Here is a 113,604-nt window from a genome sequence, read left to right on the forward strand (position 1 = left end):
GCCCGCATACGCCTGCTGGCAGCATAAGGTAAAAAACGTAAAGGCAGGCAAGATCGCTGTTCTGATGTTCATAAATCAACCTTGATAGACACCACTTTTGATTAAGTGGTCGATGGCGCCCCCCCGGGCATCAATCAGTACCTCAACCCCAACTAACCATAGCCTAGAAAAGGTAACTCAAGGAGGTGCTGAACAATTTATCAGTTCACACCGCGCGTCCATTTCAATCCGGCACTTTCAACCTGTCGGCCATGCTTTGCGTTCCGGGCTCGATTTCTGCCCTTGCCTGGTTGATTCGGGGGAGGACCGCCAACTTTTTTATTTATATACTTTCGCTGCAGCAATTCATTAATCTGCAGGATTATATTCATTATTGTTGCATAACCACGTACCCGATCCTGGCCCTTCCATGAATTTCCAGACTCCAAAGTAGCTCTAGATTATTACCATGTTAACTCAGTTGGTTGCGCACATTTGTTGCTTCAGTCATGCAGGAGACCTATAAAATACTTTTAGAAAGATAAAGGCGCACACTTCGTCAACTTACAGGTGGAGCTGGAGCTTAACACTGGCTGTGCTCGTCCATATACAGCCATTATCAAATACATTGCCGACATTTCCTCACTCACCATTAAACAAGCCGATATTTCCAACTAATAGCTTCATGCTCCCCCGGTTCGAACCCGTCGCACACATGACCACTCAATGCCTGCGATGACACTCCGTCGTTCTGACCGTCGATGCCGCTGGCGCATCAAGGATTGAGCCGGGGAAATCGGTGTCCTCAATCTCACATTTTGTTACCGCATACCCCAGTCGTGTGTAAAAACCGGCTTTGGTAACAGCTTCGCAGGCTACCTCCCCCCCTGCGCGCACCTGCCTGTAAAGCCCACCCTAGAGCCCTGCACGCGCTTTCTCAAACACCCAATCCGTGAATTGGCCGGGTGATTGCATATGCTTGTCTGTACAAGTATCTGCGTGTGCATAAGACATTGTGCCAGCAGTACATGCGCTCTTGCGTCACAAGCGCTTTCGATGGCCCCAGGGAATAAAATAATGAAAAAAGCGTTGCTCACCCTTTCTGCATTGGCTTTGTGTGTGGCTGCCGGTTCTGCGCTGGCCAAGGAGTACAAGGAGTTGCGCTTTGGCGTCGACCCCTCTTATGCACCGTTCGAATCCAAGGCCGCCGATGGCAGCCTGGTGGGTTTCGATATCGATCTGGGTAACGCGATCTGCGCGCAGCTGAAGGTCAAGTGCAAGTGGGTCGAAAGCGACTTCGACGGCATGATTCCCGGCCTCAAGGCCAACAAGTTCGACGGCGTGATCTCTTCCATGACCGTCACGCCAGCACGTGAGAAAGTCATCGACTTCTCAAACGAGCTGTTCTCTGGCCCGACCGCGCTGGTATTCAAGAAAGGCGTGACCATCGGCACCGACCCGGCCTCCCTCAAGGGCAAGAAAGTCGGCTACGAGCAAGGCTCCATCCAGGAAGCCTACGCCAAGGCCGTGCTGGACAAGGCCGGGGTAGAGACCCAGGCCTACGCCAACCAGGACCAGGTGTACGCAGACCTGATCTCCGGACGTCTCGATGCAGGGATCCAGGACATGCTGCAAGCCGAACTGGGCTTCCTGAAGTCGCCACCAGGCGCAGACTTCCAAGTCAGCGAGCCGGTCGAAAGCCCCCTGCTGCCAGCCAAAACCGCCGTGGGCCTGACCAAAGGCAACGCCGAGCTCCAGGCCTTGCTGAACAAAGGTATCCAGGCACTGCACGACAATGGCACCTATGCGGCCGTCCAGCAGAAGCACTTTGGCGACCTGAATCTCTACAGCGGCAAATAATGACCCTGCGCCCATTTCCGGATGGGCACTTTTTTGATCGATGTAGGGCTGCCCAATGCTAGAAAACCTCTTAACGATTCTGGGGCTGTCAGGCTTCAGCCTTAAAGGCTTCGGCCCGCTGTTGCTGCAAGGCTCCTGGATGACTGTCAAATTATCCTTTCTGTGCTTGCTGGTGAGCGTTGGCCTGGGCCTGATCGGCGCCAGCGCCAAGCTTTCGAAATCGGCACTGCTGCGCGTCCCTGCGCAGGCCTACACCACACTGATCCGCGGGGTGCCGGACCTGGTGCTGATGCTGCTGATCTTCTACAGCCTGCAAACCTGGCTGACCTCGTTTACCGATTTCATGGAATGGGAATACATCGAAATCAATCCCTTTAGCGCCGGGGTCATCACCCTGGGCTTCATCTACGGGGCTTATTTCACCGAAACCTTCCGTGGCGCCATCCTTGCCGTGCCGCGTGGGCAGATGGAAGCGGCTACCGCCTACGGCCTGACCCGCGCTCAGCGCTTTCGCCTGGTGGTGTTCCCGCAAATGATGCGTTTTGCCCTGCCGGGCATCGGTAATAACTGGATGGTGATCCTCAAGGCCACCGCGCTGGTGTCGATCATTGGCCTGGCCGATCTGGTCAAGGTGGCCCAGGACGCGGGCAAGAGCTCCTATCAGCTGTTCTTCTTCCTGATTCTGGCCGCCTTGATCTATCTGGTGATCACCACCGTTTCGAACTACGTCTTGCGCCGGATGGAAATCTTCTACGCCGCAGGCACCCGGGAGGCCGTGCGATGATCGAGCTACTGCAGGAATACTGGAAACCTTTCCTGTTCCAGGACGGCACTCACATCACCGGGCTGGCCATGACCCTCTGGCTGCTCAGTGCCTCGATCTTCTTCGGCTTCGTGATGTCGATCCCGCTGTCGATTGCCCGGGTCTCGAGCAATGTCTGGGTACGCTGGCCGGTGCAGTTCTACACCTATCTGTTCCGCGGTACGCCGCTGTATATCCAGTTGCTGATCTGTTACACCGGCATTTACAGCCTGGCCGCGGTGCGTGCTCAGCCCGTGCTGGATGCGTTCTTTCGCGATGCGATGAACTGCACCATCCTGGCCTTCGCCCTGAACACCTGCGCCTACACCACGGAGATTTTCGCCGGGGCAATCCGCAGCATGGCCCACGGTGAAGTCGAAGCGGCCAAGGCTTACGGACTGACCGGCTGGAAGCTGTATGCCTACGTGATCATGCCGTCGGCCTTGCGTCGCTCGTTGCCGTACTACAGCAACGAAGTGATCCTGATGCTGCACTCGACCACCGTGGCGTTCACCGCGACCATCCCGGACATCCTGAAAGTCGCGCGGGACGCCAACTCGGCGACCTTCCTGACCTTCCAGTCGTTCGGCATCGCCGCGTTGATCTATCTGGCAGTCACATTCTCTCTGGTCGGCCTGTTCCGCCTGGCTGAACGCCGTTGGTTGTCTTTCCTCGGCCCGGCTCACTAATTCAGGATGCTTGTTCATGTACAAACTGACCGTTGAAAACCTGCACAAAAGTTATGGCAACCATGAAGTCCTCAAGGGCGTTTCGCTAAACGCCAAGACCGGCGATGTGATCAGCCTGATTGGCGCCAGTGGTTCGGGCAAGAGCACCTTTCTGCGTTGCATCAACTTCCTGGAAACGCCCAATGACGGCGCCATGAGCCTGGACAACCAGCCGATTCAAATGGTCCATGACCGCCACGGCATGCGCGTGGCCGACGCCAATGAACTGCAACGCATCCGCACTCGCCTGGCGATGGTGTTCCAGCACTTCAACCTGTGGAGCCACATGACCGTGCTCGAGAACATCACCATGGCCCCACGCCGGGTGCTGGGCGTCAGCAAGAAGGACGCAGAGGATCGCGCCCGGCGCTACCTGGACAAGGTCGGTCTGCCGGCACGGGTGGCCGACCAATACCCGGCGTTTCTCTCGGGTGGTCAGCAGCAACGGGTCGCCATTGCCCGTGCCCTGAGCATGGAACCGGAGATCATGCTGTTCGACGAGCCGACCTCGGCCCTGGACCCGGAACTGGTGGGCGAAGTGCTCAAAGTGATCCAGGGCCTGGCCGAAGAAGGCCGCACCATGATCATGGTGACCCACGAAATGAGCTTTGCGCGCAAAGTGTCGAACCAGGTGCTGTTCCTGCACCAGGGGCGGGTCGAAGAACAGGGTGCACCCGAGGACGTATTGGGCAACCCTAAAAGTGAGCGTCTGCAGCAGTTCCTCAGCGGCAACCTGAAGTAACCAGAGCGCCTTCGAGCAACCGCAGGGTCGCTCGAAGGCGCTGGCTCACCCCTCAAAACGGGGGCCTGATGGTCCTCGCGCTCAAACGTCTGACGCGTGGTTCATCCAGCATGAATGGCCCCCATTGAACGCTTGAAGGCCCACTTCATCACTCGGTTTCTACGCTCGCCCCCTGCTCCTTAAAGCCCCAACTCCAAGGCCAGCAAGTCCGACAATGGCTGTGGGCGTCTAATCAATCTGGCTTGCCCTTGCTCGATCAACACTTCCGGCAACAGGGGGCGGCTGTTGTAATTGGATGACATAGAGGCGCCGTACGCGCCCGTATCGTGCATGATCAGCAAGTCGCCAACCTGCGCCTCGGGCAACAAACGGGGCGTCACACCGTCTTCATCCTGCGTAAAGATATCGCCGGATTCACACAGCGGGCCGCCCACCACGTAGTCGTATTCAACGCGATTGACGGGGGTACCCTCGGCGTCCAGCAAGGTCATGTGGTGATAGGCGCCATAGAGGGCCGGGCGCATCAGGTCATTGAAGCCGGCGTTCACCAGGATGAAGTTCCGGCGACCCACTTTTTTGACCGTGCGAACTTCCGTCACCAGACAACCTGACTCGGCAACCAAAAACCGGCCGGGTTCGATTTCCATCCGCACCGGATGACCGAGAAACGCCTCGATGTCCAGCCTGGCCTGATGCCATGCGTTGGCGTAACGCTGGATGTCCACCGGCTCATCGCCCTCGCGGTAGGGGGTGGAAAGCCCGCCACCAATAGAAAACGCTTCGATATCATGGTCGAGCATTTTCACGGCCGAGACCATTGCACAGCCCACTTGCTCCAGATGTGCGTAATCCACGCCCGAGCCGATATGCATATGCAATCCCACCAGCTTCAGCCCGCACTGCCGAATGACGTCGAGCGCTTCGTGAACCTGGTCATGCCAGATGCCATGCTTGCTGTTTTCCCCACCGGTATTGGTCTTGCGGCTGTGACCGTGCCCGAACCCGGGGTTGATCCGCAGCCAGACGCGATGGCCCGAGGAGCGTTCTCCCAATTGGCGGAGCATGTCGATCGAACCGGTATTGACCTCGATATTCAGCTCGACCACGCGGCGCAATGTAGCCTCGTCGAACAGATCACACGTAAAAACGATGCCCGCTGGTGTGCCGGCCGGGCTGAAACCTGCCAGCAGTGCCCGCTCGATTTCACCCAGCGAGACGGCATCGACCCGAACACCTTGCTCTCGTATCAAGCGCAGGATGTGCAGGTTGGAGCTGGCTTTTTGTGCGAATCGTACGGTCTCGAAGCACGCCAGTTGATCGACACGTGCCTTGATGGTCTGTGCGTCATAACACCAGAACGGGGTGCCATGTTCAGTGGCAATAGCGGCTAACTGCTGGAAGACGGGCTGACTGGGCATAAAGATAGTCGATCTGATCTAGAGAGTGGCGACCATCATGCCGATTGCAGGGCATTCAATAAAATATCTTCTTTTTAGTTATCAATTCAGTTTTGATATGGGCTTCAAGCGATCATGAAGGTTGGGGTATGAAAGTCTCGTTGCGGCATATCGAAGTTTTCCGAGCGATCATGCAAGCAGGCAGCGTCACGGGAGCGGCGCGCTTATTGTTGACCTCCCAACCGACGCTCAGCCGGGAACTGGCCCGGCTTGAAAGCCTTTCGGGTTTACGTCTGTTTGATCGGGAGGGCGGCAGGTTGGTACCGACGGCTCAGGCAATAATGTTGCTCGAAGAGGTCGAACGCTCATATATCGGGTTGGAACGAATCAATAGCGTTGCGCAATCGATCCGTCGTTTCGAACATGGGCAACTCAGCATCACCTGCCTGCCGCTGTTTTCTCAGACGCTATTGCCCAACGTTTGCAAGCAGTTTCATCAGCAGCATTCGGGCATAGGCTTGAGTATCACCGCGCAGGAATCGCCCTTGCTCGAGGAGTCTCTCAGCGCACAGCGTCACGACCTTGGCTTGACCGAAAGTGAACATGTGCCAAGAGGCACCCGAGGGGAAATGCTCTTTTGTGCCGACATGGTCTGCATACTGCCAGAGGGGCATCCTTTGCTGTCCAGGTCGCTGCTGGCAATGGAGGACTTTCGCGGTGTCAATTTCATCAACCTGTCGGGCCTGGACATTTACCGTCAAAAGCTCGATCAGCACTTTCGTCACGCAGGTGTCGATCGGCATACCGTGATCGAAACCACCAATGCTGCGTCGGTCTGTGCCATGGTCAGGCAACAATTGGGCGTGGCAATCATCAACCCATTGAGCGCCGAGCAAGAGTCAGGCAGAGGATTGGTCATTCGACCAATCAACGTGTCCATTCCCTACCGAGTCATGCTGATAAGGCCTGATTTTCGACCCTCCTCAGTTTTCGTTGACGCCTTTTGCAAGGCATTGAGTGTTGAGGCGTTGAGTCTTGCCAGTGCCCTGGACAAGAGAATGGCGGGGGCCGGTCAGGTCGACGCCCCTATGCTCAGTCCCAGGTTTTGAGCATCAGGTAGCCTGCAACCACCAGGCATACGGCGGAAAAACCCAGTTGTATCGATTTGGCGGGAATCCTGGGTGAGAGGAGTCTTCCCAATAGCATTCCGCTCATACTCGCAGCGATAAAAACGCCGCCCGTGACCGTTATGTGGGCTCCTGCGTGAATTGCGCCTGTCACCGCGATAGCCGAGATCAGGGCGATAGTCATAAGTGAAGTCGCGACGATGCCATGCATGCGGATGTCTGAAAGCTGTTGAAAAGCAGGCACGATCAAGAACCCCCCTCCTACACCAAGCATCCCGGTAAGCAGTCCAGAAAGTGAGCCAACGACGGCAAGGCTGGCTGAGCATTTCGGTGTCCAGCGCAGTCGGCCGGTTTGAGGGTTGATCATGCAATTCTTTTCTTGCCAGCACTGCTGATTGTCGGCGGCCTTGGCCGAGATGCCGCTCGCCTGCCGAATCATGCGTATCGCCACAATGACCATAACCATGCTGAACATCGACGTCAGTACGGTGTCGGGCAGCAGATGGGCAAAATGCACGCCCAGGCGCGAAAACGCGGCTCCCAACAATGCCATCAGCAGGGCAGCCCGATAACGTACCAGACCTTTCCTCAGACCATCCACAGCCCCTACAGCTGCCGCTGCGCTGACGGCGAACAGCGCAGCGGGAGCAGACTCAGTCATTGACCACCCCAGGCCGATCACGAGTGCCGGCACGGCCAAAATTCCACCCCCCGCACCGGTAAGGCCGAGAATGATGCCGATGGCAATCCCGAATATTCCACTCAATAGCATGCTCGCGCCTCACTCAACCTTGGAGAGGCTGGTCAACCACTCACGGCCTTTGAGCATGCCGTTCCAATAGAACCAAGGCAGGAGCCGAGCCTTGAGGAACCATGCACTTTTTCGGGCGACCGTTGCGTCCAGGGGGAATGTGGGCAGCAGTTTCCCGCCGTAGCCGAACTCTGCCAGCACGACTTTGCCTTTTTCGACAGTCAACGGGCATGACCCATAGCCGTCGTAGCACAAGGGCATGGGCCGGTTGCCACGTGCTGCCATGAGGTTCTCGGCGACGACAACGATTTGTTTGCGCGCAGCGGCAGCGGTCTTGGCGTTACTGGTGGAGCAGACATCACCGAGCGCAAACACGTCCGGATAGCGGCTGTGTTGCAGCGTCCCCGGATCCACTTCACACCAACCGGCGTCGTCCGCCAGAGGGCTGGTGCGGATGAAGTCAGGGGCGACCTGCGCGGGGACGACATGGAGCATGTCGAAGGTCTTGGCCTGGCGAATGACTGCGCCGTGTTCGTCCTTGCTTTCAAACCAGGCTGTCCGGCTCGGGCCGTCAACTTTCACCAGGTTCGAGCCGAATACCAAGTGTGCTTGATACTTCTCGATGTATTTCATCAGGGGAGGAACGAAGGCCGGTACACCGAACAGCACTGCGCCAGCGAGATTGAACTCGACCTGCATGTTCTGCAGAACACCTGACTTTTGCCAATGATCGCAGGAAAGGTACAGGGCCTTCTGCGGGGCGCCAGCACATTTGATCGGCATCCCAGGCTGGGAAAAGAGGGCCTTGCCTTTGCGTAGTCCCTGCACCAGTTGCCAGGTGTAGGCACACAGATCATAGCGGTAGTTGGAAGTCACCCCGTTCTTGCCCAGGGTTTCTTCCAGCCCTTCGATTTTCTCCCAGGCCAGCCGCAGTCCCGGGCAGACGATGAGATTTCGATAAGCGACGCTTTTGCCGTTATTCAGCTCTAGACGTTTTCCTTCGGGCAGGGCCTTGACCACTGCCGCCTTGATCCAGGTTACGCCACGGGGGATGACCTGCGACATGGGTCTGACAGTCTTGCGCGCGTCATAAGCGCCCCCACCGACCAGCGTCCAGGCCGGCTGGTAGTAGTGCTGATCATTGGGTTCGATGAGCGTGATCTGCAGATCGGGTGCACGCTTGAGCAGGCTTGCCACGACACCGATGCCTGCCGACCCGCCACCAATGACCACGACGTCGGCAGTGATATCGGGGCATTTTGTGGCAACTTCACTTCGCGCGGCACACGCCGACGCTTTTTGGTAAAGCTTGGTAGAGCGATTACCGGTACGACAAAAAGCCAATACCGGTGCAGGCAGGATGTCCAGCAAGTCGGCAAAATGCCGTACATCGTTTTCACTGATGGTATCGGGCTGAACCGGGAAATAAGCAAACTCAAGGTCTAGCCGTTTGGCTTCGGCGTGTATGGCCGCGCTGGCAGGTTGATCCGCGCCACCTTCACAATCCGGTCGGTTACAGATGATTGAGCGAAAACCCAGATTGGCGGCTTCGTTCAAATCTTCTGGGGTTAATTGACCGGTTGTTGCAAAGTTTTTGCTGTGAGTGGTGATTTGCATGCCATTTAGACTCGTAAAGAGGTTATCCATTTCGCTCTGCCTGAACTCAATCAAGGTGTTCAGAACATATTGAGCGGTATCTTCAAATAACTGATGCCATTGGCCCTGGCCGCAGGTGTCTCACCGGCTCGCATGTTGATCTGCACTGACGGCAGCAGCAGCCTGGGCTGATTCAGGGTCTTGTCGCGCGTCGAGCGCAGAGCAACGAAATCAGCCTCGGCGATGCCCTTGCCGATATGGATGTTGTGCGCGCGCTCCTCGTCCACCGTGCTCTGGTAACAGTAGGCGTCGCGGCCGGGCGCTTTGTAGTCGTGGCACATGAACAGCCGCGTGCTGCCCGGTAGCTGGAACAGCCGGCCAATCGAGTGGTACAACTGGTGTGCGTCACCGCCAGGAAAATCGCAGCGGGCGGTGCCGCAATCGGGCATGAACAACGTGTCACCGACGAAAGCGGCATCTTCGATAAGGTACGTCACGCAGGCCGGGGTATGGCCAGGCGTGTGCAGCACACTGACGGCCAAGGCGCCGACATGGAATGTTTCGTTGTCGACGAACAATCGATCGAACTGGCTGCCGTCCGGGCACCAGTCATCGTCGGCGTCGAACAGCCTGGCAAAGGCCTTCTGCACCTGAGGAATACGGTCGCCAATGCCGATCTGTCCACCCAGTTGACGCTTGAGGTAACGGGCAGCCGAGAGGTGGTCGGCATGCACATGGGTTTCCAGAATCCACTCCAGCGTTAGCGCGTTGGCGCGCACATGCTCGATAAGGCGCTCGACACTTGAATACGAGATACGCGCGGCGGCGGCATCGTAGTCGAGCACCGGATCGATGATCGCGCAGTGCCGGGTCACCGGGTCGATGACCAGGTAACTGTAGGTACAGCTCTCGGCGTCGAAGAACGACTCGACATCAAATTGCATGGTCATTGCCTCCATTCTCAAGGGGGTGGCCATCGAGACTGCCCCCTGTACTCCATTCAGCAGGCTTGCGGCATACCACTCTCGGCCCAGGGCGAGCGGATATCGGACAGGAATCGCTGGGCGCGAGGGTGTTCAGGGCGCTGGAAGAAAGACTCGGGCGTCGCTCGTTCGAGCACCTTGCCTTGATCCATGAAGATCACTCGATCGGCCACTTCACGCGCGAAACCCATCTCATGGGTGACGCACACCATGGTCATGCCTTCCTTGGCCAGGCTTTTCATCGCTTGAAGCACTTCGCCGACCATCTCCGGGTCCAACGCGGAAGTGGGTTCATCGAACAGCATCACCGGTGGGTTCATTGCCAATGCCCTGGCGATGGCTACGCGCTGTTGCTGACCACCCGATAACTCGGATGGGTAAGCGCATGCCTTGTGGGCCAGCCCTACGCGGTCCAGCAAGCTCATGGCCAGATCGTCCGCTTCCTTGGCGCCCAGCTTGCGCAGGCGACGCGGTGCCAGCGTGCAGTTCTCAAGAACGGTGAGGTGGGGAAACAGATTGAACTGCTGGAACACGAAGCCAATACCGCTGCGCAAGGCGTTCACGCTGACGGAGCGATCATGGATATCCACGCCATCGATAAAGATATTCCCGCTCTGGATGGCTTCCAGCCGATTGAGTGTGCGAATCATCGTCGACTTGCCGGAGCCTGACGGACCGCAGACCACGACCACTTCACCCTTGGCGACGGTTTCGTTGATGTCATCCAGGGCATGGTAACTGCCGTACCACTTGTTAACGTTTTTCAGTTTGATCATGGGGTTAAACCTCTGCAGTTCGAACAGCGAGACGTCTTTCCAGCCAGAAGGCGAAGCGAGACAAGCTGAAGCACATGACGAAGTAAGTGAGACCGAGCACGGCATAGACCTGGACCGGCTTGGTGAGCAACTGAGCACTGATCTGCGAGGCGACGAAGGACACTTCCGAGAGGCTGATGATATAACCCAGCGAGGTCTCCTTGATGGTGGAGACAAACTGATTCACCAGTGAGGGCAGCATGTTGCGAAAGGCCTGGGGCATGATGACCAGGCGCATTGTGGCCAGGTACGAAAAGCCGAGTGAACGGGAGCTTTCCATTTGCCCGCGAGGCAATCCAAGAATGCCTGCGCGAATGATTTCTGCGAGGTAGACCCCATCAAAAATCACCAGGGCAGCCAACATGGTGCCAAATTGATCGGTGCGTTGACCGGTCAGGGTTGGCAGAAGGAAATAGGCCCAGAAAATCACCATCAGCAATGGCGTTCCGCGCAGTACGTACACAAGCCCCGTGACCGGCAGACGCAACGGTCGGTAAGGACTGATGCGACAGAGTGCGAGCAGCACCCCAACAGGGAAAGCCAATACCAAGGCCAACGCTGCCAGGATCAGCGTCATCGCCAAGCCGCCCAAGGGGCCGTTCGGGTACTGGCCAATCAGGTAGAAAAGCCCGTAGTTTTGGATGATATCGAGCATCGTCAGGCACTCCGGACGGGATAGCGTTGCTGGTACCAACTGGACAGCAGCGTGATGATGATCGAGACGCCGACATAACCTGCCGTGGTAACGGCGTACGATTCGAAACCCCGGAATGTGGAGCTTTCCACCTGCTGGGCCTGATACATCATTTCAGCGACGCCGATCACCATGGCGATGCTGGTGTTCTTCCACAGGTTAAGTGTCTGGCTAATCAGCGGTGGCACTGTCACCCGTAGTGACTGCGGGAGGATGACCAGACGCATGGTGCTGAGGAAGCCAAAGCCCAGGGTTCTGCCGGCCTCCATTTGCTCCTTGGGAATGGAACGCAAGCCGCTGCGGATGTCCTCGGACATGTAGGCTGCCGTGTAGAGCACCAGAGCGATAACCGCGCTGACCGCTTCGATATTGTGTTCGTAGATCCATGTCTTGATGGGGGTTGGCAGCAGCTCCGGTGCCCCGAAATACCAGAACAGCATGTGTGCCAGCAGCGGGACGTTGCGTATGGCTTCCACATAAGTGATCGCGATTGCCCGGAGTGCAGCGTAAGGGGCCATTCGCAATACAGCGATGACGATTGCCAGCGGTAGGGCAATGGCCAACGAGATCAATGCGAGTTGGATGGACAGCAGGAAGCCACTGATGAGCCAGTCGTGATACTGCCCGGAGAGCACAACCGATAAATCAAACGTATTCATAACCAGTCCCGTGGCCCGACCCAAAGGTCGGGCCCTCAATGAAGTTAGTTGATTTGGTCGGTTTCGATCTTGAATGAGCGGCTGGCAAATTTCATGTTGGTCTCAGGACCAAACCATTTGGTGAAGAGCGTCTCAGCCTTGCCAGACGACTCCAGATCGCGCAGCGTCTTGTTCACCTGCTCCTGGAAGGCGCGTTCTTCTTTTCTCAGGCCCAGCGCAATATGCTCGGTGGACAGGGGCGTTGGGAGAATCCGAAAATCTTTTGCCGCATCACCCAGCTTGGCGAAGTTGCCGGCCAATGAGGTCTCATCGTTGGCGTAACCCAGTCCTTTGCCCTGTTGCAACGCAAGCAGGGCTTGAGGGTTGCTGTCGAACGATACGATCTGGGCGTCAGCGATCTTCGCGCGGATGCTCTGCTCCATGGTGGAGCCTTTGATCGTCAAGATTTTCTTGCCGTCCAGTTGGTCGAGTTGATTGACGCCACTGTCAGTCTTGACCATGACTTTCTGACCCGTGATGAAGGTCGAAAGGGAGAAGTTGATCAATGCTTCCCGTTCTTTGTTATGCGTCAGGGAGGCAGCCAGAAGATCGACACGGCCTTGTTGTAATTCAGGAATACGTGCGGCGACGGTCAATTGCTTGAGTACCGGTTTGACCCCGATGGTCGCGGCAATGGCGTTGCACATGTCGACGTCGTAACCGACGATCGCGCGAGACGCTGGGTCCTTGATGTAGCTGAACGGCTCGTCGGTGCCGAGTACACCACAGACTAACTCCCCCTTGGCCTTGATATCGCTGAGTTGATCAGCTGCGGCAGAGAAGCTGGTTGCCAGCGTCAGTGCCAGTACTGCGGTTTTCCAGTGTTTCTTGAGCATGCGGTTCGTTTGCATTTTATAGACCTTATTGTTTGATAAACGGAACGCCAGTTTTCATGAAACGTCAGTGCAATGGACCTCGATACCCTCTTGTGGGTGGAGTGGGAATTTCTGTTATTCGACGTTGGTCGTGGGTAGCCGCACAAAGCCCGCATTCAAATCGGCGATCAGATCGTCGACATGTTCCAGGCCGATGGAGAGTCGGATCAGGTTCTCGCTGATGCCCAGGCTGATTTTCTGTTCATGGCTCAACGAGTTGTGCGACATGCTGTAGGAGTGGTTGATCATGCTCTCGACTCCGCCCAGGGAATCGGCCAATACAAAGATCGACAGCTTTTCGATGAAGGGTGCTATCGCCTTGCGATTGGCCTTCAACTTCAACGAGACCACTGCGCCGCCAGAACGCATCTGGCGTTTGCACAGTTCGTGCTGCGGATGGCTTTCCAGTCCGGGGTAGTACACCGCCTCTACCTGCGGGTGCTGGTTGAGATAGCGAGCGATCTGTAGCGCATTGCTGCACTGGCGCTCCATGCGCACGTCGAGGGTCTTGAGCCCACGCAGTGCGAGGTAGCAGTCGAACGGTCCCTGGACTGCTCCAATGGCCATGCTGATGCCGCGCAGGCGGGTGAACAGTTGCTCATCGGCTGCCACCACGACTCCACCGATCAGGTCGGAGTGCCCACCAATGTATTTACTCGCTGAGTGCATCACCAGGTCGACGCCGTGCTCGATCGGACGCTGGTTCCAGGGTGAGCAGAAGGTGTTGTCGACGCAAGTCAGGATGCCGCGGGCACGGGCAAACTCTGTCACGCACGGGATGTCCACCAGCTGCAGCAGAGGGTTGGTCGGTGTCTCGATCCAGATCAGCCGGGTGTTGTCGCGGCGACTGGCGGCCAGTGCCTCAAGGTCATTGAGGTCGACGTAAGTGGTGGTGAGCCCGGACGTCTTGCTGCGGTAGTCTTCCATCAGGCGGAAGGTGCCCCCGTAGACGCCCGCCATCACGATTACATGGGAGTCCTTGGGCAAAAGCTCAAGCACGGTGGCAGTCGCAGCCAGACCCGAAGCGCAGGCCACGGCTCCAAAGCCATGCTCCAACTGCGCAATGCAGCTCTCATAGGCATGTCGGGTTGGGTTACCCACTCGTCCGTAGGCGTAGTCCGGGTTGTCGTCAAGGCTGCGCTTGATGAACGAACTGGAGGTGACGATCGCCGGGAAGATGGTGTTGTCGGCATAGGTCGACTGTTCGCCAGCGTGGATCACTTGGGTCGAAAAGTTGCTCTTGTTCAGGCTCATAATCAGTCGTGACTCACGTGTATTAAAGGTAGCAATCGAGTTGTTTCGCATAGGGTGTGATGTCGCCGATGTGGCGAGCGACCCAGTCGCGGTCGTAATAGGTGTCCAGATAGCGTTCACCGCTATCGCACATCAGGGTCACGATAGAACCCTGCAGACCTTGCTCTTGCATCCTCGATGCGACTTTCAGTGCGCCCCACATGTTGGTACCGGTGGACCCCCCTGGCTTCCTCCCGAGTACTTTCTCCAGCCAATAAAGGGTGGCGATGCTGGCCGCGTCGGGGATCTTGAGCATGTCGTCGATCACATCTGGCAGGAACGACGGCTCGACCTGGGGACGACCGATGCCTTCTATGCGACTGCCTTTGCTGCCGGTAAGACTTGAGTCGCCTGTTCGATAGCTGTCATAGAAAACCGAGTGCTCGGGGTCCACCACGATCAGTTGAGTGTCATGACCCTTGTAGCGGATGTAGCGGCCGATGGTGGCGGTAGTGCCGCCAGTCCCTGCACTCATGACCACCGCGTGGGGAATGGGGTGCGCCTCGCCGGTCAATTGCTGGAAGATACTGTCGGCAATATTGTTGTTGCCACGCCAATCCGTTGCCCGCTCGGCATAGGTAAACTGATCCATGTAGTGCCCTTCGCTTTCGCGTGCCAGGCGCTGCGCCTGGGCATAGACCTCTGATGAATGATCAACGAAGTAACAGTGCCCGCCGAGCAGCTCGAGCTGCTCTTTCTTTTTGCTCGCGGTGTTGCGCGGCATGACGGCGGTGAAGCGCAGGCCAAGCATTTTGGCAAAGTAGGCTTCGGACACAGCAGTGCTGCCCGAGGATGCCTCGACCACGTGGGTACCCTCTCGGATCTTGCCACTGCAAATGGCATGTAGAAAAAGCGAGCGTGCCAGCCGATGTTTGAGACTGCCAGTTGGATGTGTGCTCTCGTCCTTGAGGTAAATGTCGATGCCCTTCAACCCTGGAATTTCCAGCTTGTGGATGTGGGTGTCGGCGGAGCGCAGCAGATCGCAGGAGATACGGCTGACTGCTGTACGGATCCAATCGTTCACAGAGTTTCCCTCGCCCCGGCAGGCGTCAACGGCATAAGGAACATCGCCTGAGGCGTGGCGAGTGTGGCGATGATCTTCTTCATTTTTGAGTGGCTCCAGGCACGGTTTTCATGGTGTAAATCCTACTGCCGGCCACTCGAAATTTAATTTCCATTTCTTCAGTTCTTAGGCTATTTTTTAGAAAAAAATTCTACGAACTCACAAATAAGAAGAAAAAATGGACAGCTTTGATCGCCACATCCTCTCCCTCCTGCAACGCGATGCCGACATGCCTATCAAAGATCTGGCTGAAGCCGTCAACCTTTCAACGACCCCCTGCTGGAAGCGGATCAAGAAACTCGAGAAAGAGGGCTATATCAGGGCCAAAGTAGCCCTGCTGGACCCAGTGCTGCTGGGTCTTGGGTTAACGGTGCTGGTGCAGGTCAAGACGCAGCGTCATGACAAGGTCTGGCTGGATACATTCGCCAAGACCGTGTCGCAGTTCGAGGAAGTGATGGCGTTCTATCGGATGTCGGGGGACTGGGACTATATGTTGCGCGTTGTGGTGAGCGACATTGCCGCCTATGACACTTTCTACAAGAAGCTGATCACGAGCGTCGACGGACTTTCCAACATCACATCAAGCTTTGCCATGGAGCAGATCAAGTACACGACGGCGCTGCCTTTACCTCGATAATCGCTGTTTGTGGCAGATGCATCTGCCACAAAGCAATCTCTGACAGGACAGCGGTGTACCTGTTACAGGCCCGCGCCCTGCCCACCCATTCGGCTGCTACCGCTCTGGGAGTGGGACGATTACCGAAAGCGATACACGTTCCGACAACTTTCTATTGTTGGACGTCCATTGCCCCGAGGAATCCTGAGTACCTTCAGAGCGCCATTCCATCCAGATACGCTTTCTCATTATCAGGTTTTAACGAAATCGACCGTTTTGGAGAATGATTTTTCTCATTCCACGAAAAACCTGACAAAAATTGAAAAATTCATACTCCCCCTTCTGAATACACTCTTTCCATCACAAACAGGCTCAAAAACGATGCCTACGAGGGCGGTGCGTTTATGAGCGATGAGTCTTGATCGCAAACTCAGAAAGGTGCGGCTTATGTCTTATTCCAGCTATCACAAAAAAACTATCGGAAGCCATGCGTTGCACCCTGAGACATTGATGATGTCTTATGGTTACGACCCGTTCCTCTCGGAAGGCGCAGTCAAACCACCGGTTTTCCTGACCTCCACCTTTGCGTTTCGCACGGCTGAGGAAGGTGCAGAATTCTTCGATGTCGTGTCGGGTCGTAAACCGATTCCGCAGGATTCATCAGCTGGCCTGGTCTACAGCCGCTTCAATCATCCCAACCTGGAAATCGTCGAGGACCGCCTCGCGCTGCTGGATGGCTCAGAAGCCGCCGCAATTACATCCAGTGGAATGTCCGCCATCAGTGCTGTTTTGTTTGCGTTTCTGCGCCCAGGCGATCAACTGGTGCAATCGGCACCGCTGTACGGTGGTACTGAGACCCTGATTAGCAAGATTCTCTCGGATTGGGGCATCGGCTCGCATGGTTTTGACGACGGCCTGTCCATGCAATCCATTGCAGATGCACTGGAAACTGCTGCCTGCAAGGGGCCAGTTAGAATTTGCTATATCGAGACTCCGGCTAACCCGACCAACGCACTGATCGACCTGGAAGGGTTGCGCAAGGAAATAGACGCTTTCGAAACGCGCCATAGCTACCGGCCATTAATTGTCTGCGATAACACCCTGCTCGGGCCTATCTTCCAGAAGCCGGTGAAACACGGTGTTGACCTGTGCGTGTATTCGCTAACCAAGTATGTGGGTGGACACAGTGACCTTGTTGCCGGAGGCATTACGGGCACCAAAGAGCTGATCAGCAAAATACGCAGCGTTCGCAGCTCGTTCGGCTCGCAACTCGATCCACATTCCTCATGGATGATCTCCCGCTCGATGGAAACGCTCGTCCTGCGCATGAAAGAGGCCGCAAGAACCGGCACCGTGATCGCTCGCTGGCTGGCCAGCAACCCCCACCAGAAAGTCGTCGTTTTGCATCCAGAGCTTATTGAGGATGGCAGCTATCAGGAGGTCTACCGCCGGCAATGCACGGGCCCTGGCTCAACTTTCTCATTCGTACTGGACGGCGGTCGCGAACGGGCCTTTCGCTTTATCAACGCCCTGCATCTTTTCAAGTCGGCTGTCAGTCTCGGAGGCACTGAGTCCCTGGTTTGTCATCCAGCTTCGACCACACAATCGGGTGTGCCGCAGGCTCTGCGCAGTAAAGCAGGGGTGTCCGAGGGGTTGATCCGGATCTCGATTGGCCTCGAGCACGAGGAAGACCTGATCGCTGATCTGGATAATGCTCTGCGTCAATGCTGAGCACCGGAGGAAAACAATGAGAAGCTGAAAAAACAGGTTCTTCACGGATTACCGGGAAGAACCTTTTGTTTAGCCCGTATACGCAGGCTCTTCGATGCGTGTGTTCAGGTAGATGAGCTTAGGCGGCACTGGAAGGATTGTGCTGCTATGACACTCCCCGGCTAGTTGGCCTTTTTGCCGACGGTACCCATCTCGATTGGGGTTTTGATGTAGAACACGGAAAACTCCTCAACCTCCAATCGTTTGAACAACCTTTCTGATTCTTCCTCGGTGATAGCCATGCGAATCTCCGTTGGTTGATCCGCCAGCTCAAAAAAGTGCGCGGAATGCAGCCTACCGGTGTGTCCAAAACCCTCAATGCCCGTAGACAGGGTCGCACCACGCAGGCCCATTTCTTTGGCCAAATCAACAATCCACTCGCCGAGCATCTTCCCTTGATAACGACGATTCTGTTGAGTAAAGAAAATCACTAGAAAACCTTTCATGTTCATCTCCTCAGCGCATGCCAATAGTTTGATAGGACAAATGCCCGGCAGCGGTCATTACCAACGAGCCTACGACGTGTAATGAAATTGAGCAGAACTCCCGGAGCAGTCTGCCCTCCTGAATCAAGGCAACTGTTTCGTCTGAAAACGTGGAGAAAGTAGTAAGTCCCCCACAGAAACCCGTGATGATGCTTAGGGGATGACTCTTTTTGATCGCAGCCACTGCCTGGCAACACGGAGAGTAAAACGGGTAAAACAGTTAAGACACTTGTGAACCGGTTCATGACTTGCCTCCAACACTTGCCTGCCTTACCTCAAATGCCTGGCTGCTGATAGCGATTGGCTGCAAGCCACCTTCAGAGCGGCTTCACATCGCCTCGGCATGCCTCGGTAACCCGATAGAAATCAGCGCTGCGAGCAGCACAAAGGCGCTCGATATCCACAAGCACGCCCCCAGCCCATACACCTGATACACCCAACCGGAAAGCACCGTGCCGATCAGGCGCCCCATGGCGTTGGACATGTAATAAAACCCCACATCCAGTGACACACCATCTTCCTTGGCGTAGGACACGATCAGATAGCTGTGGAGCGACGAATTCACCGCGAACAACGCACCAAAAACCATCAATCCACCCAACAGCACCCCCTGTTGCGACAGCCCGGTGTTCAGCCCGAGCGCAATGGCCGCGGGCAGACCGGCCAGTGCCAGCGCCCACAGAAATGCCGCACGACCATCCGGTACGTGCCCTCGCTTCTTGCCAGTGATGTGGGGCGCGAAGGACTGCACGATGCCGTAGCCAATCACCCAGGCCGCCAGGAAGCCGCCAACCTTCCAGAAGTCCCAGCCGAACACACTGCTCAGGTACACCGGCAAGGCAACGACAAACCAGACATCGCGGGCGCCGAACAGAAACATCCGCGCCGCTGACAGAATGTTGATCGCCCGGCTCTTGGACAGGATGTCGCGAAACCTGGGCTTGGCTTTCGCTTTGCCCAGATCCTTCTTCAACAGGATCAAGCTGCTGACCCAGATCAGCGCCAGGACACCTGCCATGGCCAGCAAGGCGCCCTTGAAGCCGATCAATGCCAGCAAGGCTCCGCCAAGAAAGAAGCCGACACCCTTGAGTGCGTTCTTCGAGCCGGTGAGAATCGCCACCCACTGGTAGAGCTTGCCCTGCTGCCCATCCGGAACCAGAAGCTTGATCGAGCTTTTCGCGCTCATCTTGTTCAGGTCTTTGGCAATCCCTGACAGTGCCTGCGCCCCCATCACCCATGGGATGGTCAGCCAGGCCACCGGAACCGTCAGCATCAGCAGTGCCGCGACCTGGAGGCCCAGCCCGATGTTCATGGTTCGGTTCAGCCCCAGCCGGGCGCCGAGGTAGCCACCCACCAGGTTGGTGATAACACCAAAGAGTTCGTAGAACAGAAACAACGTCGCGATTTGCAGTGGGCTGTAGCCCAACGTGTGAAAGTGCAGCACCACCAACATGCGCAAGGCGCCATCAGTGAGAGTGAAGGCCCAGTAGTTGCCCGTCACGAGCAGGTACTGCCGAACTTGCGGCGCGAGGGCTGACAACGCTTTCATGTCCGCTCCTCAGACCGCCAGCCCGACCATTTTCGCCAGTTCGACAGTGCGGTTGGCATAGCCCCACTCGTTGTCGTACCAGGCATAGAGTTTGACCTGGGTGCCATTGATGACCATGGTCGACAGCGCATCGATGATCGATGAGCGCGGGTCGGTACGGTAGTCGATGGACACTAGCGGACGCACCTCGAAACCGAGGATGCCTTGCAGCTCGTTCTCGGAAGCATCCTTGAGCAACTGGTTCACTTCTTCCACAGTGGTGGCACGCTCGACTTCAAAGACACAATCGGTCAGCGAAGCATTGGCCAGTGGTACCCGTACCGCGTGACCATTCAGGCGTCCGCGCAACTCCGGGAAGATTTCGGCAATGGCGGTGGCCGAGCCGGTGCTGGTTGGAATCAAACTCATCCCGGACGCACGCGCACGACGCAGATCCTTGTGCGGCTGATCGAGGATGCTCTGAGTGTTGGTCAGGTCGTGGATGGTGGTGATCGAACCGTGGCGAATGCCCAGCTTTTCGTGGATAACCTTGACGACAGGGGCCAGGCAATTGGTGGTGCAGGAGGCGGCGGTCACAATGCGGTGCTGCGCAGGGTCGAACAGGTGCTGGTTAACGCCCATCACCACGTTCAAGGCGCCCTGCTCCTTGACCGGTGCACAGACCACCACACGTTTCACACCTTGGTCCAGGTAAGCCTGAAGCACCGCGACGGTTTTCATCTTGCCGCTGGCTTCAATCACCAAATCGCAGCCCGACCAATCGGTGTCGGCAATCGCCTTGTTGGCCGTGACCTTGACGCGCTTGCCACCCATCACGACATGATCGCCTTCGGCGCTGGCTTCGTTGTGCCAACGGCCGTGCACCGAGTCGAAGTTGATCAAGTGCGCATGGGTCGCCGCGTCCCCTGCCGGATCGTTGATCTGCACGAATTCAAACTCTGGCCAGCTCCAGGCGGCTCGCAGAGCGAGGCGACCGATCCGTCCAAAACCATTGATGCCAACTTTGATAGTCATGTTGTTGTGCTCTGTATTTGTTGTCAGTGGGCGTTCGATTGGGTATCGAACTGGCCGATGTAGTCGATATGGGAAATCAGTACCGGCACTTCCACCAACGGGCCAATCACCGTGGCGAAAGCGATGCTGCGACAGCTATTGGCAGTGCAGAGGAACAAGATTTTCATCGAGCGATCTCGTATTCGAAGGCGCAATCAGACGATCTGGCTTTAACAACAGGCGATTGCCCTTTCAGGACGGTCGCCCATCTCGTCAAGGCGCTTGGCATCGGGACTTAACCAGTGCTTGTTGCTTTCGAGCACCGTGGTCAGCACTTGATGAACCCAATCCGGCAGATTGGGGTGCAGTCGGTAATAGACCCATTGGCCTTGCCGACGGTCCGACAACAGGCCACAGGTTCTCAGTTGTGCGAGGTGCCTGGAGATTTTTGGCTGACTCTCGCTCAACGCACAGGTCAGCTCGCAAACACAAAGCTCTCCTTCACGGGTGATGAGCATCATCGTGCGGACCCGAGTGTCGTCAGCCAGGCATTTGAAAACAGTGGTCGGTGTCAGATGGTCAGCCATATCGGTTCTCAGTGTTTGTTTTTGACCAAGACGAACATCTTGATGCGCTCATGAATTTCGTGAAGGAGGACACGGGCTTTGCCGGTCATTGTGAAGCCTCGGCTCATATACGGTTTATCGAATATATGGATTACCGTATGCAACGTAAAGAGACAACTGCAAACCAATACATCAGAGCGATTGGACTGCGTACCACTGCATTCGCCTCGACATCGACGCCCTGATGAACTGCGACACCGTGGCCACGCTCCCTGGCCGGGAGCATTCGAAAGGTGCGCGACTGGAAGTGCTGATCGCCGACCGCCTCGGCATGACGATTGTGAATGCCCAGGATCTGGTATCGATGGGGTGACTGTCGGCCTCACCTTTTGTCGTAAGTCGATTGACTGGCAGAGACCTTTGGAGCCCAGTAATCAGCTGGCTAAAGCTGATCAGAAGAGAAACACCATGTCGAAGATAACGCTGATATCCGGTGACTTTCTGACAGGTGATGCTGAATTCCGATCTGGACTGTTCATTTTAAGATCCGCAGTAAAACCTTCTCTTGAAATAAAGATACCCACTTCAAAACTGGAAACTTTAGAGGCAGCAACCGAGGAAATAGTTAATAAGAAAGGGAGTGCTATTCGATGGAGCCTGGCTGGAGCCTTGCTTTTGGGTCCGGTTGGACTGGTTACAGGCTGGTGGCTATGTGACAAAGAAAAGGAAATAACTTTCTACGCAAAATTCAAGGATGGCCGCTGCCTTCTTGCCACAACTGATGTCGACACTTACTCCAAAATCTCTGCGTCTCCCCTCAAGTAACAGCATTCCCCCTCCCCTTCAAAGTCAGCCAAAGGCGACTCACCCGGCACTGGCGGCCAGACAAAACCTTAAGCTAATAACCAAAAAGTATTTATTTTATACTTTTTAGATCATTTACATTCATCTCATGGATGCCGCAGTGTTGCCCGGTAAACAGCAGCGCCATTGTTGCTCAGGCAACAGTCGCTCAACAGTTAGCTGCCCGGGCAACAGCAGCCGAGACAAAAAGTCAATCCATCTTATTGTTTTTAATAATTATTTTATCCTTGGAACAACTCTTGCTCCGATGGCTGCACATCCCGCAACCCGAACAGGAACAGACCCCATGAGCAGCCCACTTAAAGTCGTCGCCGTTTCCGGTGGAACCTATCGTCCGTCGCGCACCCTGGTGCTGGTCGAGGCCATCGTTGCCGAGCTGAGCCAGTACCTGCCAATCGAAAGCCGCATCATCGAACTGGGCGACATTGTCCGTCCGCTGGGCAGCGCCATGTCCCGTCAGGAGCTGCCGGAAACCGTTGAGTACGAGTTGAGTGCGATTGAGTCGGCGGACCTGCTGGTGGTGGCCGCCCCCGTCTACCGTGGCGCCTACCCGGGCCAGTTCAAGCACCTGTTCGACCTGATTGGCCAGGACGCATTGATCGACACCCCGGTGTTGCTGGCCGCCACCGGTGGCAGCGACCGGCATGCGCTGGTCATCGATCATCAGTTGCGCCCGCTGTTCAGCTTCTTCCAGTCGGTGACCCTGCCCCTTGGCGTGTATGCCTCGGAGGCCGATTTCACGAATTACCGGATCAGCAGCGAAGCGCTGAAAACACGCATCCGCCTGGCAGTCCAACGGGCCGCTCCGCTGTTCACCGCCAATGCCGCCGACTTGCGGAAAACAGCCTGAGGAACAGCCTGTGACCGCTATCCATACATCCAGACTTGAAACCCCGCTGCAGATCGCCCGGACGCTCGCCGCCGAGTTTTCCCGAACCGCCGCCGAACGCGACCATCTGGGCGGCACGCCGAAAGCCGAGCGCGACGCGTTGCGCCGCAGCGGTCTGCTGGCGATGAAAATTGACCAGCAATACGGTGGCCTTGGCGCCAGCTGGAGCGACACCCTGGAAGTCGTGCGCGAGTTCGCCAGAGTCGACAGCTCGATCGCCCATGTGTTCGGCTTCCAGCACTTGATGCTGGCCACGGTACGGCTGTTTTCCCGGCCCGAACAGTGGCAGCCCTGGTTCGAACAGACCGCGCGCAACAACTGGTTCTGGGGTAATGCCCTTAACCCGCTGGACACCCGCACCCTGTCGAAAAAATTTGCCGGCTATCGCGAGTTTTCCGGGCGCAAGAGTTTCTGCTCTGGCTCCGCCGATTCGGAAATGCTGATTGCCTCGGCGCTGGATGAATCCACCAGCGGCAAGTTGTTGATCGCCGCGATTCCCAGCCATCGCACCGGCATTACCTTGCACGGCGACTGGGACAACATCGGCCAACGGCAGACCGACAGCGGCAGCGCCACCTTCGAACGGGTGCGCGTGGAGGAGAATGAACTGCTGCTGGATCCCGGCCCGCTGAGCACGCCCTTTGCCTGCCTGCGCCCGCTGATCGCCCAACTGACCTTCGTCAATATCTTCCTCGGCATTGCTGAGGGCGCGTTCGAAGAGGCCCGCAATTACACCCTCAAGGAAACGCGCCCCTGGTTCAAGGCCAACGTCAGCCAGGCCAATCAGGACCCCTATATCCTGCGCCATTACGGCGAATTCTGGGTCGGCCTGGAAAGCGTGCGCCTGCTCACTGAACGCGCCAACGCCCTGCTCGACCAAGCCTGGAGCAAGGAGTACCGGCTCGGCGCCGAGGAGCGTGGCCAACTGGCCCTGGCCATTGCCACCGCCAAGGTCGCCGCCACCCGCACCGGCCTGGACCTGACCAGCAGCCTGTTTGAAGTGACCGGCGCCCGCGCCACCCATGCCGCGCTGCGCCTTGATCGCCACTGGCGCAACCTGCGCACCCAGACCCTGCACGACCCCGTGGACTACAAGCTCCATGAACTGGGTGACTGGGCGCTCAACACGACGCTGCCCACTCCGTCCTTTTACTCATAGGCCCGACCATGCAACTACTCACGCTGCCGCCCTCACCAGCCCTGGCCACCTCGATACGCGCCACTGCGCAAGTCTTCGAAGACCCGAAATCACAGGCGCTGCTGGCGCACCTGCAACAGGTCGCGCCCAGTGACGCCAGCGTGTTGATCATCGGCGAAACCGGGACCGGCAAGGAACTGGTGGCCCGTCATCTGCACAACCTCAGCGCCCGTCGCAACAAGCCGTTTATCGCGGTCAACTGCGGCGCGTTTTCCGAAAGCCTGGTGGAGGCCGAACTGTTCGGCCACGAAAAAGGCGCCTTCACCGGCGCCCTGAGCGCCAAGGCCGGCTGGTTCGAGGAAGCCAACGGCGGCACGCTGTTCCTCGACGAGATCGGCGACTTGCCGATGCCGATCCAGGTCAAGTTGCTGCGGGTGCTGCAGGAGCGTGAAGTGGTTCGCCTGGGTTCACGCAAAAGCATCCCCATCGATGTACGGGTGCTGGCTGCGACCAACGTGCAGCTGGAAAAAGCCATCAACGCCGGGCACTTTCGCGAAGACCTCTATTACCGGCTGAACGTGGTCAGCCTGGAACTCAGCCCGCTGCGCGAGCGACCGGGCGACATCCTGCCGCTGATCCGCCACTTCATCGCCGAGTACAGTCGTCGGCTGGGTTATGGCGAAGTGGTGCTGGATACCGAAGCCGAACAGAAGCTGGTGAAGTACTCATGGCCAGGCAATATTCGCGAGCTGGAAAACGTCATTCACCACACCTTGTTGATCTGCCGTAACAATCTGATCCGTGTCCAGGACCTGCACCTGTCCAACCTGCGTATCGAACGCCAGGACGCCAGCAATACCGTCCAGGACGACAGTGCCGACGCCCTGTTGCAGCAAGCCTTCCAGAAGCTGTTCGAGGAAGAAAGCGGCGCCCTCCACGAGCGGGTCGAGGAAGCGCTGCTGCGCGCGGCCTATCGCTTCTGCCACTACAACCAGGTGCACACCGCCAGCCTGCTGGGGCTGAGTCGCAACATCACCCGCGCGATGCTGATCAAGGTCGGTGAACTGGTGGTGAACAAACGCCGCCCGGCACCAGACGCCCGGACGGTCAACGTGGTCAACCTGTCGATCTGACGGGTGCTTGCGGTCAAGCAGCAGCTCCTTTACTCGCTGTCCCGCCCCCCAGATAGAAGTCCTGAATATCGCCGCGCGCGGCCAACTGCCCGGTGGTGCCTTCGCTGGCGACCCGGCCGCTTTCCAGCACGTAGCCGTACTGGGCATAACGCAGAGCCAGATTGATGTTCTGCTCAGCAATCAGGAAGCTCACGCCGTCGCGCCGATTGAGTTGATGGATGATCTCGAAGATCTCCTCGACGATCTGCGGTGCCAGGCCCATCGAAGGTTCGTCCAGCAACACCAGCTGTGGCCGGGCCATCAGCGCCCGCCCGAGCGCAATCATTTGCTGTTCACCGCCGGAGGTGTAGCCGGCCAGGCTTTTGCGCCGCAGCTTGAGGCGCGGAAACTGGCTGTAGATACGCTCCAGATCGGCCTTCAGTTGCCCGCGGGACACTTGACGCGCAAAGGCACCCGTCAGCAGGTTTTCCTCCACTGTCAGTTGGGCAAAGCAATGCCGGCCTTCCAGTACCTGCACCAGGCCGCTGGCCACCAGGCTATGGGGCGTGCTGCGGGTGACATCCTGGCCTTGATAAAGAATCCGCCCCTGCACCACCTCGCCCCGCTCGGCTCTCACCAGATTGGAAGCGGCCTTCAAGGTGGTGCTTTTGCCAGCACCGTTGGCCCCCAGCAACACCACGATCTGCCCTTGCGGCACCGCCAGGGATACCCCGCGCACGGCGAGGATGGCCTGTTCGTACAGGACTTCAATCCCGTCGATCTGCAAGATCGGTACTTCATTCATGCTGTTCTCCCTCCCAAAAAAAGTTCTTCACGGAATCCCGGGGAACACCGATACCTGTAGGAGCTGGCTTGCCAGCGATGGCAACTGACGGCCGAGCATTTTTTTCCTGGTGTACATATCCATTTCTGCGGTAACGGCCGCTAGCGGTTTCGCTTTTACAGCGAGTCACTTGGAACAGCCCCAAGTAACCAAGGGCTCTTGCCCCTGACGTTCGGTGCCTCGCTGTGGCTCGGCATGCCCTCGCTCCGGTCCTGCTCCGTGGGCCCGCCGCCATCGGCCATCCATGGCCGGCGGCGGCTAACCCGGCATCCATGCCGGGTTGCCCACTGCGCAGAACCTGCGCTCGGCCTCACGAGGGGGCGTGCACCGCAACAGCACCGCGAGGCGAGCTAACGCTCGACCTCGTTGTTTGGTGGTGCACGCGTTCCCCCTGTAGGAGCTGGCTTGCCAGCGATGGACTCAAGGGCACCGCGTTTTTCCAGGAAAACCGCGTTTGCGTTAACCGCCTTCGCTGCGGTGCGGCGATCCGACAAGCCAGCTCCTACAGCCATCAGGTTTCCTTGGCGCAATCGCGCGGTGTGATGCCCTTTTCCTTGGCGTACTGGTGCGACGAGGCTTCGATGATCGGCCTGAGCAAGGCACGGTCGGCCTGCACCCAGTCGCTGATCAGCTTCCACTGGCTGCCATCCCACTGCTGGAAGCGCACTGCCCCGCCGCCTTCATGGTCGGCGCACGACGGTTGCAAGGGTTGCACCAGGCCCAGTGCACCCAGCTCCTTGAGGCGGTCATCGTCCAGCTTGAGGTGCTCGAAGCCCCAACGCACCTGCTCGCCGGTGAGCGGCTGCTTGCCGAATTTTTCCTGGGCGATGCGCACGGCTTCAACGTTGAGAATGCCGTTCACCACCCCGAGGTTGTAATAGACGGTGCCAAAGCGTTTCGGATCGGCCAGATCACCATTGCCCTTGGCCACCACCTGCTGCTGGATGCCTTGCAAGACCGGGAAACCGGTGCCCGAGGGGTGCGTGGTGATCGCAATAAAGCCTTTGGCGGCGGCACCGGCCGGGGCTGCATCGTCCTCGGAGTTGCTCCAGATGTTGCCGATGATGTGATCCGCCGGGAAGCCGACTTTCTGCGCGGTTTTCAACGCCACCGGGTTCATCACGCCCCAGCCGCGCAGAATCACCCAGTCGGGTTTTTCCCGGCGAATGTTGAGCCATTGCGACTGCTGCTCGTTACCCGGATGGGGCACTTCCAGCAGGGTCAGCTTGAACCCGTACTTGTCGGCCAGGGTCTGCAACACCTCATTGGTTTCCTTGCCGTAGGGCGAGCCGTGATACAGGGTGACGATCTTCTTGCCCTTGAGCTGGTCCAGCCCCCCGGCCTGCTGGCCGATGTAGTTGATGATCGCCGAGACTTCGGAGTACGGGTTCAACTGCAAGGGGAAGGCGTAGGGGAAAACGCTGCCGTCAGTGGAGTCGGTGCGGCCGTGGTTGATGGTGATCAGCGGCAGTTTGTCCGTGGTCGAGCGCTCAAGGGTGGCATAGGCGATGCCCACCGACAGCGGGTTAGTGGCGGCAGCCGGCGCACCATTGAGGCCTTTTTTCAGACGCTCGTAGCACTCCACGCCCTTCTCGACCACGTACTCGGTTTCGCACTCGCTCCAGGTCAGCTTGACACCGTTGACCCCGCCATTGGCATTGACGTACTTGAGGTAGTCGATAAAACCACCAAAAAAACCGGTACCACCGGCGGCATAAGGACCGACCCGATAGCTCTGCAGCGGGAAGTACTGTTCGTTATCCGCCTGCGCGGTCAATGTGGCAGTGCTCAGGCTGACGGCCAGGGCGAGGCTACTGAGTAGAGATGTTTTCAACATCAATGTTTTCCTTATCAAGTCATCAAGTGAAGGGTCAACCAAAGGGAATCGGAGCAACCGGCGCTTACGCCGAGTCGCTCAGTAGCGCAGCGGCCACAACCGAGCGCGCTCGCGGAACCTCTGCCAGAGGCGCGCCAGGCCCTCCGGCTCCTTGATCAGGAACACAATGATCAGGGCGCCAAATGCCATCTTCTGCAGGTTTTCGATCTGCCCGGCATCGATCAGCCCGGCCGGCAACAAGGCCACCAGGTTCGACAGCAGCACCGGAAACAACACGATGAACGCCGCGCCCAGGAAGTTGCCGAGAATGCTGCCCAGGCCGCCGATAATGATGATGAAGAGGATCTGGAAAGATCGATTCAGGTCAAAACCGTGGGGCTCCACGGTCCCCAGGTAGGTGAAGGCCCAAAGTGCCCCGGCCACCCCGAGAAAGAACCCGCTGATGGCAAACGCCAGCAGCTTGGTCTTGAACAGCGCAATGCCCATCACCGCAGCGGCGGTGTCCATGTCACGCACCGCCATCCAGTTACGCCCCAGCTCGCTGCGCACCAGGTTCTTGCCCAGCCAGAACAACGCCACCACCACGCCCAGGGTCAGCAGGTAACGCCCCACCGGCGAGTTCAGATCCACACCAAGAATCTCCAGGCGCGGTGCGCTGATCACCCCCGAAGCGCTGTCATTGGAGAACCAGCTGAAGCGGGTCAGTGCCCAGGTCACAAAAAACTGCGCGGCGAGGGTCGACACCAGCAAATAGAAACCCTTGATCCGCAGGCTGGGCAGACCGAACAGCACCGCCACCAGCGCGGCCACTCCCCCGCCCAGGGCCATGCTGAGCAACAACGGCGAGCCTGGCACCCGCAGCTCAACGTTGTAAGTGGCAAAGGCGCCCACCGCCATGAAGGCCGCCGAGCCCAGCGACAATTGCCCGGCATAGCCGGTCAGCAGGTTCAGCCCCAGCCCGGCCAGTGACAGCACCAGAAACGGAATCAGAATGGCGCTGAACCAATAGTCGTTACCCAGATACGGCACACCGACAAAGGCCAACAGCAGCAAGGCAACCAGGCCGTAACGGTCCTGACGCAGGCGAAACACCCGACGATCCTGGGCATAGCGAGTACTGAACTGACCGGTTTCCTGATAAAACATCACGCCTCTCCTTAAACCCGCTCGATTGCGCGTTCACCAAATAACCCGGCCGGCCGCACCAGCAGGAACAGCAACGCCAGCACATAGGGAAACCAGTTCTCGATACCACCACCGATGACGGGCCCCAGGTATACCTCGGCCAGCTTCTCCGAAGCGCCGATGATCAAGCCGCCGACAATCGCTCCACTGATCGAGGTAAAGCCGCCGATGATCAGCACCGGCAAGGCCTTGAGCACCACCAGCGACAGCGAAAACTGCACCCCCAGCCGCGCGCCCCAGAGCAGGCCGGCCACCAGACCGACGAACCCGGCCACCGCCCACACCAGCACCCAGACCCGTTGCAGGCGGATGCCCACGGCCAACGCCGCCAGCGGGTCATCGGCCACGGCGCGCAACGACAAACCGATACGGGTCTTGTTGAACAGCAGCGACAGCGCCAGTACCAGCAGCGCGGCGGTCACGGCGGCAAAAATGTCGAACTTCGACAGCAGCATGCCGCCCAGCTCAAGCGGCTCATCGCTAATGCCCAGTTCCAGCCCATGCACCTGGGCGCCCCACAGCGCCTGGGCGAATCCCTCGATCACGTAGGACAGACCGAGGGTGGCCATGAACAAGGTAATCGGTGAGCGGTTGACCAGCGGGCGCAACACCACCCGCTCCACCGCCACCGCCAGCAGCACCATCGCTGCCAGACTGATGACGAACGCCAACCAGAACGCCACGCCGCGCTCCAGCAGGCTGACGAAAGTCAGTGCCGAAAACAGCACCATCGCGCCCTGGGCAAAGTTGAAGACGCCGGACGCCTTGTAGATCAGAACAAAACCGATGGCCACCAGGGCGTACATCACCCCGGCCAACAGCCCGCCGATCAGCACCTCGAAGAAAAATTCCATGAGTCTTCCTGTTTTGCGGGCAAAGAGTCCCCCTGCCACCCGATAGCTGGCGGCGCTGTCGACTCGGGGGTTAGTGGCGCGTGCCGAGATAGGCGGCAATCACCTCGGGATTTTGCCGCACCTCATCGGGCGGGCCGTCGCCGATCTTGAGGCCGTAGTCGAGCACCACAACGTGATCGCTAATGCCCATCACCACGCCAATGTCGTGCTCGATCAATATCACTGTGGTAGCCAGCTCACGGTTGATGTCGACGATGAACCGGCTCATCTGCTGCTTCTCTTCGGCGTTCATCCCGGCCATCGGTTCGTCCAGCAACAGCAAGCGCGGTTCGCAGGCCAGGGCACGGGCCAGTTCCACCCGTTTCTGCAAACCATAGGGCAGCTTGCCGACAAGGGTGTCGCGCCACTGTTGGATGTGCAGAAAGTCGATGACCCGTTCGGCCGCCTCCCGCTGGCGGTCGTCTTCGCCCGCAGCGCGGCCGATGCGCAGGGCCTGTTCGATCCAGCTGCTGCGACGCTTGAGGGTGCGTCCGGTGAGCACGTTGTCGAGCACACTCATGCCTTTGAACAAGGCGATGTTCTGAAAGGTGCGGGCAATACCGCGCACCGCCACATCATGCGGGCGCATGCGCCGGTGCTCTTCTCCGGCAAAGCGGATGCGTCCCTGCTGGGCCTGGTACACGCCGTTGATCACATTCAGCAGTGAGCTTTTTCCCGCACCGTTGGGGCCGATCAAGGCACAGATCTCCCCGGCTGCCACGGCAAAGCTGATGTCGGTCACCGCCTTGACGCCCTTGAACGACAACCCAATGTTTTCCAGTACCAGCAGATGTTCAACCTTTGTCGCCTGTGTCTGTGCCATGAATCATGTCCTTGTCAGGCCGGTTGCGTGCTGTCTTCGATCCAGCCGTTGACCAGCGGAGCTGGCCACGGCGCGGGGCGGTGCCACTGCGCCGGATCCGGCCAGGTGCGTACCTCAATAGCCAACGCCTGGAAAAACGCCAGGGTTGGCGGTGCAAGTGCCTCGCCCACCAGCAACGGCGCACGGGTACGAGAAAAACCGAGGACATCGCGCAACGGCCGGCGGATCAGCCAATACCCCAGGTGCCGTTGCAGCGCACCGGGGGGCGCCACCAGCGCCCAATCCACCATTCGCCGGCGCCAGCTGCCTGACTCCGGCAAGCGGGCCAGGATCTGGGTATGCAGGCGCTGGTAGGTTTCCCGGGTGCCGGCCACCAGCGTCGGGCCCAACTCACGACGGTCCTGATCGCGAGTCGACAGGTTCTCCGGAAAGTTCAGGCGAAAGCCGGCAATCAACCAAGGCGCCAGCAAATAACGCGCTTGACCACCCGCGGCAAACGCTCGCGCCGCCAGGGCTTCGTCCTGCCGCCCCAGCTGCTCGCTGTGCACCAGGCGCCGGCCTTCCCGTAGCAACTCGGCGTGGCTGATGCGCTGCTGCTCGATGCCCTGCCCCACGTCCAAACGATAGAAAGCAAAGGCTGTGCCCTCGGCGCAGGCCTGCGGCTCCAGCCGGTGATCGCTGCCTTGCTGCGGCAGTTGTGCGAACGCCAGGGTGTCACAGGCCTGACTCACCTCAGCCAGGCCGCGGCCGTCGGCGTAAATCAACAGCCTGGGCGCCAGTCCGGCGGCGCGCAGGCGCTGAATCTCCTCATGACCTTCGGCGAACACCCATTCACTGTGCAGCTCACGCAACAACGGCACCTGCGCGGCCGCAGCATCCAGCGGATCCAACAGCGCGGCCACGCCGCCCAACCACTGCGCCGCCAGGGCAGCGATCAATGCCTCCGGCCGCGGGCGGCTGACAATCACCAACGTCGCACCCGGCACAAAACCACGCGCCTGCAAGGCCGTCGACAGGCGTTGAACCTCAACGGCCAGTTGGCGCCAGGTAAGCACCTGCCACACACCCAGGCGCTTATGGCGCAGGGCGATGCCCGTCCCTTGCTGACGTGCCTGCTGTTGCAGCCACTGCGGCAAGGTACCCGCGGCGGGTTGCGGGTTATCGGTGAATGTCGGCATGACCTTTCCCGTCCCTTACGCCAGTGCCGCAGCTTTGGTCGCCACCGCCTCGCGCTCCAGCTCACGCACCAGCGGCAACACCTTGCGGCCGAAGTACTCCACCTCCTCCTGAAAGTGCAGGAAGCCACTGAGCACCAGGTCCACGCCCACCGCCTTGAGTGCGACGATGCGTTCGGCAATCTGCGCAGGCGTACCGATCAGGTTGGTCTTGAAACCATCGTTGTACTGCACCAGGTCTTCGAAAGTGGACTTGGCCCAGTTGCCTTCGCCTTCGGGGCTTGAGGCACCGGCGTTCTTCGCCTCGCTGCCGAAACCGTTGACGGCCTCGGGGTCGGCCTTGGCGATAATTTCCTGCAACACCGCGCGGGCCTCGGCCTCGGTTTCACGGGCGATGACAAAGGCGTTCACCCCTACTCTCACCGAGTGGCCATTGATCGCGGCCTTGGCCCGAATGTCGTCGACCTGGGCCTTGATGCCTTCGACAGTGTTGCCGTTGGTGAAGTACCAATCGGAGACCCGCGAAGCCATGTCCCGCGCCGCGCGCGAGCTGCCACCCTGGAAGATTTCCGGGTGCGGTTGCTGCAATGGCTTGGGTTTGAGGGTGTAGTCGTGGAAGCGGTAGAAATCGCCATGAAAACTGAAGTTGTCCTGGGTCCAGATGCCCTTCAGCGCCTGGATGAATTCTTCCGAGCGACGATAGCGCTCATCGTGGTCCAGCCATGGCTCGCCAATGGCGCGGAACTCGCCCTTGAACCAGCCCGACACGATATTCACCGCGACGCGACCGTTGGTGAACTGGTCGATGGTGGCCAGCTGCTTGGCCGCCAGCACCGGATTCCATGGGCCAGGCAGGATGGCCGCGATCACCTTGAGCTTCTCGGTGGCGGCCAACAGTGCGTGGCTGATGGTCACCGATTCGTGTTGGTTTTCGGCGCCATAACCGGCGGTGAAGCGGATCTGTGACAAGGCGTATTCGAAGCCGGCCTTTTCGGCGATTTGCGCCAGCTTGCGGTTGTAATCGATGTCCCAGCCAGTGCGCTGTTCGATCTTGCTGACCACAAGGCCGCCGCTGACGTTGGGAACCCAGTAGGCAAACTTGATGTTGTCCTGGCTCATTGCATGTACTCCATTGACTCATTGAAGTGAGGGTTGACCGGTGACGTCAGGCTGCGCTGGCGTCCGGTTGAACAGTCGGATTGAGGCTCAGTACCGCCGACTCGACAGCGCGCTCGATGCGTTCGAGCAACTGCGGGCTGGTGATCTGGTAATCGGTGAAATCGGCTTCGGCGGCGTACACACCGATGGGCAAGCTCAGGGCCTGGAAAAAGCCGAACAGCGGGCGCAACTGGTGATCGATGATCAGGGCGTGGCGGTCCGAGCCACCGGTGGCGGCCAGCAACACCGGTACGTTGTTCAACGCCTGGTGATGGACGAAATCGAACAGATGCTTGAACAGTCCAGTGTATGAGGCGCGGTATACGGGGCTGGCAGCAATCAGCAGGTTGGCCGTTTCAATGGCCTGCAGATCGGCCTCGACCGCAGCGGGCAAGTCTTCACGGCGCAGCACCCCGGCAAACTGCGGGCCGATCTCGGATAACTCGATCAGGTGCAGCTCGATCGGCAGTTGTTGCGCAAGACCGGCGATCAGCGCCTTGAGCAGCACCAGGGTGCGCGTAGGCCGCTGCACGCTCCCGGATACCGCGACCACTTTCAGTGTGTTGCCCATTGCCCGTCCTCGTGGTGGCAGAGGCCACCGCGGCACCTGCACCAGGACTAGAGCAGCAACCGTGCCACTTCAACAATTCAATATAAATCAGCTAGTTATATGATTTTCGTAAAACACCGCAGTGTCGTCCAACGGACAGGCTGTTGATCAACTGTTGCGTTCACAACAGTTGTCTCGTGGCGTTTGCCACGAAGCCCCGCCCGGGCCGCTGTTGTCGGGCAGTCAGCGCTTCAACAAGTTGCCCGGCAGGCGACAGGCGTGAGCGCCGTTGACACCCCGCACGCCCTGTAAAACGGCTTTTACAGCGCCAGGCACGACCTGTGCACTGACAGCAGTACGCAACAGATCGACCGCTCTGTTACTTCTCTTGCCGTCCATAAGGAGCTGCACCATGACCGTCCAGCAACAACACCTGCCACACCCCCTCTCCACCGGTACCGACTACCCGGCCCTGGCCGAGCGCTTCCGGCCGATCTTTGCACGCATCGCCGCCGGCGCACTGGAGCGCGAGCAAAGCCGCAGCCTGCCCTTTGAACAAGTGAAATGGCTGAAGGAAGCCGGCTTTGGCGCTGTGCGTGTGCCGATCCAGTACGGCGGCGCCGGCGCTTCCCTGTCCCAGCTGTTTGAGTTGTTGATCGAATTGGCCGAAGCGGACTCCAATCTGCCACAGGCGTTGCGCGGTCACTTTGCCTTTGTCGAAGACCGCCTCAATGCCCAGGCCGACGCACCGCAGGACACCTGGTTCAAGCGTTTTGTCGAGGGTGATCTGGTGGGCAATGCCTGGACCGAAATCGGCAGCGTCAAGATCGGCCAGGTCGGCACCCGCGTCTCGCGCCTGGGCGAACACTGGGTGGTCAACGGCACCAAGTACTACAGCACTGGTAGCCTCTTCGCCGATTGGATCGACCTCTATGCCCAGCGCGATGACAACGGTGCCGACGTGATTGCCGCGGTCCGCGTGCAACAACCGGGCATCACGCAGAGCGACGATTGGGATGGCTTTGGCCAGCGCACCACCGGTAGCGGCACCTCGGTATTCGAAAACGCCGTGGTGGAGCCCGAAAACCTGCTCGACTTCGCCACCCGCTTCAAGTACCAGACAGCCTTCTATCAACTGGTGCTGTTGGCGGTTCAAACCGGTGCCGGCCGTGCCGCGGTGCACGACATCACGCAAGAAGTGCGCAAGCGCACGCGCATCTTCAGCACCGGCAATGCCAGCCACGTCAGCCAGGACGTCCAGGTGCAGCAAGTGGTGGGCAAGGCATCGGCGCAGGTCTACGCCGCACACGCCACCACCCTGCGCGCGGCGGCCGCCTTGCAGGTAGCGTACGAAAGCCGCTTCGCCCATGACGAAGTCGCCGAACGCGAGGCCAACATCGCCGCCGAACTGGAATCGGCCCAGGCCCAAGTGGTGATCGCCGACCTGGTGCTGCGCGCCACCAGTGACCTGTTCAACGCCCTCAGCGCCTCGGCCACCAGCACCGGCAAAGCCCTCGATCGTCACTGGCGCAACGCCCGCACCGCGGCCTCGCACAACCCGCTCATCTACAAGGAACGCATCATCGGCGACTGGGAAATCAACGGCACCGAACCGCCCTACGTCTGGCAGATCGGCGCTGGATCGAAGTAAGCCGACATCAGGCGGGTGCCAGATACCCCGGCACCTGCACCTGATCGGCCAGCGACGAAGCACGGGCCAGCAACGCGTCTGGCCCCTGGCTCGTCGCTACGCCCAGGAACCAACGTCCCTGGGCGCGGCTCTGGGCAGGATCACCTTGCGCAGGGTTTCCCAGCGCGTTGCGCTGAGGTTGCGGCTCAGTTGCAGCCAGCACGGGTCGAGCTGGCGCACGCTGGCCACGGTGTTGAGCAGGATCGGCCAAATTGCGGCGGAGGCCAGCAGCAGTCCTGTCAGAATGCGCTTGAGACTGACCAGCACATGTTCATAGAACTCGGGACGGCCCCCACAAAAGTCGCCTGCTCAACCAGTGTTTCCTGTTGAAGATCGCTCATGTTCCAGCGCCCCCACTGTCCGCCAACAAGTGCAGGTGCAACTGCGCGATGTGCTCTGGGCCGATTCCACAGCATCCTCCAACAATACTGGCGCCAGCCGCTACCCAGGATCTGGACCAACGCAAGTATGACTCGGGATCCAGATCGCTACGAATCTCCAGCAATGTACTGTTGGCTTTGGCCTCTGTGCTGACGGGAGGAAATGCATTGGCGTATACCCCTAGCTCAATGCTCTGGTCGAGGCTATCAAGAACATCTCGGGCTTCGGCCAGTGCCGCTGCCATGACTTCCGGCTGACTGCAATTGAACAGCACGACTCTCGCACCCAACTCGGCCGCCACGCGTACCGCCTCGCCGACTGGCTCAGTGGAACGCAGTTGCGGTGACTCATTGACCTCATCCAGAAGCGTAAACGACACCCACAGCGGTTTGAGCTCTGTGCCCAGCGCCTGCGCTACCGCCCTGACTTCAGCCGTAGAACTCTGAGTTTCCGCTAACCAGACGTCGACATGCGCCCGCAACCCGGCAATAAGCTCTCGATGGATCGTGACAGAACGTTGATGATCGAACAGGTCCGGCCGATAGGATCCGAGAGCCGGCGGTAACGAGCCGGCCACGGTCACCGGCTCGGCACTCTCGGACGCCGCCTGGCGAGCGAGCCGCCCAGCCTGTTCAGCCAGCACTCGCCCCTGCGCGGCAAAGCGCTCTTCACCTATATGAAAAGGCACAACCGCGTAGCTGTTGGTGGTGATTATCCGGGCACCGGCATCCACGAACGCCCTATGAGCCCGAAGCACAAACCCGGGTGCCTCGATCAGTGCGAGCGCTGACCATTCAGGCTGACGAAACGGCGCCCCGATACGTTTCAGCTCGCGCCCCATACCGCCATCGAGTAAACGCAAAGAAGATTGACTCATTGGTTTGCACTCACCTTAGGCGCCGACGCGGACAGCCATTGATCAACCTTGGCGGTGTTCGCCTGAACCCACTCTTTGGCCGCGACGTCAGCCGGCAGTTTTTCCTTTTCGATCTTCAGGATCAGCTCATTGAGCTGCGCCGGGTCGATCGCGACATTCTTCAAGAACTCAGCAATTTTCGGGGCGCGTGTCTGCAAGGCTGCGGACGCCAGGACATGAACCCTGGCATCCGGGAAGGCACAGGTAATCCGGCTTTTGTTCAGCCAGTCGGGATCGACCGTCGGGCTGATGAATTTCCAGCAGCCATCGACCTTGTAAAGCGGGTCACCTTTTTTGTTGTCCTGGGCGTAGCCGTCGAATGCGGGCTCTTCCAGGCGACGCAGGTCATAGGCCGAGAAGATCCAGTCCGGGGTGTAGGCATAAAACACCACGCCACGTTGCGCCTTGTAGGCCGAGGCCAGCTTGGCATAGGTCACAGAAGCTTCCGTGGACACCGACTCGAATTTATCGGCAAACCCGTAATCCTTGGCCTTGATCTGGCCAATGTAAGTCGACTCCCAGCCGGCCGGCCCCACCAGCAACTCAGCCTTGCCGCCGCCCAGTGGTTCAAACAGCTTGGCCACTTCAGGCTTTTTCAGGTCGTAGATGGATTTAACGCCGTATTTGTCCTGCAAATACCCGGGGATATAGAACCCTTGTTCGCCCGCATAAGGCTTGACGTTTGGCACCAGTGAACGGGAGCCACCCGTGACGTACTTGTTCCAGGCTGCCGACTGGTTGGGCAGCCAGATGTCGGTCAACACATCAACCGAGCCGTCGCCTTTCGCGGCGGCACTGAACAGCACCGCGACATCCCCGGCCAGGTACGATACATCGCCGTCCAGTCGGGTTTTGATCACCTCTGCGAGGATGCTCTGAATGGCGATTGCACCTGTCCAGTTCTGCTCGCCAATGACGATCTTGTCCTTGGCCAACACGGTTGCCGGGAGAATCAGGGAGGCCAGCAGCGCGGCTGCGCCCACAGTGCGCGATAGGTGTGTCTTCATGATAAGTCTCACGTCAGTTGTGCAGGTGATCTTGCTTGCGCAAGCTCGATTGAATGATTCGGTCAGGGATCAGCGCGCACAGGACAATCGCCACGCCGGCGAGCACACCCTCGCCCCCCTTGATATTGCGCAGTGCTGTCATCACGTCATAACCCAGTCCGCCAGCGCCGATCAGCGCGGCCACAACCACCATCGACAGGCTCATGACGATCGTCTGGTTAATTCCCAGCAACAGCGAACGGCGAGCGAGCGGCAGCTGCACCTTGATCAGGGTTTGCCAAGGAGTGGCGCCGTGCGCGACGGCAGCCTCGACAGCGTCCTTCGGTACTTCCTGAATACCCAACGAGGTCAAACGGATCATCGGCGCCAGCGCGAAAATCACCGTCGCGATCACGGCCGGGGTCTTGCCCACCGAGAAGAACGCCACGGCAGGAATCAGGTAGACAAAGGTTGGCAGCGTCTGCATGACATCCAGCAAAGGTGTGAGCAGCCGTCGTACCAGCGGCCGCTTCGCCAGCACAATGCCGGTGGGCACACCGATGACCAGAGCAATCAGTACCGACGAACCGACCAGCGCCAGGGTAGCGATGGTTCGCTCCCAGAAGCCGAACAGGCCGATGTACAACAACGCCGCGCTGCTGGTCAGCGCCAACGCGACGCCAGCCGAACGCCAGGCCAGTAACACCAGCGCCAGCGCCGACACCGTCCAGGGCAGCCAGCCCAGCAGGTTTTCAATCCCTTCGATGACGGTGCGAACGACAACGATCACGCCGATAAACGCTCCCTCGAACGTGACCTGGGACCAGCCGATAAATTCGTCGATGCTCTGCGCTGCCAGCAGTAGCGCCTGGCGATTGGCCGGGAACTGCAGCACTGCATTCGTCGTGTCAGGCGTAATGACTCGCCAGATCACCAAGGCCTGACTGACCAGCAGTACCACCAACGGCAGAACCCAACCGGATGCGTTTCGTCGCACGGGCGCGCGGCTCAGCGAGAACGCAGTGAAGCGGCTGGCAGCGAACACGGCGACTGCCGCCAGCACCGCAATCAACGATGAACTGGCAATGCCTTGACCCAGGACGGCCAATGCCCCGAGTTCGCTGGCAAACGTAAGCCAGAACAATCCACCCTTACCCCGCGCCGCCAGGGCCGCCGGCCCCAGCAAAAGAGCTTGCCACCCACGCAAGCCAGGGGTAGCGGACTGCTCGCGCAGTTCACTTTCCGGAGCCTTGAAGCTAACGTTGTCCACGCTGTACTGAGGGGATGGTGTGGATGTGCAATCCCGAAAAAAATCCGCGACTTCGGCGTCAGCGGGATGTTCAAGCAACTGTTCTGGAGTGCCCAACTGCACCAGGCGGCCATGGCGCAGCACAGCTATTCGGTCTGCCAGGCGTATGGCTTCGGCCGGATCATGGGTGACTATCAAGGTGCTGATGCCGCGCTCGCGGGCCAGCGCAAGGAAATGGCGTTGCAGATCTCGGCGGATGGTGGGGTCCAGAGCACTGAAAGGCTCGTCCATCAGCAGGATTTCAGGCTCCGTCACCAAGGCCCGTGCCAGGCCGACACGTTGCTGCATGCCGCCGGAGAGCTCATGCGGATAATGCTCACCCCAGCCTTCCAGTCCTACCGCCTGCAACTGCAGGGAGGCTGCCGCGTGACGAATCGACTCACGTTCGCCGCGCAACTCCAGCGCAAGCGCGACGTTATCCAGCACGGTGCGGTGAGGTAACAAACCGAAATGCTGAAACACCATACCGATGCGTCGCGACCTCAAATCACGTAAAGCCTTGTGGGCCAACCCGCTGATCGCTTGACCCTCGATCAAGACTTCACCACTCGTGGGTTCGATCAAGCGGTTGATGTGACGCAACAACGTCGACTTGCCGCTTCCAGACGTCCCCATCAAGCACAAGACTTCGCCCCGACGCACCTTCAAGCTGACATTGCTCACTGCCGGTGGCGCAGAAGAACCTTTTTTTCGCAGATAAGCTTTGGTGACGTTTCGCAGCTCAAGGACCACATCATCCTCATTGGCTTGATCGTCGGAGGGTTTCGCAAGTCGTTGAGCAGACTCTGGCCGGGCAGTCGTAAAAGAGGATTGAATGATAGTCACAGGAGCTCCCGGCACACTTTCTGAGTTCTATAAAGCTAATAGATCTTAAAAAGCACAAACAAATATCTTTTTGGAATTAGCTTAAGCTGCTCCGTTCCTTCCCCTGGGTCAGACCTCATTCCAATTGCCCGAGCTTAAAATAACCAAAAAGAATTAATAAATACAAAAACATTATTTATAGTTATATGGCTATCCGGGTACTCTCCGTTCATCCCGTCATTTACCACCACAGTGAAGTGCCCCATGAATCCGACAGCCAACGTCATCGACTTCGCCAGCTACCGCAAACGCAAACAGGCTCAGCAACGGGCGCGGGCCATGTGGGAAATGTACGCACGCAATGCAGGTTTGCAGGCCGCTCAGTGGGTGCAAGCCGCTAAAGCCAGCGAGACGCGTCACGCGTGAATGCGCAAGAACCCTCGCGCTTTCTGGCGAGCGCCGACGAACCCGTGCTGGATTTGAACAACCTGGAACCATTGGCAGAAGACCCGATCTGCGAACGGGTCGCACAGAACTTGCAACGCCTGCGGAGCAAACGTCATCTTTCCCTTGACGCCCTGGCCCGGCAGTGTGGTGTGAGCCGGGCGATGCTGGCGCAGATCGAGTCCGGGCGCAGCGTGCCGTCGATCAAGGTGCTGTGCAAAATCGCCAAGGGCTTGAAAGTGTCGGTGGCCGCCTTTCTGGAGCATCGGGCCTTCGAAGGGGTGGCGATGCTGTCGGCCAGCCAGAGCAAACGCCTGGTCAGTGCCAGCGGCGCCTTTGTCAGCCGCGCGCTGTTTCCGTTCGACGTGGCGCGCCAATCGGAGTTTTACGAACTGCGCCTGAGCCCGTTGGGAGAGGATCAGTCCGAAGGGCATGGCCCCGGAGTGCAGGAAAACCTGGTGGTGGCTCAGGGCGTGCTGGAGATCAGCGTCAACGACAAGCGCTACCTGCTCTCCACCGGCGACTCGATCCTGTTCTATGCGGACCAGCCCCACCGCTACCGCAACCCGGCCGACAGTGAGGCGGTGGCGTATCTTGTGGTGACTTACCCGGAACGCCTGGACTGAACAGCAGACATTAAAAAGGTTCTTCACGGAATCCCGGGGAACACATATAACGAAATATCGGTAGGGGCTGCCGAAGGTTCGGGCCGCGTTCGGACGATCTTTTTGATCTTGATCTTCAGCAATCTCCAGACCGCAAAAGCAAGATCAAAAGATCGCAGCCTTCGGCAGCTCCTACAGGGGGACGCGTGCCCCACCAAACAACGAGGCCGAGCGCAGGTTCTGCGCAGTGGGCAACCCGGCATGGATGCCGGGTTAGCCGCCCCCGGCCATGGATGGCCGATGGCGGCGGGCCCACGGAGCAGGACCGGAGCGAGGGCATGCCGAGCCACGGCGAGGCACCGAACGTCAGGGGCAAGAGCCCTTGGTTACTTGGGGCTCTTCCAAGTGACCCGCCGTCAGGGCGGAACCCTAAGTGGCCGTTACCGCAGCAATGAATATGTACACCAGGAAGAAAATGCTCGGCCGTCAGTTGCCATCGCTGGCAAGTCGGATCGCCGCACCGCAGCTCCACAGGTATCGATGTTCCCCGGGATTGCGTGAAGAACCATTAAAAAGCCCGGCAGGGTTAACCCTGCCGGGCTTTTTGATGTCTGCTGCCAAGGATCAGCAGGTGCAGCACATCAGCGGCATGCCATTGCAGCTCATCATCATCGGCATGCTGCAGTCGTTCATCATTTTCATCATCAGGGCGCAGCAGCTTTTCATCATGTCCATGTTCATGCCTGCCATCGGCATGATTTTGCACATCATGCAGTCATCCATCATGGTGCATTCCATCACGCACTTCATCGATGGCATCGGCATGCCCATCATCGGCATTGGCATCATCATGTTCATCATCGGCATGGCCATGCTCGCCGGGGACATGCACATCATGCTCATGTTGCCGCAATGCATCATCATCGGCATGCCGCAGTCCATCATCATCTGCATCATTTCGGCGCTGTTCTTGAACATCGCCATGTCCATGCCAGCGGCCGGCATCATCGTGCACATCATGCCATCGTCCATCATGTCGCAAGTCATGGTCGCCATCATCATCGGCATGCCCATCATCGGCATGTTGGTGCTCATTGGCATTGGCATCTGCATGGCGTTCATCATGGTGTTGTTCCCCGGAGGATTTGAGAGTTGGACAAAGTTGATGGCGTGGATTCTAAGGATTGGCGGATGGCCGGCAAGAGGGTGATCCAGCAGCAAAAATGGACGTCGGAGCCAGATTAATGAAGTACCAGGGGGAGTTACGACTGTTATGGCAGCCGTTTAATTGCTATTGCAGATTTGTTTAAAGCCATCACGCCGCTTCATCGGCTTTGGATATGCAACTTAAATCTTTTTACATAACTGAAAGAAATAAACGATCTAACCCGTATCGACTTGTTTCTCTTCTCCGCCGGGAGACGGACCCTACGCCCCCTATTATGTAAAAACTCGAGAGACTTCAACGTCTCTTGCTTCGCCGTAATCACCGACAGTTTGGTAATCCCCGCCCCCACACTCATATTCCCGCAGAATCCGGACGGCCGAGAACACCAACACAAGGAGCAGGGCTAGCAGCGCGCCAAAACCCCATTCGACGAACATGGATCAACCTCCTCGCGGTGGCGTTTCATCCGATGCAATGACCTTCAGCATCAACCCCGTGCGCGCCACCACCCGGACCTGTTGGCCCAGGTGCAGGGGCGAGCGGCTCTGAACTTGCCATTTTTCGCCCTGCAGTTGCACCCAGCCGCTCATCGGCATTACACCGAAACTCGGTAGAAACGCCTCGGCGGTACTCAGCTTCAACGTCTGACCGGCGACACTCAGGCTCTTACCGTCCAGTTGCTTGAGCAGATCTATGTGATAGACCGGTGCCAGTACCACTTACTGGCAGGTTCCCGGGTCCGCCGTCACTACTTGCACCATGATGATGCCGCAGAGAAAAAAGAAGCTTGGAACCTGCTGGGCAACAAGCTCATCGCGAAGAGATGCGACATAGAAGTCATCGGTGTAAGCCTCTCGGATAGGCCGTACAGCCTAGCCCTTCGTCAGTCGTATTAGACAGCGTTTCGGTTACGTGCCGAAGGTGGTTTAGACGCTCATTTGCCCTCACGGGCTCAGACAGATTGGAGCTCCGAGCTTGGCGGTGCCCAAAAATTCAGAGCGTGTAAGAAATACCGACCTGCACCGTTCTTGGTGCCCCTGGAAAGGCGTAGACGTTGCCGAATGCGCCCTCCTCAAAATCTTCGTCCGTCAGGTTCTTCACATCCAGGTTGAGCCTGATCCTGTCGTTCACCTTGTAGTAGCTCAGCAGGTCGACAACGGTGTAGCTACCCATCGAAAACGCCGTGTTGGCGGTCTGCCCGGCACGCTCATCGACGTACTTGAGCCCGGTGCCAAGCCCCAGGCCCTTGAGCGCGCCATCCTGGAACTCGTAGACGTTGAGCAGGCTGAAGCTGTTCTGCGGAATGTTCATCAGCCGGGTGCCGGACTTGATGACGTTGTCCTTGGTCACTTCGGCATCGACATAGGCGTAGCCGCCAATCACCCGCCATTGCGGGGTCAGGTTGCCGGCGATGTTCAGGTCCAAACCACGACTGCGCACCTCGCCGGCCGCCACGCTGAAGGTCGAATCCACGGGATCGGTGGTGAGTACGTTGCGCTTTTCAATCTGGTAGATCGCCGCGTCCACACTCAATTGACTGTCCAGCGCTTCCCACTTGATGCCCAGCTCATAGGACTTGCCCTTTTCCGGTTCGAAACCACCGCCCTGGCGGCTGGCACCGGTATTGGGCTTGAACGAGCGCGCCGTATCGGCATAGATCGCCACGGTGTCGGTGAGGTCATAGGTCACGCCAACGCGCGGGGTCAGCGCATTGTCGCTGGCCTGCCAGCTTCTGCCGCCCGGCACAAAGGTTTGGTAATCATGCTCGAAGCGCTCGAAACGGGCCCCGGCCAATACCTTCAAGCGTTCGGTCAAGGCCACCTGATCCTGGACGAATGCCGCGTAGGTCTTGAGGTTTTCCTTGTCGTTGGTCGGGGTACGGGTCAAGGCTGGACGCGGTTGACCATACACCGGGTTGAAGATATCGATCGGGTAGGCACTCACGGCCCCGCTGGAGCGCTGGATGATCGCCTGGTAGTCGTAATCCTCGTACTCGACGCCGGTCAGCAGAGTGTGATCGAAACCGCCTGCGGTGAAATGTCCGGTGAGGTTGAGTTGGGTGTCCTTGTCCGTCCACTCCAGCTTGCGGTAGTTGAAGTTACGGCCCAGGGTGCGTCCGTCCGCGGCCACACCGTTGGCTTCGACCGCATTCCCCTTGAGGGTGCCGTCGAGCCATTGGAAACCACCGCCCAATGTCCAGTTATCGCTCAGCAGATGCTCGAACCGCAGTTGCGCCATGTTGTTGTCGTTGTGCAATTTGCCAACGTCTTTTTCGCCGAAGAAGGTGTCGCGCGAGGCCGTGCCGATCTGGTTTGGAAAGCGCGTCAGGCCGCGGTCGAGCGGGTGATTGTTGCGCATGAAGTCGCCTTCGAAAATCACCTTGGTGTCATCGGTGGCCTGCCAGGACAGCACCGGCGTCACGCCGTAGCGTTCAGTTTCGACATGATCGCGGAAGGTATCACCGCCCTCGCCCACCACGTTCAGGCGATAGGCCAGGCGCCCCTCTTCGTCCAGCGGGCCGGAGGCGTCCAGCGTGCCTCGCTGCATTCCCTGGTCATCGAGTTGGCTACCCAGGGTCACCGTGGGCACGGCCAGGGGTTGTTTGGAGATGACGTTGAAGGTGCCACCCGGATCGCCTCGGCCATAGAGCATGGTCGCCGGCCCTCGCAGTACTTCCAGGCGCTCGATCGTGTTGGCATCGGGCATGTTCGGATAACCACGATTGATCGGGAACCCGTTGCGATAGAACTCCCCGATGGTAAAGCCGCGCACGGTAAAGGTGGTCAGGCCCTGGCCGCCGAAATTATTGGCCCGCCCCACACCACCGGCGTAATCGAGAGCGTCCTGCAGCCTTGTGGCACTGATGTCCTCGACGACATCCTTGGGTATCACAGTGATGGACTGTGGCGTTTCGTGGATCGAAGTGTCGGTGCGCGTGGCGCTGGCCGAACGCGTCGCGCGATAACCGTCAACGGGTCCCAGGGCGGTTTCAAAGTCTGCTGTGCCAACGATGTCAGTCGCTTGCAACTCCAGACTGGCTTTTTCAGTTGTGGCTTCCTCCGCCCAGGAGGAAACGGAAAATGCCTGAAGCACACAGATGGACACCAAAGTACGACGCATCTAGGAAACCTTGAGAAAATAGCCAAACAGGACGGCATACGTGCCAATTAATCGCGGCGCATGGTACAACACACCACTAGTATTTGATACGTATTCGCATTTGTATTTTCAAAAAGCTATCTGCGGTTGCACAAATCGCTAATCAAGTAATCCCGGAACACATCGCCTGAGAGACGATGCGGCGCGTAATAAAGCCCCCATCATGGAACTGACGCTCCAGGTCGAGCAGCGCCGGTCAACGGAGGTCGCCGGCAACGTTCGTTGTGCATTGGACACAATCAGCAAGAACGAAGCGTTCACCAACATGCCGTTAGCGATGCTCAGGACGCCAGAGTGAGCAGGTCTCGGTCAGGTTGGCTAGCCGCGCCTCGTTGGCCCGAATGGGCGACCAGCCGCCCTTATCTTATGCTGCCTGTCGACGCATGGTCAGGATGGCTGCTGCGAAGCAGATGAAGGTCGACCCTACCACCCGACTGACCCACCGGGACAAGTCAGGCCGCGTCAGCACGCCCTTGGCTCGGGAGGCGAGCGCGGCATACAGGCTCAGCGACGCAACCGACAACGCCATGAAGATCGAGGTGAGGATCAGGAACTGCGGCAGTAACGTCGCGCTCTGGTCGATGAATTGCGGGAACAGCGCAGTGAAGAACATCGTCGCCTTAGGGTTGGTCAGCGCCGTCAGGAAAGCCGACTTGTACAACTTCAAGCGCGTGGGCCTGCTCTGCTTCGAGCCATCCTGCATACCGTCCGCGAGCATCGGGCTCTTTTTGAACAACTGCCTGACACCCAGGTAGAACAGATAGCCGGCACCGATTACCTTCACCGCATTGAACAGCCATTCGGAACTGGCAAGCAATGCCCCCAGCCCCAGCATGGCAGCGGCAGACAGGCAGAACAGGCCACTGGCATTACCAAGGGACGACCACACTGCGCTGCGCTGTCCGTGGGCCAGGCTGTTGTTGATCGCCATCAGGGTCGCAGGCCCTGGACTCGCAATGGCAATCGCAGCGACCAGGGTAAAAGCAAGAATCGAGTGAAATTCCATTTTCAAAGCTCGTAGTGGGATAGGCGTTGCATATTACAGCAGGTGATGGGTCTATACGTCACATGTCACTCAGCTACCTGGCTAAACCAGACATGGAGCCGTTGGCAGCGAAGCTATCATCAATCCCCCCTCAACGTTGCTGGCCCTGCCCTCGCAACACCGCGATATCTCTCTTGGGGGGAACGCCAAACAGACGGCTGTATTCACGGCTGAACTGCGACGGGCTTTCATAGCCGACCTTGAAAGCGGCGCTGGATACGTCCTGGTGTTCATTGAGCATCAACCGTCTGGCTTCATTCAGTCGCAGCCATTTCTGGTACTGCAAGGGGCTCATTGCGGTGAGTTGGCGGAAGTGGTGGTGAAAGGTCGGCGCGCTCATCTGTACTCGGGCCGCAAGCTCATCGACTCGAAGCGCCGAGGTGTAATTCAACTTCAGCCAATCGATGACTTTCGCGATCCGATAACCCTGGCCATCGACAGACGTTATTTGTCGAAGCCGGCTCGCCTGATCACTCTGCAAGAGACGGTAATGAATCTCGCGCTGAATCAAGGGGGCCAGAACAGGGATGGACTCCGGCTCATCGAGCAGTGCCAATAAACGCTCGAACGACGCCAGCATCGCGGGGGTCACTGAACCAATTCCTACCCCCTTCGCAATCGGTCGATCACGGGTTGGCGGCAAGTCACTTTGCGCTATCAGCTCCGCCAGCATGCGCAGATCGAGTTTCAACGTCAGCCCCACGCATGGCTGTTCCGGGCTTGCCGCCAGCACTTCTGAATTGGCAGGCAAGTCCAATGAGGTGACCAGAAATCGCGACCTGTCATAGGGGTAACCTTCGCCACCTACCCAGAGCTGTTTCTCACCTCGGGCGACGAGAATGATGCTTGGCTCGACCATGCAGACAATGGGCGGTGCCGGATGTTCGCGCCTGAAGAAGCCCAGACCGGTAATGGCCGTTGCGCAATCACCTGGTTTCTGGATCTGCATGCCGATGATCTGCGCGAGCCTTTCTTGCGGCGATGTCTGTTGAGGAGCGGTGTCGGGTTTGTTCGTCATATTCGTCTTGTACCTCTTCACTGAACTCTAACTCGCCAGTTCTCGACCGTCCTGCAAAAAAACCGAGACTCATAGAATCAGGCAAGTAATCCAGTGGAATGCTCTACAGAGAGCCTTGGCTGACCGGGAAAATGTCCATCCGACAAATCCTTTGAGGTCTCTCCCATGCTTGTACAAGCCTATGGCGCTCGCGCTGGCGACAACCCCCTTGAGCCGATGCAGATCAATCGCCGCACGCCTGCAGCCCATGATGTTCAGATCGATATCGCCTTCTGTGGCATCTGCCATTCGGATTTGCACCAAGTGCGCGCCGAGTGGGCAGGCACGCAGTTCCCCTGCGAACCGGGTCACGAAATTGTCGGCCGTGTGTCGGCGGTGGGCGCGCATGTTGCGGGTTTCAAAGTCGGCGGTCTGGTCGGTGCACCCGCCTCGCCACACCCATCGCCGAACGTATTCAACCTGATCATGAAGCGCCGAACGATTGCCGGTTCGATGATCGCAGGCATCCCGCAAACACAGGAGATGCTGGATTTCTGTGCCGAGCACAGCATCGTCGCCGACATCGAACTGGTCCGAGCTGATCAGATAAACGAGTCCTATGAGCGAATGCTCAAGGGTGACGTCAAGTATCGCTTCGTGATCGACAACGCCACGTTGGTTGATTGAGCGCCGCAGATTCGGGGCTGCGACGCTTCGCGCAATACAGGATTCAAACAATGACTGATCACCTTCTACCAGTGCCCCATAAATCATGGGGCGCCGTACTCGCCATGTCGCTCGTCGCCTTCGTGCTGGTGGCATCGGAGTTCATGCCCGTCAGCCTGCTGACACCCATTGCCGCCGATCTGCAGATCACCGAAGGACAAGCCGGTCAGGGCATTTCCGTTTCGGGGCTGTTTGCCTTATTCACCAGCCTTCTGATCCCCCTGGCGGCGGCGCGGGTTGACCGTAAACCGCTGCTTCTTTCCCTGACGCTGTTGATGATCCTTTCCGGAACAGTGGTCGCGTTTGCACCGAACTACGGAGTATTCATGATCGGGCGCGCGCTGATCGGTGTTGCGATTGGTGGTTTCTGGTCACTGTCGGCGGCAACCGCCATGCGCCTGGTGCCTGATGACCAGGTCACACGCGCCATGGCAATCGTCAACGGTGGCAACGCTTTGGCGACTGTGATTGCAGCACCATTGGGCAGTTTTCTCGGCGCCTTGATTGGCTGGCGCGGTGCATTCCTGTGCGTCATCCCAGTCGCGATAGTCGCTTGTGTATGGCTGTCTGTAAGCCTTCCACCGATGAAATCGCAAAGAGGTTCAGGCACTAGAAACGTCTTCAGGTTGATGAAAAGCGTTCCAGTCGCGTTAGGCATGTTGGCGGTCAGTGTATTTTTCATGGGCCAGTTCATGCTGTTTACCTATTTGCGCCCATTCCTTGAAACGGTCACGCACGTCAGTGTCTGCATGCTGTCTTTTATGTTGCTCGTTCTGGGCCTGGCGGGGCTTGCCGGAACCTTCCTGATTGAAGCGTTCTTGAAAAATGGCCTGCATCGAACCCTCATGGTCATCCCGATCTTGATGGCGATGATTGCACTGGCGCTCGTTTCATTCGGTAGCTCGGCGACCACCACGACCGTCTTGCTTGGCGTATGGGGACTGGTTGCCACTGCAGCGCCCGTGGGATGGTGGACATGGCTGGCGAGAACGTTGCCAGACGCTGCTGAAGCGGGAGGCGGTTTGATGGTGGCGATCATCCAACTCGCTATTGCATCTGGCGCAACCGTTGGCGGGCTGGTCTTCGACTCGAATGGCTATCAAGCGACCTTCGAATTGAGCGCCATATTGCTGGGCGTGGCGGCCGTTCTTGCCTTCCTGGCTGCACGCGCAGCTTCGCGGGAGCCTGTTGCATCGGTCAGCATTGCGACACCGTTGCCACGTTCCCTGGCCGGGAGCATTCGAAAGGTGCGCGACTGGAAGTGCTGATCGCCGACCGCCTCGGCATGACGGTTGTGAATGCCCATGATCTGGAATCGATGGGGTGACTGTCGGTCTCACCTTTTTGTCGTAAGTCGATTGACTGGCAGAGACCTTTGGAGCCCAGTAATCAGCTGACTAAAGCTGATCAGAAGAGAAACACCATGTCGAAGATAACGCTGATATCCGGTGACTTTCTGACAGGTGATGCTGAATTCCGATCTGGACTGTTCATTTTGAAATCCGCAGTAAAACCTTCTCTTGAAATAAAGATACCCACTTCAAAACTGGAAACTTTAGAGGCAGCAACCGAGGAAATAGTTAATAAGAAAGGGAGTGCTATTCGATGGAGCCTGGCTGGAGCCTTGCTTTTGGGTCCGGTTGGTCTGGTTGGTCTGGTTGCGGGCTGGTGGCTATGTGATAAAGAAAAGGAAATAACTTTCTACGCAAAATTCAAGGATGGCCGCTGCCTTCTTGCCACAACCGATGTCGACACTTACGCCAAAATCTCTGTCTCTCCCCTCAATCTGATTCACCGGCCGGAACAGCCTCGGCAGCAAAAGGTGTACGGCGTGCGCCGCACCCGAACCGGGAGGAAGCGGCGACAAGGTTACTGATCGAGAACAAGGACCAGCCCCCTGGCACCCCATCTCCTTTTTCATACTTTTTGTTACCTGCACACCATTGGCCCACTGCTGATTCAAGTGGTGCGCTTGCATTATCACGCCTGGTTGCAAACCAGCGAGTCAGTCCCCACGCAGAATCAGCGCATCCGCGCCATCCCACTCGGCGAAGATTTTTTGCCCGCAATGCACGCCAAGCAAGTTGTAATCGGCATGCCGTTTCTGCACCTGCAACTCAAGCCCGCCGCTGGCTTCGAGATAGATATTGACCATCGAGCCGATGAACTCTTCACCAACGACGGTGCAGTTCAGCCGGTTGCGTCGCATAGGCTGCGCGGCCAGGTCGATATGCTCGGCGCTTACGCAGACCGTAACGCGCTCAGCGGGAACAACCGTTTTACCCTCAGGCAGCCGCGCCAGGAATCCACCGTGCTGCGAATCGAGGCAAACCAACCCGCTATCGTCGAAGCCAACGACAGTGCCTTCAAGGATGTTTTTACCGCCAACGAACTCGGCAACGAAGCGGTTGTGAGGTTCAAGGAAAACCTCCTGCGGCGAGCCGATCTGTTCGACCCGGCCTCGACTCATGATCACTACACGATCGGCCATTGCAAAGGCTTCGGATTGACTGTGAGTGACGTAGACAAAGGTGATACCCAGGTCCTTCTGCAGTCCAGTCAGCACGCCTTGCATGCGCACACTCAGATGAGCGTCGAGGGCGCTCAGGGGTTCGTCGAGCAGCAGGATCGGCGGCTCGGTGACCAACGAGCGCGCCAACGCCACGCGTTGCCGCTGACCACCGGAGAGCAGGCTTATATCGCGAGTGGCGAACTCCTCCAATCCAAGCCGCTCAAGCCACAGTAGCGCCTTCTTGCGTCGCTCAGCCTTGGCCATCCCTCTCATTCGCAGACCGAACTCGACGTTCTCCAGCACGTCAAGAAACGGGAACAACGCCAGGTTTTGCCAGACCAGCGGCGTCTCCCGTTCCCAGGAGTAGAGATCATTGATGCGCTCACCGTTAAGACGAATTTCGCCTTCACTGGGTTTATCCAGCCCCGCGAGCATGCGCAGCGTTGTGGTCTTGCCGCAGCCGCTCGGCCCCATGATCGCGACGAACTCACCTTTGTAAATCTCCAGGTTCATACGCTCGACAGCCTGATAACTACCGAAATGTTTAACCACGTTGTCGAATACCACCAACGGTTGAGTCATGGCTGAATCCTTCGTGTGCGGATGATTGTCAGGGTGGTATCAGGCACTGGCGGGCTTACGCCGTCGCATCAACAGCAGTTGCGCGAGGATCACCAGGGTCATGGTCGTGATAAAGACGATGGTGCCGATCGCGTTGATGGTCGGGCTCACCTGCCCTTGCAGCGTATTGAGGATGCGCACGGGCACCGTTTCGTTAAGCCCCGACACGAACCAGGCGACAGCGAACTCATCGAAGGAAACGGCCATGGTCACGAACAGCGCGGCGAAAATGCTCGGCGCCGTGAATGGCAGGATCACATGACGCATGGCCTTCCACTGATTGGCTCCCAGGTTCCAGGCCGCCGCCTCAATGTTCGGATCCATCTGCGCCAGGCGCATCCTGATGACCGCCATTGCGAACGGAGCGCACATCACGATATGGCTGATCATCACCGCGTAGATCTCGCCGGAAAGCCCGACCCGCGACAGGAAAGCCAGCATCGCCAGCCCCATGATCACCACCGGAATGGTGGGCGGCAGTAGCGCAAGCGCCATGTAGATCGACTTGCCGAAAAACTGGTAACGGAAGTCGGTGTAAGCCGCCGTAAACCCAAGCAGGGTTGATACCAGCGACACGACCACACCCACCGTCAGGCTGTTCCTGAATGCCTGCCAGACCGCCGGATCGCTGGCGATCGTCTCGTACCAGTGCAGGCTGAAACCGCCCAGCGGCAAGGAAGGGAATCGGTCAATGTTGAACGAGAACACGAAGCTGCCGGCAATCGGCAAAAAGATGAAGAGGAACACCATGACGACAAAGCTGCGAAGCAAGAAGTTGATCAACCGATGCTCGTTCATGCGCGCCTCCGGTAAGCGAAGCGAACCGCAGCAAAAGCCGCGATGAGCAACGTCACAATCATCATCGTTGCGATTACCGCCGCGCGTGGCCATTGCTGGCCGGACTTGGTGGTGTCCGTAATCAGCGTACTCAAGGTCGGCGGCTGACCACCGCCCAGGTAGAGCGGGCTGACAAAGTCGCCGAAGGTCAGGATGAAGCAGAACAGCGCCGCAACCACGATGCCGATCCGCGCCGACGGCACCACCACCACCAGCACCGTTCGCAAGCGTCCGCAGCCCAGGTTGTGCGCCGCCTCGATCAACGAACGATCGATGTACATCAAGCTGAACAGTTGCAGCAAAACCACCAATGGCAGGCACAGCGTGAAATAACCGACATAAGTACCGAACGCCGTATTCAACATGGCAAACGGCTCTATCCCAAGCAAACCGAGCGCGGCATTGAAGATGCCGTTATCGCTGAGGAACACCTGCCATGAATAAGTGCGCACCAGGTAGCTGGTGAAGAACGGAGTGACCAGCAGCAACACCAGCAGCTGCTTTGCCGACTCGCGAAACTTGAAGGCGATCGTATAGGCGCAGGGAAAGGCCACCAGGCTGACCAGCACAGTGGCACCCGCCGCCATGGCGAGTGTATGGACGTAGGCGTCCCAAAAAAAGGCGCGACTGAGCATGTAGCTCCAGTTGAGCCATTCGAACGTCGGCACCATCCGGAAGTTGCGTACAAGCCAAAAGCTGATGGCCACCAGAAATGCCAGCGGAAATACGAAAAAAATCAATTGCCAGGTCAGGATTGGCATCGAGAAACACAGGCCAAACCAAGGCAAGCGCCACACCCTCCTTGAACGGCGCTCCGCTCGGGCACCGACATTACCGGAGAGTACCGACGGTGAAGCCTTCAACTTGTCTGAAATCATAGCGACCACCTCCACGCGTCTCGTCAAGCACCCTTGTATTGCGACCAGAAGTCATTCCACTCATCCAGACTCTGCCGGACCGGGAGTTCGCGGTACTTGATACGACCATCGCGGATGTCATCCATGACATTGCGCTGACCGAGCAGCATGCCTTGGCGCTTCGCCTCGGCGGGATCGATCTGGTTCAGCAGTTCCCATCCCTTTTTGCTCGGGATCAGCGCTGGATAAGCGGCCATCTTCGCCGACTTGACCTGGCCTTCGGGTGAGGTGATGTATTGGATGAACTTCTTCGCCAGCTCCGGGCTGTGTGCTTTTTTAGCGATGCAGTAAGACTCCGTCCATTGCAACCCGCCCTCTTTCGGCAAGACGGTTTTCACCGGTGCGCCGGCACGTTGCAAGACACCGGTGATCCAGTCGCCGATGCCGCACATGGCATGGATCTGACCATTTTTCAGTGAAGAAAAGGTTCCGCCGTAATCGAAGAAACCGCCGATTTGCGCACGCAAGCTCATCATCTTCTGCTGCACCGTTTGCCAGTGCGCGGTATCGATGTCGTACGGGCGCACGTTGCCATTCATCAAGCTGATCTGTCCGAGATTCGGCAGGTGCCAGTCGAAGTGTCCAACCTTGCCCTTGAGGCTTTCGTCCCAGAACACGTCATAGCTGTGCACCTTGGCTTCGGGAACGAGTCGGGTGTTGTAGGCGATGCCGAGGAAGCCAAAGCGAATCAGCACCGAGTAGAGCTTGTCCCCCTGCCAGTGCCCGGGAAAATGCTGGAACTCCGGGTAGAAGTCATCGAAGGGGTAGTCAGCGGGGTCAAGTTGCTCGATGTACTCGGCGGCATTGAGTTGCTGGACGTATTCGGCGTCGGACAGGATCAGGTCGAAAGTGCCGGGCGGGGACTGTGAGATCAACCCCAGCATGTTGTCGCCGCCGGTGTAGTACTTGGCCCGGACCTTGACCCCATATTGGCGCTCGAAATCAGCGACGATGTCCGGCTCTGCGTGTCCGGCCCATGCGAGTATGACCAGTTCTTTTTCCGCTGCGGCGAAGCTTCTCAAAGGCAGCAAACCAGAAAGCGCTGCGGTGCCTGCCAGGATGCTGGAGGTCTTGAGGAATGTACGGCGTGAAAGGTCGATGCGATTTTTCATTATTGTCTCGCCTGGTGATGGAAAGTGGCTCTGATGAAAAGTGCTCCTGTCCGTCTCATCCTTTTGCTCTTGCCTGCTGCCTGCTATCGCTGCCAACCACAGCATCATTCGCTGGCTGGATGCATTGCAGCAGGTCGCCATCACCCGTTTTTGTGCGCGCTCGACCTGGACTTTGTCAGATCCGACTCATGCCCCTTCTCATGCAAAAGCGACGAGCCTTAATCCGATAACCGGACAGAAATGACAAATCAGAGGGTGTTTTGTCATTTACGGGTCGGATTCAGACAAATCTGCACCCTCCCCCTCTGATCGAATTGATTCACGCGCCACCTTCGATTCCTGCAATCGGCAAGGTCGGTCAGGCGATAGGCAAACGCCCCCAACCACCGGTTGAAAATTACCAACGGTCAAACACTTTCAGAGGGTGTGCAGATGAACAACAGTGTCGTTATTGGAGAACTCACCTGGCCTGCGTATGCAGAGAAGGTCGCTGCCGGCAGCCCGATCTTTCTGCCCGTGGGTGCACTGGAACAGCATGGACATCACATGTGCATGGAAGTCGATGTGCTGCTGCCTTGCGCGATATGCAAGGCGGTAGCGCAGAATGTCAGCGGCCTGGTCTTGCCTGCCCTCGCCTATGGCTACAAGTCTCAGCAGAAATCAGGCGGCGGCAACCACTTCCCGGGAACAACCAGCCTCGATGGAGCCACGCTGACCCATACCGTGCAGGACATCATCAGAGAACTTGCACGCCATGGCGCACGCAAACTGGTGATGATGAACGGGCACTTTGAAAACTCGATGTTCATTGTCGAGGGCATAGACCTTGCCCTTCGGGAGCTTCGCTACGGTGGCATCAGCGACTTCAAGGTCGTTGTGCTGTCCTATTGGGACTTCGTCAACGACCCTGCGGTCATCGAAAAGCTATATCCCGAGGGATTTCTCGGCTGGGATATCGAGCATGGCGGTATTTTCGAAACCTCTTTGATGCTGGCCCTGCACCCCGACAAGGTCGATCTGAGTCGTGCGGTTGATCATCCTCCCGCGACCTTCCCGCCTTACGACGTCTTTCCCATCATTGCCGAGCGCACACCGGCCTGCGGAACACTGTCATCCCCTAAAGGTTCCAGTCGCGAGAAAGGCGAGCTGATTCTGGAGGTCTGTGTCTCTGGCATCAGCGCCGCTGTGCGCGAGGCTTTCGATTTGGACACCTGAAGAACACACGGAGGTGCCGAAAAGAGTACTCACGGTTATTGCTTCACCCTCCCCAAGTAAAATAAAAAGGGTAAGTCTCATGTCCAGCAGCTCAACCTTGGCCCCAGGCCTCAAGCAGCGTCACGTCACCATGCTGTCCATTGCCGGTGCCATTGGCGCCGGCCTGTTCATCGGTTCAGGACACGCCATCGCCTCGGCGGGGCCGGCCGCCATCCTGGCGTACATTTTTTCCGGCACCCTGGTCGTGCTGGTGATGCGCATGCTGGGAGAGATGGCCGTAGCGTCGCCCGATACAGGATCTTTTTCGACCTACGCCGAGCGAGCGATGGGACGCAGCGCCGGCTTCACCATCGGCTGGCTGTACTGGTGGTTCTGGGTACTGGTCATTCCGATAGAAGCCATCGCCGCTGCCGCCATCCTGCACGCCTGGTTTCCCGCCATTCAGACCTGGGAGTTCGCCATAGCGGTCACCGGCCTGCTGACATTGACCAACCTGTTCAGTGTCGCCCGGTACGGGGAGTTCGAGTTCTGGTTCGCCATGCTCAAAGTCATCGCGGTTCTGGGGTTTATCGCGCTTGGCGCGCTTGCCCTGGTGGGCGGATTACCGGATACGACGGTGAGTGGGGTCGTTCAACTAAGTCATGAGTTCGGTGGTTTCATGCCCAATGGCATGACCGCCGTCATCGGCGCGATGCTCACCACCGTGTTCAGCTTCATGGGCACGGAAATCGTCACCATTGCCGCTGCCGAATCGCAAAACCCCGCCAAACAGATCACCCGCGCGACCAACTCCGTTGTCTGGCGAATGGGGATTTTCTATATCGTCTCGGTATTCCTCATCATCTCCATCGTCCCCTGGAACGACCCCATGCTCATGGAAGTCGGCTCTTATCAGAGAACGCTCGAGTTGATGAACATTCCACACGCGAAAATGATCGTCGATATCGTCGTGCTGATTGCTGTCGCCAGCTGCCTCAACTCAGCCATCTATACCGCGTCACGCATGGTCTACTCCCTGAGCAAACGCGGTGATGGTCCTCGAGTACTGCAGAAGACGTCATCTTCAGGGGTGCCTTATATCGCGGTGCTGGCCAGCACCGCGGTCGGTTTTCTGACCACGGCGCTCAATTACTTTGCACCCAACGAAGTCTTCTCCTTCCTCCTGGCCAGCTCCGGTGCCGTTGCGCTGCTGGTCTATCTGGTCATCGCTGTTTCGCAACTGGTACTGCGCAAGAAGATGAATGCTTCGCGGCAACCGATCGCGTTCAAGATGTGGTTTTTCCCCTGGCTCAGCTACCTGGTCATCGCCTGCATCTTGAGCATCCTGGTGGTCATGCTGATCTTGCCGCAGCATCGCATGGAAGTTGTAGCGACAGGTGCGCTGACACTGTCCATCGTCTGTATGGGCGCAATCTTCAACTCCAGGAAGAAGACAGTGCAAGCCGTCGACATCGCACGAACCGAAAACGCTTGAAGCGCTATCCACGATAGCAACACTCATCCTCGTTCACCTCTTTCCGGCCGCTCTCCACCACGGAGCTGGCCGGTTTTTTTGTTGATCACTCATGCCTTGCTCCCCACGTTTTCTACGCCCCCCTTCGGCCAATCGAGACTCATGACATCTTGCGTGCGTATTCCTTTCGTCACGGTCCATTGTCCGGACACACACAGTAAAATCCTGAAGCCTGTAAACAGGGCTTACAATCACAAAAACGAGATGACGTTGCCCGTATCGGCAGCTTGCCGCGGCGCATGTCACTGATGCAGTTGAGGAGCGGTAATAATGACGAAACTCCAGGTGGTGAAACCTGCCGCAGGACGTTCGGCGAATGAACAACGACCGGTGAAAACCGTGGGTTTCCTGGTCATCCCCAACTTCACCACCATCGGCTTCGCCTCCGCCGTGGAAACACTGCGCATGGCCAACCTGGCCGCGCGCAAACCGATGTTCCGTACGGTCATCATCGCCGCCAGCCTGGAACCGGTGACGGCCAGCAACGGCATGCGCATTCTGCCTGACCATACGATCACCGATGCACCCAGACTCGACATGCTGTTCGTTGTCGGATCAAACCCGATCGTCTCCAATCACGGCAGCCGACCACTGCTCAATTGGCTACGCAAGCTGGCGCATGATCAAGTGCCGCTGGGCGGGATCTGCACCGGCAGCCACTTGTTGGCGCGAGCCGATCTGCTCAAGGGCTATCGCTGCACGATTCACTGGGAAGACATCGAAGCACTGAAAGAGCGTTTTCCGGGGATCATCATTTCCAACCAGTTGTTCGAGCTGGACCGTGATCGCTACACCTGCTCCGGTGGCGTGGCCTCCATGGACATGACCCTGCAACTGATCGCCCGCGAACCTGGTGGTCGCGATATCGCAGCCCATGCAGCCGAATTGTTGTTGTGTGATCGGGTACGCAATGCACAGGAACAACAGCGTGTGCCATTGCGACAAAAGCTGGGCACCTCGCAGCCCAAGCTCAGCCAGATGGTGGCGATCATGGAAGCCAATCTCGAGGAGCCGGTGGGCCTTGAGGAACTTGCGCGGTTGAACGAGGTGTCGGTGCGCCAGCTCGAACGCCTGTTTCACAAGCATCTGCAGCGCACGCCGAGTCAGTATTACCTTGAATTGCGTCTTGCACGGGCACGTCAATTATTGCTGCGCAGCGAATCGCAGGTACGTGATATCGCCCTCGCCTGCGGCTTCGTTTCGCCTGCGCATTTTTCCAAATGCTACAGCCGTTTCTTTGGCGTATCGCCGATGGGTGAGCGCAAGCAGGTAGCGGCGGTGCATTGATGGACTGGCCTCTTCGCGAGCAAGCTCGCTCCCACATTTGATCTTTGTGAACATCGATTGCATGTCCACTGAAGATCCCCTGTGGGAGCGAGCTTGCTCGCGATGGCGGCAGTGAGATCGCCGAGTGCGGGTCAATCCTGTAAGGCTTTATGCGCAGTTTCCCGGCTTGCCAACATGGCAATCAATGCCACCGCCGCTGCAGCCAGCAGATACCAGGCCGGGGCCATTTTGTTGCCGGTCAGTTGAATCAGCCAGGTTGCGATAAACGGCGCGGTGCCGCCGAACACCGCATTGGAGATGTTGAAGCTGAAGGCAAAACCACTGAAGCGGACGCGGGTGGGGAAAATCTCGGCAAGGAAGCACGGCAAGGTGCCGTCGTTCATCGCCAGGATCGCGCCGAAAGCAATCTGGATCATCAGAATCACCATCAGCGGTTGATTCTCCAACATCCCGAACAGCGGAAATGTCAGCGCCAGGAACAATATTGAAGCGCTCAGCAGCATGGTTTTGCGTCCGAACCGATCCGACAGTGTGCCCATCAGAAAGATCAGCCCGATGTAAGTCGCCAGCGATACCGTGGATGCCAGGAACGAATCACTTTCGCTCATGCCCATTTCGGTGGACAGGTAGGTCGGCATGTAGCTGAGCAACAAGTAGAACGCCACCGCATTCAGGCAGGTCGCGCCGATCCCGATCATCACACTGCGTCGGTGCACGGTCAGCAATTCGCGAACCGGAGCGTGGGTTGCGCATTCCTTTGCTTCAAGGCGTTTTTCCATCTCCAGGAACTTGGGCGTGTCTTGCAGGCTCATGCGGATGTAACGCCCCACGAGCCCAAATGGCGCTGCCAGCAGAAAGGGTAAACGCCAGCCCCAGCTGTGCAGATCCTCGACACTCATCCACGCATGCAGGCCGGCGACAAAGACCGCGCCGAAGAGCAAACCAGCCGCCGTACTCGCCGGGACAATGCTGGTGTACAAACCGCGTTTACCCTCGGGCGCATACTCGGCGAGAAAGGCCGATGCCCCGGCGTATTCACCTGAAGCGGAAAAACCCTGGAACAAGCGAATCAGCAACAACAAGGCCGGTGCCCACAGGCCGATATGGTTGTAGGTCGGCAGGATGCCGATGCAAAAGGTCGAGATCGACATGATCAGAATCGACCAGGACAGCGCACTACGCCGCCCGTATTTGTCACCGAAGTGGCCCCAGACCAGCCCCCCCAGCGGGCGGACGATAAACGACAGTGCAAACACGGCGAACGTCGCCAGTAGCGCGGTCGTCTTGTCGGTTTGCGGAAAAAACGTGAGCGCGATGACGGTTGCCAGGTAGCCGTAGGCCGCATAGTCGAACCACTCGACGAAATTGCCCATGAAGCTGGCACTGGCCGCGCGCCGCAGGGCCTTGCGCTCGGCGGTCTGTTCAAGTTTCTGCGCCAGGGTCGGCGTCAGGCTTGCGCTCTGGGTGCTCATTGGGCACCTCCGGTGTCAGAGGTGTGGTGATCGAGGTGAAGCGTCGGGACGTAGAACATGACAAAACCCTCTATTGTTTTACTTGGCAGGGTCAAGGCTCGGTAAATGCTGCGCGCTTTCAAGCGTGCATGCATTGTTTTGTTCCGGTTTATCTCAGCCACCGGGAAGATTTTTCGCCGCTCGTCAAAGCAAAACGCCGCACAGGTTCACTGTGCGGCGCAGGATCTTACTTCTTGATGATGTTGTGTTCCGGGCCATACGGGAACTTGGTGATGTTTTCCCCACCCTGTTCGTTGACAATCAGGATGTCGTGTTCACGATACCCGCCGGCACCCGGAAGACCCTCGGGCAGCATGATCATCGGTTCAATGGACACCACCATTCCTGGCTCCAGCACCGTGTCGATGTCTTCGCGCAACTCCAGCCCGGCTTCGCGCCCGTAGTAATGGCTCAGCGTACCGAAGGAGTGGCCGTAGCCGAAGGTGCGGTATTGCAGCAGATCGTGTTCCAGGAAGATCTCGTTCAATTGCAGCGCGATATCGCAGCAGCGCATGCCTGGCTTGATCAGCTTCAGACCAGCCTCGTGCACTTTGACGTTAACCTCCCACAAACGCAGATGCTCGTCGGAGCAGTGATCCAGGAACAAGGTACGTTCCAGTGCGGTGTAGTAACCGGCAATCATCGGGAAGCAGTTAAGGCTGAGGATGTCACCCTTGTTGACCTTGCGCGAGGTCACCGGGTTATGTGCACCATCGGTGTTGATACCGGACTGGAACCAGGTCCAGGTGTCCATCAGTTCGGAATCAGGGAAAGTGCGGGCAATTTCGCGCACCATCGCCTGAGTGGCATGCAGGGCTACTTCGTATTCTGGCACCTGATCACGCAAGGCTTCGACGATGGCCGCACCGCCGATGTCCGCGATGCGCGCGCCATGACGGATGATCGCGTGTTCTTCGGCGGACTTGATCATGCGCATACGCATGCACGGTACGGCGATATCCACCAGCTCAGCCTGCGGATAGCGGCTGGCGAGTTTGTCGCGATTGAGCAAGTTCAGATGATCGAACTCGATGCCGATGCGCCCGGCCTTGGGCAAGGCCTGCTGGATCGCGACGAAGTAGTTGTCGCGCTGCCAGTCGGTGTAGACGATGTTTTCAGTGCCGACGGTACGGCGCCATGGCTGACCGCCATCGATGTTGGCGCTGATGGTCACGGCGCTGTCCTGGGTCACGACCAGCGCGTACTGACGCCCGAAGGAGCAGTACAGGAAATCGCTGTAGTAGTTGATGTTGTGATAGGACGTGAAGACTGCCGCGTCGATATTGTTCTGCGCCAGATAAGCCCGCAATTTGGCCTGGCGGTTGGCATATTCCTGAGCCGAGAACGTCGGATTCACTTTTTCGCCGTTCTTGATCTGGATGGTTTTCGGCATTTGCATGTCATTTATCCTTGTCATTGTTTGAGCAACAGAAGGCGCCAATCTGGCGGGCCGCTGAAGATCATTCGAACAGATGCAAGGTGAGGTTTTTTGCGCGAATCCGACCTGTAATTGGTTATATCCGCTGTTTGCGAATCGGGTCCCCGAGCCCCCGGCAGAAACAAAAATGCCCCCGGCAAGCGCGGTAAAAGACGCTTGGCGGAGGCATTGGCAACGCAGTCAGTGCGGGAGCGCGCTTGTTCGCGATGTGGCCGGTGCGTTCAACATTGCTACTCGCTGATCCTGCGCCTTCGTGAGCAAGCTCGCGCCCATATGATCGCGAGGGTGTGCTCCGAAGTATTGGCGATAGCATCGCAAGAAATGTTGCACCGAGACGAAACCGCACTCCCCGGCGACATCCGACAAAGAATGTTCACCGGCCCGCAACAACTGGCGCGCCTGTTGCAGCCGCAGGTCCAGGTAGTGTCGCGACGGCGAACAACCCAGACTGCGCTTGAACAGCCGTTCCAGATGTCGCCGGGAAATGCCCATGGTGTCGGCCAGTTCGTCGATACCCAGCGTTCGGCGCAAGTGCTCGGTCATCAATGCCAGTGTTGCTTGAAGTTTTTCCGGGGCGTCATGCAAGGGAAGTAGCGGCCGGGCCTGGCGTGCTGCATGTTTTTCCATCCGCAGTATCAGACCACGACCGTGGGTCCGGGCGAGAAGCTCGTGCATCAACCCTTGAACGGCCTGCGGGCCGACGCAGGTCAGACGTTGGCGATCGACACAGAACGGTGCCGCTACCGGCGTCAACTCGCGCAAAGCAGCAAAGGTCAGTGTTGGGGTGGGCTGCGGCAAGCTGCAACGGAAACCATCCAGCGCGCCAATCTGCGCCAGCAACCAACCGGCCTTACCCAACGCCCCCAGGCTGATCGGTTGCCTCGCCCAGTGGTTCAGCTGCTGGAGCAAGTCTGGATATTCAGTTTGAAGATGCAGGTTATCCCCACCGCAGAGGATTAATACATCGAACATTTGTGCTTGATCCAGCCGTGCAGTGGCGGTTGCGATGCCGTTGCTGGCGTTCAGTTGCTGTCCGTCCAGGCTAAGCATTTGCCATTGGCAAACATTGCACCCCGCCAACTGATTGGCCTGGCGCAATGGCTCCAGCGCATTGGCAAGGGCATACAAATCGAAGGCTTCCATCAACCAGAAACCAATACGCAACACCGGCGGTTGTGGCCGGCCAGGCTCGGTCAGTTGCAGCATGTTCCACTCCCCCGCAGGTCAAAATGCTCGACAAACAAAGCACCGGCACGCATCGGGCCGACGGTATGGGAGCTGGAGGGGCCGACACCACTCTTGAGCAAGTCAAAAACACTGATAGCCATCGTCGATCTCCGCGCCGCTTCAAAGGTGTCAGGAATTCACCCGATTGTCGGCCTCAGGAATCATCAAGGCGTGTCAGATTTCGACTCCCAAGTGCTCGTTGCTACCAATGGCAAGCTGGATGTGTTGCTCGAACTGGCCCTGCAGACAAACTTGCCTGAACTGACCCTCAACTTTTTCCACCACGCTGCGCATCGCCGGCAGGTAGCGTCGAACAGCCTCCTCAACAGGCAGTGCGCCAGGCATGAGATCTCGCTCATGCATATCAACTACGCTGGCCGAAATCTTATCGTCTGTCTTTGTTGCGAGCAGTGCCTTGAACGACATCATCTTCTCCTCAAGGATCCTGCAGGTCGAAATCAACTGAAGGTGCCAATGCCTCGGGCAACGGAACAACTAGTGCGGGTCAGGTAACGTTTTGTCAGGTTGTTCGGGATCGAGAAAAGCCAGCGCCTGCGCCACGAAATTGGCGTGATTCTGGAAAATCGCACCATGTCCGGCATCTTCATAGATGATCAATTGCGAGTTCGGGATGCGGCGGGCCATATCAGTTGAGTTCACTGTCGGCACCATGATGTCGTTGTCACCATTGGCGATCAGTACCGGGATCCGGATACTGCCGAGGTCCTGGGGTGCCTGCTGCCCCCACGCCTTGATCGCCTTCAACTGTCGCGAGAAGGCACTTGGCGTGGGTCCCTTGTCCCGATCCGTTTTGCGCTCCTTCAGTCGCTTCAAGAAGGCCTTCGCGGCTTGGCGACCATTGGTCGAGGCGGTGAAGAACAGGTAGAACTTCGGATCCCGCAGGGTCAGTAACCCCTTGATCATCAATGGCCAGGATGCCGCCCCTACCTTGTCAATGTCTTTGCCGCCCGCCGGCCCCGTACCCGCCAAAATGAGCTTGCGTACCAGGTCAGGGGCTTTGAGCACGATGTCCTGTGCCACGAATCCGCCAAGGGAAAAACCGACTAGATCAACCTTCTCCAGGCCCAGCCCGTGGATCAGGGCTATCGCATCCCGCGCCATTTCATCAATGGTCACGGGCGCTGCTCCTCCCGATGCGCCGATGCCCCGGTAGTCAGTGGCGATGACGCGATGCTGACTGGCAAGACCATCGATGATCCGCGGGTCGAAGTTGTCCAATACCGCGCCCCAATGGTTGAGAAGAATCAGCGGCACCCCGCTGCGAGGCCCCAGGTCACGGTAGGCAAACACAGTCCCTGCGACACTGATCGAGCGGTTCACGGCGCTTGCGTAGGACGTGCCCGATCCAAGGTCATTGTCGGAATGGGTCATTGTTTACTCCGTGCGATACCGCTCTGCGACATGCGCTTGTCGAATGTCCGAAATCAGCGCTTGTCGCGCGGCATCCAGGGCGGTCCAGCGACTGGCGTCATGCAGTGGCGGGATGGTCACCAGCTCACGCCGATCGAAGCCCACCAACGCGGCATCCACCAGCTCACCCACCTCCATCAGTTCCGGCAGCGCATTGACGTCGATGCCCGCCCGCCCCCAAATCTCCGTGCGGGTTCCGGCAGGAAGCACGGCCTGGACATAGACGCCTTTGGGCGCGAGTTCCAGACTCAGTCCCTGGGAAAGGAACAACACGAAGGCCTTGGTCGCGCCATAGACCGACATGCCGAATTCCGGCGCCAAGCCAACCACTGAGCCGATATTGACGATCGCACCTTCACCGGCCTGCGCAAGCCGAGGGGCGATTGCGCTGGCGAGTCGCACCAGCGAGGTGGTGTTGAGCGCGACGAGTCGCGCGACATCGTCGGTCGCCTGCTCGATGAAGCTGCCAGACTGGGCAGCCCCGGCATTGTTAATGAGGATGCCAATGCGCGAATCATCGCGCAGGCGCGTCTCGACGACGGCCAGGTCGCCGGGCTGGGTAAGATCGGCCTGGAGGATATCGACAGCGATGCTGTGTTCCTCGCGCAGGCGAGCCGCCAGTGTTTCCAGCCTGACTTTGTCGCGGGCAACCAGCACCAGATCGTGGCCGCGACGTGCGAAGCGCTCGGCATAGGTGGCGCCGATACCGGAGGAAGCGCCGGTAATCAGGACTGCGGGATGGGTAGTCATATGGGTAGTCATATAGTTGCTCTCTTGATCAGGTGAACCCATGTCGGGCATGCAACGTATAAATCGACACCGCGCCAGTGTTACAGGGCGCTGGCGTCAGCGAGGGCCGGATAGTCGATGTATCCCGCAGCACCACCGCCGAAAAGCGTGGCCGGATCGAACGACGCCAACGGCGCCGCGGTTTTCAGACGTTCCACCAGATCGGGGTTGGCAATGAATGGGCGCCCGAACGCGAAGAGGTCTGCCTTGCCTTCGGTGAGCCGGGAGGTAGCGAGATCCAGGTCATAACCATTGTTGGCGATGTAGGTGTTCCTGAATCGCCGGCGCAGGGAATCAAAGTCGAACGGTGCGACCTCGCGCGGCCCGCCGGTCGCGCCCTCGACGACATGGAGATAGACGATGCCCAAGGCGTCGAGCTGATCGACGATGTAGTCGAACTGCCCCTGTGGATCGCTGCTCGAGACACCATTGGTGGGCGAAACCGGCGAGATACGAATGCCGGTGCGCTCGGCGCCGATCTCTGCCACCACTGCTGCCGTAACCTCCAGCAGCAGCCGCGCGCGATTTTCGATCGACCCGCCGTAGGCATCGGTGCGTACGTTGGCACCGTCCTTGACGAACTGGTCCAGCAGATAGCCATTGGCGCCATGGATCTCGACGCCATCGAAGCCTGCGGCAATAGCGTTCGCCGCGGCCTGGCGGAAATCGTTGACGATCCCGGGCAGTTCGTCGAGCGCCAGCGCCCGAGGCTCGGAAACGTCGACAAAGCTGTTGTTGACGAACGTCTTGGTTGCGGCCCGAATGGCCGAGGGCGCCACCGGAGCGGCACCGTTCTCCTGCAGATCAACATGCGAAACTCGTCCGACGTGCCACAACTGCAGGAAAATTTTCCCGTTCTTCCCATGGACGGCATCGGTGACCTCACGCCACGCGTCGATCTGCGCTTGCGAGTAGATGCCGGGCGTATCTTGGTAGCCCTGCCCCTGCTGCGAAATCTGTGTGGCCTCGGAAATCTGCAGGCCGGCCGACGCCCGCTGGCTGTAATACGTTGCAGCGAACTCGCTTGGAACGAAGCCCGCGCCGGCGCGGTTGCGCGTCAGCGGCGCCAGGACCACCCGGTTGGAGAGCGTCAGGGAGCCGAGGGTGTAGGGCTCAAATAAAGTTTGTTCGGTCATGCCTTGTTTCTCCCACGTTGACTGATGGTCGTTGTTGCGAGTGTGCATCGCCATGCGATCGGCGCTTTCAGGTGGGCGGCGCTCATGGCCTGAGCCCTTCCAAAGTTGGCGAGCCGTTATGATGATGATCATAATCTTAATCGTCAATAACTTTGATGATGATTGACATCAATGTATATTGGCTACCTGACAGTCAGCAGATTCAAAGAGGCATGTGGGTATGAGAGTCACCAAAGCGCAGGCACAGGCGAACCGGGCGCACATCGTCGAGACGGCCTCTGCCCTGTTTCGTGAACGCGGCTATGACGGTGTGGGGGTCGCGGAACTGATGGCCGCTGCCGGGTTCACCCATGGCGGGTTCTACAAGCACTTTCGCTCCAAAGCCGATTTGATGGCTGAAGCAGCGGCGAACGGGCTTTCGCAGAGCCTGGTCAATAGCGCAGGCCTCGACGTCACCGAGTTCGTCAATATCTACCTGTCACGGGCTCACCGTGATGGCCGCAACGCTGGCTGCACGATGGCAGCCCTCTGCGGGGACGCTGCGCGTCAATCAGGGGAGATCAAGGCAACGTTTGCCGACGGGGTCGAAAGCATGCTGACTGCCCTTGAGCCTGGGGACTCGCTGGGCGACGTGGATCCGCACACAGTGCGAGCACAGATGATCGACATGCTTGCCCATGTGATCGGCGCAGTCGTGTTGTCGCGGGCTTGTCCGGATGATTCCCCGCTGGCGGATGAGATTCTGGAGGTCTGCCGCGAAAAAATTCTCGCGACACTGTCACCGTCGCAGTCCACGTAGGTCGTAATCTCAGCGGCAATCCCGAGCGGGGAAGTTTTCAGCAAGACTGCAAGGGATGGCTTGCCAAAAATGCGGCGATTCTCTCAATGACCTCGTCTGGCCGGGCATCAGCAAAAAAATGCCCGCCCACTATCGCAGAGGCCTCCATCACTGTGCAGCGACTCACCCAGGTGGCGGGTAAATCATAGTGCCTGGCCATCGCACCCGAGGCGCCATAGAGAATCAGCGCGGGCGCGGTGATGCGGCGTCTGGAGTCGGACAAATCGTCCTCCAGATCCACAGTGAGCGTGGCACGATAGTCGTTGCAAAACCCGGCGATCGTCGCCGGATCACGCCAGGCTTTGCGATACGCCGCCAGTTGGTCAGCATCGAAATCTTTCAGCCCTGCGGCGCCCCAGCCGAATAGGCAGCTCTCGAAAAAGAAATCGGGATTCGCCTCAATCATGCGCTCCGGGAAGGGTGCAGGCTGAGACAGGAAAAACCAGTGCCAGTAACTGCGGGCTACGTCCTTGCGCAGATCTGTCAGCATCACAGCCGTAGGGACGATGTCCATTAGCGTGACGCTCGCCACCTTGTCTGGATCATCCAGCGTCATCCGGTATGCAGTGCGCGCACCACGGTCGTGTCCGACAAGATGGAACCGTTCATGTCCGAGCACACGCATCAGTTCGACCTGATCCGCAGCCATGGCGCGAAATCCGTAGTTCGACAGATCCGGTTGAGCCGGCGGCTTGGCCGATGCGCCATACCCACGCAAATCAGCACAGACAACCCGATAGCCACGCGCGACCAACCCAGGCGCGATACGCGCCCAGAGCGCCATGGTCTGCGGAAAACCATGCAGCATCAGTATGGGTTCGCCTATACCCGCTGCAACACAGGCAATGTCTACATCACCTACGGCAATTCGGTGCGTTTCGAAGTTTTCGAACATGGACGTCATCTCGTTACTTTACCTTGACGATGACCTTGCCTTTTGCCCGGCCGGTTTCAACATAAGCCAAGGCCTCCGGGGTCGATTCGAAAGGAAAAACCCGGTCCACCACCGGGCGTATGACTCGGGAATCGATGAGCGCGGTAATCTTGCGCAATTGCTCACCACTGGCTCTCATATAAAGAAATGAGTAACTGACGCCACGACGCTTGGCTTTTTTCCTGATCCCATAACTCAACAGACGCATGACCAGTTTCAGGAACCCGGACAATCCGGCGCTTTTCGCAAAGTCCACATCCGGTGGTCCAGAGATTGAGATGAGCTTTCCACCCGGCTTGAGGATGCGTAACGATTTTTCGAGAGTCTCTGTGCCGAGGCTGTTCAAGACCACATCGTAGTCGTGCAGGATCTTTTCGAAATCGTCTTTGCGGTAATCGATCACGATATCCGCACCGAGACGCTTCACCCATTCGACATTCGCCGTGCTTGTGGTCGTCGCGACGGTCGCCCCCAGGTGTTTGGCCAGCTGAATGGCCAGTGTTCCCACGCCACCGGAGCCCGCATGGATAAGTACCTTTTGGCCTTTCTTCAGGTTCGCTTTTTCAACCAGCGCCTGCCACGCGGTCAAACCAACCAGAGGGATCGAAGCCGCTTCTTCCATGGTGAGACCTTTCGGCTTGATCGCCAGCGAACGTTGATCGATCGCAATGAATTCGGCGAATGCACCGATTCGATTGTCATCGGGCCGTGCGTAGACCTCATCACCCGCCTTGAATTGCTGCACGCCTGAACCGACCCGTACGACGACCCCAGCCAAATCATTACCCAGAACAAGCGGCATGCGATAAGGCAAAATCATTTTGAACTCACCGTCCCGGATTTTTAAATCCAGAGGGTTTACACCCGCCGCATGGATCTGGACTAAAACATCATCCTTGCCCAATTCAGGTTCTGGTATTTCGGTCGCCCGTAACGCAGCCTTTTTTCCGTAGCGATCGATAATGAATGCTTTCATCGTGCTTCCTTATTCCTGGCGTACCCAGGTTTGTGAGCGCCCTAATACCGGCACGCCAATGTAGCCGCGCACGCTGAGCTTTTTGCCGTTGTCGGTCAGGTAGACTTTACTGCTATAGACCTTGCCGTTATCCGGATCGAGGATTTGGCCACCGGTGTACTCTTCGCCATCCTTTCGCAAACCGGTCAGAATGGTCAGGCCCACAATCGGCGCGTTCTTGTTCACGCCTTCACATTTCTTGCACCTCGGATTCGGATCTTCTTTGAGGGTGGGAAACGCTTTTTCGATAATGCCCTTCAGAGTGCCATTGGATTCAGTGATGCGAATCAATGCCCTCGGCTTGCCGCTGACATCGTCGATGTTCTGCCACAGACCAACCGGCGAATTGTCGTCTGCCCACAGCGCCGGTGACATGACTGCTGCTGCCAGGGTGAGTCCGAAGACACCTGCTTTATTCAAAGTGCGCATTGCCTGAATCCTCATGATCGAGCGGTTACAGATCTATAACGCTGTTATTTGATAAACATAACGCCGTTATGGCAGTATTGCAACATGACCACTGATAACTCACTCCCTAGTGCCCCCACCCGCCTCGTCGAGGCAACCATCCGTGTGCTCGCCACCAGCGGCCCGTCCGAAGTCAAGGCCCGTTCGGTCGCGAGCGAAGCCGGCCTGTCGACGATGGGGGTTTACACACACTTCGGCGGAGTGCCGGAACTTCTACAAGCGGTCGCTGACGAGGGATTCAAGCGGTTGGCTGCAGTCTTCAAGCGTGTGCCCATCACGGAGGATCCCATAGCCGACTTGTGTGCGATGCTCCTGGCTTGCCGAGACCTTGCACGAAGCAATCCCCATCTGTACGACTTGATGTTCGGTCTTTCGATTGACGGCAGATATAGCCCCTCGCGAGGTACCATGACATCGATTGCAAATGGGCAATCGGAAGCCTTCAAAGCGACATACGCGATTCTGATCGACGCTTGCGCTCGCCTGGTCGATGCCAAATGCGTTCGTAAAATCGATCCTGCTCTCATCGCGCCACAGCTGTGGAGTGCCGCGCATGGATTCATCATGCTCGAACTCGCTGGCCACTTCTCAGGCGTGGAAAATCCTGCTGCGCAGATCCTGGTAGCGACGTGTAACAACATTGTTGTCGGCTTGGGAGCGAAGCGCGAAAAAGTCGAATCTTCCACTGCTGGCGTCATTGCCGGGCAGGCAACTGCGCCAGAGCCTTGAAAAAACCGCGCAACCATGCGGTCACGCGGTGCGAACAGTATTTCAGTTCAAGTACACAGGAGCCTGTGGAATCTGCGCCATGGCGTACTCGGCAAGCGCCGTGATGGTCAGCGCAGGATTAACCCCGGGATTTGCAGGCATCGCAGCACCGTCACACACCAACATGTTCTGGTAACCAAAAACGTGCAGGTTCTGATCAATCACGCCGCGTTGGGCATCGGCGCCGATCACGGCGCCTCCCAGCACATGGGCGGTTGTCGGAATGTTGCCCAGCGCTTCCAGTACGTTGCTCTGGGCGATACCGCCGGTGTGCCTGGCCAGCCACTGAGCGGCCTGATTCCCCATCTCGATGTACGTCGGATTGGGCTTTTTGCGGTTCTGCTCGGTGACGAGGCGATAGCCGCGGCCCAGCCAACGCTTCCTGGGACGCAGTGCAATCGCATTGTCCAATGTCTGCATCACCAGCAGCATCACCATGTGTCGGCTCCAGCCCCTTGGCCACATTGACTTGAGCCATTGCACCGGGTGCAACACGATATTCCCCAGCCACTTCAACGGCCGCGTCACGCGGTTACCCTTCCCGACCAACAGCGTGCAAAGCAAGCTCAGGAAGTCCGCGTTGCGACCATAGGTGAGAAACTCGATGTGGGTATCCTGATCGACGTGCACACTGCTGCTGGCGGTGACATCGTTCCAGGTCTTGCGGTCCTCGGGCAGGCGCACGTTCAGAACCGATTCGCTGTTGGTGCGCACCAGTTCACCAAGGCGATCGCTGACCCGGGGCAACGAACCGCCGTGCTTGCAGTTGGCCAATAATTCGTTGGTACCGAGGGCCCCGCCGGCGAAGATAATTCCGCGAGCGGTATACGTCTGACGATCACGGAAGAACCAGGCGCCGGGACGCTGGGTGGTCACACGGTACCCGTCACTGCCGTTGGCGGCCCCGAGCGGGCTCACATCAACGACCTCACGCTCTGCCAATATCTGCACGCCGCGTTTCTCTGCGAACCACAGGTAGTTTTTCACCAGCGAGTTCACGGCACCGACACGGCATCCCACCATACAGGCGCCGCAACGTATACACCCGGTACGGTCAGGCCCTTCCCCACCGAAATAGGGGTCCTTGACGGTTTTGCCCGGTTCGCCAAAGAACACTCCGGTGGGTGCGCGAGTGAATGTGTCTTCGGTTGCGAAGTGTTGCGCCATCTCCCGGGCCAGTTGCTGGTTCGTCGAGTCGAATGGCACCGTCTTTACCCCAAGCATGCGCTCGGCCGTATCGTAGTGAGGCTGCAATAGCCTGTCCCAGTGACCGAGCTCGCGCCACTGCACGTTTTCGAAGAACGCTGGCTTGGCGCGGTACAACACACCGCCATACACGGTGCTGCCACCACCGACACCCGACTGGCTGGGAAAAAAGACATGACGAAACAGCGACATGCGCATGATGCCCTTCAAACCCAATGCGGGTGCCCACAGATACTTGTTGAACTGCCAGGCCGACTTGGGAAGGTCTTCGTCGCGATAGCGACGGCCGCGCTCGAGTACCCCGACGCGATAGCCTTTCTCCACGAGGCGCAGCGCCGAGACGCTGCCGCCAAATCCCGATCCGATCACCAGCCAGTCGAAGTCTGCGTTTTTCATGATGTGTCCCCTTCTACGTGCCGGTTGCTTTTCGCCTAAAGTCCATCAGGTAACTACCTGTCAATCGACACATTCGGTCCACATCTTGCGCAGCCTCAGCTTGTCGACCTTGCCCACGGCATTCTTTGGCAGGCTGTCGATGATGTTGATCGTGGAAGGTCTTTTATAACGCGTCAGCCGGTCGGTGCAGTGATCATTCAAGCCCTCCCGGGTACCGGCGACTCCCGTACGAAGCGCGACGTAGGCAACCACAATTTCGCCGAAGGTCTCGTGAGGGACACCAATCACTGCGGCTTCAAGCACCCCCGGAAATTCGCACAACACATCCTCGATCTCCTTCGGATAGATGTTCTCGCCGCCGCGAATGATCATTTCTTTAAGGCGCCCGACGATGGTCAGATAACCGTCTTCGTCGATCCGGCCAATGTCGCCGGTGTGCAGCCAGCCATCGACGATGGTCTTCGCCGTTTCCTCGGGCTTGCCAAGGTAACCGCGCATGACGTTAGGACCTTGAACCAGCACCTCGCCAATGGCGCCCTGCGGCAAATGCACACCGCTCGGGTCGGCGATTGCAATGCGTTGCCCGATGAAGGGCAGCCCGACCGTACCGACCTTGCGCAGGCCTTCGAGGGGGTTGATGGTCGAAGCGCATGTGCCTTCGGACAGGCCATATCCCTCAAGCAGCGGAAAACCGAAGCGAGTTTCAAATTTTTCCAGTAGTTGCACCGATGCAGGCGCCGCGCCGCAGATGCCATACCGAAGACTGGAGGTATAAGGTTTTACCTCGCGAGGTAACGCGCTGAGCATTGCGTAGATGGTTGGTACCGCAGAGAAGTACGTGGGTCGAAGCCACTCGACATCCTCAAAAAACGTGTCGACATTGAAACGCTTGCGAATCGAAACCCGACCACCGCTTGATAGCGGGACGAGCGTGCTCACCACAATGCCGTTTACGTGAAAGAGTGGAAGTATCGATAAACAGTGGTCGGCTGCCGTGACCCTGAGTGAGTTTCGTCCCATTTGCGACATGGCTTCGATATTGGCGTGATCGAGCATCACGCCCTTCGGCAGGCCGGTAGTGCCACTGGTGTAGATCAACAGTGCCAGTGCGCCAGGCTCTTCAAAGGGTGCGCCAGTGTAGGACGCCCCCGTTTCCAGAGTGGCGACAGGCACAGACTGCAGTTTCGGGACTATGACTTCGCCGCTGGTGTTGATGAGCAGCTTCGCCCCTGAATCAACCAGTTGATGGGTGGCTTCCTTGCTGGTAAGCCCAGGATTGATCGGCGTGACCGCCGCCCCCAGACGCCAGGCGGCGAACATCGCCACCACAAACTCCACCTGGTTGGGCAACATGATCGCAACGACGTCTCCAACGCCCACTCCCCTGTCCGCGAATACTCCCGCTGCCGAGAGGACTCTGGAATGGAACTGCCGGTTCGTCAGGTTGCTGCTGTCGTCAGCGATGCACAGAGCATCAGGCTCTGTCGCCGCGCGCAAATCTGAAAGTCTGGAAAAGCACATTATTGTTGTTCTCTCTGAAAGTGACGAAAACGCTTGAATCAATTGGCTGAAGAGCCGAGTAGATGTTTCGTCAGGAATTGAGTCTGATCCTTTACCAACTCTTCGAACGCGTCGCCCATGTAGAACTCGAAATGCCCCGCCGCGTAGAGTCTGGTTTCTCCATGCGGCGCCTTGCGCACCAAGGCGATCGTCTGCTCCGGTGGCGTGACGGTGTCTGTGGTGCTGACACAAAACAGGATGGGGAGCTTCACCTTGGAGGCAGAGCGGCCGGGTCGATAAGCCATGATTTCCGGGAGCACCCGTGCGGCGACGTGATTGACGAACACCATGCCCTTCGGCACCAAGGCCAGATAACCCGGCAGGGCGTCATGCGCATTCATCAAGGCTGGCTGACCGGGAACGGCAGCGATTGGCACCATCACGGGCGGGCGACCCAGTAGCCTGGCTGCAAAATCACGCAGGAGCACCGGCATTACCTGCAGCGATCCCTTCACACCCAGTGCGGCAGTTGAAGCCAGGCCATCGGTAAAAGGGCACTGACTGATGGCGGCCAGTAACTCGGGATGCCGGCTGGCCACGGTAATCGCATGCCCTCCCCCGAACGAGCTTCCCCATACGGCAGCCCGGCGCCCATCGACCTCCGCGCAGCCCTTGACGAAGTCCAGCGCTGCATCCCAATCAGCCAGTTGCCGTTTCACAGACATCAACTGTCTGGGCCGACCACCGCTGTCTCCGAAATAACGGTAGGTGAAGGCCAATGTAGCGATTCCCGCAGCGGCGAATCGTTCGCAAAAGGCATCGAGGCGCATCTCGCGAACCGCACCCAGTCCATGTCCGAGCACTACGATCGGCGGTTTCTCTACGCCGACCGGCAGGTAGAGCCAGGCTGAACAATAGGTTTCGCCCGAGTCAAAGCGAACGTCCTGGCGAGTGAACGGGTAGGTAAGCGGTGACATTTGATTCATTTCCTGCCTCCGCCGTTTTGCAGGGGCAAAGAGCCTTGCTCAAGGGTTTGCTCGAAAATGGCCGGGGTGTAGAACGGCACGTTGCCGTCCCGATCGGTGCGCTCAAGGTATTCGACCATGAGCGATTGCGCCGTCTCTGACGGCGAGATCTTGATGAATTCGGTACGCTCCCTATGCAGCCCCTCGTCGAGGGTGGCTGACCCGCCGAAGTACACGGCTCGCTTGACGGCCTCAATCGCCCCTTTGGGTCGGGAACCCAGATACCCGGCCAGCTCGATGGCGCGATCAAGCAGCGCATCCGGAGCAACCACTTCGTCGATGTATCCAATTTCGAGCGCCTTCTGTGGCGACACCGGCCGACCTTCAAGCATCAGCATCAGCGCGCGATGGGCGCCGACCAGTCGTGGCAGTCGCTGAGTGCCTCCGCCACCGGGAAGGATTCCAAGCAGCACCTCAGGCTGCCCGATGAAGAAATCGCCATCCGCCATCAAGCGGACGTCACACGCCAGCGCGAGCTCGCTGCCAAGTCCCAGCGCAGATCCATTGAGCGCGGCGACGAAAATGACGCCACTGCGGTTCATCCGTAAAAAAGTGTCGTGCAGCTTGTCCAGTTGCATCCCGCCATCCAGCGGTGTCAGGGACGCCGCTGCCGCCAATGGCGCAATACCGCGAACGGTCTTGGCGGTTCGAGCGATCGCCGAGGCCATACTGCGCCCGACCGCCGGGATACTCTTTCCACCTTCCTGCAGCCAACGAACGTCTGCATGACCGATGAAACGCTCAGGATGAGTTCCGGTGAGCACCACCGCTTTTACCGCGGTATCGGACTCCAGCCTGTCCAATAGCGCCGCAAGCTCATTGGCCATGTCCAACCCCATCAGCCCGTGTGGACCTCCATCCAGCCGCGCAATCAACACAGAGCCACGGGACTCCATATCAAGGTACTCGGGCGGTGCATGCATCTTCGTCATCTCTTGGATCCTCCGGTGACAAACGTTGAGAGCAAACGCTCCCATCAGTATTTCCACCTCCTGACCAGTCATCGGATCAGTTGGAGAGATGAATAACACTGTTATTGCAAAACATAACACCGTTATATTACTCTCGCAATATGCACTGACCTGCAGACAAAACCTGAATGCTCAGCTCCTGAAGGGAACCTCTGAAATGAAACCGCACATCACTGTGGTACAGAGCAATCAAACAACCGGAAACCCGACTCAATCCCTTCTTCCTGAATGGAGACCCGCCATCTTCGTCACAGGCGCGGCTTCGGGAATCGGTCGCGCCTGCGCTGAGTTGTTTGCGCGGCGCGGTTGGTTCGTGGGGCTATACGATATCGATTCAGAGGGTGTCGCTGCGGTCGCCGCGACCCTGGGAGAGGGCAACGCCGTCTGCGGTGCGCTCGACGTGAGCGATCCCCAAGCCTGGAAGCAAGCGCTTGTGGATTTCTGGGCACACAGCGGCCAGCGGCTTGATGTGTTGCTCAATAACGCCGGGATTCTTGCCGCCGGGCAATTTGAAGCCGTACCGTTGACCAGACACCAGGCCATGCTTGACGTGAACGTTCAGGGAATGATCAACGGCTGTCACAGCGCCTTCCGGTACCTGCGAGGCACGCCCAGCTCTCATGTCATCAATATGGCCTCCGCCACCGCCATCTACGGCCAGCCCGAACTGACAACCTACTCGGCGAGCAAGTTCGCCGTGCGCGGATTCACCGAAGGACTCGACCTCGAATGGGGAAAGTTCGGCATTCGCGTGAGCGATATCTGGCCGAGCTTCGTAAAGACTGCAATGGCAGATGACTACGGACGTATCCCCAGCGTCAGATCGCTGGGTATCCGGCTCACCTCGCACGACGTCGCATCGACCGTGTGGGCTTGCGCGACGTCGAAACGACGAATCCACAAGACCCACTGGACAGTCGGCATGCAAGCCGGATTCCTGTCGTTCACTACACGTCTCGCGCCTGCGGCTCTCACCCGCTGGGTCGTCCAACGCATTGCGCGATAACGGACAGGCTTGTCGCATTGCTATACGTTTTATATAGCGCAATGACTAAGCGGACGGTATAGTGAAATCAATAAGAATGACTCGACCTGTTCAGTGAGCGATACATGAAAGCGACCGTGAGATCAGCCGTCCAAGGGCCTGGAACAGCGCCCAATGCCTTCGACTTGAGGCAGCAGTGGCTTTTCACTGTGTTTCAACTGAGCGGAATTTTGTACAATGCGCCATGACAAACAAAACCTACGGTCAACTCTGCCCCTTAGCCCGGTCGCTCGACGTACTCGGGGATCGCTGGACGCTGCTCTTGATTCGCGAACTCCTGTTAGGTCCGAAGCGTTTCAAGGATCTGCTCGCGATCCTGCCTGCAATGGGTACAAACCGACTGTCCGAACGCCTGGCCATGCTGGTGCAGAACGGCGTCATTCAACAAGTCACCCTGCACACACCTTCCGCCACGCCCGCTTACGAGCTGACGGACTTGGGCGAGCAACTACGCAAGCCGGTGATCGCGCTGGGTTTCTGGGGGCTGAGCCTGCCGATCGACGAACGCATCGATCCGTCCAGTGCTCGTGCGGAGCTCATAGCTCTTTGCCTGACAGGCTCGAACGATTCGGCAGCGAGCGCCGGTTTGCAGGAGTTGTACGAGTTCCAGGTGGGGGCGGAAGTCTTCCACATTCAAGTCAACGACGGGAACCTGTTGGCACGCTCCGGGCCGAGCGAAGAGCCCATCGACGTCAAAATACAATGCGACATGGAAACCTTCATTGCGTTAGTCCTGCGCCAGATCACGCCAACTCGCGCACTTCGCGAAGGTCATGCAAAGCTGTTGCAAGGGGATCGACCCGCCTTCACACGAGTGTGCAAAGTACTCGAATACAAGCCCTAGGACTGCAGGTCCTCTCCCTTTCCCCTTCTCTCGCGTCATGCGAGTCGAGGGGGACAGCCGCCATTACCTCTTACCTGCGCGCTGCCCGCATCCTTGTAACCGCACGCGGCTCAGTCTGGCCCCAACTTGCAACCCCCAAATATATAAATACGGCGATCGCCTGAGCACGTGATATTCCAGAGAGGGCTCTGCAACTAAAAAACAACTACATATCCGCAAGACCCAATTAACACTCTCCTACTTCAGCCCAGCCGGCACTGTTGATGCGTACGGCCGCCCAGATTTCCATTCATCCCGACAATAACAACAACAGGTACCCCAGATGAACCATCAACACCTTTCTGCACTTAGCCCTTCCCAGAGATCAGCGCCGTGTTTGAAACGTCATCTTGAGACAAGGTCCACCCTGATACTCAAGTCAAGCAGAGCGTTGTTCATAACCACTATGTCATTGGCTCTCTGTGGGCAGGCAACTTTATCTTTAGCCAATGGTTTATCTATTAACGAGCAAAGCGTCAGCAGCGCCGGAACTGCTTATGCCGGGCGCTCGTCCGCTGCTCTGGATGCGAGTACTGTCTATGGAAATCCGGCCGGCCTGAGCAAGATAAAGCGCAGGGAAGTGAGCGGAGGGTTCGCCTTGTTCAAGGTCAATAGCGATATTAAAAACGCTCATGGCGATGCATCAGGCACCCACAAAGGAGATTCCGTGCCCCTGACGACAATCCCTTTTGGCTATTTATCCATACCGATTGACGAACGTTTCACTTTCGGCTTGGGCATGTACGCGCTCTATGGTCTTGTGAACGATTACGAAAGTTCGTTCCAGGGACGCTACCATGGCTCCTATAGCAAGGTTCAAGTTAAAACCCTGAACTCCGCTGTTGCTTATCGCATCAATGATCATGTCTCTGTCGGAGGCGGGCTGACATTGAATCGTATCGAAAACAATATGCAAACCTATTTGGCCACAGGGCAGCTCAATGGGGGCACCGACACGAAGATCACTATCAAGGGTAACGATAACGCCGTTGGCTATAATTTCGGCCTGATGGTCGACCTGAACGACTCCACCACGTGGGGCGTCACCTATCATTCAAAACTTGATTTTCACGTCAACGGCCATACGCAGGTGAGCAACTCGCCAAGTGCTTTCGGTCTCGATGGCAAATACAGCAATAAAATAGACATCACGTTGCCAGAGTCGCTGGACACATCGTTTACCCATCACTTTAACGAGCGCTGGACTGGCTACCTGGGCGCGACCTGGACCCGATGGAGCCGCGTTCAGAGGATCGAAGCGGTCAATAGTGGCGTACCGCCGCTGGGCCAGCAACTGGGTTTTAACAGCTTCGGAGATGACTTTAAATTACATGACACCTGGTCGATGGCCGTTGGGGCCTCTTACCAGCTTTCCCCGCAATGGCTGTTGCGCAGCGGCTTCGCCTACGATCCATCACCTGCCCGCAATGCCGATCGAAACGTCCGACTCCCCGTGGGCGACCGAAAAGCCGTGACGTTGGGAATAGGTTTCTCTCCCGACACCGACCTGACCATCGATTTGGCTTACGGCTATCTATGGGAATCGACCACCTCTGTCAGCCAGGCAAATACAACCGGCGTACAGCCCGGCTACAGCGCAAAATACGACAACAGCGCGCACATTATAGGTACACAGATAACCTATCGTTTCTGACTTCCCCCCTTCCTGCGTCTACGTCTGCAATCCAACAATACTATACTGTTCATATAGCGATACAAATATACGAATGGTATAGTCATCCTGACAGAGTCACTCCTGCCACCAGTGTCCGCAGCACCATTACAAAAATAAGGAGACGCAGCATGACCCGTTTTTTCACGCCTCTACGCGGTGCTTACCTGAGCAGCACGCAATGAATCCATCTTTCGATTTCGACTACATCGTGATCGGCTCCGGATTCGGTGGCAGCGTGTCCGCCTTCCGGCTGACAGAAAAGGGCTACCACGTTGGCGTAATGGAGATGGGCCGACGCTGGACGGCCGAGGACTTTCCAGAATCCAACTGGGACGCGCGGCGCTGGATGTGGCGACCCGGGCTGAAGATGTTCGGCTTCTACAACATGCGCCTGTTCCGTCACGTGATGATCGTCAGCGGCAACGCTGTCGGTGGAGGATCCATCACCTATGCCAACGCCTTGCTGACACCGCGCGACAGCGTATGGAATGAGGGTTCCTGGGCCGGCCTGGCGGACTGGAAACGGATCATGCCGCAGTACTACGCCACGGCGGAGAAGATGCTGGGCGTGACAGAGAGCAAGATCATGGGCGAGGCTGATCTACGCCTCAGGAAAATGGCGGATTTGCAAGGTGTGGGCCACACGTTTCACCTCCCACGCGTTGGTACCTTCTTTGCTCCCGAGGGTGAAGAAGGCGGCCAGACCTACCCGGATCCCTACTTCAATGGTGAAGGCCCGGCGCGCGGAACCTGTACCGGGTGCGGTGGCTGCATGATGGGTTGCAAGCACAACGCCAAGAACACACTCGACAAGAACTACCTTTATCTCGCAGAAAAGCGTGGCGCCCAGGTTTTTGCCGAGACCAGGGTGGTGGGCGTGCGACCGCTCAACGGCAAAGAAGACGGCAGTGATGGCTATGAAGTCTTCACTGAACGCTCGACCGCCTGGTTCGCCAAACAGCGCCGCAGTTTTCGCTGCCGCGGTGTGATCTTCGCCGCCTCGTCGTTGGGCACCATGGAATTGTTGTTCCGGCTCAAGCAAAACGGGTCATTGCCGCGCATCAGCGACGACCTCGGAAAACGTGTGCGCACCAATGCCGAATCCCTTATCGGCATACGCTTTCCGGCAGCGGACAAGAGCATGTCGCCGGGACTGGCGGGGGGCGGCAGCATCTATCTCGATGAGCACACCCATATCGGAGTCGTGCGCTACCCGGAAGGCTCGGATGCGATAGGCCTGATGATGACCTTGCTGTGCGGCGGGCGCCCGGGGTGGAGGCGAATATTGACCTGGCTATGGACGCTGCTCAAACATCCACTGCAAGCATTGCTCGTGCACAACCCCGCAGGTTTCGCCCGTCAGACCATGTTACTGCTGGTGATGCAGACAGCGGACGCGTCTCTCGATATGCGGCTCAAGCGTCGCTGGTTTTGGCCGTTCGCGAAACAGCTCGCCAGCGAAGGCGGCCCCATCCCCACCTTCATTCCAGAGGCGAATGCCTTTGCTGAAAAGGGCGCAAAGGCGCTCGGTGGCATACCGACCACTTTTCTCTCCGAGATCTTGTTCAACATCCCGACCACGGCGCACTGCATGGGCGGCTGTGCGATGGCGGACTCGCCGGAGCGCGGCGTGATGGACGTACAGAACCGGGTCTTCGGCTATCAGAACTTGCTGGTTTGCGACGGCTCGATGCTCAGCGCCAATCTCGGGGTCAATCCAAGCCTGACGATTACCGCACTGACCGAGCATGCCATGTCGTACATCCCAGTGAAAAACACGCGGGTATCGAACGCCATCCCGCTGCACACCCTTCAATCTTGAATCAGACCTTATAGAGAACTCACCATGACCGCCGCCTCACCTGAAGAAAATCTGCTGAACCAGCCTTTGCAGCTCCCGAACGGCAGCGTTTTTCGCAACCGCCTCGCCAAGGCATCCATGAGCGAAACGCTGGGCACCTACAACAATCACCCGACGTTGAAACTGGTCGAGTTGTACCGGCGCTGGTCCGCCTCGGGCATTGGTTTGCTCATCACCGGAAATGTGATGATCGACCGGCGTGCACTCGGTGAACCAGGCAACGTGGTGATCGAGGATGAAGCGGACCTGCCTGTGCTACGCCAGTGGGCTCGTGCGGCAACCAAGCAGGGAGCGGCGATCTGGGTGCAGCTCAATCACCCCGGAAAGCAGTCGACCAAAGGCTTGAATGCCAGCAACCTCGCGCCATCGGCCGTGCCCTTTCGCGAGGACATGGCCGCGCTCTTCGAGACTCCACGCGAAGCCACCACGGCCGAGATCGAAGACATCATCCGGCGCTTTGGACGCAGCGCGGCCATCTGCAAGGAGGCCGGCTTCAGCGGCGTGCAAATCCATGGCGCGCACGGTTATCTGATCAACCAGTTCCTCTCGCCGCACCACAATCGGCGTACGGATGAATGGGGTGGCAGCCCGGAAAAGCGTCGACGTTTCGTGTTGGCTGTTTACGCCGAGATTCGCCGCCAGGTCGGTGCCGAATATCCCGTCGGCATCAAGCTCAACTCCGCAGACTTCCAGCGCGGAGGCTTCACCGAAGAGGAATCGATGGCGACGATTCATGCGCTCGCCGAAGCAGGCATCGACCTGATTGAGATTTCGGGGGGCACCTATGAGGCTCCAGCCATGAGCGGCGGCCTCCAGGAGACGAAGAAAGCATCCACCGTAGCGCGTGAGGCTTACTTTCTTGAGTTTGCTGAAAAGGTGCGTGCCTCGATCAAGGTGCCTTTGATGGTCACTGGCGGTTTTCGCAGTGCCGCCGCCATGAACGCTGCGCTGCGTTCTGGAGCGCTCGATGTCATTGGCCTCGCGCGGTTATTGGCCATTGATCCCGAGGCACCGGCGGCCCTGCTGCAAGGGCAGGACAGTTCGCAACGTGTACGACCGATCACCACAGGCATCAAGCAAATCGATCAGATGGGCGTCATGGAAATCTTCTGGTACACGCTGCAGCTCAAACGAATCGCCAATGGCGGTGATCCGCGTCCCAACGAAAGTGGGCTGTGGGCATTTTCAAAATCAGTGATGAAAAGCGGCTGGGGCACGTTCCGTACGCGGCGCATGCGCGCACGGGCCTGAGCCCGAGGCTCGCTCGCACAGATCGCCACAACCACCACCTGGAAGACTTCAACATGACCGACACCCATTTCACCACCCCTACCCGCTTCGTGGAAGTTGATGGTGATCAATTTGCCTATCGCCGCTGGGGCAACAATACAACAGGACAGCCTCCCCTGTTCTTCCTTCAACATTTTCGCGGCGGTATGGATCATTGGGATCCACTCATGACCGATGGCCTGGCTACGGGGCGCGAGGTCATCCTCTACAACGGTCGCGGGATTGCCTCATCATCCGGAAAACCGCGGACACGGATCGAACACATGGCCGACGATGCTGCTGCGGTGATCCGCGCGCTGGGCCTGTCCAAGGTCGATGTTCTAGGTTTCTCACTCGGTGGTTTTCAAGCCCAAGACCTGACACGACGCCATCCCGACCTCGTGCGCAAGCTCATGCTGCTCGGCACCGGACCTCGTGGCGGTAATCCGGATTCAGACCCTGGAGTGCTGGAAGCTGCACCCCGCCCCGTTCCGACCCTGGAAGACTTTCTATTCCTGTTCTTCGGACGATCCGAGGCGGCGCGACAGGCCGGACGCGACTTCTGGGAGCGCCGTCATCAGCGTGTCGACCAGGACCCGCCCAGCTCTCCTGAAGTGATACAGGCCCAGATCGAAGCCAATATGTACTATTTGCCAAAGCTGGACCCTAACTATCCTTTCAATCATCTGCGCGAGATCAAACAGCCGACGTTCATCCTGAACGGCATGAATGACATTATGGTTCCAACAGTTAACTCCTGGTACATGGCTCAGAATATTCCGAACGCCCAGCTAGTCCTATACCCGGACGCTGGCCACGGCGCTCAATTTCAATGCCCTGAGCGTTTTCTGAAACACGCCATTCAGTTCCTCGACGAGTAATGACTCACGGAGCAAACTCACCATGCTGAAGTTTAAATTTTTGTTATGGGCTTTGACCAGGCTATTACAAAGAGCGATCAAAAAAAGCCCTGACTGCGCAAAATACGTTAAGGGCAAGGAGCTGGTCTTTCAAATACGAACGCAGGATGGAGTGGGTCGCTACTTCACCATTAAAAACGGCAAGATAGAATCTTCCGCCGGCTTGACTGAAAAGCCAAAATTCACCCTGTCGTTTAGAGATGCAGAAAAAGGTTTCGCCATTTTGTCAGCAAAAGATAGTAAAGATGCATTTCTGACAGGATTGCATAAAGAAGACCTGGAGATCAGCGGTGATTTTGTTGAAGTGATGTGGTTCCAGGGATTGACTGAATACTTGCAGCCCACCAAAAAAACATCCGCATTTTACCCTTCAACGCCGTAGGGACTCTTTGCTGTGAGCCATACCTGATCTGACAGTCACTCGTTTTTATTGATGTCTGTCAGATCTGACTTTCCCGCAGGAGGGTGTGATTAGTTTTGTGTAACCGGTCAATTGGCAGGAGACTGCCTACCCCAAGGAAATCCAATGACCGAGCCAAAACCCAAGCGCGCCAAACGAGTCAAGCCTGATCCTGAACTGGTTAAATTAGCCGACAGCCTGCAAAACCGCATCAGCGCCAACATGGATCAACCTCCTCGCGGTGGCGTTTCATCCGATGCAATGACCTCCAGCATCAAACCCGTGCGCGCCACCACCCGGACCTGTTGGCCCAGGTGCAGGGGCGAGCGGCTCTGAACTTGCCATTTTTCGCCCTGCAATTGCACCCAGCCGCTCATCGGCAGACCCGGCAGCAGCCCCGTCACCGTAGCCAGGCTGCCGACCAAGCCCGCATCGCCGCTGACCAGGGCACGGCGTCGGGCCTTGAGCGCCATGCCGACCAGAGTCATCAGCAACAGGGCGCTGAACAGTGCCATGCCGATGATCAGCGCCAACGGAATGCCGAAACCCGGTACATCGGTGTCCATCAAAATCACTGCGCCGACGACAAAGGCAACCACCCCACCCAAGCCGATTACACCGAAACTCGGTAGAAACGCCTCGGCGATCATGAAGGCGAGCCCTAGCAGAATCAGTCCGACCCCGGCGTAATTCACGGGCAACAGTTGCAGGGCATACAGCCCCAGCAACAGGCAGATGCCACCGAGCACTCCACCGACGCCCGACCCTGGGCTCATGAATTCGAATATCAACCCATAGACCCCGAACATGATCAGCAGCAATGCCACGCTGGGGTTTGTGATCACCACCAACAGTTGTGTGCGCCAATCAGGCGCATGATCGATGAGCGCAGCCCCAGCGGTACTCAGCTTCAACGTCTGACCGGCGACATTCAGGCTCTTACCGTCCAGTTGCTTGAGCAGGTCTGCCACGTCATTGGCCACATAATCGACCACCTTGAGTTTGAGCGCTTCGTCGGCCGACAAGCTGACCGATTCACGTACCGCTTGTTCGGCCCAGTCGGCATTGCGTCCGCGCAATTGCGCTAGACCACGGATGTAAGCCGCCGCATCGTTGATCTGTTTTCGAGTCAAGGTGTCCCGTAGCTCAGGCGGAGAGTTCTTGTCAGTGGTGGGTGAGCGAGGTGGTTCGGGTGCGGTACCGGGTAGGCCGCCGATCTGCACCGGCGTAGCGGCGCCCAGGTTGGTACCCGGGGTCATGGCGGCAATGTGGCTGGCATACAAAATATAGGTGCCGGCGCTGGCCGCGCGTGCGCCACTGGGGGCAACGAAACTGGCCACTGGCAGGGGGCTGGCCAGAATCGCCTTGATGATCGAGCGCATCGAAGTGTCCAGCCCGCCGGGGGTGTCGAGGTTGATGACCACCAACTGTGCGCCCTCGGTCACCGCACGTATCAAGCCGCGTTCCACGTAGTCGGCACTGGCCGGACCGATAGCATCGTTGACGGTCAGAATCACGACACTGCCCGCAGCCGACGCCGTCGTCGAAACCGTCGGTAGCCAGACCAGTATCATCACCAAGAGCAGGCGGCGCCACCAGTGACTGTTCACGGGACCCTCCCAGGAGCGGGTTCGGCAGTCTTCAACCTTCACTTAAAGCGTAGTTGAGTCAGCCATAGGCGATACAGGCGCGGCGGTCAATGCAGGGCAAGTGCCAAAACTGTCCGCCAGGATCTCATGTCACCGTACTGTGCCTCCTGGAGGGAAAATGGTGTACCAAAGCAATCTGGACTCTACGGGCTGTGCTGCATGTTGCGTAGGCGCGTGCTTTTCGCGCCGATTTTGATGGCTGCATCTGCACGAAAGTGTTTTTACACTGCCTCGGCCAGTAGCGGACGGTCGCTGTGAGCCGGTAAATACCGCTTGCCAGTCAACGTCAATCCGCGAGGACCATGATGAAGCAGCCGACAACATTGGAAATATAAAGAGCAAGGGATCAACGCAACTTCAGCGGATCGACTATCTGCGCCGCGATGGCCATGCCCACCAGTTCCGGCAACGTGTCGGCCTGCATGCGTTTCATGACGCGCGCGCGATACAGGTCAACGGTTTTTGCGCTCACGCCCAGTTGCTCCGCGATTTCGCGGGTGGTGTACCCCTGCACCAGCGGTAACATGACATCGCGCTCGCGCGGGGTCATGCTCAGCAAGCGCGCCTGCAAGGCTTCGTGACCCTGGTTGCCCGAACGGTTGGCGGCACAGTTGCTGAGCGCCTGTTGCACGCTGTCCAGCAACAGCTGTTCGTTGTAGGGCTTCTCGATAAAGTCATGGGCACCGGCCTTGAACGCGCGCACCACGATCGGCACATCCGCATGCCCGCTGACGAAGATGATCGGCAGGTTCAGTTGGCGCACACGCATTTCCTCCTGCACGTTCAACCCGCCCATACCGGGCATGCGCACGTCGAGCAACACGCAGGCATCGAGGCTCGCATCGCAGGCATCGAGGAACGCGACGCCACTGGTAAACGGCAAAGCCTTGAGGCCGACCGACTCCAATAACCAGACCGTCGATTCGAGCATGCCCTGGTCATCATCGACCACGTACACAACCTGCTCCGTTACACCTGCCATTACCTGATTCCTATTGTTGTTGTTTTGTCGGGCCGGCCAGCGGCAAGCGGCAACACATCAGCAGCCCGACGGGCTGACGCCGGGCATTCAGTTCGCCACCAAAACCTTCGATGATGCTGCGGCTCATGGACAGACCGAGCCCCAGACCATCGGCCTTGCTGGTGTAGAACGGGGTGAATATCTGTTCCAGTTCCGGCTCGCTGACGCCTGGCCCCTGGTCTCGCACACGGATTTCCACGCAGGCGCCACTGCCCTGCTCCACGGTCATCACGATCTGCGAAGGTAGCCCGGGATGTTGTTCACGGTTGGCATCGATGGCATTGCGCAACAGATTGAGCAGAACCTGTTCCAGCAATACGCGGTCGGCATAAACGGGTGGCAGATTATCCGGCAGTCGATCCTCGATTGTCACTTGGCAATTACTCGCCTCCCAGGCACACAAGCGCACGGCTTCGCGGGCGACGTCGGTCAAGTTCAGCGCCTGCATGCGCCGCTGTCCCTTGCGCAAAAAGGCGCGTAACCGCCGGATCACTTCGGAGGCGTGGGTGGCGTGATGGGTAATGCGTTCCAGGCCTTGCGTCACCTTTGCAGCGGCCTGGGGGTTGGAATCCAGTGTCTGAAGATAGCGCTGGCTCGCATTCGCATAATTGACCACGGCAGCCAGCGGCTGGTTGATTTCATGGGCGATCCCCGAGGCCAGTTCACCGAGGGTGACCAACCGTGCGGTGTGTGCCAGCTCATCCTGATGACGGCGCTGTTGCACTTCCCGCAGCTCGCGTTCGGTCATGTCGCGCGCGACCAATGAGTAATAACGCTCGCCCCCGGCGGAACGGTGCGCCAGCAATACCAGCGACACCGGCACCGATGTGCCGCCACCCGGTGGTTGCAACCGCGCATCGGTGCTCCAGACACCGTCGCGCTCGGCGCTCCGCCAGCCATCGCGTTGCAGGCGCGCAAGGTCGCCGCTGGCGAACAACGCGGCCAGGGCCGGCATGGGTTGTTGCTCATCAATCCCGAGGATCCGGCGCGCGGCTGGATTGAGGTAAGTGACCTGGCCCTCGGGGGCGATGAACAACACCGGATCGATGTTGGCCTCGACCACTTCGGCCAAGCGTCGCTTGTTCTCCTCGGCCTGCACTCGGGCGGTGATGTCCCGGGATACGCTGACGACTTCTACCACTGTCCCGGTGTAGGTTTCCCGGATCGCCCGGCTGGCAGTTTCGAACCACAGGTAATGGCCGTCGCGATGGCGGATGCGATAAGTCATGGTGTGATAGCCATCCTGCTCCAGCGCATCACGCGCGCGCTGCACCAGACCGGCCAGATCCTGGCCATGAAACAGGTCCTGGGCCAATTGCCCGCGCAACTCTTCGGGCCAGTAACCGAGCAAGGTCCAGGATGCCGGTGACGCATCGATAACGTGCCCATCCGGCGTGTGACGGGAAATCAGGTCGGTCGTGTTTTCGATGATCAGCCGGTACAGCCGCCGTGCGGTGGCCGCTTCACGCTCCGCCAGCACTTGAGCCGTGGCGTCGCGGCAACGGGCGAGCACTCGGTTGTCCTGGGGGTCGGGGATGAACGTCCAGATCAGGATCTGCGCTTCAAACTGAGCCTCGACACCTTCGATGGCGCGTTGCTGGTCCAGGCAGGCACGCACCAGCACCCGATGATTGACCGGTAAAAAACCCAACACATCGGTCAGCGACTTCTCGGCGAGCAGCGCCATCAGTGCCGCGTTGAACTCCAGCGGTCGACCTTGTGCATCGAGCAACAGGCTCGGTTGTGGATCGTGGCCCAGCAGCGGCGAACCACGCAGCATGCCGTTGACGCTGCTCAGCAGCGTCGTCAGCAAATCCTGCACCCAGCCCAGCCAATCGAGACTCACGCCCTCGCACACCTGCACCAGCAACAACCCCGGCTGCCCCGGCTGCAAGGCCAGATCGAATACCTGGCCATGGCTGATCGCGGCCCGCCGCAACCGGCCGGACAACCAGCAATCGAGTTGACGGACTTGAGACAGGTCCAGGCGCCCTGCCTCGACCAGATGCTCGAAGAGCAACTGGTCGCTGGCCAGCGCCGGGTCGCCAAGTCCCGGCGGAAAATGCTGGGCGGTGCCCTCATGGCTGTAGATCCGCGCATTGGGCTGCCAACTCAGGTAAACCGCCCGCTGCACCTCGGGGCAATCCTGCAGCGCCCGACACAACGCATCGGCCCGGGCGGCCAGAGACACGCCCTCGCGCTGCAGGCGCAACCAACTGTGCAATCGAACGGGAGCCAGGATCATTGCGGGTCCACTTCGTCAGGGAAACCAAGCATATACCAGCCTTGGCTGGCTGGCGGCGGTGATTTGGAGTCAAAAGAATAAAATATAGTATATATACTATATGACATAGGTTGTACTTCCATACTCACATCAGAATGTTATATAAGGTAATCCGGACTTTGAAGGTGGCCTCGGCGAGGTCAACCATAGAGCTAACAATCAGCCATCGAGTACCCGCACATGTCCATCTATGACCAAGGCCTAGGCCCTTCGGCTGTGAACCACATAGCCTTGTCTCCGCTCAGTTTCATCGAGCGCACCGCCAGCACTTATCCTGATCACCCCGCCGTGATCCACGGTTCGATTCGTCGCACCTGGGCGCAGACCTACACCCGTTGCCGACGCCTGGCCTCGGCGCTGGCCGGTCGCGGTATCGGCAAGGACGACACGGTCGCGGTGATGCTGCCCAACATTCCCGAGATGCTTGAAGTGCATTTCGGTGTACCGATGATCGGCGCCGTGCTCAACCCGCTCAACGTGCGCCTCGATGCCGAGGCGATCGCCTTCATGCTGCAGCACGGCGAAGCCAAGGTGTTGATTACCGACCGCGAGTTCCATGAGGTGATCCAGGCGGCGCTTGGCATGCTCGATCACCCGCCCTTGGTGATCGACGTCAATGACCCGGAATACGGTGAAGGCCAGGCCGCGAGTGACCTGGACTACGAAGCGCTGTTGGCCGAAGGCGACCCGGCATTCGACTGGCAATGGCCGGTCGACGAGTGGCAAGCCATTTCGCTGAATTACACGTCAGGCACCACCGGCAACCCCAAGGGCGTGGTCTACCACCATCGCGGCGCTTACCTGAGCGCATTGGGCAACCAGATGACCTGGGCCATAGGCAACCACCCGGTGTACCTCTGGACCCTGCCGATGTTCCATTGCAATGGCTGGTGCTACCCATGGACCATCACCGCCCTGGCGGGTGTGCACGTATTCCTGCGCCGGGTCGATCCACAGAAAATCCTCACGCTGATCCGCGAGCATCAGGTCACTCACCTGTGCGGTGCGCCGATCGTGCTCAATGCACTGGTGAACATGCCCGAATCAGCCAAAGCGGCCATCGATCACCCGGTCAACGCCCTGGTTGCAGGCGCTGCGCCACCGGCCAAAGTGATCGGTGCCGTCGAAGAGATGGGCATCAAGGTCACTCACGTATTTGGCCTGACCGAAACCTATGGACCGGTGACGGTCTGCGCCTGGCACGCCGAATGGGATGAGTTTTCTCTGGAGAAGCGGGCGCAAATCAAGTCGCGACAGGGCGTGCGCTACCCGACGCTGGAAGGCGTGATGGTCGGCGATTGCACAACGCTGGAGCCAACCCCGCGCGACGGCCAGACCATCGGCGAGATCTTCCTGCGCGGCAACACTGTCATGAAGGGCTACCTGAAGAACCCGACCGCCACTGCCGAAGCGTTCGAGGGCGGCTGGTTCCACACCGGTGACCTGGCCGTCTGGCATCCCGACGGTTACGTCGAAATCAAGGACCGGCTCAAGGACATCATCATCTCGGGCGGCGAGAACATCTCCACCATCGAACTCGAAGGCGTGCTCTATCGCCACCCGGGTGTGTTGGAAGCAGCCGTGGTCGCCCGTCCCGATGAGAAATGGGGAGAAACGCCCTGCGCCTTCGTCACCTTGAAGGCTGATCACCAGGACGTTCGCGAGGCCGACATCATCAGTTTCTGCCGTGAGCATCTGGCCGGATTCAAAGTGCCGCGAACAGTGGTTTTCACGCTCTTGCCGAAGACTTCCACAGGCAAGATCCAGAAGTACGTGTTGCGCGACCGGGCCAAGGCGCTCTAACCCCATCTGACATTGCATCCATCAAGCAGCAGGTGTTTTACCTGCTGCTGCGGGTTCGTGCAGGCCGAATTCGGCAGTGCCCTGCCCATGACACAATCGACCCAACGAGGTTCACGTTATGCCCGAATTCAAAGCTCCGTTACGCGACATGCGCTTTGTGCTGCACGAAGTGTTCGATGCCCCGGCCATGTGGGCGCGCCTGCCGGCCTTGGCCGACAGCATCGACACCGATACGGCAGACGCCATTCTTGAGGAGGCGGCAAAAGTCACCTCGCACCTGATTGCGCCCCTCAATCGCAGCGGCGACGAAGAAGGCGCGCAGTGGCATGAGGGTCGGGTCACCACCCCCACCGGTTTCAAACAGGCTTACGCTACCTACATCGAAGGCGGTTGGGTGGGACTGTCCGGCAACGCCGGATTCGGTGGTATGGGCATGCCGAAAATGCTCGCCGTGCAGTTCGAAGAGATGCTCTACGGCGCCAACTCAAGTTTCGCTCTGTATTCGGCGTTGAGCTCCGGTGCCTGCCTGGCGCTGGATGCCCACGCCAGCGACACCCTGAAAAAAATCTATCTGCCGCCGATGTATGAAGGCCGCTGGGCCGGCTCCATGTGCCTGACCGAGGCCCATGCCGGCACCGACCTCGGGCTCATCCGCACCCGCGCCGAACCTGAGGCTGACGGTAGCTACAAGATCACCGGCAGCAAGATTTTCATCACCGGCGGCGACCAGGACCTGACTGAAAACATCGTGCATCTGGTACTGGCCAAACTGCCGAACGCGCCTGCTGGTCCGAAAGGCATTTCGCTGTTTGTCGTACCTAAAGTGTTGGTCAATGCCGACGGCTCCCTCGGCGCTGCCAACGCCGTGAGTTGTGGTTCGATCGAACACAAGATGGGCATCAAGGCCTCGGCCACCTGCGTGATGAACTTCGACGGAGCCAGTGGCTGGCTGGTCGGTGAGGAGAACAAAGGCTTGGCGGCGATGTTCACCATGATGAATTACGAACGCCTGTCCATCGGCATTCAGGGCATCGGCTGCGCCGAGGCGTCCTACCAGAGCGCCGTCGCCTACGCTCGCGAACGCATTCAGAGTCGGGCGCCCACTGGTGCCGTGACCCCGGACAAACTGGCCGACCCGATCATCGTTCACCCGGATGTGCGGCGTATGCTGCTCGGCATGAAAGCCATGACCGAGGGCGGCCGCGCGTTCGCCAGTTATGTCGGGCAACAACTGGACCTGTCGAAGTTTTCCAACGATGCCAGCGAGCGCGACAGTGCGCAGGACCTGGTTGCGCTGCTGACGCCAGTGGCCAAGGCGTTTTTTACCGACACCGGCCTGGAAAACTGCATCAATGGCCAGCAGGTTTTTGGCGGCCATGGCTACATCCGCGAATGGGGCCAGGAACAATTGGTCCGTGATGTGCGCATTGCGCAGATCTACGAAGGCACCAATGGCATCCAGGCATTGGACCTGCTCGGACGCAAAGTGCTCGCCGATAAAGGCGTCGTGCTTCGCCAGTTCACCGGCGAGATTCGCCGTTTCGCCGCTCAGCCCGATGCACCCTATGCCACGCAGCTGCTCGATGCCGTGCAGCGGCTGGAAGACATCAGCGACTGGCTGCAGGATCGGGCGGCAACCAACCGCAATGAAGTCGGTGCTGCCTCGGTGGAGTATTTGCACCTTTTCGGTTACGTCGCCTACGCCTGGCTCTGGGCGCGTATGGCTCAGGTCGCCCGGCAGAAACGCGCCGAAGACGAAGATTTCTACGATGCGAAAATCGCCACCGCCGACTTTTACATCCAGCGCTTGCTACCACGCATGTTGAGCCTGGAGCAGTCCATTCGGGCCGGCAGTGCCTCGTTGTATGGCCTGAGCGCAGAACAGTTCTAACGATTAAGCCGACGCCCCTGGATCGGGAGTTCAAAATTCCGCTGCCGGGTTGCACGCCCTCTAAACGCGGAAAACCCATGTCACATTCGAATACCCGGCCCATGGCAAACCCCGCTCATGCCCTTACGCTCCGCCGCCCACATTACAGAGCTCACTCCGACTGCCAGCACGGCAGTCGGTGCGCAGGCACCGCTACGCCTGGAAAACTGAAACGCTGCGGCAATCTGCTGGAGAACAGGCACCAGGATTGGACCGACAAAAAATAAAAAGGGGTCGCGAAATAAAATCTCGCAACCCCTTGAATTATATGGTCGGGACGGAGTGATTCGAACACTCGCCCCCTAGCACCCCATCTCCTTTTTCATACTTCTTGAAAGACTCCAGAATTTTACTCTGAATTTTTCCAACCGAGTATTTGCTTGAGCTGCCGCGGTGTTCGGCTCTACGAGAGTCCAGTAACGGCCATCAAGAGCCGACGTTTTTGTGGGGGAAAAGTAGGGGGAACTCATTTTATGGCCAAAATCACCATCAAAGAACTCGAGTCGCTGACCGCCGATGATGCCGGCCGAATCTTCAGGGAGGATGGCAATCTCGCCGGTCGAATCTCAGTCCGTAATGACGGTGTGTCGGTCAGCTTTTTCTATCGCTATCGGTGGGGCGATCAGAACAAAGAGTACGCCTGCGGGTCCTGGCCGCGCAAATCCCTAACGGACATAAAAAGGTGCTTTGTCCTGATGAGACTCCATCCTGACCAGGGATGCCGTCTTGAGCCTCATTTGGCCAAAGGACAAAGCGAGTACGAAGCGGCAGACCGGAGGATTCCGCATTCCGGCTCTGCCTATAGTGAGTGACGTTAACTACTGTGCAGTGTGTTTGAGGTACCAGTGCCGTGTCGCATCCAGAGAAGCCCCGAAAACTCCAAGGATTTCATTGATATCCTTCTCCGTTGAGATCAACGGAGGACAGAATGCCAATGCATCTCCCATGACTCGGTTGATCATTCCACGCTCCTGGGCCTGAGAGGACAGATACCGCCCGAGTCTGCCAACAGCCTCAAAAGGCTCTTTTGTGTGCCGGTCGGCTACCAGCTCAACGGCAGCGATCAACCCCACACCACGAACCTCGCCAACCATTGGATGATCAGCAAACTGCTGAAGCCCTTTGCGAAGGATAATCCCCATTTCAGCAGCATGCTGAACCAGGCCCTCCTCTTCGATAATTTTAAGATTCTCCAGGGCGACTGCAGTCGCTACCGGGTGCCCGCTACCCGTGAAGCCATGCCCTAACGTGCCGATAGAATGGCTCTGATCGGCAATACCTTGGTAACGGCATCGTTGATCAGTATGGCTGCAATGGGCTGATAGGAGGACGACAGCTGTTTGGAAACCACCATGACGTCTGGTTTGATATCAAAGGTCTCGCAACCGAACATATTGCCGGTTCGACCGAAACCACAGATGACCTCGTCCGCGACAATCAAGACGTCATGCTTGCGGCACACCTTCTGGATCTTTTCCCAGTAGGTCTTCGGCGGAATGATCACACCCCCCGCTCCCATCAGCGGTTCGCCATAAAACGCTGCGACCGTCTCAGGGCCTTCCTTGATGATCAGATCATCCAGTTCTCGGGCGAGGCGATCGGCGAACTGTTCTTCTGTTTCACCTGCTCGACCATATCGGTAAAAGTGCGGGCAGCTGACATGCAGGAAGCCCGGCAGGGGAACGTCAAAACCGCGCTGATTTGCCGGCAGCCCAGTGAGACTCGCACTTACGGTAGTGACACCGTGATAGGCGTTCTGCCGACTGATGAACTTTTTCTTGGCGGGCTTCCCCAGAGCATTGTTCCGGTACCACAAAAGCTTAACTACCGTGTCGTTTGCCTCAGAGCCGGAGTTGGTGAAAAACACTTTGCTCATCGGCACCGGAGCCATCTCCACCAATTTTTCGGCGAGTTCGATGCTGGGACGGTGTGCTTTGCCGGAAAACACATGATAGAACGGCAGTGTACGTAGCTGCTTTTCGGCAGCCTCGATCAGCCGCTGGTTGCTGAAACCAAGCGCTACACTCCATAGCCCTGACATCGCCTCGATGTATCGCTTATTTTGATTATCATAAACATGAACTCCTTCTCCACGCTCGATAATGAGGGGGCCATCCGCCTCATGAAGTCGAGCATCCGTATAAGGATGGAGGTGATTTTTAACATCTTTTTGTGCAAGCAAATCCGTCATGATTAATGCCTCGAAGTTGAGAGAGGATTCGTTAAACCAAGGGCCGTGTAGAAACCCAAATTAAATACCCAGGCAACCGCACAAGGCTCCACAGCTACAACAACTTCCTGTCGCCAATAGCCATGGAGCAAAAAGCGGCATAAACACCGTAATCGGTGACCGGACTTACTTGACCAATTCAGGCTCGCCCATAGGTTATGCGCTAAACCTGTGGGAGCCAGCTCGCTCGCGAAAAGGACTTTAGGGCTATTGCCAAAAAAACCGGATCAGAAGTAATAACCGATGTTCATGTACAACTGGTTTTCCCACTGGTTACTACCACCGGCCCCCAGACTCTGGGTGAGGCTGCCGCCACCGATGACCGGATCATTCTTGCCGTACAACCATTCCGTGGCGATCCATAGTTTGCTGAGGGAGAACGAGGTACCGAAAATCATCCGTTGCGAGGTCTTGAAATCGTCCGCGGATTTATCGAAGGCGCTGTAGTTGGCGTACAGCTTCACACCACTGATCTGATCGAACAGGTACTTGCCGCTGACGTCGTAGCTCACATCCGCCACGTATAAGTTGCCGCGACTGGCGACGTTGAAGGTGCCGTCGTAACCGCCGAAAGTCACCAGTTCATCGGTGCCGGGGTTGCGCGGGGACATCTGCTGCCGCGCGGCTTGCAGTTGCACGCCCCACGGGCCGTTTTTGCCGATGTAGTGCACCGCCATGGCATTGCGCCGGCCATCGTTGTTGGTGTCGCGGTTCTCCAGGGACGAGGTCAGGCCAGAGATCCCGACTTCGGACTTCCACGGCCCAAGGTCCAGCGCCTTGGCCACCCGCAGTACCACGGTGTTGCGTTCCTGGTTGTTGCTGCCGTCGGTGACATAGCTGTCCGCTTCGGAGACCACGGTGGAGTAGGTTTCACCGTTGCTGGTGCCTTTGCCCTGCCAGGCCGGGCGCAGGTAATAACCGGCCTGAATATTCCAGTCTCCGCTTTGCTGGATGTACTTGGCACCAACTTCTTCGATGTCTTCCAGTCCCATGACGCTGCCCAGGGTTTGATAGAACGTGCTGCCGAAGTAGGGCTGCAAACCGAACGGCAGCTGGTTCAGGCCGACTTGGACCTGCTGGTCGGGGTTGAACTTGTAGCCGATCCACGCCAACTCGGCGAACTGAACGTCACCGACATTATTTGTATACTTGTAAGGGTAGGCTCGCCCGTAGAAACGGTACTTGGCCTCGCCAATCCAGGTGTCGGAGTTGTACTTGGCGCTGAGGATCGCGGCGTCGAAGTTGAACGTCTGGATGTCGCGATCCGGGTCATAGTCCCAACGCGCCCGAACAGCACCGCCGAGATCGAGGTTGTCGGTAACCTGGATCGCCATCGCAGGGCTGGAAAGGGCGCCCAATAGCGCCAGTGGGGTCAATGAGCGCAAGGCCCGGGTTGTATTCAAGTTCATGGTCGCTCCATCTCTTCTCTAGGTCTTATTTTTTTTGGCAACAACTATCCCGGCCACGGCAAAAGCGCGGTCTGGATAAAAGGGGTAAGGCCCGCCAGGACGAAGGCTGTTAACAGCGTCCAGGTGCGGGCCGGGAGGGTCAGCCGCCGGCGGCCAGCAGGGTCTGGGTGTAGCTATGCAGCGCCTGTATATGGCACCTCTTCATTAAGGCAAGGAGGTGTCTGACAAGCCGCGGTCATTCATACTCCCGCGTCAGCTGCGTTGCAGTTCTTCAACCACAGCGGAACAAGCACGGAAGGTATTCAACGTCCACTCTGGATTGATAAAATCCGGCCAACTGGAAAGTTTTACGATTGCCACTTCAGAAGCCGGATCCCAATAGATACTCTGCCCAAATACTCCACGCGCCGAATAGGTACCTAGTTCACTGTCCAATACCCAGCACTGATTACTGTAGGCCGCGCCAGGAAAGCTCTTGACGTAGAAGCCATAGAGGACTTCAAAAGCCGGTGTGGAACCACGTCCGCATGCACGCACAAACTTCTCTGGAACAATCTGCTGGCCGTTGAAACGTCCACCCTGCAGATACATCTGGGCAAAGCGCGCCAGATCACGCAGCGTGGCGCTCATCCCGCCATCGGCCAATGCAGTTCCAACGCTATCGAGGGTGATATTCGCGTCTTGCTCTGCCCCCAGTCTTGACCAGATTTCCCGGCTCAGTAAAACGGGCAGCCGCTCGCCGCAGGCCCGCTCACAGACCCAGGCCAACATGTCGGTATCCACTGAGCGATACTCAAAGTACTGGCCATGTTCACGGTCTTTACTTAGCGACTTCAACAAACCATAAATGCTGTCAGGTGACTCTCGCTCTCCCCGTTCACGCCAACCCGAGGCGATATCCAACTGGATGAATTCAGCATCCGGATCGGTGTAGTCCTCCCTGAATCTCACTCCCGACCGCATATCCAGAAGATCCTGTACCCGAGCGTCGCCATAACCGCTTGCCGAAAGCTCGGGCACATAGTGGCTGACACGCGCTTGAGGATCGATTTTGCCCTGGCCGATCAACCTGCCGACCAGGCTACCGACGACGGTCTTGGATACCGATTGCAACAGATGCAACGTGTGCGGCTGCATTCCGTTGAAATACTGCTCCGAAACCACCTTGCCTTGATGAAGCACCAAAAAACCATCGGTGTAGCTGTCGATCAAGAAGCTCGCCAGATCGGTTTGTCCGCCGTCGACCCGCTGGAAACGTACGTCGTCCAGTGAGCGTTCGTTGCGCTCGAGTTCGGTGACCGGTCCAGGACTGCGATGAATAGCGGCCACCGGAAACAACTGGCTCATGTGCTGGAACGACCAGCGGTTATAGGGCGGACTGTCCCAATTATGCAGGCCGACTTGCTTTTCCCGGGACGGCGGATAGCCCTGCATCAAACTTAGGTCCTGATAACCAATGCCGGGAGCGGTCATGTCTTTTTTATTGTACATAGGGGTTCAGCTCTCATCGTTCAGAGGGTGGTGGCAAGAAAAGCGGTGGCCGTGATCCTGGGTCTCGGCTGGCACCTCTCGGCGACAACGCTCACTGGCCCGCGGGCAACGGGGCGCGAAGTGACACCCGGCAGGCCGGTTCAAGGGGCTGGGGATCTCGCCACTCAGGATTTGCAACTGGTCACGGCGCTCCGGGTCGATGGAGGGCACTGAATTGAGCAGCGCACGCGTGTAGGGATGACGCGGTCGGCCAAACACCTGCTCCACAGGCCCGGCCTCGACGATGCGCCCCAAGTACATCACCAGCACCTGCTGCGCCAGATACTCGACCGTCGCAAGGTCGTGGCTGATGAACAGGTAGCTCAGGCCATTGTCGGTCTGCAGCGTCTTGAGCAGTTGCAGCACCTGGGCCTGGACCGACACGTCGAGCGCCGCCGTAGGCTCATCGAGGATCAGCAGTTTTGACTCCAGCGCCAGAGCCCGGGCGATAGCGATACGCTGCAACTGGCCACCGGAGAATTCATGGGGATAGCGCTCCATGTGCTCCTCGCCCATCCCCACATTTCCCAGCAGCGTGAGAATGCGCGCGTGCAAGGCGCTACCGCGCAAACCAAAGGCAACCTTCAGCGGCTCGGCAACAATCGCCTTAATCGTCATTTTTGGGTTCAGCGAGGCGTAGGGATTCTGGAACACCATACTCAAGCTCCTGCCCCGCTCCCTGGCATCAGTGGGCAGCGGCCGACCTTCGACCAGAATTTGCCCACTATCGGCTGGCAGCAGACCGAGCAAGGTCGCGGCCACCGTACTTTTGCCACAACCGGATTCCCCCACCAGCGCGACCGTCTCACCGACCTGCACCTCCAGGCTGATATGGTCGATGGCGGTCACCAGGCCGTCGCGGCTGGCGTAGGTCTTGTGCAGCTGATTGACGCTCAGCAGTGCGGGCTGTTTGTTGTTATTCATAGCCGTTTACCTTTCAAAGAAGCCTCACACCTTGACTAACGTGTTGTGGCAAGCGGCCCAGTGTCCCTCGCCGATTTCCACCCTCGGCGCAGCGTGAACGCAGCGTCCCGTGGCGCGTTCACAACGTGGGTTGAAGGCACAGCCAGCCGGGGGAGCCGCCATGTTCGGCACCTGCCCCGGGATGAAGCCCAGGGTCTGGGGTCCCTGCCCCAACTTGGGCACGGTGCCCATCAACTTCAGGGTGTAGGGGTGTGCAGGTCGCTTGAACACCTGGCCCACCGGACCACACTCCACCACTTCGCCGGCATACATCACCGCCACCCGGTCACAGAGCGAAGCCACTACCCCCAGGTTGTGGGTGATAAACAGAATCGCCAGGTCCTGCTCCCGTGCCAGCTTGCGCAGCAGGGCGATAATCTGCGCCTGCACGGTGACGTCCAGCGCCGTGGTCGGCTCATCGGCGATCAGCAGTTTCGGCCGACAGGCCAGCGCCATGGCAATCACCACGCGCTGCAACTGACCGCCAGACATCTGGTGCGGGTACTTGGCCAGCGCCAGAGGGGGGTCGGGCATGCTCACCGCTTCCAGCGAGCTCAGCGCCTCGGCGCGGATTTGTGCCTTACTCAGTTGCCGATGGCAGCCGATGACATCGAACATCTGCCGCCCGATGGTGAAGAACGGGTTGAGCGCCTTCATCGGATTCTGGAAGATCATCGCCGCGCCACCGCCACGCAAAACCGCCAGCTGCGACGCCGACGCGCCGTTGACCTGCTGTCCGGCGACCCTGACACTGCCTCCCAGCCGAGCGGCCTCAGGCATCAATCCAAGGCAGGACATGGCCGTCATAGACTTGCCCGAGCCCGACTCCCCCACCAACCCGAGGATCTCGCCGCGCCTTACCTTGAGGTCGATGCCGCGTACGGCCTTTACGGTCTTGAACAAACCAGGGAAAGACACCGTCAGCCCTTCCACTTCCAGCACCAGGTCTTGAGCTGCGTCGTTATTCGAAGCGGCGAGACGCTCGATAGCAGAATATTGCAAGGATTCGTCGATCATCAGCGCGTCCCCTTCTTTGGATCGAGCACATCGCGCAGCCCGTCACCCACCAGGTTGACGGCCAGCACCAGGACAAAAATCGCCACTCCGGGAAACAGCACCGTCCAGGGATTCTCGAGCAACTGCGAGCGCGACGCTGCGGCCATCAGCCCCCATTCGATCATGGGCGGTTTGGCCCCCAGCCCGATAAAGCTCAGCGAGGCAGCGGCGAGAATGGTGTAACCAAAGTCCATGGAGCCCTGCACGATCACAGGCGTGGTGGCATTGGGCAGTACATGGCGAAGCAAGATACGGCAGTGACTGACGCCCATGGAACGGGCGGCATGGATATAGGTTTCTGAACGAACCCGTACTACCGCACCGCGCATGATCCTCGCGTACCAGGGAAACCAGGAGACAGCGAGCGCTAACATGGCGTTGGCCAATCCCGATCCCAGCGCAGCGGTGATAGCGATCGGCAACAACAGCGGCGGAAAGGCCAGAAACACATCTGAGAGTCGCATCAGCAGTGTATCCACTCGACCACCGAAGTAACCGGAAACAAGCCCAATCGGAATCCCGATCAGCATCGCAATCAGAGTCACGCTCACTCCGATGATCAGCGAGGTGCGTGCGCCATAAAGCACCCGTGAAAGAATGTCGCGACCAAACTCGTCGGTGCCCATCCAGTGTGCCCAGTTGGGTGCCAGCAATTTCTGGGAAAAGACAATCTTGTTCGGTTCATAAGGTGCAAGCCAGGGGGCGAAGACTGCCGCCAGGATTATCAGCAGCAATAACAGCGCGCCGAACACAAACAACTTGTTATCGCAGGCAAACGCCAGGGCCTTGATACGCCATGATGGGGCTCGCGAGGGCATGGACAGGGATACGTCTTGGATACTCATTGGACTCGCAACCTCGGATCAACAAGGTGATACAAGAGATCAACGATCAGGTTGATCGACAGATACGTCGTGGCCAGCACCAGGGTGGCTCCCATCACAGCGGGGAAATCATTCTGGGCAATCGAAAACACCACGAAGCCGCCCAGGCCGGGCCAATCGAAAACGAACTCAACGACTACCGCACCACCGAGCAGGTAACCGAAGGTCAGGCCCACCACTGTCAGGAGCGGAATCATTGTCGCCTTCAGGGCATAGGCGTAATGGATACGCCACTTGGGTACACCGTAAGAAACGGCCGTACGGATGTACTCCTCGGATAGCACCTCCACCATCATGTTTCGGGTGATCCGGGTGACAGTGGCCAAGGTCACGACGACCAGGGTAAGCACGGGTAGCGTCAGGTGTTTGATGGCGCTCCACAGTGCTACGAAATTACCGGCCAGCAGAGTGTCGATCAGGTAAAAGCCTGTCACACGCTCAAAAGGGCTATCGAGAAGAATGGAAGCATCGATACGTCCTTGCAGGGGCAACCAGTTGAGCTTGCCGTAGAACAGCAACTGCAAGCCCATGGCCAGGATGAAAACTGGAAACGCCGTCCCGGCGATGGACCCCGCTCGTGCCACATTGTCGACCAATGAGTTCTGCCGCGCCGCTGAGATGACACCGATCGGCACCCCCAGCACCACCACCCAGAACATCGCCAGGAATGTCAGCTCAAAAGTCGCGCCAACCCGCCTGACCACTTCCTCCACCACCGGCCGCCCGCTGCGCAGACTAGTGCCAAAATCACCTCGCAGAAGATCGCCGATGTAATTGAAGTATTGGATCGGCAGAGGCTTATCCAACCCCAGTTTTTCCCGTGCGACGGCAATCTGCTCAACCGTGGGGTGGTTCCCCAGCATCATTTCTACCGGGGAACCCGGAAGAGCTCGGCTCAGAACGAAGGTGATGGTCAACACTCCCAAAAGAATGAAGAACATCACTATCAATCGCTGAGCTATATACTTCGCCATTTGGAATACCCCTTGTGGCTAAAAAACTTGACCCTGACTTCTTACGCCCTACATAAAAACCCCAAAAGCGGATTAACCCTTGAGGGAATGACCCGGCAAATTAACTAACTGCCCGGTTATCGATTTACATGGCAAATCAGGTATTACACGTACCACTTCATCAAGGACGACTCAGCATTCAGCGATTCAAGTCGTAGTAGAGAATCGCCTCATAAGCAGGATTCAGGCTCTTTTCCATACCCTTGATGTCTTTGCGGGAGACACGTATCTGCTGCACGTCGGCGTACCAGATCGCAGGAGCGTCCTTGGACAGTAGCTGCTGGGCCTGCACGTACTTTTCAGTGGATTGGGCCCGATCACTGCCTTCTAGCGCCGCCGCCTCTTCGATCAACTGATCAAAGCTTGGGTTGCTGTAGTGAGACAGATTGAATAGCGTGGTTTTCTCTGTATGGAACTCACTGAAAAGCCAATCGCTGGGTGTCGGATACGTCGGCCACCAAGCCATGGATTGCATGTTGGGAGCGGTATCCAGCTTCTTTGCCTTATCCCAGATCACACCCCACTCGCCGGGGAGTAACTCCACCTCAACGCCAACCTGAGACGCCGTCGCCTGGAATAGTTCAGCAGCGTTTGCATAGATGCCACTGATGTACTGCATCGAGACCTTCCAGTCCTGCTTAGGTACACCGGAGGCTTCCAACAATTGTCGGGCTTTATCCAGATCGTAAGAGGCCATAGTCACGCTGGCATGCCCCCAGATACTGGTGGGCAAAGGCCCCTTGGGAACGCTGCCGTAGCCATGCAAAATATCTTTGGTGACACTTTCATAGTCCCAGAGGTACTGCAGCGCCTGACGAAATGCCAGGTTGTTCGTAGGGTACTTCTGGGTATTGATCAAAAATTGGAAGTTCTTCCACGAAGGCGCGGTGCTCACCTTGATGGAGGGGTCCTCTCCCAACACCTTGAGCTGATCAAGAGGGATATCCCAGGCGACACCGGCCTCGCCATTTTTGATCATCTGGGTACGGGTGGAGGCTTCGGACACGACCTTCACGATGACCCGATCAAATTGCCCTTCTTTCCAACCGCCCCAGTAGCCATCGAATCGCTCAAGCACCACTTGCTGGCCCTGTTCGACCTGCCCAAGTTTGTAGGGACCAGTACCGATGGCGTTGGGAGCCATCATCCAGTCATGCCCTTTCTCCACCGCCGCCGGGGCAATGATGTAAGCGGCATACTGACCTGCCGCGATCAGATTGGCCGGAGTGGGACTCTTGAACTTGAGCACTACCGTATCGTCAGCGAGGGCCTCGACAGTATCCAGACCGTTCCATACAAATGCAGCGCCCTGTTTCAGCTGCTTGACGTAATCAATGGACTTTTTGACCGCTGCGGCATTAAAGGCCGAACCGTCATGAAATTTAACGCCGTGCCGCAGCTTGAAGGTCCAGGTCTTGCCGTTGTCGCTGCTTTCCCAGGACGTGGCGAGCCCGGGGGAAAACTCCTCAGCACTGCCTGGCGCGTTATATACCACTAGTGTCTCGTAGATATTGCCCAGCACCCGCACTTCCTCCGAAAAAGCCGAGGCTGGATCCCAATCCTTGAAAGAGGCTCGATCAGCGACAACCAAGGTATTGTTTGCCGCATACACCAAACCACTGGTCAACGGCGCAGTAACGGACAACGCCATCAACCCCGCCATTAATGTTCTTTTTAACTTCATCGGTGTTCCTCTTATTTTTATGGTGGGCGCAGCGGATCACTTGTAGAAACAGGCACTCATTGAACTGGAATGAATGATGTGATTGACCGTTAACGAAACTGACTATTGAGCGGTGTACGGCATTATTGATCTGCCGCACAGCCAGCTCAATTTCGCGAGCACGAAGAAAAAAACGCCAGGTGACGCCCAAAAGCGTCACCTGGCGTCAATTTTAAAAAAAGACTAAAACAGCGGAGGGACGAGGTTGAACTCACCTTCTGATGGATGTACCAGCAGCCGCGACCTCACCTCGTCGGGAATCTCAGGGGCATCAATCGGAAAACAGCTGCAACTGGTGAGAGCGTTACGCAGGTCGATCGACTCACCTAGGTGCTCAAATACAATATGGGCACCAAAAGGACGGCGGAAATTGTCACCCGAAACGCCGAGTACCAAGCCGTTGAGAAAACGGAAACGACTGCGGTAGGAGGGATAAAGCGCTGACCAGATATAGCCCCGGGACGAGAGGTACTCGCGCTCGACGATGTAAATCAGATCCGATGAGGCAAAGTAGAACCCACGATATTTATTGATGCCGAAACTGTTCAGCTGGTCATCGCCCAGCCTCATCCGCTCGTAGGTTTTACTCAGGATCTTTTCGCCGGAGCGGGTCAAGCGGGTAATCGACTTGATCACCTCCCCCGGCGCGGAAGGCGACATCAGATAGACAAAGTAGTAACCCTGGTATTTCGACAACGCCTGCGCGGAGCTCGGGAAAAAATCGGCTGGTACCGCACTGTCCGGCTCTCGCGTCGTGCGTTGCCTGTTGAGCAGAGCGCGGAAAGATTCATGCTCGGAGAATATTTCCTCCTCATCCACCCCAAAAAAAGCGCAGATCTTGCGCAGGGTAAAGGACGAGGGAGTCGCTTGCGCTCCCAAGTATTTGTTGAACTGCTGGCGGTTGATATCAAGGGAGCGGCACACCTTCGCCACCGACTTATAATATCCGCAGAGAAGGCGCAAGTTTTGACTGAAGTCTTGCATCGACTGGGATGAACTGGAACTGACCATAAAGAGTATTCCTAACGCCACAATTAACAACACGCTGAACTAATCGTCGCTTGGGGTCACGGTTTCAAAAGCTGAGTGCAAGACTGTGCCTGAAAGTGGCGCAGAAGCTCGGCATTACCAACCCGTGATCGACGCGAGCATTGAGCCCGACCATAGCGTCTCAACAAATACACAAACTTATCCAGCGATTCCTGACGCCTCGGTAGAATTATCATCGGCTGCATATTTGTAATTCGCGCCTATTGCTACCCAAGATGTCACCGCTGCGGTCTTCATTAGCACCACCGGTGCGGGCGAGGCTGGGGTTGGCACGTTGCGCCAGACACCTGGATTGGTGCGGCAGCAGCCGCGCATCATTGGCTACGCATGCGACACGATCGAGCCCATGCCAGGATGCGGCGGCGAAGCCTAGAGGAGCGGTGAGTCAGCCTGTACCACGTAACGTCCGACCGGGTAGTCGTCGATGCGCAGTTCGTTACGGATGCCGTGTTCGCCCAGTTCACCGCTGGTGAAACTGTTGCACTGGCTCAGCGTGGCCATACCATTGGTGTGTGCGGCATGGCACAGCGAATCGAAACACCGATCTACGCCAAGCCGGGCAATTCCGCCTGGGGCATCAGATTTGAGAATAATCGCACCGGCGGAGGTGATGCATGGCTCGGCACGTGGATTGATGCGTCCAGAGGAAAAGCCCGGCAAGTAATCGGCGAGATACAGAAATCCCACGGCCAGGTTACCGCGCGCTTGCGCAGCAACGGTGGCCTGGGCCAATGAGTGGACAACCGCGGGTGAGCAGCCCTTCGATTCGCAGAGATGCTTCACCCAGTCGACCGCTTCATCAAGGGTAAAGCGACGATAGGCTGTGGTCTTCAAGGGTATCGCCTGAATGTTCGTTCGATGCAGCCGATGCCCCTCACGAAAGGCATCGGACGGCAACACAACTATCGGATGGCAACGGCCATTATCGGGACGGTGTCGCGGAAGCGGTCTGGCTGCCGAACATCGTTTCGAAGCGAGGCTTGTTGGCGGCGTAGTACTCTGCAACAACCTTGTCTGCCGAACTGTCACGGGCGGACGACATCAACTTCTCAAGGTCAGCCTTGGGAATCTTGAAGTTGGCGAAGAACCGGGCGACATCGGGATGTTCGGCACTGAAGCCTTTGCGCGCAACCGCGTGGATTTGCTCGGCGCCACCGAAAATCTGCTTCGGATCGTCCAGGTAGCGCAGCGGCCACTTGGCGAACATCCAGTGCGGGCTCCAGGCGTTGATCAACGACCATTTGTCACGCTTGAGGTTGCGATCCAGCTCGCTCAACATCCCGGACTCTGAAGAGGCGACCATTTTATAGCCATCGAGCTTGTATTCTTGAATAGCCTTTTCCGTCAGTTTGTATTGGCCATTGCCCACTTCCGATGTCAGGATCTTGCCGCCAAGCTTTTCCCGCACTTCAGGCTTGTTAAGGTCTTCGACACTGGCGATCTCGCTGGTGGGAATGGACGTTGGCACGGCCATACCGATCCGACCTTCATACAGCACGCCGAGGTCTTCGAGCTTGTCTTTGTATTTGTCGTAGAACGCCTTGTGAGTGCTCGGCAGCCAGACCATCGGGATCAGGTCGATATTACCGTTAGCCAGGGCCTGGAACTGAATACCAATATCGGCGAGTACCAATTTGACCGGTTGTTTCAAATGGTCGCGCAATGCCGTATCTGCCAGCTTTACAGCGATTTCCGTATCCGACCAGTTCACCCATCCGATACGGATAGGCGTGGGTTCCTCGGCGTGGGCCATCAGGCTGCCGGCGGCCATCGCCAGGCCTGCAAGCCAGCCGATACAAGCTTTACTGGATAACGTAATCATGGTGCATCTCCGCGTACTGTATTAATAGTTATTGGCAGGGCAGCAGAAGAATTAACGTTCCCTCATCAAGGCAGAGTGCCACTACACTCCTCGAGGGATTTAATGTTATGCATGGATAAGTTTTAGTTGTGCGAAAACCCTTCATGTATTCCGGTCGTTCGGCCCTCCTCCGCCATTTGGCGGAGCTGATGTGTCTATCTGGAATTGAATGATCAACTCAACTCACAATGCTTTTTCGAGTGCCGGCAATGCCTCGAACAAATCCGCCACCAACATGTAATCCGCCACCTGGGCAATCGGCGCTTCAGCGTCCTGGTTGATCGCAACGATGACCTTTGAACCACTCATGCCCGCCAAATGTTGAATGGCGCCACTGATACCCGCAGCGATGTAAAGTTCTGGCGCGACGATTTTCCCCGTCTGGCCGACCTGCAAATCGTTGGGGGCGAAACCCGAATCCACCGCGGCGCGCGATGCGCCTACGGCACCGCCAAGCTTGTCCGCCACCCGCTCGATCAGGGCGAAATTCTCTTTGCTCTGCATCCCTCGGCCACCGGAAACAACGACGCGGGCGCTCGACAAATCGGGTCTTTCGCTGGCCGTCAGTTGTTCGCTCACGAAACGCACGTTGCTTGCGCTTTGCCCGCCCTCCACCGCCACCACTTCGCAACGATGATCATGGGACAAGGCCTGGGCGAACGCCGAGGCGCGGACCGTGAGCAACTTAATCGGATCGAGGGACTGCACCGTGGCGATGGCATTGCCGGCATAAATGGGCCGCTGGAAAGTGTCCGTCGAAACGATGTGGGTGACATCGGAAAGCATGCCGACATCCAGGCTGGCCGCGACCCGTGGCAGCACATTGCGGCCCATGCTGCTGGCGTCTGCAATGACATGCGTATACCCCTCGGCCACCATTGAAGCGATCAGCGGTTGGGCATTTTCAGCCAAGACGTTTTCGAACATCGCCCCTTGTGCGAGCAGCACCCGATCCAGGCCCTGGGTCAGCGCCGCCTGTTGCGCCACTGCCGACGCGTCCGGCCCGCCCATCACCAGCAAGTCCGTTTCAGCACCCAGCTCGATGGCGGCAGTCACGGCACTCCACGTACCTGCCGTAAGCTGACCTGCACTGTGCTCGGCGAGCACCAATGTGCGCATCAAATCACCCCCGATACGTTTTTCAATTTATCCACCAGCTCGGCCACCGAACCGACGTTGATCCCCGCTTTGCGCACCGCAGGCGGGACAACCCCTAATAATCGAGCGTGTTCCTTCACGCTCACGCCCAAGGTGTCAGCGGCAATGGTTTCAAGCGGTTTTTTCTTGGCTTTCATGATGTTCGGCAAAGAGGCGTAGCGCGGTTGGTTCAGGCGCAAGTCGCAGGTCACCACGGCCGGCATTGTGAGGGCGACCACCTGGCTGCCACCGTCGACCTCACGCTCGACGACCCATTGCCCATCGACATGATTGACGGCTGAGGCGTAAGTGGCCTGACCGCTGCCGATCAACTGCGCGACCATTTGCCCGACCTGGTTGTTCTCCTGGTCGATCGCCTGCTTGCCGAACAGGATCAATTGCGGCTTTTCCTGATCGATCACTTTGCTCAGGTACTTGGCGACATTGAGCGGCTCGAGTACCGCACTCGTCTCGACCAGCAGCGCCCGATCCGCACCGAGCGCCAATGCCGTGCGCAGTTGTTCCTGCGTGGCCGAAGTTCCCACCGAAACCACCACCACTTCGGATGCCAGCCCCTTCTCCTTGAGGCGAATCGCCTCTTCCACCGCGATTTCGCAGAACGGATTCAACGCCATCTTCACGCCATTGAGCTCGACGTCCGAACCGTCGGCTTTCACCCGGACTTTCACATTCGGGTCGATGGCACGCTTTACCGCAACGAGCACTTTCATAGTTCCTGGCATAGCCCCCTTGCACTTTGGATCGATGCGTGATGACCGGCCGCACGAGCCGGACCACCCCTGTTTCGACTGGATGGTAATCCTGGATTTTCCACCACGCAAGAAAAATGTACACCTATGTCTCATGCATTGACACACATGAACATTCGACATACCGTTATGTCAAACCAAGCCTGATGTTCTGTTCCCGGAGCGCAACACCATGTCCAGCGATCCCCTGCTGCAGCCCTATAAGATCAAGCACCTGACTCTCAAAAACCGGATCATGACCACCTCCCATGAGCCCGCCTATCCTGTCGACGGCATGCCAAAGGATCTGTACCGCGCTTATCACGTTGAGCGCGCGAAGGCCGGTGTGGCGCTGACCATGACCGCAGGCTCCGCCGCTGTATCCCGCGACAGCCCGCCGGTGTTCAACAACGTGCTGGCGTATAAGGATGAGGTGGTCAAATGGATGAAGGATCTGACCGACGAATGCCACGAACACGGCGCGGCGGTGATGATTCAGTTGACCCACTTGGGAAGGCGCACGCGCTGGGACAAGGCTGACTGGCTCCCGGTCGTATCGCCTTCTCATCGCCGTGAAGCGTCCCACCGGGCCTTTCCGAAAAAGATGGAAGACTGGGACATCGATCGAATCATCAAGGACTACGTGGATGCCGCCGAACGCATGAAGGCGGCGGGCCTCGATGGTCTGGAGTTGCAGGCTTACGGTCACCTCATGGATCAGTTCTGGTCGCCATTGACCAACGACCTCGACGGCCCGTACGGCGGCTCGCTGGAAAACCGACTGCGCTTCACCTTTGACGTCCTGCGCGGTATCCGCCAACGCTGCGGCGAAGACTTCCTGCTCGGGGTGCGCTACACCGGCGATGAAGACCTGCCCGGTGGCTTCGGTGCGAAGGACGGCATGCAGATTTCTCACATGCTCAAGGACAGCGGACTGGTCGACTTCCTCAACGTCGTACGCGGGCACATTGATACCGATGCCGGCCTGACCGATGTGATTCCGATCCAGGGCATGCGCAACTCTCCGCACCTGGATTTTGCCGGCGAGATCCGCTCGGCCACCGGCTTCCCTACTTTCCATGCAGCCAAGATCCCGGACGTCGCCACGGCTCGACACGCCATTGCCTCCGGCAAGGTAGACATGATCGGCATGACCCGGGCGCACATGACCGATCCGCACATCGTGCGCAAGATCATCGAAAAGCGCGAAGAAGACATTCGCCCCTGCGTAGGGGCCAACTATTGCCTGGACCGCATCTATCAAGGCGGTGCCGCGTATTGCATCCACAACGCCGCAACCGGGCGTGAAACCACCATGCCCCACGAAATTCCCAAGGCGCCGGCCAAGCGCAAGGTGGTGGTGATCGGGACCGGCCCCGCGGGTCTGGAGGCGGCGCGGGTCGCCGGTGAACGTGGCCACGACGTCACGGTGTTCGAAGTCGCCGACCAGCCCGGCGGGCAGATCCGATTGACTGCGCTCAGCGAACGGCGCCGCGAGATGATCAGCATCATCGACTGGCGCATGGCGCAATGCGAACGCCTGGGTGTGAAGTTCCACTTCAATACGTGGGCCGAGGCCGAGACGGTGCTGGCTGAAGAACCGGATGTGGTGATCGTTGCCACGGGTGGCTTGCCGCACACCGAAGTGCTCAAACAGGGTAACGATTTGGTGGTGTCGACCTGGGACATCATTTCCGGCGACGTCAAGCCCGGCCAGAACGTGCTGATCTTTGACGACGCGGGCGACCATGCGGCGCTACAAGCAGCGGAGGTCATCGCCAACAGCGGTGCAAAACTGGAGATCGTCACGCCTGACCGGTCGTTTTCGCCGGAGGTGATGGCGATGAACCTGGTGCCTTACATGCGCAGCCTGCAGGACCTGGACGTCACCTTTACCGTCACGTATCGGGTCGATTCCGTAGAGAAGCGCGACGGGCAGTTGGTTGCCAACTTCGGCAGCGATTATGGCCAGGTGCATAAACAGCGAGTGGTCGATCAAGTCGTGATCAACCACGGCACCCTTCCCCTGGACGATTTGTACTTCGATCTGCGACCCCATTCGAGCAATGACGGCGCAGTCGAGCAGCACAATCTGATCGCTGGCAAAACCCAGAACATCGTGACCAACCCTGAAGGCCGCTTCCAGCTGTTCCGGATCGGCGATGCGGTCTCGGCGCGCAATACCCACGCCGCCATCTACGATGCGCTGCGGCTGTTGAAAGACATCTGAGGTCATGCCCCTGACTTCAAACATCAGGGGCAATTTTCATACATTGCACGAGGCTCTCCCATGTCAGCACAGACCTTGAAATCCAGGGCTGCTGTCGCGTTCGCCCCCAATGAACCGCTGCAGCTGGTCACCATCGATGTCGCCCCGCCCAAAGCTGGCGAAGTACGGGTTCGCATCGTCGCCACTGGCGTCTGCCACACCGACGCCTTCACCCTTTCGGGAAGCGATCCCGAAGGCATTTTTCCCACTGTGCTGGGGCACGAAGGCGGTGGTGTGGTCGAAGCCATCGGCGAAGGCGTGACTTCGCTGCAAGTCGGCGACCATGTGATTCCGCTCTATACCGCGGAATGTCGGCAGTGCAAATTCTGCCTCTCCGGCAAGACCAACCTCTGCCAGGCCGTCAGGGCGACCCAGGGCAAGGGCCTGATGCCCGACGGCACCTCGCGTTTTTCCTACGAAGGCAAGCCACTGTTCCACTACATGGGTTGCTCGACTTTTTCCGAGTACACCGTGCTGCCGGAAATTTCCCTGGCGAAGATTCCAAAGGAGGCTCCGCTGGATCAGGTTTGCCTGCTCGGCTGTGGGGTGACCACGGGCATTGGCGCGGTACTCAACACCGCCAAGGTAGAGGCTGGCGCTAGCGTCGCGATTTTTGGGCTGGGCGGTATCGGTCTCGCCGCGATCATCGGCGCAAAAATGGCCAACGCCGGTCGCATCATCGCCATCGATATCAATCCAGCCAAACGCGATGTTGCCTTGTCATTGGGCGCGACGGACTTCATCAATCCCAAGGACGATGACCGGCCCATCCAGGACGTCATCGTCGAACTCACCGACGGTGGCGTCGATTACTCCTTCGAGTGCGTCGGCAATGTGCAACTGATGCGCGCGGCATTGGAGTGCTGTCACAAGGGTTGGGGCGAGTCGATCATCATCGGTGTTGCCGGCGCCGGCCAGGAAATCAGCACCCGCCCCTTCCAGCTGGTCACCGGTCGCGTGTGGCGCGGCAGTGCCTTCGGCGGCGTAAAAGGCCGCACCGAGCTACCCAGTTATGTGGAGAAGGCCCGCCGTGGGGAAATCCCGCTGGAAACCTTCATCACCCACAACATGCCCCTGGAAGAAATCAACGAGGCATTCGAGTTGATGCACACCGGGCAAAGCATTCGCACCGTCATTCATTTCTGAAGTTCGCTCGAAAATCCGGTTACCCCATAGAAAGGAAATCAAGATGTCTGTTTTTACCCATGTCACCGTCGGCACCAACAACCTGGCAAAAGCACGCGCGTTTTATGACGCCACCTTGAAAGAGATTGGCCTCAAGCGTGTTGCCGATCTCAACGATGCCGGTTCCATCTGGGGTGTCGATAAGCCTTCGTTTTTTGTACTCAACCCGGCCAATGGCAGTCCGGCGACCATCGGCAACGGTGTCACGGTGAGCTTCGAGGCACCGAACCGCGCAGCGGTTCTGGCGTTCCATACTGCCGCGTTGGCAAACGGTGGCGTATGCGAAGGCCTGCCTGGGCCGCGTGGTTGGGCGGACAATGCCTACGCTGCTTATGCTCGGGATCTGGATGGGAACAAGCTGGCGGTGTATTGCTTCAAGGCTGAATAGGGCGTGGTGTTGGGTTAAGGAGAGCGGCGCTTTTCGTTTCTGGAGGAGTGCCGTTTTTTTGGTTTTTTATCTGGGGATGGGGGTGAATATCCGTTGCTGCGGTAACGGCTGCTTAGGGTTGCGCTCTTACAGCGGCTCACTTTTGAGAAGCGCAAAAGTAAGCAAAACGCTCATGCCCCACCACTCGGTGCCTCGCCTAGGCTCGGCATGCCTGGTTTGAAGTGAACGCGCTTCTCCTGTGGGAGCGGGCTTGCTCGCGAAAGCGGTATCACAGTCGATGAAGATGCTGAATGTGCTGGCCTCATCGCGAGCAGGCTCGCTCCCACAGGGGTTCTGTGTTGGATATGAATTTGGGGTCTGCTGAAGATTCAGTGTGGGAGCGAGCTTGCTCGCGATGGCGGTGGTTCAGTTATCCCGCTTGAAGCCCTTTGCGAGCAACGGCGGCACCTGCCTGCAACGCCCTTCCAATCTGCTCTTCGAAATGCCCCTGGCTCATCGTCTGCAAGGCAGCGGCTGTTACACCACGGTAGGCCACCAAGGCGTCGATCATCTGCTGGGCGTCACGGCTCGCCAGTAGTTGGCTGCTGTTGACCACGACATTTTGCGCGGCAAGCTGCGCGATGTCTCTCGGTATGCCGGCCAGCATCGCCTGATTGGCCAGCGCCGTCATCAACAAGGCCGGAAAGGCCGGGCCGGTGCCTGAGAGTGCAGAGAGGTAATCGATGAAGTCCTCTTCCTGGACCTCGGCAGCAGTGCCCACACATTCAAACAATCGCTGCACGAGGCTTTTCGTTGTCGCCGCTACCCCGTGCGAACAATACCAGGGCGTAAAGGACTGCTCGATGTCCACCGCCGCATTGGGCATCGCCCGTACGACCGCCGAAGCCAAGGTCTGTGCAGCAATCGACTGCACCGTGACCCCGGCCATCAAGGAGATCACCGTTTTGCCCGTCGCATTGATGTTCAGGCCGGCGAAATGCTCGGGGCGAACCGCGATGATGACTACGTCGCTGCGATCCACCAGGTCCTGGTTATCTGTGACCAGGCAAGCGCCTTGTTGCGCCAATGGGTGGTTTCCTGAACGATTGGAAATAACCAGGCTTCCCGCCGCTCCCAGTCCCTTCGCCAAGACCGCCTTGGCGATCGCGCCGCCCAACCAGCCGGTTCCGCCAATGATGCCCACGGTCTCATTGATCATCGGCGTTGCCTTCGAAGGTGTCCGTTAGGGGAACAAAGACCCCGGGTTCTTTTTCGGCATAGCCGAACTTCCCATAGAAACGATCCAACTCACGCGACTTGGGGACTTTGCCAGTGAAGATGCTCACGTAATGAGGAATGCGTTGGAAGCGCACAGTGATCAACTCAGTCGTGTTCATGGTGATGTAGCCGATCTGGGTCAAATAAATCGTTCTGGCTCGCGCATCAGCGCCCTGGCTGTCATAGCCGAAGCGCTTGAACATGCTCGCCAGGGCATTCATGCGCTGCTCGTCTACGGTAGCGACTTCCTGAGCCACTTCAGCTGACTGAAGCGCCCAGCTGCGCACTGCGAACTCGAATTGCGAGTCGAACAGTTGCGGGTTGAGCCAGCACTCGAACACATTCAGGATCGCCTCGGAGATGCTTTCCGCATAGCTTTCACTTTGCCGGATCAAGCCCCCCGTATTGGTCTCCCGCCAGCGAGAAAGCAAGGCGGCGAGCAACTGTTCACGGTCCTCAAAAAACCAGTAGAAGCTGGTGCGTGACAAGCCCAGCCGCTTGGCCAGCGGCATGACCCGAACGGCATCGATGCCCGACTCCTTCAAGGCTTCGTAGGCCGCTTCCAGCCAGCCCTCCGGCGAGCCCCGCCAGCCAGCGTCCTGAGCCTTGCCACGTGCCTTCCCTACCTGGGGCATCTTGCTTACCTTCTTCAAAAATGCGTAACGCGAATGTACTCGGACGACTACCAAATGTACACCTAAGTACATTTGATTGACTTTCTCGCCCCTGAAAGGGTGAGTCATTGATGACAAAAACTCATGAAGTGCTGACATAAAATGGTTTGTCAGCCAAAAGCACCTGGATAACTATCTTCCACAGGCAACGGACTCCAAACCAAAACAACAACGAGCCGCCATTATGAATCTTGCAGTGCACGCTTCTGAAACCCTCTCGACACCCGGCCAAAGAATGCCGGGGCGACTGGCGCTGTCACACGCTTCTTCTGTTACTCATCCCCTGCCCAACCTTCGATAACTGCTCACGCGACGCCTCGCGCAGTCGCTTTGTGTTGCCTGCAAACCTGGTACGCAAAGCTGCGCCCGGGCGGTTGCTGGCAAGCGGTTTCTATCCATCAGCCGGATCAGTGATATGTGGATTACACAAGAGACGCTTCCACTGAGCATCATCCGTTTTGAAAACGTCGACGTCATCTTCGCTGCCCGTCCGAAGCCTGCCCTGGATTTGCTCGACCAAGGCTTTTCGCGTCCGGAGATTCTTCAGAAAACCGGTTTGATCGTCGGCGTGGAGAAAGCCAACCTGGAGATCAACAAAGGTGAGATCTGCGTGCTCATGGGGCTGTCCGGTTCCGGCAAATCCAGCCTGCTGCGTTGCATCAACGGGCTGAACACCGTCAGCCGTGGCAAGCTGTTCGTCGAACACGAAGGCCGGCAGATCGACATCGCGTCCTGCACC

At 58.1% G+C, this 113,604-nt stretch carries 103 protein-coding genes and 8 pseudogenes (1 of these 111 only partly in view); 38 read left to right on the top strand and 73 right to left on the bottom strand.

All coding sequences use genetic code 11. The features are described from left to right. Nucleotides 1-1,056: 1,056 nt before the first annotated feature. Genes ACM6IK_RS05420 through ACM6IK_RS05435 form a run of 4 tightly spaced genes read left to right on the top strand, consistent with a single transcriptional unit; the run spans nt 1,057 to nt 4,111 of the window. Nucleotides 1,057-1,839: a transporter substrate-binding domain-containing protein gene (locus ACM6IK_RS05420; RefSeq protein ID WP_414873475.1), complete on the top strand. Its 783-nt coding sequence runs from the start codon at nt 1,057-1,059 to the stop codon at nt 1,837-1,839. Between the two features lie 55 nt (nt 1,840-1,894). After that, nucleotides 1,895-2,623: an ABC transporter permease gene (locus ACM6IK_RS05425; RefSeq protein WP_414873476.1), complete on the top strand. Its 729-nt coding sequence runs from the start codon at nt 1,895-1,897 to the stop codon at nt 2,621-2,623. Then, complete coding sequence (locus tag ACM6IK_RS05430) at nt 2,620-3,330, top strand: ABC transporter permease (RefSeq protein WP_108217649.1); 711 nt, start codon at nt 2,620-2,622, stop codon at nt 3,328-3,330. The genes ACM6IK_RS05425 and ACM6IK_RS05430 overlap by 4 nt, the downstream gene beginning before the upstream one ends. Nucleotides 3,331-3,346: 16 nt before the next feature. After that, nucleotides 3,347-4,111 carry an ABC transporter ATP-binding protein gene (locus tag ACM6IK_RS05435; RefSeq protein ID WP_046031503.1) on the top strand — a complete coding sequence of 255 codons (765 nt, stop codon included), beginning with the start codon at nt 3,347-3,349 and terminating at the stop codon, nt 4,109-4,111. Nucleotides 4,112-4,290: 179 nt separating this feature from the next. On the opposite strand, the gene lysA is transcribed toward ACM6IK_RS05435, so the two are convergent. Then, nucleotides 4,291-5,529 (bottom strand): diaminopimelate decarboxylase, encoded by a 1,239-nt coding sequence (gene lysA, locus ACM6IK_RS05440; protein WP_414873477.1) that lies wholly within the window; start codon nt 5,527-5,529, stop codon nt 4,291-4,293. 128 nt (nt 5,530-5,657) lie between these two features. On the opposite strand from lysA, the gene ACM6IK_RS05445 reads away from it, so the two are divergent. Beyond that, the gene (locus ACM6IK_RS05445) at nt 5,658-6,617 is read left to right on the top strand and encodes a LysR family transcriptional regulator (RefSeq protein ID WP_414873478.1); all 960 of its coding nucleotides are present in this window, start codon (nt 5,658-5,660) and stop codon (nt 6,615-6,617) included. Here ACM6IK_RS05445 and ACM6IK_RS05450 read toward each other — a convergent pair. From ACM6IK_RS05450 to ACM6IK_RS05495, 10 genes and pseudogenes are all read right to left on the bottom strand, one after another. Next, nucleotides 6,601-7,407, bottom strand: a complete 807-nt coding sequence (locus ACM6IK_RS05450; RefSeq protein WP_414873479.1) for a sulfite exporter TauE/SafE family protein — start codon at nt 7,405-7,407, stop codon at nt 6,601-6,603. The two genes, ACM6IK_RS05445 and ACM6IK_RS05450, sit on opposite strands and share 17 nt — an antisense overlap. A 9-nt stretch (nt 7,408-7,416) precedes the next feature. Beyond that, entirely contained in the window at nt 7,417-8,634 is a 1,218-nt protein-coding gene (locus ACM6IK_RS05455) for an FAD-dependent oxidoreductase (RefSeq protein ID WP_414873591.1), read from the bottom strand. A 51-nt stretch (nt 8,635-8,685) separates the two neighbouring features. Next, nucleotides 8,686-9,033 (bottom strand): annotated as a pseudogene (locus ACM6IK_RS05460) (TIGR01244 family sulfur transferase); the annotation flags it as partial. 29 nt (nt 9,034-9,062) lie between these two features. Further along, the gene (locus ACM6IK_RS05465) at nt 9,063-9,926 is read right to left on the bottom strand and encodes an MBL fold metallo-hydrolase (RefSeq protein WP_414873480.1); all 864 of its coding nucleotides are present in this window, start codon (nt 9,924-9,926) and stop codon (nt 9,063-9,065) included. Between the two features lie 56 nt (nt 9,927-9,982). Beyond that, on the bottom strand, nt 9,983-10,741 hold the full coding sequence (locus tag ACM6IK_RS05470; protein ID WP_414873481.1) for an amino acid ABC transporter ATP-binding protein: 759 nt from the start codon (nt 10,739-10,741) through the stop codon (nt 9,983-9,985). Nucleotides 10,742-10,745: 4 nt separating this feature from the next. After that, nucleotides 10,746-11,435 (bottom strand): amino acid ABC transporter permease, encoded by a 690-nt coding sequence (locus ACM6IK_RS05475; protein WP_414873482.1) that lies wholly within the window; start codon nt 11,433-11,435, stop codon nt 10,746-10,748. Between the two features lie 2 nt (nt 11,436-11,437). Further along, nucleotides 11,438-12,133, bottom strand: coding sequence for an amino acid ABC transporter permease (locus ACM6IK_RS05480; RefSeq protein ID WP_414873483.1), 696 nt, complete (start codon nt 12,131-12,133; stop codon nt 11,438-11,440). A 44-nt stretch (nt 12,134-12,177) separates the two neighbouring features. Then, the gene (locus tag ACM6IK_RS05485; protein WP_414873484.1) at nt 12,178-13,008 is read right to left on the bottom strand and encodes an ABC transporter substrate-binding protein; all 831 of its coding nucleotides are present in this window, start codon (nt 13,006-13,008) and stop codon (nt 12,178-12,180) included. Between the two features lie 114 nt (nt 13,009-13,122). Then, complete coding sequence (locus ACM6IK_RS05490) at nt 13,123-14,301, bottom strand: trans-sulfuration enzyme family protein (protein WP_414873485.1); 1,179 nt, start codon at nt 14,299-14,301, stop codon at nt 13,123-13,125. A gap of 22 nt (nt 14,302-14,323) precedes the next feature. Then, complete coding sequence (locus ACM6IK_RS05495; protein ID WP_218429043.1) at nt 14,324-15,364, bottom strand: PLP-dependent cysteine synthase family protein; 1,041 nt, start codon at nt 15,362-15,364, stop codon at nt 14,324-14,326. A 217-nt stretch (nt 15,365-15,581) separates the two neighbouring features. Here ACM6IK_RS05495 and ACM6IK_RS05500 point away from each other — a divergent pair, with 217 nt between their 5' ends. Continuing rightward, nucleotides 15,582-16,040: an Lrp/AsnC family transcriptional regulator gene (locus tag ACM6IK_RS05500; protein WP_218429042.1), complete on the top strand. Its 459-nt coding sequence runs from the start codon at nt 15,582-15,584 to the stop codon at nt 16,038-16,040. Nucleotides 16,041-16,466: 426 nt separating this feature from the next. Then, nucleotides 16,467-17,750: a cystathionine gamma-synthase family protein gene (locus ACM6IK_RS05505; RefSeq protein WP_414873486.1), complete on the top strand. Its 1,284-nt coding sequence runs from the start codon at nt 16,467-16,469 to the stop codon at nt 17,748-17,750. A 161-nt stretch (nt 17,751-17,911) separates the two neighbouring features. Here the strand turns inward: ACM6IK_RS05505 and ACM6IK_RS05510 are convergent, their stop codons facing one another. From ACM6IK_RS05510 to ACM6IK_RS05535, 6 genes are all read right to left on the bottom strand, one after another. Next, nucleotides 17,912-18,235: a DUF190 domain-containing protein gene (locus ACM6IK_RS05510; protein ID WP_414873487.1), complete on the bottom strand. Its 324-nt coding sequence runs from the start codon at nt 18,233-18,235 to the stop codon at nt 17,912-17,914. Nucleotides 18,236-18,245: 10 nt separating this feature from the next. After that, a complete protein-coding gene (locus ACM6IK_RS05515; protein WP_414873488.1) occupies nt 18,246-18,458 on the bottom strand; it encodes a CrcB family protein in 213 nt (70 codons plus the stop codon). Nucleotides 18,459-18,602: 144 nt separating this feature from the next. Then, entirely contained in the window at nt 18,603-19,823 is a 1,221-nt protein-coding gene (arsJ, locus tag ACM6IK_RS05520) for an organoarsenical effux MFS transporter ArsJ (protein ID WP_414873489.1), read from the bottom strand. Between the two features lie 9 nt (nt 19,824-19,832). Continuing rightward, nucleotides 19,833-20,837 (bottom strand): ArsJ-associated glyceraldehyde-3-phosphate dehydrogenase, encoded by a 1,005-nt coding sequence (locus tag ACM6IK_RS05525; protein ID WP_414873490.1) that lies wholly within the window; start codon nt 20,835-20,837, stop codon nt 19,833-19,835. A 23-nt stretch (nt 20,838-20,860) separates the two neighbouring features. Further along, a complete protein-coding gene (locus ACM6IK_RS05530; protein WP_218429038.1) occupies nt 20,861-21,004 on the bottom strand; it encodes a hypothetical protein in 144 nt (47 codons plus the stop codon). Nucleotides 21,005-21,046: 42 nt separating this feature from the next. Further along, entirely contained in the window at nt 21,047-21,403 is a 357-nt protein-coding gene (locus tag ACM6IK_RS05535) for a metalloregulator ArsR/SmtB family transcription factor (RefSeq protein ID WP_414873491.1), read from the bottom strand. A gap of 166 nt (nt 21,404-21,569) precedes the next feature. Between ACM6IK_RS05535 and ACM6IK_RS05540 the strand changes: the two genes are divergently transcribed. The 5 genes from ACM6IK_RS05540 (at nt 21,570) to ACM6IK_RS05560 (ending at nt 25,406) form a co-directional block, all read left to right on the top strand. Beyond that, complete coding sequence (locus ACM6IK_RS05540; protein ID WP_414873592.1) at nt 21,570-21,755, top strand: DUF4406 domain-containing protein; 186 nt, start codon at nt 21,570-21,572, stop codon at nt 21,753-21,755. 95 nt (nt 21,756-21,850) lie between these two features. Continuing rightward, on the top strand, nt 21,851-22,207 hold the full coding sequence (locus ACM6IK_RS05545; protein ID WP_414873492.1) for a hypothetical protein: 357 nt from the start codon (nt 21,851-21,853) through the stop codon (nt 22,205-22,207). 325 nt (nt 22,208-22,532) lie between these two features. Continuing rightward, complete coding sequence (gene msuE, locus ACM6IK_RS05550; protein WP_414873493.1) at nt 22,533-23,096, top strand: FMN reductase; 564 nt, start codon at nt 22,533-22,535, stop codon at nt 23,094-23,096. 10 nt (nt 23,097-23,106) lie between these two features. Next, entirely contained in the window at nt 23,107-24,294 is a 1,188-nt protein-coding gene (locus tag ACM6IK_RS05555; RefSeq protein ID WP_414873494.1) for an acyl-CoA dehydrogenase family protein, read from the top strand. Nucleotides 24,295-24,302: 8 nt separating this feature from the next. Continuing rightward, nucleotides 24,303-25,406 (top strand): sigma-54 interaction domain-containing protein, encoded by a 1,104-nt coding sequence (locus ACM6IK_RS05560; RefSeq protein WP_414873495.1) that lies wholly within the window; start codon nt 24,303-24,305, stop codon nt 25,404-25,406. Nucleotides 25,407-25,419: 13 nt separating this feature from the next. Here ACM6IK_RS05560 and ACM6IK_RS05565 read toward each other — a convergent pair whose 3' ends face one another. The 8 genes from ACM6IK_RS05565 to msuE (ACM6IK_RS05600) form a co-directional block, all read right to left on the bottom strand. Then, nucleotides 25,420-26,190 carry an ABC transporter ATP-binding protein gene (locus tag ACM6IK_RS05565; protein ID WP_414873496.1) on the bottom strand — a complete coding sequence of 257 codons (771 nt, stop codon included), beginning with the start codon at nt 26,188-26,190 and terminating at the stop codon, nt 25,420-25,422. Nucleotides 26,191-26,740: 550 nt separating this feature from the next. Beyond that, the gene (locus tag ACM6IK_RS05570) at nt 26,741-28,066 is read right to left on the bottom strand and encodes an ABC transporter substrate-binding protein (RefSeq protein ID WP_414873497.1); all 1,326 of its coding nucleotides are present in this window, start codon (nt 28,064-28,066) and stop codon (nt 26,741-26,743) included. Nucleotides 28,067-28,144: 78 nt separating this feature from the next. Next, complete coding sequence (locus ACM6IK_RS05575) at nt 28,145-29,212, bottom strand: branched-chain amino acid ABC transporter permease (protein WP_414873498.1); 1,068 nt, start codon at nt 29,210-29,212, stop codon at nt 28,145-28,147. 11 nt (nt 29,213-29,223) lie between these two features. Next, nucleotides 29,224-30,105 carry a branched-chain amino acid ABC transporter permease gene (locus tag ACM6IK_RS05580; RefSeq protein ID WP_218429011.1) on the bottom strand — a complete coding sequence of 294 codons (882 nt, stop codon included), beginning with the start codon at nt 30,103-30,105 and terminating at the stop codon, nt 29,224-29,226. Nucleotides 30,106-30,175: 70 nt separating this feature from the next. Continuing rightward, nucleotides 30,176-30,967, bottom strand: coding sequence for an ABC transporter ATP-binding protein (locus ACM6IK_RS05585; RefSeq protein WP_414873499.1), 792 nt, complete (start codon nt 30,965-30,967; stop codon nt 30,176-30,178). 14 nt (nt 30,968-30,981) lie between these two features. After that, a complete protein-coding gene (locus ACM6IK_RS05590) occupies nt 30,982-32,145 on the bottom strand; it encodes an AMP-binding protein (RefSeq protein ID WP_414873500.1) in 1,164 nt (387 codons plus the stop codon). 15 nt (nt 32,146-32,160) lie between these two features. Then, the gene (gene sfnG, locus ACM6IK_RS05595; protein WP_414873501.1) at nt 32,161-33,261 is read right to left on the bottom strand and encodes a dimethylsulfone monooxygenase SfnG; all 1,101 of its coding nucleotides are present in this window, start codon (nt 33,259-33,261) and stop codon (nt 32,161-32,163) included. Between the two features lie 46 nt (nt 33,262-33,307). Then, on the bottom strand, nt 33,308-33,871 hold the full coding sequence (gene msuE, locus ACM6IK_RS05600) for an FMN reductase (protein WP_414873502.1): 564 nt from the start codon (nt 33,869-33,871) through the stop codon (nt 33,308-33,310). A 391-nt stretch (nt 33,872-34,262) separates the two neighbouring features. Between msuE (ACM6IK_RS05600) and ACM6IK_RS05605 the strand changes: the two genes are divergently transcribed. Then, nucleotides 34,263-35,501: an acyl-CoA dehydrogenase family protein gene (locus ACM6IK_RS05605; RefSeq protein WP_414873503.1), complete on the top strand. Its 1,239-nt coding sequence runs from the start codon at nt 34,263-34,265 to the stop codon at nt 35,499-35,501. 132 nt (nt 35,502-35,633) lie between these two features. On the opposite strand, the pseudogene ACM6IK_RS05610 reads toward ACM6IK_RS05605, so the two are convergent. From ACM6IK_RS05610 to ACM6IK_RS05625, 4 genes and pseudogenes are all read right to left on the bottom strand, one after another. After that, nucleotides 35,634-35,828: pseudogene (locus ACM6IK_RS05610) on the bottom strand (hypothetical protein); the annotation flags it as partial. Nucleotides 35,829-35,877: 49 nt separating this feature from the next. After that, complete coding sequence (locus tag ACM6IK_RS05615; protein ID WP_414873504.1) at nt 35,878-36,798, bottom strand: homocysteine S-methyltransferase family protein; 921 nt, start codon at nt 36,796-36,798, stop codon at nt 35,878-35,880. Further along, nucleotides 36,795-37,844 (bottom strand): glycine betaine ABC transporter substrate-binding protein, encoded by a 1,050-nt coding sequence (locus ACM6IK_RS05620; protein WP_414873505.1) that lies wholly within the window; start codon nt 37,842-37,844, stop codon nt 36,795-36,797. The genes ACM6IK_RS05615 and ACM6IK_RS05620 overlap by 4 nt, the downstream gene beginning before the upstream one ends. 13 nt (nt 37,845-37,857) lie before the next feature. Then, entirely contained in the window at nt 37,858-39,864 is a 2,007-nt protein-coding gene (locus tag ACM6IK_RS05625) for an ATP-binding cassette domain-containing protein (RefSeq protein ID WP_414873506.1), read from the bottom strand. 336 nt (nt 39,865-40,200) lie between these two features. Here ACM6IK_RS05625 and ACM6IK_RS05630 point away from each other — a divergent pair, with 336 nt between their 5' ends. Together ACM6IK_RS05630 and ACM6IK_RS05635 are read left to right on the top strand one after the other, a co-directional pair. Next, the gene (locus ACM6IK_RS05630; RefSeq protein WP_414873507.1) at nt 40,201-40,362 is read left to right on the top strand and encodes a hypothetical protein; all 162 of its coding nucleotides are present in this window, start codon (nt 40,201-40,203) and stop codon (nt 40,360-40,362) included. Between the two features lie 53 nt (nt 40,363-40,415). Further along, on the top strand, nt 40,416-41,006 hold the full coding sequence (locus ACM6IK_RS05635; RefSeq protein WP_218429149.1) for a helix-turn-helix domain-containing protein: 591 nt from the start codon (nt 40,416-40,418) through the stop codon (nt 41,004-41,006). 603 nt (nt 41,007-41,609) lie between these two features. Here ACM6IK_RS05635 and ACM6IK_RS05640 read toward each other — a convergent pair. The 3 genes and pseudogenes from ACM6IK_RS05640 to ACM6IK_RS05650 all read right to left on the bottom strand — a co-directional run. Then, nucleotides 41,610-42,110 (bottom strand): hypothetical protein, encoded by a 501-nt coding sequence (locus ACM6IK_RS05640; protein ID WP_414873508.1) that lies wholly within the window; start codon nt 42,108-42,110, stop codon nt 41,610-41,612. A 315-nt stretch (nt 42,111-42,425) separates the two neighbouring features. Then, nucleotides 42,426-42,590 carry a hypothetical protein gene (locus ACM6IK_RS05645; RefSeq protein ID WP_414873509.1) on the bottom strand — a complete coding sequence of 55 codons (165 nt, stop codon included), beginning with the start codon at nt 42,588-42,590 and terminating at the stop codon, nt 42,426-42,428. Nucleotides 42,591-42,593: 3 nt separating this feature from the next. Further along, nucleotides 42,594-42,749, bottom strand: a pseudogene (locus ACM6IK_RS05650) (NfeD family protein); the annotation flags it as partial. A 45-nt stretch (nt 42,750-42,794) separates the two neighbouring features. Here ACM6IK_RS05650 and ACM6IK_RS05655 point away from each other — a divergent pair. After that, nucleotides 42,795-43,049 (top strand): annotated as a pseudogene (locus ACM6IK_RS05655) (hypothetical protein); the annotation flags it as partial. Nucleotides 43,050-43,146: 97 nt separating this feature from the next. Here ACM6IK_RS05655 and ACM6IK_RS05660 read toward each other — a convergent pair. From ACM6IK_RS05660 to ACM6IK_RS05670, 3 genes are all read right to left on the bottom strand, one after another. Further along, nucleotides 43,147-45,273, bottom strand: coding sequence for a TonB-dependent siderophore receptor (locus ACM6IK_RS05660; RefSeq protein WP_414873510.1), 2,127 nt, complete (start codon nt 45,271-45,273; stop codon nt 43,147-43,149). 403 nt (nt 45,274-45,676) lie between these two features. Next, on the bottom strand, nt 45,677-46,318 hold the full coding sequence (locus ACM6IK_RS05665) for a LysE family translocator (RefSeq protein ID WP_414873511.1): 642 nt from the start codon (nt 46,316-46,318) through the stop codon (nt 45,677-45,679). Between the two features lie 130 nt (nt 46,319-46,448). Beyond that, complete coding sequence (locus ACM6IK_RS05670; protein WP_414873512.1) at nt 46,449-47,375, bottom strand: AraC family transcriptional regulator; 927 nt, start codon at nt 47,373-47,375, stop codon at nt 46,449-46,451. Nucleotides 47,376-47,540: 165 nt separating this feature from the next. On the opposite strand from ACM6IK_RS05670, the gene ACM6IK_RS05675 reads away from it, so the two are divergent. The 3 genes from ACM6IK_RS05675 (at nt 47,541) to ACM6IK_RS05685 (ending at nt 49,956) form a co-directional block, all read left to right on the top strand. Beyond that, on the top strand, nt 47,541-48,041 hold the full coding sequence (locus tag ACM6IK_RS05675) for an alcohol dehydrogenase catalytic domain-containing protein (RefSeq protein ID WP_414873513.1): 501 nt from the start codon (nt 47,541-47,543) through the stop codon (nt 48,039-48,041). A gap of 50 nt (nt 48,042-48,091) precedes the next feature. Further along, nucleotides 48,092-49,348, top strand: a complete 1,257-nt coding sequence (locus ACM6IK_RS05680; RefSeq protein WP_414873514.1) for an MFS transporter — start codon at nt 48,092-48,094, stop codon at nt 49,346-49,348. Nucleotides 49,349-49,503: 155 nt separating this feature from the next. Next, nucleotides 49,504-49,956, top strand: coding sequence for a hypothetical protein (locus ACM6IK_RS05685; RefSeq protein ID WP_414873515.1), 453 nt, complete (start codon nt 49,504-49,506; stop codon nt 49,954-49,956). Between the two features lie 129 nt (nt 49,957-50,085). Here the strand turns inward: ACM6IK_RS05685 and ACM6IK_RS05690 are convergent, their stop codons facing one another. Genes ACM6IK_RS05690 through ACM6IK_RS05705 form a run of 4 tightly spaced genes read right to left on the bottom strand, consistent with a single transcriptional unit; the run spans nt 50,086 to nt 54,079 of the window. Further along, nucleotides 50,086-51,174, bottom strand: a complete 1,089-nt coding sequence (locus tag ACM6IK_RS05690) for an ABC transporter ATP-binding protein (protein ID WP_414873516.1) — start codon at nt 51,172-51,174, stop codon at nt 50,086-50,088. Between the two features lie 39 nt (nt 51,175-51,213). Further along, nucleotides 51,214-52,011 (bottom strand): ABC transporter permease, encoded by a 798-nt coding sequence (locus ACM6IK_RS05695; RefSeq protein ID WP_414873517.1) that lies wholly within the window; start codon nt 52,009-52,011, stop codon nt 51,214-51,216. Continuing rightward, nucleotides 52,008-52,928, bottom strand: a complete 921-nt coding sequence (locus ACM6IK_RS05700; RefSeq protein WP_414873518.1) for an ABC transporter permease — start codon at nt 52,926-52,928, stop codon at nt 52,008-52,010. Before ACM6IK_RS05700 ends, ACM6IK_RS05695 begins: the two co-directional genes overlap by 4 nt. Nucleotides 52,929-52,951: 23 nt before the next feature. Beyond that, nucleotides 52,952-54,079 carry an extracellular solute-binding protein gene (locus ACM6IK_RS05705; protein WP_414873519.1) on the bottom strand — a complete coding sequence of 376 codons (1,128 nt, stop codon included), beginning with the start codon at nt 54,077-54,079 and terminating at the stop codon, nt 52,952-52,954. Nucleotides 54,080-54,511: 432 nt separating this feature from the next. Between ACM6IK_RS05705 and ACM6IK_RS05710 the strand changes: the two genes are divergently transcribed. The 3 genes from ACM6IK_RS05710 (at nt 54,512) to ACM6IK_RS05720 (ending at nt 58,094) form a co-directional block, all read left to right on the top strand. Continuing rightward, the gene (locus ACM6IK_RS05710) at nt 54,512-55,294 is read left to right on the top strand and encodes a creatininase (protein WP_414873520.1); all 783 of its coding nucleotides are present in this window, start codon (nt 54,512-54,514) and stop codon (nt 55,292-55,294) included. A gap of 79 nt (nt 55,295-55,373) precedes the next feature. Then, entirely contained in the window at nt 55,374-56,768 is a 1,395-nt protein-coding gene (gene gabP, locus ACM6IK_RS05715) for a GABA permease (RefSeq protein WP_414873521.1), read from the top strand. A 309-nt stretch (nt 56,769-57,077) separates the two neighbouring features. Beyond that, nucleotides 57,078-58,094 carry a GlxA family transcriptional regulator gene (locus ACM6IK_RS05720; protein ID WP_414873522.1) on the top strand — a complete coding sequence of 339 codons (1,017 nt, stop codon included), beginning with the start codon at nt 57,078-57,080 and terminating at the stop codon, nt 58,092-58,094. A gap of 131 nt (nt 58,095-58,225) precedes the next feature. Here ACM6IK_RS05720 and ACM6IK_RS05725 read toward each other — a convergent pair whose 3' ends face one another. The 8 genes and pseudogenes from ACM6IK_RS05725 to ACM6IK_RS05760 all read right to left on the bottom strand — a co-directional run bounded on the left by ACM6IK_RS05725 (nt 58,226) and on the right by ACM6IK_RS05760 (nt 65,626). Next, nucleotides 58,226-59,566 carry an MFS transporter gene (locus ACM6IK_RS05725; RefSeq protein WP_414873523.1) on the bottom strand — a complete coding sequence of 447 codons (1,341 nt, stop codon included), beginning with the start codon at nt 59,564-59,566 and terminating at the stop codon, nt 58,226-58,228. 226 nt (nt 59,567-59,792) lie between these two features. Next, nucleotides 59,793-61,004, bottom strand: a complete 1,212-nt coding sequence (locus ACM6IK_RS05730) for a M24 family metallopeptidase (protein ID WP_414873524.1) — start codon at nt 61,002-61,004, stop codon at nt 59,793-59,795. A 219-nt stretch (nt 61,005-61,223) separates the two neighbouring features. Continuing rightward, the gene (locus ACM6IK_RS05735; protein ID WP_414873525.1) at nt 61,224-62,249 is read right to left on the bottom strand and encodes a GlxA family transcriptional regulator; all 1,026 of its coding nucleotides are present in this window, start codon (nt 62,247-62,249) and stop codon (nt 61,224-61,226) included. A gap of 29 nt (nt 62,250-62,278) precedes the next feature. Continuing rightward, nucleotides 62,279-62,371 (bottom strand): annotated as a pseudogene (locus tag ACM6IK_RS05740) (serine dehydratase beta chain); the annotation flags it as partial. Nucleotides 62,372-62,444: 73 nt separating this feature from the next. Continuing rightward, nucleotides 62,445-62,696: a hypothetical protein gene (locus tag ACM6IK_RS05745; RefSeq protein ID WP_414873526.1), complete on the bottom strand. Its 252-nt coding sequence runs from the start codon at nt 62,694-62,696 to the stop codon at nt 62,445-62,447. A 69-nt stretch (nt 62,697-62,765) separates the two neighbouring features. Further along, complete coding sequence (locus tag ACM6IK_RS05750) at nt 62,766-63,662, bottom strand: alpha/beta fold hydrolase (protein ID WP_414873527.1); 897 nt, start codon at nt 63,660-63,662, stop codon at nt 62,766-62,768. Nucleotides 63,663-63,665: 3 nt separating this feature from the next. Further along, nucleotides 63,666-64,451, bottom strand: coding sequence for an SDR family NAD(P)-dependent oxidoreductase (locus tag ACM6IK_RS05755; protein ID WP_414873593.1), 786 nt, complete (start codon nt 64,449-64,451; stop codon nt 63,666-63,668). An 80-nt stretch (nt 64,452-64,531) separates the two neighbouring features. Continuing rightward, nucleotides 64,532-65,626: an alkene reductase gene (locus ACM6IK_RS05760; RefSeq protein WP_414873594.1), complete on the bottom strand. Its 1,095-nt coding sequence runs from the start codon at nt 65,624-65,626 to the stop codon at nt 64,532-64,534. A gap of 220 nt (nt 65,627-65,846) precedes the next feature. Here ACM6IK_RS05760 and ACM6IK_RS05765 point away from each other — a divergent pair, with 220 nt between their 5' ends. Then, nucleotides 65,847-66,425 carry a TetR/AcrR family transcriptional regulator gene (locus tag ACM6IK_RS05765; protein ID WP_414873528.1) on the top strand — a complete coding sequence of 193 codons (579 nt, stop codon included), beginning with the start codon at nt 65,847-65,849 and terminating at the stop codon, nt 66,423-66,425. A gap of 37 nt (nt 66,426-66,462) precedes the next feature. Here ACM6IK_RS05765 and ACM6IK_RS05770 read toward each other — a convergent pair whose 3' ends face one another. The 3 genes from ACM6IK_RS05770 to ACM6IK_RS05780 are packed head-to-tail and all read right to left on the bottom strand — an operon-like array spanning nt 66,463 to nt 68,842. Continuing rightward, a complete protein-coding gene (locus tag ACM6IK_RS05770; protein WP_414873529.1) occupies nt 66,463-67,359 on the bottom strand; it encodes an alpha/beta fold hydrolase in 897 nt (298 codons plus the stop codon). Nucleotides 67,360-67,372: 13 nt separating this feature from the next. After that, nucleotides 67,373-68,374 (bottom strand): NADP-dependent oxidoreductase, encoded by a 1,002-nt coding sequence (locus ACM6IK_RS05775; protein WP_414873530.1) that lies wholly within the window; start codon nt 68,372-68,374, stop codon nt 67,373-67,375. 9 nt (nt 68,375-68,383) lie between these two features. Continuing rightward, complete coding sequence (locus ACM6IK_RS05780) at nt 68,384-68,842, bottom strand: DUF2147 domain-containing protein (RefSeq protein ID WP_414873531.1); 459 nt, start codon at nt 68,840-68,842, stop codon at nt 68,384-68,386. A gap of 84 nt (nt 68,843-68,926) precedes the next feature. On the opposite strand from ACM6IK_RS05780, the gene ACM6IK_RS05785 reads away from it, so the two are divergent. After that, a complete protein-coding gene (locus ACM6IK_RS05785; protein WP_414873532.1) occupies nt 68,927-69,610 on the top strand; it encodes a TetR/AcrR family transcriptional regulator in 684 nt (227 codons plus the stop codon). A gap of 42 nt (nt 69,611-69,652) precedes the next feature. Here ACM6IK_RS05785 and ACM6IK_RS05790 read toward each other — a convergent pair whose 3' ends face one another. The 4 genes from ACM6IK_RS05790 to ACM6IK_RS05805 are packed head-to-tail and all read right to left on the bottom strand — an operon-like array spanning nt 69,653 to nt 74,708. Further along, on the bottom strand, nt 69,653-71,251 hold the full coding sequence (locus tag ACM6IK_RS05790; protein ID WP_414873533.1) for a GMC oxidoreductase: 1,599 nt from the start codon (nt 71,249-71,251) through the stop codon (nt 69,653-69,655). Nucleotides 71,252-71,311: 60 nt separating this feature from the next. Next, entirely contained in the window at nt 71,312-72,772 is a 1,461-nt protein-coding gene (locus tag ACM6IK_RS05795) for a class I adenylate-forming enzyme family protein (RefSeq protein ID WP_414873534.1), read from the bottom strand. Nucleotides 72,773-72,810: 38 nt separating this feature from the next. Further along, nucleotides 72,811-73,737, bottom strand: coding sequence for an alpha/beta hydrolase (locus ACM6IK_RS05800; protein ID WP_414873535.1), 927 nt, complete (start codon nt 73,735-73,737; stop codon nt 72,811-72,813). Then, complete coding sequence (locus ACM6IK_RS05805) at nt 73,734-74,708, bottom strand: enoyl-CoA hydratase/isomerase family protein (protein WP_414873536.1); 975 nt, start codon at nt 74,706-74,708, stop codon at nt 73,734-73,736. Before ACM6IK_RS05805 ends, ACM6IK_RS05800 begins: the two co-directional genes overlap by 4 nt. Before the next feature lie 196 nt (nt 74,709-74,904). Here ACM6IK_RS05805 and ACM6IK_RS05810 point away from each other — a divergent pair, with 196 nt between their 5' ends. The 7 genes from ACM6IK_RS05810 (at nt 74,905) to ACM6IK_RS05840 (ending at nt 82,782) form a co-directional block, all read left to right on the top strand. Further along, complete coding sequence (locus ACM6IK_RS05810) at nt 74,905-75,753, top strand: SDR family oxidoreductase (RefSeq protein WP_414873537.1); 849 nt, start codon at nt 74,905-74,907, stop codon at nt 75,751-75,753. A gap of 223 nt (nt 75,754-75,976) precedes the next feature. Continuing rightward, the gene (locus ACM6IK_RS05815) at nt 75,977-76,636 is read left to right on the top strand and encodes a winged helix-turn-helix transcriptional regulator (protein WP_414873538.1); all 660 of its coding nucleotides are present in this window, start codon (nt 75,977-75,979) and stop codon (nt 76,634-76,636) included. 445 nt (nt 76,637-77,081) lie between these two features. Continuing rightward, nucleotides 77,082-78,329, top strand: a complete 1,248-nt coding sequence (locus tag ACM6IK_RS05820) for an outer membrane protein transport protein (RefSeq protein WP_414873595.1) — start codon at nt 77,082-77,084, stop codon at nt 78,327-78,329. Between the two features lie 199 nt (nt 78,330-78,528). Then, nucleotides 78,529-80,172 (top strand): GMC oxidoreductase, encoded by a 1,644-nt coding sequence (locus ACM6IK_RS05825; RefSeq protein WP_414873539.1) that lies wholly within the window; start codon nt 78,529-78,531, stop codon nt 80,170-80,172. Nucleotides 80,173-80,196: 24 nt separating this feature from the next. Then, complete coding sequence (locus ACM6IK_RS05830; protein ID WP_414873540.1) at nt 80,197-81,462, top strand: NADH:flavin oxidoreductase/NADH oxidase family protein; 1,266 nt, start codon at nt 80,197-80,199, stop codon at nt 81,460-81,462. Between the two features lie 53 nt (nt 81,463-81,515). Beyond that, complete coding sequence (locus tag ACM6IK_RS05835) at nt 81,516-82,361, top strand: alpha/beta fold hydrolase (protein ID WP_414873541.1); 846 nt, start codon at nt 81,516-81,518, stop codon at nt 82,359-82,361. Between the two features lie 22 nt (nt 82,362-82,383). Continuing rightward, nucleotides 82,384-82,782, top strand: coding sequence for an SCP2 sterol-binding domain-containing protein (locus ACM6IK_RS05840; protein WP_414873542.1), 399 nt, complete (start codon nt 82,384-82,386; stop codon nt 82,780-82,782). A gap of 245 nt (nt 82,783-83,027) precedes the next feature. On the opposite strand, the gene ACM6IK_RS05845 is transcribed toward ACM6IK_RS05840, so the two are convergent. From ACM6IK_RS05845 to ACM6IK_RS05855, 3 genes are all read right to left on the bottom strand, one after another. Beyond that, nucleotides 83,028-84,410 (bottom strand): NfeD family protein, encoded by a 1,383-nt coding sequence (locus ACM6IK_RS05845; RefSeq protein ID WP_414873543.1) that lies wholly within the window; start codon nt 84,408-84,410, stop codon nt 83,028-83,030. A gap of 385 nt (nt 84,411-84,795) precedes the next feature. Beyond that, nucleotides 84,796-85,431 (bottom strand): response regulator transcription factor, encoded by a 636-nt coding sequence (locus ACM6IK_RS05850; protein WP_414873544.1) that lies wholly within the window; start codon nt 85,429-85,431, stop codon nt 84,796-84,798. A gap of 10 nt (nt 85,432-85,441) precedes the next feature. Beyond that, nucleotides 85,442-87,715, bottom strand: a complete 2,274-nt coding sequence (locus ACM6IK_RS05855) for a PAS domain S-box protein (protein ID WP_414873545.1) — start codon at nt 87,713-87,715, stop codon at nt 85,442-85,444. 219 nt (nt 87,716-87,934) lie between these two features. Between ACM6IK_RS05855 and ACM6IK_RS05860 the strand changes: the two genes are divergently transcribed. The 3 genes and pseudogenes from ACM6IK_RS05860 to ACM6IK_RS05870 all read left to right on the top strand — a co-directional run. Further along, nucleotides 87,935-89,557 (top strand): acyl-CoA synthetase, encoded by a 1,623-nt coding sequence (locus ACM6IK_RS05860; RefSeq protein ID WP_414873546.1) that lies wholly within the window; start codon nt 87,935-87,937, stop codon nt 89,555-89,557. Nucleotides 89,558-89,675: 118 nt separating this feature from the next. After that, nucleotides 89,676-91,448 carry an acyl-CoA dehydrogenase C-terminal domain-containing protein gene (locus ACM6IK_RS05865; RefSeq protein ID WP_414873547.1) on the top strand — a complete coding sequence of 591 codons (1,773 nt, stop codon included), beginning with the start codon at nt 89,676-89,678 and terminating at the stop codon, nt 91,446-91,448. 512 nt (nt 91,449-91,960) lie between these two features. After that, nucleotides 91,961-92,168, top strand: a pseudogene (locus tag ACM6IK_RS05870) (site-specific integrase); the annotation flags it as partial. A 137-nt stretch (nt 92,169-92,305) separates the two neighbouring features. Here ACM6IK_RS05870 and ACM6IK_RS05875 read toward each other — a convergent pair. The 14 genes and pseudogenes from ACM6IK_RS05875 to ACM6IK_RS05940 form a co-directional block, all read right to left on the bottom strand. Continuing rightward, entirely contained in the window at nt 92,306-92,764 is a 459-nt protein-coding gene (locus tag ACM6IK_RS05875; protein ID WP_414873596.1) for an aminotransferase class III-fold pyridoxal phosphate-dependent enzyme, read from the bottom strand. Beyond that, nucleotides 92,731-93,678 (bottom strand): aminotransferase, encoded by a 948-nt coding sequence (locus ACM6IK_RS05880; protein WP_414873548.1) that lies wholly within the window; start codon nt 93,676-93,678, stop codon nt 92,731-92,733. Before ACM6IK_RS05880 ends, ACM6IK_RS05875 begins: the two co-directional genes overlap by 34 nt. A 266-nt stretch (nt 93,679-93,944) precedes the next feature. Further along, nucleotides 93,945-95,126 carry a hypothetical protein gene (locus tag ACM6IK_RS05885; RefSeq protein WP_414873549.1) on the bottom strand — a complete coding sequence of 394 codons (1,182 nt, stop codon included), beginning with the start codon at nt 95,124-95,126 and terminating at the stop codon, nt 93,945-93,947. Between the two features lie 252 nt (nt 95,127-95,378). Then, nucleotides 95,379-96,617 (bottom strand): serine hydrolase domain-containing protein, encoded by a 1,239-nt coding sequence (locus ACM6IK_RS05890; protein ID WP_414873550.1) that lies wholly within the window; start codon nt 96,615-96,617, stop codon nt 95,379-95,381. Between the two features lie 6 nt (nt 96,618-96,623). Beyond that, nucleotides 96,624-97,580 carry an ABC transporter ATP-binding protein gene (locus ACM6IK_RS05895; protein WP_414873551.1) on the bottom strand — a complete coding sequence of 319 codons (957 nt, stop codon included), beginning with the start codon at nt 97,578-97,580 and terminating at the stop codon, nt 96,624-96,626. A 24-nt stretch (nt 97,581-97,604) separates the two neighbouring features. After that, nucleotides 97,605-98,636, bottom strand: coding sequence for an ABC transporter ATP-binding protein (locus ACM6IK_RS05900; protein ID WP_414873552.1), 1,032 nt, complete (start codon nt 98,634-98,636; stop codon nt 97,605-97,607). Continuing rightward, nucleotides 98,636-99,520, bottom strand: coding sequence for an ABC transporter permease (locus tag ACM6IK_RS05905; protein WP_414873553.1), 885 nt, complete (start codon nt 99,518-99,520; stop codon nt 98,636-98,638). The genes ACM6IK_RS05900 and ACM6IK_RS05905 overlap by 1 nt, the downstream gene beginning before the upstream one ends. Continuing rightward, nucleotides 99,517-100,533, bottom strand: a complete 1,017-nt coding sequence (locus ACM6IK_RS05910; protein ID WP_414873554.1) for an ABC transporter permease — start codon at nt 100,531-100,533, stop codon at nt 99,517-99,519. The genes ACM6IK_RS05905 and ACM6IK_RS05910 overlap by 4 nt, the downstream gene beginning before the upstream one ends. Before the next feature lie 178 nt (nt 100,534-100,711). Next, entirely contained in the window at nt 100,712-102,256 is a 1,545-nt protein-coding gene (locus ACM6IK_RS05915) for an ABC transporter substrate-binding protein (RefSeq protein WP_414873555.1), read from the bottom strand. A 222-nt stretch (nt 102,257-102,478) separates the two neighbouring features. Further along, nucleotides 102,479-103,306, bottom strand: a complete 828-nt coding sequence (locus ACM6IK_RS05920; RefSeq protein WP_414873556.1) for an XRE family transcriptional regulator — start codon at nt 103,304-103,306, stop codon at nt 102,479-102,481. Between the two features lie 253 nt (nt 103,307-103,559). Then, a pseudogene (locus ACM6IK_RS05925) lies at nt 103,560-104,209 on the bottom strand (Ldh family oxidoreductase); the annotation flags it as partial. 58 nt (nt 104,210-104,267) lie between these two features. Continuing rightward, nucleotides 104,268-105,167: a glycine betaine ABC transporter substrate-binding protein gene (locus ACM6IK_RS05930; RefSeq protein ID WP_414873557.1), complete on the bottom strand. Its 900-nt coding sequence runs from the start codon at nt 105,165-105,167 to the stop codon at nt 104,268-104,270. 222 nt (nt 105,168-105,389) lie between these two features. Continuing rightward, nucleotides 105,390-106,325, bottom strand: a complete 936-nt coding sequence (locus tag ACM6IK_RS05935) for an electron transfer flavoprotein subunit alpha/FixB family protein (protein ID WP_414873558.1) — start codon at nt 106,323-106,325, stop codon at nt 105,390-105,392. Further along, nucleotides 106,325-107,074: an electron transfer flavoprotein subunit beta/FixA family protein gene (locus tag ACM6IK_RS05940; RefSeq protein WP_414873559.1), complete on the bottom strand. Its 750-nt coding sequence runs from the start codon at nt 107,072-107,074 to the stop codon at nt 106,325-106,327. Before ACM6IK_RS05940 ends, ACM6IK_RS05935 begins: the two co-directional genes overlap by 1 nt. 211 nt (nt 107,075-107,285) lie before the next feature. Here ACM6IK_RS05940 and ACM6IK_RS05945 point away from each other — a divergent pair, with 211 nt between their 5' ends. Genes ACM6IK_RS05945 through ACM6IK_RS05955 form a run of 3 tightly spaced genes read left to right on the top strand, consistent with a single transcriptional unit; the run spans nt 107,286 to nt 110,934 of the window. Next, nucleotides 107,286-109,322, top strand: a complete 2,037-nt coding sequence (locus tag ACM6IK_RS05945) for an FAD-dependent oxidoreductase (RefSeq protein WP_414873560.1) — start codon at nt 107,286-107,288, stop codon at nt 109,320-109,322. Nucleotides 109,323-109,382: 60 nt separating this feature from the next. Further along, on the top strand, nt 109,383-110,507 hold the full coding sequence (locus tag ACM6IK_RS05950) for an S-(hydroxymethyl)glutathione dehydrogenase/class III alcohol dehydrogenase (RefSeq protein WP_414873561.1): 1,125 nt from the start codon (nt 109,383-109,385) through the stop codon (nt 110,505-110,507). A gap of 43 nt (nt 110,508-110,550) precedes the next feature. Next, nucleotides 110,551-110,934 carry a VOC family protein gene (locus tag ACM6IK_RS05955; protein WP_336072563.1) on the top strand — a complete coding sequence of 128 codons (384 nt, stop codon included), beginning with the start codon at nt 110,551-110,553 and terminating at the stop codon, nt 110,932-110,934. Nucleotides 110,935-111,343: 409 nt separating this feature from the next. Here ACM6IK_RS05955 and ACM6IK_RS05960 read toward each other — a convergent pair whose 3' ends face one another. Both ACM6IK_RS05960 and ACM6IK_RS05965 read right to left on the bottom strand, forming a co-directional pair. Then, nucleotides 111,344-112,132, bottom strand: coding sequence for a pyrroline-5-carboxylate reductase family protein (locus ACM6IK_RS05960; protein ID WP_414873562.1), 789 nt, complete (start codon nt 112,130-112,132; stop codon nt 111,344-111,346). After that, nucleotides 112,122-112,826: a TetR/AcrR family transcriptional regulator gene (locus ACM6IK_RS05965; protein WP_414873563.1), complete on the bottom strand. Its 705-nt coding sequence runs from the start codon at nt 112,824-112,826 to the stop codon at nt 112,122-112,124. The genes ACM6IK_RS05960 and ACM6IK_RS05965 overlap by 11 nt, the downstream gene beginning before the upstream one ends. A gap of 481 nt (nt 112,827-113,307) precedes the next feature. On the opposite strand from ACM6IK_RS05965, the pseudogene ACM6IK_RS05970 reads away from it, so the two are divergent. Next, nucleotides 113,308-113,604 (top strand): annotated as a pseudogene (locus ACM6IK_RS05970) (ATP-binding cassette domain-containing protein); it runs 805 nt beyond the window's last position.

The organism is Pseudomonas sp. IT-196MI5, assembly GCF_949767415.1.
GTDB lineage: Bacteria > Pseudomonadota > Gammaproteobacteria > Pseudomonadales > Pseudomonadaceae > Aquipseudomonas.

What these genes read in the sequence shown, in the direction of transcription:
- ACM6IK_RS05420 (WP_414873475.1), top strand. Translation starts at nt 1,057, where the DNA reads ATGAAAAAAGCGTTGCTCACCCTTTCTGCATTGGCTTTGTGTGTGGCT.
- ACM6IK_RS05425 (WP_414873476.1), top strand. Translation starts at nt 1,895, where the DNA reads ATGCTAGAAAACCTCTTAACGATTCTGGGGCTGTCAGGCTTCAGCCTT.
- ACM6IK_RS05430 (WP_108217649.1), top strand. Translation starts at nt 2,620, where the DNA reads ATGATCGAGCTACTGCAGGAATACTGGAAACCTTTCCTGTTCCAGGAC.
- ACM6IK_RS05435 (WP_046031503.1), top strand. Translation starts at nt 3,347, where the DNA reads ATGTACAAACTGACCGTTGAAAACCTGCACAAAAGTTATGGCAACCAT.
- lysA (WP_414873477.1), bottom strand. Translation starts at nt 5,529, where the DNA reads ATGCCCAGTCAGCCCGTCTTCCAGCAGTTAGCCGCTATTGCCACTGAA.
- ACM6IK_RS05445 (WP_414873478.1), top strand. Translation starts at nt 5,658, where the DNA reads ATGAAAGTCTCGTTGCGGCATATCGAAGTTTTCCGAGCGATCATGCAA.
- ACM6IK_RS05450 (WP_414873479.1), bottom strand. Translation starts at nt 7,407, where the DNA reads ATGCTATTGAGTGGAATATTCGGGATTGCCATCGGCATCATTCTCGGC.
- ACM6IK_RS05465 (WP_414873480.1), bottom strand. Translation starts at nt 9,926, where the DNA reads ATGCAATTTGATGTCGAGTCGTTCTTCGACGCCGAGAGCTGTACCTAC.
- ACM6IK_RS05470 (WP_414873481.1), bottom strand. Translation starts at nt 10,741, where the DNA reads ATGATCAAACTGAAAAACGTTAACAAGTGGTACGGCAGTTACCATGCC.
- ACM6IK_RS05475 (WP_414873482.1), bottom strand. Translation starts at nt 11,435, where the DNA reads ATGCTCGATATCATCCAAAACTACGGGCTTTTCTACCTGATTGGCCAG.
- ACM6IK_RS05480 (WP_414873483.1), bottom strand. Translation starts at nt 12,133, where the DNA reads ATGAATACGTTTGATTTATCGGTTGTGCTCTCCGGGCAGTATCACGAC.
- ACM6IK_RS05485 (WP_414873484.1), bottom strand. Translation starts at nt 13,008, where the DNA reads ATGCTCAAGAAACACTGGAAAACCGCAGTACTGGCACTGACGCTGGCA.
- ACM6IK_RS05490 (WP_414873485.1), bottom strand. Translation starts at nt 14,301, where the DNA reads ATGAGCCTGAACAAGAGCAACTTTTCGACCCAAGTGATCCACGCTGGC.
- ACM6IK_RS05500 (WP_218429042.1), top strand. Translation starts at nt 15,582, where the DNA reads ATGGACAGCTTTGATCGCCACATCCTCTCCCTCCTGCAACGCGATGCC.
- ACM6IK_RS05505 (WP_414873486.1), top strand. Translation starts at nt 16,467, where the DNA reads ATGTCTTATTCCAGCTATCACAAAAAAACTATCGGAAGCCATGCGTTG.
- ACM6IK_RS05510 (WP_414873487.1), bottom strand. Translation starts at nt 18,235, where the DNA reads ATGAAAGGTTTTCTAGTGATTTTCTTTACTCAACAGAATCGTCGTTAT.
- arsJ (WP_414873489.1), bottom strand. Translation starts at nt 19,823, where the DNA reads ATGAAAGCGTTGTCAGCCCTCGCGCCGCAAGTTCGGCAGTACCTGCTC.
- ACM6IK_RS05525 (WP_414873490.1), bottom strand. Translation starts at nt 20,837, where the DNA reads ATGACTATCAAAGTTGGCATCAATGGTTTTGGACGGATCGGTCGCCTC.
- ACM6IK_RS05530 (WP_218429038.1), bottom strand. Translation starts at nt 21,004, where the DNA reads ATGAAAATCTTGTTCCTCTGCACTGCCAATAGCTGTCGCAGCATCGCT.
- ACM6IK_RS05535 (WP_414873491.1), bottom strand. Translation starts at nt 21,403, where the DNA reads ATGGCTGACCATCTGACACCGACCACTGTTTTCAAATGCCTGGCTGAC.
- ACM6IK_RS05545 (WP_414873492.1), top strand. Translation starts at nt 21,851, where the DNA reads ATGTCGAAGATAACGCTGATATCCGGTGACTTTCTGACAGGTGATGCT.
- msuE (WP_414873493.1), top strand. Translation starts at nt 22,533, where the DNA reads ATGAGCAGCCCACTTAAAGTCGTCGCCGTTTCCGGTGGAACCTATCGT.
- ACM6IK_RS05560 (WP_414873495.1), top strand. Translation starts at nt 24,303, where the DNA reads ATGCAACTACTCACGCTGCCGCCCTCACCAGCCCTGGCCACCTCGATA.
- ACM6IK_RS05565 (WP_414873496.1), bottom strand. Translation starts at nt 26,190, where the DNA reads ATGAATGAAGTACCGATCTTGCAGATCGACGGGATTGAAGTCCTGTAC.
- ACM6IK_RS05570 (WP_414873497.1), bottom strand. Translation starts at nt 28,066, where the DNA reads ATGTTGAAAACATCTCTACTCAGTAGCCTCGCCCTGGCCGTCAGCCTG.
- ACM6IK_RS05575 (WP_414873498.1), bottom strand. Translation starts at nt 29,212, where the DNA reads ATGTTTTATCAGGAAACCGGTCAGTTCAGTACTCGCTATGCCCAGGAT.
- ACM6IK_RS05580 (WP_218429011.1), bottom strand. Translation starts at nt 30,105, where the DNA reads ATGGAATTTTTCTTCGAGGTGCTGATCGGCGGGCTGTTGGCCGGGGTG.
- ACM6IK_RS05585 (WP_414873499.1), bottom strand. Translation starts at nt 30,967, where the DNA reads ATGGCACAGACACAGGCGACAAAGGTTGAACATCTGCTGGTACTGGAA.
- ACM6IK_RS05590 (WP_414873500.1), bottom strand. Translation starts at nt 32,145, where the DNA reads ATGCCGACATTCACCGATAACCCGCAACCCGCCGCGGGTACCTTGCCG.
- sfnG (WP_414873501.1), bottom strand. Translation starts at nt 33,261, where the DNA reads ATGAGCCAGGACAACATCAAGTTTGCCTACTGGGTTCCCAACGTCAGC.
- msuE (WP_414873502.1), bottom strand. Translation starts at nt 33,871, where the DNA reads ATGGGCAACACACTGAAAGTGGTCGCGGTATCCGGGAGCGTGCAGCGG.
- ACM6IK_RS05605 (WP_414873503.1), top strand. Translation starts at nt 34,263, where the DNA reads ATGACCGTCCAGCAACAACACCTGCCACACCCCCTCTCCACCGGTACC.
- ACM6IK_RS05615 (WP_414873504.1), bottom strand. Translation starts at nt 36,798, where the DNA reads ATGAGTCAATCTTCTTTGCGTTTACTCGATGGCGGTATGGGGCGCGAG.
- ACM6IK_RS05620 (WP_414873505.1), bottom strand. Translation starts at nt 37,844, where the DNA reads ATGAAGACACACCTATCGCGCACTGTGGGCGCAGCCGCGCTGCTGGCC.
- ACM6IK_RS05630 (WP_414873507.1), top strand. Translation starts at nt 40,201, where the DNA reads ATGAATCCGACAGCCAACGTCATCGACTTCGCCAGCTACCGCAAACGC.
- ACM6IK_RS05640 (WP_414873508.1), bottom strand. Translation starts at nt 42,110, where the DNA reads ATGATGAACGCCATGCAGATGCCAATGCCAATGAGCACCAACATGCCG.
- ACM6IK_RS05645 (WP_414873509.1), bottom strand. Translation starts at nt 42,590, where the DNA reads ATGTTCGTCGAATGGGGTTTTGGCGCGCTGCTAGCCCTGCTCCTTGTG.
- ACM6IK_RS05660 (WP_414873510.1), bottom strand. Translation starts at nt 45,273, where the DNA reads ATGCGTCGTACTTTGGTGTCCATCTGTGTGCTTCAGGCATTTTCCGTT.
- ACM6IK_RS05665 (WP_414873511.1), bottom strand. Translation starts at nt 46,318, where the DNA reads ATGGAATTTCACTCGATTCTTGCTTTTACCCTGGTCGCTGCGATTGCC.
- ACM6IK_RS05670 (WP_414873512.1), bottom strand. Translation starts at nt 47,375, where the DNA reads ATGACGAACAAACCCGACACCGCTCCTCAACAGACATCGCCGCAAGAA.
- ACM6IK_RS05675 (WP_414873513.1), top strand. Translation starts at nt 47,541, where the DNA reads ATGCTTGTACAAGCCTATGGCGCTCGCGCTGGCGACAACCCCCTTGAG.
- ACM6IK_RS05680 (WP_414873514.1), top strand. Translation starts at nt 48,092, where the DNA reads ATGACTGATCACCTTCTACCAGTGCCCCATAAATCATGGGGCGCCGTA.
- ACM6IK_RS05685 (WP_414873515.1), top strand. Translation starts at nt 49,504, where the DNA reads ATGTCGAAGATAACGCTGATATCCGGTGACTTTCTGACAGGTGATGCT.
- ACM6IK_RS05690 (WP_414873516.1), bottom strand. Translation starts at nt 51,174, where the DNA reads ATGACTCAACCGTTGGTGGTATTCGACAACGTGGTTAAACATTTCGGT.
- ACM6IK_RS05695 (WP_414873517.1), bottom strand. Translation starts at nt 52,011, where the DNA reads ATGAACGAGCATCGGTTGATCAACTTCTTGCTTCGCAGCTTTGTCGTC.
- ACM6IK_RS05700 (WP_414873518.1), bottom strand. Translation starts at nt 52,928, where the DNA reads ATGATTTCAGACAAGTTGAAGGCTTCACCGTCGGTACTCTCCGGTAAT.
- ACM6IK_RS05705 (WP_414873519.1), bottom strand. Translation starts at nt 54,079, where the DNA reads ATGAAAAATCGCATCGACCTTTCACGCCGTACATTCCTCAAGACCTCC.
- ACM6IK_RS05710 (WP_414873520.1), top strand. Translation starts at nt 54,512, where the DNA reads ATGAACAACAGTGTCGTTATTGGAGAACTCACCTGGCCTGCGTATGCA.
- gabP (WP_414873521.1), top strand. Translation starts at nt 55,374, where the DNA reads ATGTCCAGCAGCTCAACCTTGGCCCCAGGCCTCAAGCAGCGTCACGTC.
- ACM6IK_RS05720 (WP_414873522.1), top strand. Translation starts at nt 57,078, where the DNA reads ATGACGAAACTCCAGGTGGTGAAACCTGCCGCAGGACGTTCGGCGAAT.
- ACM6IK_RS05725 (WP_414873523.1), bottom strand. Translation starts at nt 59,566, where the DNA reads ATGAGCACCCAGAGCGCAAGCCTGACGCCGACCCTGGCGCAGAAACTT.
- ACM6IK_RS05730 (WP_414873524.1), bottom strand. Translation starts at nt 61,004, where the DNA reads ATGCAAATGCCGAAAACCATCCAGATCAAGAACGGCGAAAAAGTGAAT.
- ACM6IK_RS05735 (WP_414873525.1), bottom strand. Translation starts at nt 62,249, where the DNA reads ATGCTGCAACTGACCGAGCCTGGCCGGCCACAACCGCCGGTGTTGCGT.
- ACM6IK_RS05745 (WP_414873526.1), bottom strand. Translation starts at nt 62,696, where the DNA reads ATGTCGTTCAAGGCACTGCTCGCAACAAAGACAGACGATAAGATTTCG.
- ACM6IK_RS05750 (WP_414873527.1), bottom strand. Translation starts at nt 63,662, where the DNA reads ATGACCCATTCCGACAATGACCTTGGATCGGGCACGTCCTACGCAAGC.
- ACM6IK_RS05755 (WP_414873593.1), bottom strand. Translation starts at nt 64,451, where the DNA reads ATGACTACCCATCCCGCAGTCCTGATTACCGGCGCTTCCTCCGGTATC.
- ACM6IK_RS05760 (WP_414873594.1), bottom strand. Translation starts at nt 65,626, where the DNA reads ATGACCGAACAAACTTTATTTGAGCCCTACACCCTCGGCTCCCTGACG.
- ACM6IK_RS05765 (WP_414873528.1), top strand. Translation starts at nt 65,847, where the DNA reads ATGAGAGTCACCAAAGCGCAGGCACAGGCGAACCGGGCGCACATCGTC.
- ACM6IK_RS05770 (WP_414873529.1), bottom strand. Translation starts at nt 67,359, where the DNA reads ATGTTCGAAAACTTCGAAACGCACCGAATTGCCGTAGGTGATGTAGAC.
- ACM6IK_RS05775 (WP_414873530.1), bottom strand. Translation starts at nt 68,374, where the DNA reads ATGAAAGCATTCATTATCGATCGCTACGGAAAAAAGGCTGCGTTACGG.
- ACM6IK_RS05780 (WP_414873531.1), bottom strand. Translation starts at nt 68,842, where the DNA reads ATGCGCACTTTGAATAAAGCAGGTGTCTTCGGACTCACCCTGGCAGCA.
- ACM6IK_RS05785 (WP_414873532.1), top strand. Translation starts at nt 68,927, where the DNA reads ATGACCACTGATAACTCACTCCCTAGTGCCCCCACCCGCCTCGTCGAG.
- ACM6IK_RS05790 (WP_414873533.1), bottom strand. Translation starts at nt 71,251, where the DNA reads ATGAAAAACGCAGACTTCGACTGGCTGGTGATCGGATCGGGATTTGGC.
- ACM6IK_RS05795 (WP_414873534.1), bottom strand. Translation starts at nt 72,772, where the DNA reads ATGTGCTTTTCCAGACTTTCAGATTTGCGCGCGGCGACAGAGCCTGAT.
- ACM6IK_RS05800 (WP_414873535.1), bottom strand. Translation starts at nt 73,737, where the DNA reads ATGAATCAAATGTCACCGCTTACCTACCCGTTCACTCGCCAGGACGTT.
- ACM6IK_RS05805 (WP_414873536.1), bottom strand. Translation starts at nt 74,708, where the DNA reads ATGACGAAGATGCATGCACCGCCCGAGTACCTTGATATGGAGTCCCGT.
- ACM6IK_RS05810 (WP_414873537.1), top strand. Translation starts at nt 74,905, where the DNA reads ATGAAACCGCACATCACTGTGGTACAGAGCAATCAAACAACCGGAAAC.
- ACM6IK_RS05815 (WP_414873538.1), top strand. Translation starts at nt 75,977, where the DNA reads ATGACAAACAAAACCTACGGTCAACTCTGCCCCTTAGCCCGGTCGCTC.
- ACM6IK_RS05820 (WP_414873595.1), top strand. Translation starts at nt 77,082, where the DNA reads ATGTCATTGGCTCTCTGTGGGCAGGCAACTTTATCTTTAGCCAATGGT.
- ACM6IK_RS05825 (WP_414873539.1), top strand. Translation starts at nt 78,529, where the DNA reads ATGAATCCATCTTTCGATTTCGACTACATCGTGATCGGCTCCGGATTC.
- ACM6IK_RS05830 (WP_414873540.1), top strand. Translation starts at nt 80,197, where the DNA reads ATGACCGCCGCCTCACCTGAAGAAAATCTGCTGAACCAGCCTTTGCAG.
- ACM6IK_RS05835 (WP_414873541.1), top strand. Translation starts at nt 81,516, where the DNA reads ATGACCGACACCCATTTCACCACCCCTACCCGCTTCGTGGAAGTTGAT.
- ACM6IK_RS05840 (WP_414873542.1), top strand. Translation starts at nt 82,384, where the DNA reads ATGCTGAAGTTTAAATTTTTGTTATGGGCTTTGACCAGGCTATTACAA.
- ACM6IK_RS05850 (WP_414873544.1), bottom strand. Translation starts at nt 85,431, where the DNA reads ATGGCAGGTGTAACGGAGCAGGTTGTGTACGTGGTCGATGATGACCAG.
- ACM6IK_RS05855 (WP_414873545.1), bottom strand. Translation starts at nt 87,715, where the DNA reads ATGATCCTGGCTCCCGTTCGATTGCACAGTTGGTTGCGCCTGCAGCGC.
- ACM6IK_RS05860 (WP_414873546.1), top strand. Translation starts at nt 87,935, where the DNA reads ATGTCCATCTATGACCAAGGCCTAGGCCCTTCGGCTGTGAACCACATA.
- ACM6IK_RS05865 (WP_414873547.1), top strand. Translation starts at nt 89,676, where the DNA reads ATGCCCGAATTCAAAGCTCCGTTACGCGACATGCGCTTTGTGCTGCAC.
- ACM6IK_RS05880 (WP_414873548.1), bottom strand. Translation starts at nt 93,678, where the DNA reads ATGACGGATTTGCTTGCACAAAAAGATGTTAAAAATCACCTCCATCCT.
- ACM6IK_RS05885 (WP_414873549.1), bottom strand. Translation starts at nt 95,126, where the DNA reads ATGAACTTGAATACAACCCGGGCCTTGCGCTCATTGACCCCACTGGCG.
- ACM6IK_RS05890 (WP_414873550.1), bottom strand. Translation starts at nt 96,617, where the DNA reads ATGTACAATAAAAAAGACATGACCGCTCCCGGCATTGGTTATCAGGAC.
- ACM6IK_RS05895 (WP_414873551.1), bottom strand. Translation starts at nt 97,580, where the DNA reads ATGAATAACAACAAACAGCCCGCACTGCTGAGCGTCAATCAGCTGCAC.
- ACM6IK_RS05900 (WP_414873552.1), bottom strand. Translation starts at nt 98,636, where the DNA reads ATGATCGACGAATCCTTGCAATATTCTGCTATCGAGCGTCTCGCCGCT.
- ACM6IK_RS05905 (WP_414873553.1), bottom strand. Translation starts at nt 99,520, where the DNA reads ATGAGTATCCAAGACGTATCCCTGTCCATGCCCTCGCGAGCCCCATCA.
- ACM6IK_RS05910 (WP_414873554.1), bottom strand. Translation starts at nt 100,533, where the DNA reads ATGGCGAAGTATATAGCTCAGCGATTGATAGTGATGTTCTTCATTCTT.
- ACM6IK_RS05915 (WP_414873555.1), bottom strand. Translation starts at nt 102,256, where the DNA reads ATGAAGTTAAAAAGAACATTAATGGCGGGGTTGATGGCGTTGTCCGTT.
- ACM6IK_RS05920 (WP_414873556.1), bottom strand. Translation starts at nt 103,306, where the DNA reads ATGGTCAGTTCCAGTTCATCCCAGTCGATGCAAGACTTCAGTCAAAAC.
- ACM6IK_RS05930 (WP_414873557.1), bottom strand. Translation starts at nt 105,167, where the DNA reads ATGATTACGTTATCCAGTAAAGCTTGTATCGGCTGGCTTGCAGGCCTG.
- ACM6IK_RS05935 (WP_414873558.1), bottom strand. Translation starts at nt 106,325, where the DNA reads ATGCGCACATTGGTGCTCGCCGAGCACAGTGCAGGTCAGCTTACGGCA.
- ACM6IK_RS05940 (WP_414873559.1), bottom strand. Translation starts at nt 107,074, where the DNA reads ATGAAAGTGCTCGTTGCGGTAAAGCGTGCCATCGACCCGAATGTGAAA.
- ACM6IK_RS05945 (WP_414873560.1), top strand. Translation starts at nt 107,286, where the DNA reads ATGTCCAGCGATCCCCTGCTGCAGCCCTATAAGATCAAGCACCTGACT.
- ACM6IK_RS05950 (WP_414873561.1), top strand. Translation starts at nt 109,383, where the DNA reads ATGTCAGCACAGACCTTGAAATCCAGGGCTGCTGTCGCGTTCGCCCCC.
- ACM6IK_RS05955 (WP_336072563.1), top strand. Translation starts at nt 110,551, where the DNA reads ATGTCTGTTTTTACCCATGTCACCGTCGGCACCAACAACCTGGCAAAA.
- ACM6IK_RS05960 (WP_414873562.1), bottom strand. Translation starts at nt 112,132, where the DNA reads ATGATCAATGAGACCGTGGGCATCATTGGCGGAACCGGCTGGTTGGGC.
- ACM6IK_RS05965 (WP_414873563.1), bottom strand. Translation starts at nt 112,826, where the DNA reads ATGCCCCAGGTAGGGAAGGCACGTGGCAAGGCTCAGGACGCTGGCTGG.